Here is a 115343-nt window from a genome sequence, read left to right on the forward strand (position 1 = left end):
GTGAGCCACGCCGCGAGGTTGCGGATCGACGCCGGGTCCTGCGTGCGCAGGCGTAGCCATGCGTCCTGCACGCAGTCCTCGGCGTCCGACCAGGACCCGGTCGTCGCGTAGGCGAGGCGCAGGAGGCGCGGGCGCTCGGCCTCGAAGGCGTGCGCGAGGTCGTCGGTGCTCACCGTGCGGCCGTCTCCGGGGTGCGCTGCGCGGCGAGCCAGTCGGTGAAGGTCGTCGTACCCCGTGCGTCGGGGTGCGGGTCGGTGAGGCCGCCCGCGCGCAGGGCTCGCCCGATCTTCCCGGGCAGCGGGACCCGGACGGGGAGAGCCCGCGAGCCGGTCGCCGCACGCCAGGCGCGCGCCGCGTCCCGCAGGTCGAGCACCTCGGGCCCCGCGACGGTCGTGGTCGAGCGGAGCGGCTCGCGCTCCGCGGCGTCGGCGACGGCCGAGGCCGCGTCCCGCGCCGCGACGGGCTGGACCGGCGCGCGCAGCAGCGGCACGACGCCGCGCCGCGCGGCCCCGGCGAGCGTCCCGGCGACGAACTCGTGGAACTGGGTCACCGCGACGACCGTCCACGGGACGTCGCCGGCGGCGACCGCCCGCTCCTGCTCGACCTTCACCCCGTAGTAGGCCATCGGGACATCGTGGCACCCCACGATCGAGACGAGCACGTGGTGGCGCACCCCGGCGTCGTGCTCGGCAGCGAGCAGCCGCCGCGTCCCGTCGACGAGCGTGGCGCGCGCGTCCTTCGTGGACGACGACGCGTTGCTCGCGTCGACGACGACGTCGACCCCGGCGAGCGCGGCCGGGAGCCCCGCGCCCGTCGTGAGGTCGACGGGGTACCGCTCCGCCCGCCTGCTCAGTGCGCGCACCTCGTGCCCGCGCGCGGCCAGCGCCGCGACGACGTGCCGGCCGATCGTCCCTGTCCCACCTGTCACTGCGATCTTCATACCCGTACGACGCCGCAGCGTCCCGGGATGTGACATGACCACCCGCGGGAGTAGTTGTATACAAGTGCGCAGTGTGTGTGGCACGATGGCCGGGTGACGACGACGCCCGACCTGCGCGCCGCCGTCGGGCAGGCCACGACGGCCCCCGGCGACGCGGGCCTCGCGCGCCGCCAGTCCGGTGCCCGCGCGGTCTACGACCTCCTGCGTGGCCGGATCATCGACGGCTCGCTCGCGCCCGACGCCCGCGTCACCGAGCCCGTGCTGTCCGCCGAGCTCGGCGTCTCCCGGACCCCGGTGCGCGAGGCGCTGCGCCTGCTCCAGGCGGAGGCGCTCGTCGTCGAGCTGCCGACCGGGGGAGTGCGCGTCGCGCCGCTCGACGTCGCGGACGCCCGGCGCGTCTACGACGTCCGCGCTCGGCTCGAAGGCCTGCTCGCCCGGGACGCGTGCGAGCGCGCCACGCCCGACGACGTCGCCCGCATCGTCCGCCTCGTGACCCTCATGGACGCGGTGCGGGACCACGAGGACGAGGTGCTGCGCGTCGGCGCACAGTTCCACGGCGAGATCGAGGCGCTCGCCGACAACCGCTGGGGGTCGGCGCTCCTGCGCCAGATCCGCGGCCACGTCGACCGGTACCGCGCGCTCGCCGCACGCCGCCGCGTCGGCACCACCGACCACGTCGACGAGCACCGCGCGGTCGCCGACGCGATCGCGAGCCGCGACGCCGACGCCGCCGAGGCCGCGATGCGTGCCCACATCGAGCGCAGCGCGGCCCTCGCGGAGCAGTCCCTGCGCGCTCACGACCCCGACGCTCCCTGACCACCGCCCACCGCACGACGGAGACACCGATGCCGTACACCCACCACCTGCGCGTCTACCCCAGCGCGGAGCCGCTCGACCGCACCGACCAGCTCGCGTGGAAGCTCGCCGAGCTCGCGACGGACCCGGTCGAGGTCACGCCCGAGGTCGTCGACATGGTGATCAACCGCGTCATCGACAACGCGGCCGTCGCCGCGGCGAGCCTCGTGCGCGGCCCCGCGGTCGCCGCGCGCGGCCAGGCGCTCGCGCACCCGTACACGCCGGGCGCGACGGTGTTCGGCTGCGGCCTCGACACCCGCACGAGCCCCGAGTGGGCGGCGTGGGCGAACGGCGTCGCGGTGCGCGAGCTCGACTTCCACGACACGTTCCTCGCCGCCGAGTACTCCCACCCGGGGGACAACATCCCGCCGATCCTCGCCGTCGCGCAGCACGTCGGGTCCGACGGCGCCGCGGTCGTGCGGGCGATCGCGACCGGCTACGAGATCCAGGTCGACCTCGTGCGCGCGATCAGCCTGCACCGGCACAAGATCGACCACGTCGCGCACCTCGGGCCGTCGGCCGCCGCGGGCATCGGGACGCTGCTCGGCCTCGGCACCGAGACGGTGTTCCAGGCGATCGGCCAGGCCCTGCACACGACGACGGCCACGCGCCAGTCCCGCAAGGGCCAGATCTCCACGTGGAAGGCGCACGCCCCGGCGTTCGCGGGCAAGGTCGCGGTCGAGGCCGTCGACCGGGCGATGCGCGGCCAGACGTCGCCCGAGCCGATCTACGAGGGCGAGGACGGCGTCGTCGCGTGGCTGCTCGACGGTCCGGACGCGGCGTACGACGTCGTGCTCCCCGCCCCCGGCGAGCCGAAGACCGCGATCCTCGACACGTACACCAAGGAGCACTCGGCGGAGTACCAGTCGCAGGCGCTCATCGACCTCGCCCGGGCGCTGCACGACGAGCACCCCTGGCTCGCCGACCCCGACAACGTGACGAGCGTCGTCATCCACACGAGCCACCACACGCACTACGTGATCGGCTCGGGCGCCAACGACCCGCAGAAGTACGACCCCACCGCGTCGCGCGAGACGCTCGACCACTCGATCCCGTACATCTTCGCGGTCGCGCTCCAGGACGGCGGCTGGCACCACGTCGACTCCTACACGCCCGAGCGCGCGGGTCGACCCGACACGGTCGCGCTGTGGGCCAAGGTCACGACGGCCGAGGACCCGGAGTGGACGCGCCGCTACCACTCGACCGATCCGGCCGAGAAGGCGTTCGGAGGTCGCGTCGAGATCGAGCTGGCCGACGGCGGCCGCCTCGTCCGCGAGATCGCCGTCGCCGACGCGCACCCGCTCGGCGCGCGGCCGTTCGGCCGCGAGCAGTACGTGAAGAAGTTCCGCACGCTCGCGGCGGGGGTCCTCGAGGACGCCGAGATCGAGCGGTTCCTCGACCTCGCGCAGCGGCTCCCGTCGCTCACGCCCGCCGAGGTGCGCGAGCTGACGATCGTCGGCCGCCCGGGGCTGCTCGACTCGGTGCCCACGCCGACCGGGCTCTTCGAGCTCGGGCGACCCGACGCCGCGATGCCCGCCGAGTTCGAGGGCGAGGGCTTCACCATGCACGAGGCGCCCGACGCCGCGGCGCAGCCCGGCGGACCGGGTGGCACGACGTCGTCGGGCGACCCCGCGCCGTCGGGCACCGCGACGACCGGGGGAGAGGTGCGCTGATGCTGTACAGCCAGGTGACGCCGTCGGACAAGCGGCGCGCGTTCCGCGCGGCGCTCGACGCCGCGGCGACCACGGGGGAGCCGCTGCGGCTCCCGGGCGCGTTCAACCCGCTGTCCGCGCGCCTGATCCAGGACAAGGGCTTCGAGGGCGTGTACGTGTCGGGGGCCGTGCTGTCGGCGGACCTCGGGCTGCCCGACATCGGCCTCACGACGCTCACCGAGGTCGCGGGGCGCTCGCAGCAGATCGCACGCGTCACCGACCTGCCCGCGCTCGTCGACGCCGACACCGGGTTCGGCGAGCCGATGAACGTCGCGCGCACCGTCCAGGCGCTCGAGGACGCGGGCGTCGCGGGCGCGCACGTCGAGGACCAGGTCAACCCCAAGCGGTGCGGCCACCTCGACGGCAAGGAGGTCGTCGGGCTCGACGAGGCCGCCAAGCGGGTCCGTGCGGCCGCCGACGCACGGCGCGACCCCGGATTCCTGATCATGGCGCGCACCGACGTCCGGGGCACGATCCCCGGCGACGCCGGGCTGCGCGCCGCGATCGACCGCGCGAAGGCACTGGTGGACGCGGGCGCCGACGCCATCTTCCCCGAGGCCATGAAGGACCTCTCGGAGTTCGAGGCCGTCGCGTCCGCCGTCGACGTGCCCGTGCTCGCCAACATGACCGAGTTCGGCAAGTCCGAGCTCTTCACGCGCCGCCAGCTCGGCGACGCGGGCGTCCGGCTGATCATCTATCCCGTCACGCTTCTGCGGGTCGCGATGGGCGCCGCCGAGCGCGCGCTCGACGAGATCGCCGAGACCGGCACCCAGGCGGGGCAGGTCGAGGGCATGCAGACGCGCGCCCGCCTGTACGAGCTCCTCGACTACGCCGCCTACAACACGTTCGACGAGGGCATCTTCACGTACCGGCCCTGACGACCCGGTGCCGCGCGCCCGTGGGGCCGCGGCACCGGCAATTCCCGCGACCCGTGCAGCACGAAGGAGTGACCGCATGACCACCTCCCCGACCACCACCGAGGGGCCCGAGATCCGCAAGGGGCTCGCGGGCGTCGTCGTCGACGTCACGGCGATCTCCAAGGTCAACCCCGACACGAACTCGCTGCTCTACCGCGGCTACCCGGTCCAGGACCTCGCCGCGCGCCGCAGCTTCGAGGAGGTCGCGTACCTCCTGTGGCACGGCGAGCTCCCCACGCCCGAGCAGCTCGCCGAGCAGATCGCCGTCGAGCGCGCGCACCGGGCCCTGCCAGGCAACGTGCGCAACGCGATCCTCGAGCTCCCGACGACGTGCCACCCCATGGACGTCGTCCGCACCGCGATCTCGCAGCTCGGCGCGCACGACCCGGACGCCGAGGACTCCTCGCCCGAGGCCGAGCAGTCCAAGGCCGTCCGCCTGTGGGCCGTGCTGCCCGCAGCCGTCGCGCTCGACCAGCGTCGTCGTCGGGGCCAGCAGATCGTCGAGCCGCGCGACGACCTCACCTACGCCGAGAACTTCCTGTGGATGACGTTCGGCGAGGAGCCCGAGCCCGCCGTCGTGCGGGCCTTCGAGGTGTCGATGGTGCTCTACGCCGAGCACTCGTTCAACGCCTCGACGTTCACCGCGCGCGTCATCACGTCGACGCTGTCCGACCTGCACTCCGCGGTGACCGGCGCCGTGGGAGCGCTCAAGGGCCCGCTCCACGGCGGCGCGAACGAGGCCGTCATGGCGACGTTCGCCGAGATCGGCACGGCCGACCGCGCCGCGGCGTGGCTCGACGACGCGCTCGCGCACAAGCGCAAGATCATGGGCTTCGGGCACCGCGTCTACAAGCACGGCGACTCGCGCGTCCCCACCATGCGCGCGACGCTCGACGACCTCGTCGCGCACTACGGCCGCCAGGACCTCCTCGACCTCTACGTCGCGCTCGAGGTCGCGATGACCGAGCGCAAGAACATCCTCCCCAACCTCGACTACCCGGCGGGCCCCGCGTACCACCTCATGGGCTTCGACACCCCGATGTTCACCCCGCTGTTCGTCGCGTCGCGCGTGGTGGGCTGGACGGCGCACGTCATGGAGCAGCGCGCCGCCAATGCCCTCATCCGCCCGCTCAGCGAGTACGTCGGCCCGCACCAGCGCGACCTCCCCTGCCCCCCCGCGTCGGCGTGATCGGGCGGTGCGCCGCGGCCAGCGGGTGAAATTCGAGGTCCAGACGCCGTGGGGAGCGCACGCGCCCCTAGGCTTCCCCTGCCGGGGGCAGGCTCACAGGTGCGGATCGCAGATCGCGCACGTCGTCGCCGTGTCCCCGGGGAGGGTCCGTGAAGCAGCGTCCTGGATCAGTGCCGATCGTGGAGGCATCGAGAGCCCGCCCGCGGCGTTCCCCACGACGGGCATGGGCGGCCACGATCGCCGCGGCCCTCTCGTTCTCGCTCCTCGGTGGTGTCCCGGCGCAGGCCGGCACGACCGGGACGGGGAGTCCCTCCACGATCACCGCGGCGGCGTCGGTGCCGGTCGAGGTGCCGTCGCCGAGCGAGGGGGCGGTGCGTCACGAGACGACGGCACGCGCCCGTGCCGTGGCCGAGGTTCCCGCCCCGACCGGTGCCGGGACGAGCGCCGAGGGGTCGAGCAGCCTCGCCGTGACGAGCGTGCTCGTCACGGGGACCGTGCTCGACGGCGCGGCAGGCACGCCCCTGGCGGGGGTGCCGATCCGCGTGAGCGAGGACGGATTCGGTGACGGGGCGGGCACTGGTGCCGCAGACGGGCCGTCGACCACCACGGGTGCCGACGGCCGGTTCTCGCTCAGCGTCACGACGGACCTGTTCTTCGCCGTGGTCGTCGACCCTGTGGCCGACTTCGTCGGGGGCGCGGTGCGCGAGGACGGCACGGTCTCGTGGAACATGTGGGACGCCCTGTGGATCGACCCGGCGAACGGGGGGATCGTCGACCTCGGCTCCGTCGTGCTGACGCGGGGGACCGAGATCGGCGGGGTTTTCAGCACCCCGTCGTTCGACGGCTCGGCCCGCGCGGGCGTCTCCATCGCCTCCCCGGACGGCGAGGCGCGCTGGATCGACGCACCGCTCGTCGACGGGCACGGTTCCTGGACGGCGCGGGTCGTGCCGGGTACCTACACCGTGACGGTGCAGTCGCCCGACCTCGGTGTCGAGACGACGTTCGACGTCGTGGTCGGCGCCGCCGCTCAGACGGCCCTGGACGTCGAGCTCGCCGTGACCGCCCGCACGATCGCCGGGACCGTCCGGGGGACGGGCGGCGTGCCGGCGCCCGGCGTCGACGTGTGGCTCTCACCGGTCGACCCCGGCGGTGGCCCGTACCTCGGGCGAGGCACCCGCACCACGACCGACGGGTCGTACGTCCTCGGGAACGTGGAGCCCGGTGCCTACCGCGTCCAGTTCAGCTCGGTCGGCACGCCGGCGGTCTTCTGGGACGGTCGGTCTTCATGGGAGGACGCGGACATCCTCGTCGTGACGGAGCGGGAGACGACTGTCACCGGTATCGACGCGACGACCGTCGCGGGCGGCACGATCTCCGGTCGGGCGCTGGACAGGACGGGCGCTCCCCTGGTCAACGCTCAGGTGGAGCTCTACCGGGACGGCGCGCTCGCCACGATCACGTCGACGAGGGAAGACGGGACCTACACGGCCGAACCACTGGCCCCGGGGTTCTACACGGTCGCGCTGGTGCAGTGGCGCCCGAACGGCACGAGCCTCACGCAGTACTACGACGGTGTCGCCGACCCTGACGCCGCCACGGTCGTGGAGGTCACGGAGGGCGCCACCGTCGGAGCGATCGACTTCGTGGCCCTCGCTGGCGGGGTCATCGCTGGCACCGTCACGCTCGCGGGTGGCGAGCCGGTCGAGGGGGCGCGGGTCGAGGTCTACGCGGCGAGCGACCAGTACATGGTGCTCGCCAGCACCGAGACCGGGGCCGACGGCAGCTACGAGCTCTCCGGTCTCGCGACGCAGAACTACGCCGTCCGTGTCAGCCAGGGGAGCGCGGGAGTGGTACCGCGGTGGTTCGGCGAGGACGGCACGCGTGAGGGCGCGACAGCGATCGCCCTGGCGGAGGGCGAGACGGTCGAGGTGGACGTCGTCGTCGAGAGGGGAGGGGCGATCCGGGGAACCGTGACCTTCCCCTCGGGCGCGACGGAGCCGGCCTGGGTCAACGCCCTGAGCCTGGACGGGTCGATCATGGACATGGGAGTCTCGGTCGCCGTGTACCCCCCGACGGACGGCAGCATGGCGTCCTGGGAGGCGACCGGGCTGACCGCGGGTCCGTGGCAGGTGTCCGTCCAGTACGACGGCAGGTTCGTCTACTATCCGGACGCGCCGAGCTGGGAGGACGCCGTGCCCGTCGAGGTGACGGTCGGGACGACCGTCGACGGGATCGACTTCGACCTGGTGGGCGACTCCGACATCTCGGGGACGATCCTCGATCACGCCGGAGCACCGGCGGTGGGGGCCGACGTGTACGTCGGGACGATCACCGAATGGGGCTTCTCGGTCGTGGGGTCGACGAGGACGGGGACCGACGGCTCCTTCGCGCTGGGCGACGTGGCGCCGGGGGACTACGTGCTCCGCGTCTACGCGGCGTCCCAGGGCTTGGCGGAGCGCTTGCTCGAGAGGGACGTCACCGTCGGTGAGCAGCCGGTCCACGTCGACCTCCGGACGGAGCCCGGGCTCGAGGTCAGCGGGGTCGTCCGTGACGCGACGACGGGGGCGGCGCTTCCGTACGCCGAGGTCACGCTGAGCGCCGACTATCCGGAGAGCGCCCAGCACGCGATCTCCGACGCGTTCGGGCGGTTCGTCCTGAGGTCCCCGACCTCGGGGGCGCACAGTCTGGTCGCCGTCAGCGAGCACTATGTCCGGTCGGAGACGACGATCGACGTCCTCGAGAGCGGTACGACGAGCGTCGACCTGATCCTCGCCACGGGTACGACGGTGCGCGGGCGGGTCGTCGCCGCGAACAACGGTCTGCCGCTCTCCGGCGTGACGATCGGGCTGCAGCGGCCCGACGGCACGCAGGTCGGGTGGGGCTACACCGCGCCGGACGGGAGGTACACCATCGACGGCGTCGCCGCCGGTGACTACCTCGTGGAGTTCCGGAACGACAACGGTCTGTACGTGTCCCAGTGGTACGACCAGGCGGCCGAGCGGTCGGCGGCGAGCGTCGTGCCGGTCGGCACGACAGCGGTCGCCGGCGTGGACGCGAGGCTGACGCTCGGGGCCGTCGTCTCCGGCGTGGCGCTCGACCAGACCGGTGCCCCGGTCGCGTACGCCCGGGTCGGTCTCGTCCCGTGGCCGGTCGCTGAGGCCACGGCCCGGAGCGCCGCCGGTGCTCTCGCGGACGGTGCCTGGGACTTCTCGGTCCAGACGTGGACGAACGAGCTCGGCCAGTACACCCTCCCGGCGGTCGAGCCGGGGCGGTACGCGCTCTACGTGTACGTCGACGGGGAGGGCACCACCTGGTACGACGGCCAGGCGGAGCTCGTCGCCGCGGACCCGATCCAGCTGTCCGCGGGCAACGCTCCCCGGACGAACCTGACGCTCCGTGCCCGCGGCGAGGGTGAGGAGCCCCGCACGCCCGAGCAGTCCGTCTCGTCCGAGCTCGCCGTGGTCGTGCAGCCGGCCGACGTGAGCGTCGTCGAGGGCGACTTCGCCGAGCTTTCCGCGCACGCCTCCGGACCCCGCCCGCCCGCGGTGCAGTGGCAGGTGCGACGAGGTGCCGACTGGGTCGACGTCGACGGGGCCCAGGCCACGTCGCTCCAGGTGTCCACCTCCGGCTCGGAAGGTGACTACGCCGACGGGGACGAGTTCCGGGCGGTCTTCACCCTGGACGACGCTCGCGTCGTCTCGGAGGTCGCCCGGTTGTCCGTCACCCCGCGACCAGAGGCGCCCGCACGCGTCGAGGGGGTCGCGACCCGCGAGGTCGGCGCCACCCGGGCGACGGTCACCTGGGAAGCTCCCAGCGGGAACGGCGCGGTCACGGGGTACGTCGTCCGGCTGTACGCGGGGGACACGACGACCCCGGTGCGGGTCTCGCACACCCCCGCGGTCACCGAGCTGCTCCTGTCCGGCCTCGCTCCGGAGACGGAGTACCGGGTGAGTGTCGCGGCCTCGAACGCAGCGGGTACGGGAGACGAGTCGGAGGCCGCGTCGTTCGTCACCTCGAAGGCACCGACTCCCGCACCGGCGCCCCCCACCGCGGTGAAGGCGGTTGCCGGGGACGGTCGTGCGACCGTCACCTGGACGGCGCCCGGCGGCGTGCCGGTCGCCTCGTACCGGGTGGTCGCGGCACCGGGCGGGCACTCCGCCACGACGAACGGTGCGACCTCGGCCGAGGTCACCGGGCTCAGCAACGGGACGGCCTACACGTTCACCGTCGTCGCCGTCGGCGCCGACGGCCAGGAGTCCCCGCCGTCGACCAAGAGTGCGGCCGTGACCCCCGGAGCGCCCGCCCCGGATCCCGGCACGGTGTCGCGGTGGCGTGGTGCGGACCGGTATGCGACGTCGGCGGCGATCTCGGCGCAGATGTTCGATCCGGGTGTGGAGACGGTGTTCGTCGCCAGTGGTCTGCAGTTCCCGGATGCGTTGTCGGGTGCTCCGGCTGCGGGGGTTGCTGGTGGGCCGGTGCTGCTGGTCGCTCCGGGGCAGGTTCCGGCGGCGGTGGCGAGCGAGCTGGAGCGTCTGGACCCGAAGGACGTGGTGGTGCTGGGTGGGTCGGGTGCGGTGAGCGATGCCGTGCTGGCGCAGCTGGAGCAGTACGTCGGGTGAACGAGGTCGAGCGTCTGCGCCGGCGGCGCAGACGCTCGACCTCGGCCCCGGCGGCGGATCGTCGCTCCCGGGCACCCTCAGGAGACGAAGGACTCCAGCTCGGCGCGGTCGACGGCGTCGCGGTGGATGAGACCCTGGACGTCGTCCATGCGGTCCCAGACGTTGACGGCCATGCCGGCCTCGACGCGCCCGTCCTTGACCCAGAAGGCGACCAGCTCGCGGTCGGGGACCGAACCGGAGACGACGACCTCGTCGTAGGCGTCGGGGCCCGCGACGAAGCCCAGGTACTCCATGCCGACGTCGTACTGGTCGGAGAAGAAGTACGGTAGCTCCGGGTAGGGGTCCGTCGCGCCGAGCATCGCGCGCGCGGCGTGCGGACCCTGGTTGAGCGCGGTCGCCCAGTGCTCGACGCGCACCGACCGCCCGTAGCGCGCCGACGGCACGCTCGCGACGTCACCCGCGACGAAGACGTCGGGGTCGGTGGTCTGGAGGGTGGCGGAGGCGACGACGCCGCCCGTCGCGGAGTCGAGCGCGAGCCCCGCGTCCCGGGCGAGCACGACGTTCGGGACCGCGCCGACGGCGACGAGTACGAGGTCGGCGTCGACGTGGGTCCCGTCGGCGATGTCGACGCCCGTCGCGCGTCCGCCCGCGCCCGAGATGCCCGTGACCTGGGCTCGCCGGTGGAGGTGGACGCCGTGGTCGGTGTGGACCTGCCCGTACAGCTCGCCCATCTCCGGCCCGAGGACGCGTTCGAGGGGGTGCGTGCCGAGCCCGATCACCGTGACGTCGAGACCCAGCGAGCGGGCGGAGGCCGCGACCTCGAGCCCGATCCAGCCGTCGCCGACGATCGCGAGCCGTCCCGCACCGCCGTCGTGCGCGGTGCGCAGCGCGGCGGCGAGCGCGTCGCTGTCGTCGAGCGTGCGCAGCTCGAGGACGCCGTCCAGGTCGAGGCCGGGCAGCGGGATCCGGCGCGGGGACGAGCCGGGTGCGAGGAGCAGCTTCTCGTACGGCAGCGCCCGGCCGTCGGCGAGGGACACGCTTCGCCCGGCGAGGTCGACGGCGGTCGCCTCGGTCTCGGTGCGGAGCTCGACGTCGTGCTCGGCGTACCAGTCCGCGGAGAGGGGGAACACCGACTCGCGCTCGGCCTCGCCGCGCAGGTAGTCCTTCGACAGCGGCGGGCGCTCGTACGGCCGGTGCGGCTCGCGCGTGACGACCGTCAGCCCGCCGTCGTAGCCCTCGTCCCGCAGCGTCTCGACGGCCTTCGCCGCGGCGAGCCCTCCTCCGACGACGACGTGACGTCCAGCGCTCATGGCGACCTCCGCGGTGTCTCGGGCGCCCGGGGCTCGGGCGGTCGGCCCCAGTCTCGCGCGATCTCGTGCGCGGTGCGAGGTGCGGTGCGAAGCGCGGTGGCGGGGCCGGCACGTCCCCGGCCACGGCGCACGCCTGGTCGCGTCGCTGCGCCTCGGCGGCGTTCATGCGTTTCGCGTGACGACCCTCGTGGCGTCCGCGGGCAGGCTCGTCCACGACAGCACCCGCCGTGCACCGCGCGGCGGCACCCGCGCCGAGGAGGTGCCGTGAGCATCGTCGTCGGCGCGATCGTGACCGTCGCCGTCGTCGCGGTGGCCGTCGCGACGATGCTGCTCGTCCGGCGGCGTGCACCCGCCGGGAGCCGGTTCAGCGACGGCGACCGGGCGTCCGGGGTCTTCGGCGTGGTCGCCACCGGCTTCTCCGTGCTCCTGGGCTTCATCGTCTTCCTCGCGTTCGGGTCGTACGACGAGGCGCGGAGCGGTGCCGAGGCAGAAGCACGGATCGTCGTGCAGCAGCTCGAGACCGCGCAGTTCCTCGCCCCCGACGACGCGGCGCGGCTGTCCGGCGAGCTCGTCTGCTACGCCCGGTACGTCGTCGCGAGCGAGTGGGAGCAGATGGCGGACGGCGACCTCGGGGAGGCGGTGAACCCGTGGGGCGTCGCGCTCTACCAGACGATCCGCGACGTCGTCCCCGCGTCGGACACCGAGCAGTCCGCGTACGACCGCTGGATGGACCAGACCGCGGCCCGTGAGGACGCCCGGCAGTCCCGCGTGCACGGCGCGGAGGGACTGATCCCGCTGCCGCTGTGGCTGGTCCTCTTCGTCGTCTCGGGGACCGTCTTCGTCTTCCTGCTCTTCTTCGCCGACCCGGCGGAGCGGGCCGCGACGCAGGGCCTCCTCATGGGCAGCGTCGCGCTCGTCGTCACGTTGCTGCTGTGCCTGCTCGCGTTCTTCGACCACCCGCACGGGCACCAGGTCGGCAAGCTGCAGCCGACGGCGATGGAGCGCGCTCTCGTGCTCCTGGAGGAGGAGGCGGACGCCGCGGGGCTGGAGATCGACCCGCCGTGCGACGCCTTCGGAGCCACGGCCGACCTCGGCGCCGACCGGTCCTGAGAACGACGCCGGGTTGCGACGACGTTCGACCGGACGCACCTGTCGACAGACATGACGAAGGCCCGGAATCGTTGCGACTCCGGGCCTTCCGCCTGGTCGGGGTGACAGGATTTGAACCTGCGACCTCTTCGTCCCGAACGAAGCGCGCTACCAAGCTGCGCCACACCCCGATTGCCGTTCCTCGCCACGGTCGACGAGGAGACCTCGTCTTCTGCGCGGGAAGCCTGCCCAGAATAGCCGACGAAGTGCCGTGCGACGAAACTCGATTCCCGTGACCCCGGCGACACCGTGTCGCGGGTCTGTCGTCCGCGTGTCGCGAGGCGGTGACGCCGGGTCGACGAGGACGAGGTTCACCGTGCGGTGAGGGTGAGCAGCGTCGCCTCGGGCCGGCACGCGAACCGCACCTGCGCGTACGGCGACGTGCCCGCCCCGGCGGAGACGTGCAGCCACGTCGAGTCCTCGCCACCCGGTGCGTCCGGGCGCGCACCCGGCCAGCCGTGCAGGCCCTTGGCCCGCTTGCGGTCGATGTCGCAGTTCGTCACGAGCGCGCCGAACCCCGGGACGCAGAGCTGCCCGCCGTGGGTGTGGCCGGCGAGGATCAGGTCCGCGGCGTCGTCGTGCATGGAGTCGAGGACGCGCCGGTACGGCGCGTGCGTCACCCCGATGCGGAGCACCGGCTCGTCCGACGGCGCGCGCGGGGCCGACGCGGAGGGCGCGGGGAAGACGTCGCGGTCGAGGTGCGGGTCGTCGACGCCGACGAGGTCGAGACGGATCCCGCCGACCTCCAGGGCGTCGCGACGGTTCGTGAGGTCGGTCCACCCGGCGTCACGCATCGCGGCGGCCAGCTCGCCCGCGGGCAGCAGGCGCGCCTCGCCCGCGAACGGGACGCGCGCGTCCGGGAGGAGGTACCGCGCCGGGTTCTTGGGGACGGGCGCGTAGTAGTCGTTCGACCCCATGACGAAGGCGCCGGGTGTCGCGAGCAGCGGCTCGAGCGCGTGCAGCAACGGGTCGAGGGAGTCGACGTGCGCGAGGTTGTCGCCGGTGTCGACCACGAGGTCCGGCTCCAGCTCGGCGAGCGAGCGCACCCACTCGATCTTGCGGCGCTGGGTGGGAACCAGGTGGAGGTCCGAGACGTGGAGCACCCGCAGGTCGCGCGTGCCGGGCGGCAGCACCGGGACCGTCACGCGCCGGAGCGTGAAGAGCTTGGTCTCGACGTGCGCGTACGCGACGCCCGCCGCCGCGACGGCGGTGAGGACGCCGAGCCCCCGCAGGGCGCGGCGCCCGCCGTCGGCGCTCAGCCGTTCCCCCCGCCGCCGAGGTTGCCGAGCCACTCGCCGAGGTCCGTCTCGCGGCCCGCGCCGTTCCCGCGGTCCCCGCGGTCGCCGCGCCCGCCGTCGGCGTCCGCGTCGGGCTGGTCCCCGCCGTCCTCGCCGCCACCCTGGTCGCCGCCACCCTGGTCGCCACCGCCCTGGTCGCCGCCGCCCTCAGGGGTCGTCGGCGCGGTGGGAGGCGGGGCGGGAGCGTTGATCCGCTGCCAGTCCGGGTCGGCGAAGCCCGGGGCCGGCTGCCCGGCGAGGATCTGGTTCATGTAGTCGCGCCACGTCGGGGCGGCCAGGCTCGAGCCGTACCAGTACGACCGGGTCTTCCCGTTGATCGTGAACCGGCCGTTCATCGGGACGTCGCCCTCGGCGTTGCCGATCCACACCGCGGTCGCGACCTGCGGCGTGTACCCGATGAACCACGTGTGGGTGTTGTTGTTCGCCGTTCCCGTCTTCCCTGCCGAGATCCGTCCGTCGGCGAGCGCGTTGCCCCGGCCGGAGCCCTGGGTGAGCACCTGCTGGAGCGCGTACGTCACGGTGTTGGCGATCTGAGGGTCGATCGCGTTCGGCTGGCAGTTCGCCGACGGGACCGGGAGCTCCTGACCGTCCGAGCCGACGACCTTGGTGATCGCGATCGGCGAGCAGTAGGTGCCGCCGCTGGCGAACGTCGCGTACGCGGCCGCCATCTGCAGCGGGGAGGAGTTCTGGGTGCCGAGGATCATGGACGGTCGGACCTTCACCTCGCCCTCGTCCACGAGCATCGACGGCTGGAACCCGGCCGCCTTCGCGGTGTTGGCCACGCCGCAGAGGTCGAGCTGGCTCGCCATGGTCGTGTACGCGGTGTTCACGGAGTTGTACGTCGCCTTGAGCACCGACATCGACCCGCTGCCCGGGCCGTCCGAGTTCGCGGGCGTCCACTGCTCCGTGCCGAATCGGGCGCAGCTCGCGTGGAAGTCCCGGTTCAGGGTCCACGTCCGCTTGTTCGCGCTGACGGTCTCGTAGAGCGAGTGGCCCTCCTTGAGCCACTCGGCGAGCACGAACGGCTTCCACGTCGAGCCCGGCGAGAAGCCGTTCGACGAGCCGTGCGCCTGGTCGACGTTGTAGTTGACGGCGGTCGTGTTGGGCGCGGGCTGCTCGGTGTTGTCGAACGCGCGGTTCTGGGCCATCGCGAGGATCTTGCCCGTCCCCGGCTCGATCGAGACGATCGCGTCCTCGATCTGGCTGGGGTCGTCCGCCGGGACGGCCGCCGCGGCGTGCTGCTCGGCGGCGACCTGCATGTTGGGGTCGAGCGTCGTGTAGATGTCGAGGCCGCCGCGGTACAGCAGCCCGACACGCTCGTCCTTCGTCTCCCCGAAGACCGGGTCGGACATGATGATCTTCGTGACGTAGTCGCAGAAGAAGGCCGACCCACCGGAAGCCTGGCAACCCGCCTCGAGGGGCTGGATGCTCAAGGTGTCCGCGATGGGCGTCTTCCAGCCGGTGTCGTACTCCTCCTTGGTGATGTACCCCTGCTGGTACATCGTGAGGAGCACGGTGTTGCGGCGCGACTGGGCCAGCTCCGCGTCGGCGCTGGGGTCGTACTTGCCCGGTGCCTTGGTGATGCCCGCGATGGTCGCGGCCTGGAGGTAGTTGAGCTCGGCGGCGGTCGTGTTGAAGTAGTGCCGCGCCGCGGTCTCGACGCCGTAGACGGACCGGCCGAACTGCGCGATGTTGAGGTAGCCCTGGAGGATCTCCTCCTTCGTCATCTGCTTCTCGAGCGAGATGGCGAGCTTCGCCTCGCGGGCCTTGCGGCCGAGCGTGTCGGCCTTCGCCTCGTGCTGCGCCATGACGTCGTCGTCACGCACGGCCTGCTCGATGAGGACGTTCTTCACGTACTGCTGCGTGAGCGTCGACGCGCCCTGCGTGGACCCGCCCGTCAGGTTGTTGACGAACGCGCGCGGGATGCCCTCGACGTCGACCCCGCCGTGCTCCCAGAAGCGCTTGTCCTCGATCGCGATGACGGCGTCCTTCATCGGCTGCGAGACCTGGTCGAGCGGCACCACGATGCGGTTCTCGGTGTAGAACGTCGCGAGCCTCGTCGTGCCGTCGTTCGCGTAGATGCGGGACTGCTCGGACAGCGGACCGGGCTCGAGGTCGGCCGGGAGCTCGTCGAAGACCTCGACCGCGGTGTCGGTCGCGGTGTTCGCTCCCGCGGCGAGCGGGACGAGCAGCCCGGCGGCGAGCACGCCGCCCACGCCGGAGACCAGCACGAACGCCAGGAAGAGGGCGACGAGCTGGTACGCGTTGATCTGCCGGCCGCGAGGACGCACAGGGGAAGCCATGGTGCCAACCCTACGGGAGCGACCCGGGGAGGGCCCCGGGATCCCGGGCCTCGCGGGTGTGCGGGTTGTGTAAGCATCCCGTACCGGCGTCGCCCGGGCCGGGCGACTACGCTCGGCCCCATGGCAACCACGTGGGAGTACGCGACCATCCCCCTCATCATCCACAACACCAAGGCCGTCCTCGACCAGTGGGGCTCCGACGGCTGGGAGCTCGTCCAGGTCGTCACCGGCCCCGACGGCAACGGCCTCGTCGCCTACCTGAAGCGCCCGACGGGGGAGAAGTAGTGGCGGGCTTCCCCGCCGGGACGATCGCCGCGCGCCTGGCGGAGCTCGGCCTCACCCTCCCTCCGGTGGCGGCGCCCGTCGCCGCCTACGTCCCCGCCGTGCGGTCGGGCCGGTACGTCCACACGTCGGGGCAGCTCCCGTTCGTGGACGGCGCGCTGCCCGCGACGGGCAAGGTGGGTGACGGTGAGGGGCTCGTCCCGCCCGCCGACGCCGCGGCGCTGGCCCGGCAGTGCGCGCTCAACGCGCTCGCCGCCGTGCACGACGTCGTCGGGAACCTCGACCAGGTCGCCCGCGTGGTCAAGGTGGTCGGGTTCGTCGCGAGCGACCCGTCGTTCACGGGTCAGCCCGGCGTGGTCAACGGCGCGAGCAACCTCCTCGGGGAGATCTTCGGGGAGGCGGGCGTCCACGCCCGCAGCGCCGTCGGCGTCGCGGTCCTGCCGCTCGACGCCCCGGTCGAGGTCGAGATCGTCGTGGAGCTCGCGGAGTAGCGCTCCGCCCGGACGGGAACGGGGTCGGCGGCCAGGTCCTCACGGACCCGGTCGCCGACCCCGTCCTCGTCGGTGCGGCCGGTCAGCGCGCGCGGCGCTCCAGGCGGTCCAGGTCGAGCAGCACGACGGCGCGGCCCTCGCGGCGGACCCAGCCGCGCGTCGCGAAGTCGGCGAGCGCCTTGTTGACCGTCTCCCGCGACGCGCCGACGAGCTGCGCGAGCTCCTCCTGCGTGAGGTCGTGCGCGACACGGACGCCCTCGTCGGTCTCCTCGCCGAAGCGCGTCGACAGGTCGAGGAGCGCCTTGGCGACGCGGCCGGGCACGTCGGAGAAGACGAGGTCGGCGAGCGTCTCGTTGGTGCGGCGCAGGCGGCGCGCGAGCGCGTTGAGCAGGTGCTTCGCGACGCTCGGGTGCTTCTCGATCCACTCGACGAGCTGGTCGTGCCCGAGCTCGTAGATGACGGAGTCGGCGACGGAGCTCGCGGTGGCGGTGCGGGGGCCCGGGTCGAACAGCGAGAGCTCGCCGAACATCTCGCCGGGGCCGAGGATCGACAGGAGGTTCTCGCGGCCGTCGTTGGAGCGACGCCCCAGCTTGATCTTGCCGCTCGCGATCACGTAGAGCCGGTCGCCCGGCTCGCCCTCGCGGAACAGCACGTCGCCGCGCGAGAGCTCGATCTGCTGCATCGACTCGAAGAGGGTGCGCGTCTCGTCCGCGTCCATGGTCGCGAACAGGGGGGCGGAGAGCACAACGTCGTCGTCCACGCGGGGTGTCCTATCGTCTCGACCTCGAAGATGTTCCAGGACAAGTCTGCCCTACGGCCGCAACTCGGGTGTCGGGGGCGACGGCTACGGTGGTCCCGTGACCACCACCGAGCCGGCCCGCGCGCGGGCGTCGCAACCCGAGTCACGCCTCGCGCTGGTCCGGCGCGCGCGTCGCACGAACCGCGAGCTCGCGGTCACCTACCCGGACGCGCACTGCGAGCTCGACTTCACCTCGCCGCTCGAGCTGCTGGTCGCGACGGTCCTGTCCGCGCAGACGACGGACAAGCGCGTGAACCTCACGACGCCTGCGCTGTTCGCGCGGTACCCGGACGCGGCGGCGTACGCGGGCGCGGACCGCGAGGAGCTCGAGGAGCTGCTGCGGCCCACGGGGTTCTTCCGGGCGAAGGCGCAGTCCGTCATCGGCATCGGCCAGGCGCTCGTGGAACGGTTCGACGGCGAGGTGCCGGGTCGTCTGGAGGACCTCGTGACCCTGCCGGGCGTGGGCCGCAAGACGGCGAACGTCGTGCTCGGCAACGCGTTCGGGGTGCCGGGGCTGACGGTCGACACCCACTTCGGCCGGCTCGTGCGCCGGCTGGGCTGGACCACCGAGGAGGACCCGGTCAAGGTCGAGCAGGTCGTCGGCGGGCTGGTCGAGAGGTCCGAGTGGACGATGCTCTCGCACCGCCTGATCTTCCACGGGCGCCGCGTGTGCTTCGCGCGCAAGCCCGCGTGCGGGGCCTGCACCATCGCGCGCTGGTGCCCGTCGTTCGGGGTGGGCGAGGTCGACCCGGTCAAGGCGGCGAAGCTCGTCAAGACGAGCTGAGGTCAGCGCTCGACGGCGCGAGGGAGCCAGTCCAGCAGCAGGTCCGTCACGGTGTCCGGCGCCTCCTCGGGGAGGAAGTGCCCCGCGTCGTCCACGACCTCGAAGCGGAAGTCGCGGGCGAGGGCCGACCCGTCGGCGTCCGCGAGGTCGCGGCGCAGGAGCCCGTCGCGCCCCGCGTGCACCTGGAGGGCCGGCACGTCGATCGGCCGACGCAGCGCGGCGAGGAACCGGCGGCCGTCGGGGCGGGGGGTCGAGCGGACGGCCCACCGCAGCGACTCCATCGCGGTGTGCGCCGCGAACGGGATCCGCATCACGGTGCGGTACGCGTCGACGACCTCGGGCTCGAACGGCGTCGCAGCGCCGGTGGCGAGCACCTCGGCCACGAGGTCGCCGCGCACGAGGGCGCGCTCGGGCAACGTGGGCACCTGGTAGAACGCGAGCTGCCGCAGCGCGGCGGGCGTGAGCAGACGACGGGCCGAGGTGTGCAGCCGCGCGGGGTGCGGCGCGGAGAAGGCCGCGACGCCGGCCGTGACGGCGGGCTGGAGCGCGGCCATCGCCCACGCGAGGCTGCCGCCGGTCCCGTGGCCCACGACGACGGCGCGCCCGGACCCGAGCGAGCGGACGACCCCCGCGATGTCGCGGGTGCGGGTCGGCGCGTCGTAGCCGATCGGCGGCTTGTCGGAGGCTCCGACGCCCCGGATGTCCATGGCGGCGACCCGGTAGCCGGCCGCGGCCAGCGGCTCGACCTGGTGGCGCCACGCCCACCAGAACTGGGGGAAGGAGTGGAGCAGGACGACGAGCGGCGGACCCGGGTCCCGGACGCCGCGGTCCTCGGGGCCGGCGAGCGCGACGTGGAACCGCGCGCCGTTGGCCGGGACGAACTCGTGTCGCCACGGGCCGTCGGGGAGCGCTGAGGTGAAGTCGGAGGGGTCGGGGGTCACCCGGACGAACTTACCGGGGTCCCGGGTCCGTCGGCGGTCGACGTCCCGGCGGTCTCTGCGGCGGTCTCGCCCGCTCCGTCGGCCGGGCGGCGGTCCTTGGGCGGGTCGAACCGGTACCCGACGTTGCGCACGGTGCCGATGAGCTGCTCGTGCTCGGGGCCGAGCTTGGCGCGCAGCCGCCGGACGTGGACGTCGACCGTGCGCGTGCCGCCGTAGTAGTCGTAGCCCCAGACCTCCTGGAGGAGCTGCGCGCGCGTGAACACGCGGCCCGGGTGCTGCACGAGGTACTTGAGGAGCTCGAACTCCTTGTACGTGAGGTCGATGGGGCGGCCGCGCAGACGGGCCGTGTAGCCGCTCGCGTCGATCGCGAGCTCGCCCGCGGCGATCTCCTGCGGACCGTCCTCGGCCGGGCCGCGCGCGGAGCGCTCGATCACGAGGCGCAGCCGTGCCTCGACCTCGGCGGGGCCGGCGCCCTCGAGCAGGAGGTCGTCGGCACCCCACTCCGCGGTGACGACCGTGAGCCCGCCCTCGGTGAGGACGAGCACGAGCGGGACCGTGAGCCCGGTGGCGTGGAGCAGGCGGCACGTGGTGCGGGCGGCGACGAGGTCGCGCCGCGCGTCGAGCAGCACGACGTCCGAGTCCGGCGCGTCGACGAGCGCCGACGGCTCCATGGGCAGGACCCGGATGCGGTGCGAGAGCAGGCCGAGCGCGGGCAGCACCTCGACGGAACCGCCTGTCGCGGGGGTGAGGATGAGCAGGTCGGCCATCCGGCACCTCCTTCCGGGTCGCGGGGCGCGGGCGGCGCCCCCAGGCGTCGACGCGTGGCGACCGGGCCGGGACACGTACCGCTGCGGGGCGTGCCACGCCGTCGGCCACGTTCTCGGCCCGTGGATGGTTACCGTATCGCGTGCCGGGCGTGGACACGTCGCACGTCTCACGCGCCGGAGCCGCCGAGAGCCGGGGTGGAGGAGCGGCCCGACGCGAGACTCTGCGACACTCTGAGGCGTGCTGCACGACCCGACGCCCTCCCGCGACCCCCGATCGGGGCGCTGACCGCGTGGACCTCTCGACCCGGGCCGTCGTCACGGCGTGCCTCGCCGCGGGCATCGCCGTCGCCGCGTTCTTCGGACCGCTCCCGCTGGCCGCGGCCTCGGGCGCGCTCGCCCTGATCGTCGCGATCGGGTGGCCCCGCCTGCTCGACATCCCCGTCCACGGCGGCACGCGCGTGGTCATCGCGATCGCCGGTCTCGGCGCCGTCGGCGCGACCGCCGCGACCCACGGCGAGCCCGCGCTGCGTCACCTGCCCGTGGTGCTCGCGCTCGCGGTGGTGCTCGCGTTCGTCGCGGAGCTCCTGCGGCGCGACGGACGTCCGCGCCTGGTCGAGTCGCTCATCGGGACCGTCAGCGGCATCGTCGTCGCGACGTCGTGCGCGGGCTGGATCGCCACGGGCCGCACCGACGCAGGAGCGTCGCTGGTGGTGACGTGCGCCGTCGCCCTGGCCGTCGCCTCCGCGATCTCCGCGCTCCCGCTCGGCGGCTGGGCGAACGCCGCGCTCACGCTCGGTCTCGCGGTCGCCGCGGGCGGTGCCGTCGGGTACGTCATGCCGGACCTCGACCTCCTGAGCGGGGTCTGGTCGGGCGTCGTCGCGGGGCTCCTCGTCGCCTCGCTGCACACGCTCTTCGACCAGCTCCCGGAGCTGCGGGGGCGCCTCGGCGCGTTCTCCGCGACGGCGCTGCCGGTCGCGGTCGGCGGGACCCTCATCTTCGTGGTCGGCCGGGTGATCGTGGGATGACGCCGTCCGCGGTCCCCGTCGTCCTCCTCGTGGCCACGCTGCTCACGACGGTGGCGCTCGGCGTGTGGTGGCGGCGCCGCCAGGGCGTGGTGCGGGCGGCGCGCGGGACGCGTCCCGGTGCCGCCCCGGGGGGCCGCGCGGAGACCGCGGGCCCGGCTGTCGACTGGTCGGCGCACGGCGTCGACCTGGGGCCGCACCGGACCTTCGTGCAGTTCTCCGCGGCGCTGTGCGCGCCGTGCCGGTCCACCGCGCGCGTCCTCGGCGAGGTGAGCGCGGCGCACGACGACGTGACGCATCGTGAGATGGACGTCGACGACCACCTCGACCTGGTGCGAGCATTCGGCATACTGCGCACGCCGACCGTCCTCGTGCTCGACGCGGTGGGCCGGGAGGTCGCCCGCGCGAGCGGGGGGATGAACCGGGCCCAGGCGCTCGCGGCACTCGCCGTCGCGTGACCGGGGGCGCCACCCTCGTTCGCACGAAGCCAGACCGTGCCGTCTCCGACGGCCAGACCGGAGGAGACCGCATGAGCGACCAGTCGGGGCGTGGCGACACCGCCACCGAGCCCGGAGCGGCGCCGCTGGGCATCGACCCGCGTGGTCCGCGCGCCGGGGCCGGGATCACCGCACTGCTCCTCGCGGTCGTGATCCTGCTGTGGACCTCGCCCGCCGCGCTCGTGCTGCTCGCGGTCGTCGCGGCGAGCTTCCTGATCGGCACCCTCCGGGGCGCGCAGGGCACGTGGCAGGCGTGGGTCTACAGGGTGGTCGTCCTCCCGCGGATCGGCCCGACGGCGGAGCGCGAGGACCCGAGGCCGCCGCGGTTCGCCCAGGCGGTCGGCCTGCTCGTCACGGGTGCGGGGGTCGTGCTGGGGCTCGTGGGCGTCGAGGCGGCCGTGCCGGCTGCGGCGGCGCTCGCGCTCGTGGCCGCCGTCCTCAACGCGGCGTTCGGCCTGTGCCTCGGCTGCGAGCTGTACCTGCTCCTGCGGCGGGTCGCGCCCGCGCGCTGACCCGGGTGCGGGCCGCTGCGGCCCTGCGGTCCGGTCAGGTGAGCGGTCCGGTCAGTAGACCAGCGCCTGGGCGCCGTCGCGCAGCGCCTCCTCGACGAAGACCGCGGCGCCCGCGATCCGCACCCCGGGCAGCACGTCGTCGGCGGTGATGCCGCGGCGCGCCGCGCACTGCGTGCAGACGGTGAGGGTACCGGCGGCGAGCACCGCGTCGAGCAGGTCGGGCAGCGGGGCCGCGTGCTCGAGCTCGAGCTCGGCCGCCCGCCCCGGGAGACCGAACCACGCCGCCTCGCCCGTGAGCCACACGCTCACCTCGACGCCCGCGGCGACGGCCGCGGCGGCGACGGTGAACGCCTGGTTCGCGGCCTCGGGCCGGTCGAGCCCGGACGTGGCCTTGACGACGAGCGAGCGCTGGCGAGGGGCGGTGTCGGTCACGCGGCCGAGCGTAGCCCTGCCGTGGCGTCCTCCGCCCCGTCCCGGCCGCGGATCGGGGCTCTCGCCCGGCCGGTAGGATCGGGCGCATGAGTCCGCACACTCTCGAGCTGATCTTCCTCGGCCTGCTGATCGCGGCGACGATCACCATCACGTGGTTCGCCGGGTACGTCGTCTACAAGCTCTACAAGGGCCAGCGCTGACACCGCCGCGTGGGGCGCGTCCCCGCGCGAGCGCGTCGTGCTGCCCGACTCCGGGAGGGGGTCGTTGATGCCGTTCGAGTTCCCCGAGGGTCTCGCGCCCGAGGTCTACCCGCTCGCCTGGCTCGTCGGGAGCTGGCGCGGCGAGGGGTTCGTCAAGTACCCGGGCATCGAGGAGACGCCGTTCGTCCACGACGTCGTGTTCGACCACGACGGCGGCCCGTACCTGCGGTACGAGTCGACGCTGCGCGTCCTCGACGCCGAGGTGCCCGAGACGGTCCCCGACGAGGGGGAGTGGCCGGAGCGGGACGCCGCGACGCTGGACGCCGCGGCCGCCGAGGGAACCGTGTGGTCGACCGAGACCGGGTACTGGCGCGTGTCGACCGACCGGCCCGACGGCCTCGAGGACGACCGCCACCCGCTCGAGGTACTGATAGCCGACCCCGCGGGCCGCGTCTCCGTGTACCTCGGCGCTGCCGGCAACGGGCGCGTCGACCTGGCGAGCGACCTCATCGCCCGGACCTCGACCGCCTCGGAGATCACGGCCTCGAAGCGGCTGTACGGGTTCGTCGAGGGCCAGCTCCTGTGGGTGTGGGAATTGGCGGCCTTCGGTGAGCCGTTGCAGTCGTACGCGTCCGCGAAGCTGACCCGGCGCCCGACGGCCTGACCGGCAGGCCGGGCGAGCGCCCCGGCAGGCCCGGACGCGCCGACGAAGGAGGACATCCCGTGACCACCGGCTACACCAGCCCGCTCCTGTCGCGCCACGGCGCGGTGCCCGCGACCGGCCCCGACGAGGGCGTCGCCTGGCACTACGGCGACCCGACGGGTGAGCAGCGCGCCCTGCGCACGGGCGGCGCCGTCGTCGACCAGTCGCACCTGGGCGTCGTCACCGTGACCGGCCCGGACCGGCTGAGCTGGCTGCACTCCATCACGTCGCAGGACCTCACGAGCCTCGCGCCGCGCACGTCGACGGAGCTGCTGGTCCTCTCGCCGCAGGGGCACGTCGAGCACGCCGCGTCCGTCGTCGACGACGGGGAGACGACGTGGCTCCTCACCGAGCGGTCGCACGCGGCCGACCTCGCGGCGTGGCTGGACCGCATGAAGTTCATGCTCCGCGTCGAGATCGCCGACGCGACCGACGACTGGGCGGCGCTCGGCGAGCCGGTCGACGCCGAGGGCGCGGAGGGCGAGCTGGTCACGTGGCGCGACCCGTGGCCGCGGGTCACCGGCGGGGGCACGCGCTACGGGCCCCCCGAGGACGAGCACCCGGGCACGGAGCGGCCGTGGCGGCTCGTGCTCGTGCCGCGGGCCGACCTCGCCGACGCCGTCGCGGCGCGCGAGGCGGCCGGGTGGCGGCTCGTGGGCACGTGGGCGAGCGAGGCCGCGCGCGTCGAGGCGTGGCGGCCGCGGCTCGCGACCGAGGTCGACCACCGGTCCATCCCGCACGAGACCGACTGGCTGCGCACCTCCGTCCACATGCACAAGGGCTGCTACCGCGGCCAGGAGACGATCGCGCGCGTGCACAACCTCGGGCGCCCGCCGCGCCGGGTCGTCATGCTGCACCTCGACGGCTCCGGGCACCTGCTGCCCGTGCCCGGCGCCGAGGTCACGCTCGACGGGCGGGCCGTCGGTGCCGTGACGTCGGTCGCGCGGCACCACGAGCTCGGCCCGATCGCGCTCGCGGTCCTCAAGCGCAGCGTCCCCGAGGACGCCGAGCTCCTCGTCGACTGCGACGGCGGCGCGATCTCCGCGGCGCAGGAGGTCGTCGTCCCCGGCGAGGGGGTCTCGGTCGACCGCCCCGCACCGCGCGGCCCCGTCGGCCGGGGGATCACGCCCCGCGGCGAGGGTGCGCCGACGAGCATGCTGTGACCGCGGAGCCGGGGGCCGGGCTCCCGTCGGGCCCGGCCTCGGGCCCCGGTGCGGTCGACGTCGCCCGCACGGCGTGGCGCCGGCTCCTCCTGCGAGCGCGGGTCCGCCAGGGCGCGTCGCGGGTCCGCGTGGCGCTGTGGCCCATCCTCCAGGCGTCGGCCGCCGCAGGTCTCGCGTTCGGCATCGCGCGGTACGGGCTCGAGCACACGGCGCCGTTCTTCGCGCCGGTCTCCGCGTGGATCTGCCTCGGGTTCAGCCAGGACCGCCAGCTCCGCCGCGTGCTCGAGGTCGCGGTGGGGGTCGCGATCGGCGTCGGCCTCGGGGACCTCGTGGTCCACGCGATCGGCTCGGGCTGGTGGCAGGTCGCCGTCGTCCTCGCCGTCTCCGCGCTCGCCGCGCGTTTCATCGACCGCGGCGCGATGCTCACGACGCAGGCCGGGGTGCAGGCGATCGTCATCGTCGGGCTGCCGGCCGCGCAGGCGGGCGGACCCCTCGGCCGATGGACGGACGCCCTCGTGGGCGGAGGGGTCGCCCTCGCCGTCGCCGCGCTCACGCCGGGCGACCCGCGGCGGCGGCCCCGCCTGCTGGGCGCCGAGGCGGTGACCGAGCTCGCCGCCGTCCTGGACGTCCTCGCGCGCGGGCTCCGGGAGCGCGACCGCGCCGACCTCGAGGCGGCCCTCGTCAAGGGGCGGGCCTCCGAGGGGGCGCTCGAGGAGTGGCAGGCGTCCGCGTCGTCGGCGCGCGAGCTCGCGCGTGTGAGCGCGGCGGGGCTGCGGCACCGGGACGAGCTCGGCGGGCTCGAGCACCAGGCGGTGCTCGTGGACCGCGCGATGCGCAGCGTGCGCGTGCTGGCGCGGCGCGCGGTGCCCGTCGCGAGCGGCCCGGCCGGGCACGCTCTCGACGGCGTCGCCGACCTCGTGGCGCGGTTCGGCGCGGGCGTGCACGTGCTCGCCGAGGCCGTCGGGGCGGGTCGCGACCCGGCCGTGGCGCGCGAGGTCCTCCTCGAGGTCGCGCACGGCGCCGACCCGCACGCGCTCGGTGACGGGGACTGGCAGGTGCAGTCGCTCGTCATGCTCGTGCGGTCACCGATCGTGGACCTCCTCGAGGCGGCCGGGGCGTCGCCGCAGCAGGCGCGGGACGCGCTCCCGGAGCTCTGACCGGTCGCCCCCGGCCGGGCTGGGCGAACCGGACGATCTTCACCCTGCACACGGGCGGCCCGGGCCGGTACGGTCGGGGCATGGAGGTCCCCGTCAGCGCCCTGCGTGCCGAGCTCAAGTCGTGGATCGAGCGGGCCAGGGAGGGCGAGGAGGTCGTCATCACCGAGCGCGGCGTCCCCGTCGCACGGCTGACCGGCGTCGCGACGTCCGACCTCGTCACCGAGCTCGTGCGCGACGGCGTCCTCGTCCCGGCGGCGGGCGAGCGCCCGGTCCACGCGGTACCCGTCGGGGACGACCCGGGCACGCGGGACACCGGGGCCGACGGCCCGCGGTCGCCCGACGGCGGGCGGACCGCTCGCGGCGGCGGCGTCGCCGCGCTCGTCCGCCGGATCCGGCGCTGAGGCCCCGCGATGGCCCTGGTGTACTTCGACGCGAGCGCGCTGGTGAAGCTCTGCGTCCCCGAGGCAGGCTCCGGCCTGGCGAGCCGCCTGTGGAACCGGGCGGACGTCGTCGTGACCAGCCGCCTCGCCGACGTCGAGGTGCGGGCCGCCCTCGCCGCGGGCCTCCGTGCCGGGGTGATCGACGAGCCCGGGCACGGGCGTGCCGTCGGTGTCTGGGAGGTGCTGGCCCCCGCGCTGCACGTGGTCGAGCTCTCCGGTGCCGTCGCCGACCGCGCGTCCCGCCTCGTCGCGAGCGGCTCGATGCGCAGCAACGACGCCGTGCACGTCGCGAGCGCGCTCGCGGTCACGCACGCCGACACGATCGTCGCGGCGTGGGACCCGCACGTCGTGTCCGCGGCCCGCTCGGTCGGGCTGCGCGTGGTGCCGTGGCCGCTGGCCAGACCGTAGGCTCGTGCCCGTGGGAATCATCGGGTCGCTGCAGTGGATCGTCTACCTCGTCCTCACGCTCGTCGTGTTCGGGACGCAGCTCTTCGCGCTCGTCGACGCGATCAGGCGTCCGGCCGGAGCGTTCACGGCCGAGGGCAAGCTCACCAAGCCGATCTGGCTCGGGATCCTCGCCGTCGCGGCGGCGCTCGGCTTCCTCTCGCTCCCGATCGGCGGGCCGAACCTCGGGTTCCTGGGGCTCATCGCCGTCGTCGCGGCGATCGTCTACCTGGTCGACGTGCGCCCGCGCCTCCAGCCCTACGGCAACGGCCGCGGCAACGGGTCGTCCGGCCGCCCGGGCGGCTGGTGAGCGCGCCGGTGGCCGAGCAGGTCGACGGGGGGATCGAGCGAGCCGCGGTCCCGCTCGCGGAGGTCGTGCGCGGTGACCTCGTGGAGTCGGTCCACACCGGGCACCTCGTCGCGCTGGGCGCGGACGGCGCGTCGGTCCTGGAGCGTGGCCACGCCGACGCCGTGATCTGGCCGCGCTCGAGCGTCAAGCCGTTCCAGGCCGTCGCGATGCTGCGGCACGGGCTCGTGCTGCCGCCGCGCCTCCTCGCGCTCGCCGCGGCGAGCCACAACGGGGAGCCGGAGCACCTCGCGGGCGTCCGGGAGATCCTCGCGGGCGCCGGGCTCGACGAGACCGCGCTCCGCAACACCCCGGACATGCCGCTCCACCCGCCGGCCGCGTTCGCGTGGCAGCTCGAGGGCCACGGCCCGTCGGCCCTGACGCAGAACTGCTCCGGCAAGCACGCGGCGATGCTCGCGACGTGCGTCGCCGCCGGCTGGGACACGGCCACCTACCTGGACGTCGACCACCCGCTGCAGGTCGCGGTCCGGGAGACGATCGCGGAGGCGACCGGGGTGCCGGTCGAGCACGTGACGGTCGACGGCTGCGGCGCGCCGCTCTTCTCGACGACCGTGCGCGGTCTCGCCCGGGCCTTCGGCCGGCTCGCCGCCGCCCCGGTGCGGGACCCCGGCTCGCCCGAGGCGGCGGTCGCGCGTGCGATGGCGGCGTTCCCGGAGATGGTCGGCGGCACCGGGCGGGACGCGACGCTCGCGATGCGCGCGGTCCCCGGCCTGGTCGCCAAGGACGGTGCGGACGGCGTCTACGGCGCCGGGCTGCCCGACGGCGGCGGGCTCGCCTTCAAGGTGCTCGACGGCGGCTCCCGGCCGCGGCCGGCGGTGCTCGCCGCCGCGCTCCGGCACCTCGGGGCGCTCGGCGTCGCCGGGGCGGACGACGCGGCCCTGACCGCGCTCGGCGACGTGCCCGTGCTCGGCGCGGGCCGGCCCGTGGGGTCGGTGCGGCCGGTGCTCGACGCGGAGCGGCCCTCGTGAGGGCCGTCGTGCAGCGCGTCGCGCGCGCGAGCGTGAGCGTCGTCGCCGAGGACGGGACGACGGAGGTCGTGGGGGCGATCGACCGCCCGGGGCTGCTCGCGCTCGTCGGCGTGACCCACGACGACGGCGACGCCCAGGTCGAGACGATCGCGCGCAAGATCGCGGAGCTCCGGATCCTCGCGGGGGAGCGGTCCGTCCTGGACGACGGGGCGCCCGTCCTCGTCGTCAGCCAGTTCACGCTCTACGCGGACACGAGGAAGGGCCGCCGCCCGTCGTGGAACGGCGCGGCGCCCGGGCCGGTCGCCGAGCCGCTGGTCGACGCGGTCGTCGAGCGGCTCCGGGCGCGCGGCGTCGAGGTCGCGACCGGCCGGTTCGGTGCGCACATGGCCGTCGACCTGGTCAACGACGGCCCGGTGACGCTCCTCCTCGAGGCGTGACCCCGGCGCCTACCGCAGCCAGCCCCGCCGCTTGATGTACGCGAGCGGGATGACGGCGGCCACGAGCGTCAGGAGCACCGTGAGCGTGAAGCCGTACGGCCGGTCGAGCTCGGGCATGTGCGTGAAGTTCATGCCGTAGAACGACGCGATGAGCGTCGGGGGCAGGAACACGGCCGTGATGATCGTGAACACCTTGACGATCTGCGCCTGCTTCACGTCGAGCGAGGTCATGATGGCCTGCTGGAGGTAGCGCACCTTGTCGTGCTCGAAGCTCGCGTGCTCCTTCACCCCGTCGACGTCCGCGACGAGCGTCTCCACGAGCCCCGCGAGCACGGGGTCGGAGTCCGCGATCTCGCTGCGCAGGTGCCGCGCCGCACGCGCGAGCGACAGCTGGGACTCCTGCGCGCGCGAGACGATCTCCTCGGCGCGGTTCATGCGCGTGATCGTGTCCTGCATGTCGCTCACGCCGATCTCCCGGCCGCGCGCGTCGACGCCGCGCGTCGCCTCGTCGATCTCGTCGCTCATGTCCTCGAGGAGGTCGCTCGCGTGCGCGACGACGCGGTCGGCCGCCTCGTTGAGCGCGTACAGCAGCGCGTAGGCGACGCCGTAGGACGAGCCGATGAGCCACGGGGTGCGGCGCATGCGGGCGATCGCCTTGTCGAAGACCGCGTAGTGGCGCTGCGGCTGGGCCGTCACGACGACGTCGGGGGACAGGGCGAGCACGATGCGCTCGTGCACGACCCGGTCGCCGTCGCGCCGGGTCGCCGTCACGGGGAGGTACACGTGCGCGTCCGTCTCCCAGACGCGGCCGCCGGCGGTCGCGAAGTCGACGCCGTGCCGCACGGCCCGGGCCGCGGCGTCGGGGTCGCCCGCCGCGACCTGGACCCAGCGCGACCGCAGGACCCGCGGGTCGAACCGGGGCGAACCGGTGCTGTGGGCTCGCAGGTCGGTCCCGCCGCGCGCGGGCGCGGGCAGCGGTCGGTCGGCAGTGCCGCTGCCGTACGCGGTGCTGACGCTGCGCGCCGGGGTGAGCCCGGCCGCCTCGGGGAGCGTCGTCGTCATCAGACACCTCCGGCGGTGACGTGCGCGAGCAGCAGCGCGACGCAGATGAACAGGTACAGGCCGACGGTGAAGGAGATGGACTGCCGTTCGAGGTTCGGTCGACGGGCGCGCCGGCGGTCGTCTCGGGGCACGCGCAGGGGTGTGCGCGGCGGGCGGGTCCGGGTCTGGGTGGCAGGCGAGCGCGAGGTCATGGTGGTCGTCCTTTCCGGCGGGCGGACGGCACCGGCTCGGCCACGGGGTGGGTGGGCGGGCGCGGGCGCGTCGGCGGTCCTCGGCGGGTGGTCCAGGGGCGCGCACGTCGGCGCGCGTGGAGCGCACTGGCGACCTCCCCGCGGGGCGGGACGACCGGTCGGGACGGGGCGGACCCGGCTGTGCCGCGGGCCTCGAGGTCAGGCGGCCGGTCGCGTGCCACGGAGGGCGAGCGCGCAGTGCACGGTTCTATGACTGCTGCCGTCCGGCATGGGGCTCACCTCGCTCTCGTGGCGGCGGCGCGCACGGCGCCGCACCCGGGTCGGGGCGCACGGGGACCGGGGCCACGACGGGGATCGGGGTCAGGCTAGCCCGCCGGACGGGGCGGGGCAAGCGTGTGCGCAGGGCGCTCCCGCCTACCAGCCTCGGGTGGCGACCGTGTGACGGCCGGGAAACGATGAAGTGATACTCCGTTTACGGAGGGTTGTTAACATTTCACCCGGTCGACGGGCGACGAAGCCCCCGGACGGAGGGTCCGACAATGTCAGAACAGCACGACTACGTGGTACCCGAGCCCGCCCGCCGGGCGGACGCCCGGTCCGCGCGACGGCTCGAGCGGCTCTCATCCCGCGCGCAGGAGGTCGACCGTGCGCTCGCCGCCGCGGACGAGGGCAAGGGTGCGCTCGTGTGGACGGCCGAGCCGGGGATGGGCGCGAGCGCGACGCTCGAGCTCGTGTGCGAGGCGATCGCCGTGCACGTCCCCGCACGACCGCACGTCACGCTCCGGTGCCGGCCGCCCGCGGGCGTGCCCGCCCCCGGGTCGGCGGTCGTCTCCGTCGTCTCGCAGGTCTCGCAGCTCGCCGGCGGCGTGGTCCCCGAGCGGCTCACCCGGGTGCTCGAGCCCGTCGACCCCGGGATCGGGTACCTCCCCGAGCTCGCGGCGGTCGCGCTCGCGGAGCTCCTCGTCGAGTCGTTCGACGGGGCGACCGTCGTCCTCGTCGCGGACGACCTGCACCTCCAGGACGAGCTCAGCAGGTCCGTCCTGGCCAGCCTCGTCGCGCAGCGGCACGCGCCGGTCGTCCTCCTGGGGACCGCAGCGGCGGGCGCCCTCGACCCGTCCTCCGGCCCGTTCGAGCTGCGTGCCGTCCCGCCGCTGGCTCCTGCCGACGCGCTCCACCTGCTGCTCGTCGAACGGCGGCTCGCCGTCGCCCCGCACGTCGCCGCGCGGCTCGCGCACCTCCTGGGCGGGAACGCCGCGGCGCTGACCCAGACGGCCGCGCTGCTCACGCCCGAGCAGCTCTCCGGAGGGTCGATCCTCCCGGACCCCCTGCCGGCCGTCCCCGCGGTGCGCGCCGTCTTCGCGGAGCGGATCGCCGCGCTGAGCGCCGCGGAGCGGCACGCGCTCCTGGTCGCGGCCGTCGCCGTCGTCGACCGGACCGAGCTGCTGCTGTCCGCGACGGGCCTCGCCATGGAGGAGGTCCTCGACGGGCCCCTGGCGGAGCACCTCGCGCTCGTCGGGGGCCGGTTCGCGTTCGTCGACCCGAGGCTCCGCTCGCTCGTGCACGCGGACGCGCGGCTCGCGGAACGGACCGCGGCGCACGTCGCGCTCGCCGACGCGCACCGGCGCGCCGACGAGGAGGACGTCGCGGTCTGGCACTCCGCGCTCGCGACGCTCGTGGGCGACCCGGAGCTCGTCCCGGGCCTGCTGCGGATCGCGCGTCGTCACCTCGACCGCGGCGACGTCGTCTGGGCTCACGAGGTGGCGCGCGAGGCCGCGAGCCAGGCCGCGGGCGAGCACCGTGCGGAGGCGTTCGCGATCGCGGGCGCGGCCGCCCTGCGCTCGGGGCACGTGCAGGACGCCGCGGACTGGCTGCGCAAGGCGTCGCGCAGCGGCGACGACGCGCTGCGCGCGCGGACGCTCGGTCCGCTCGTCGCCGCGCTCACGCTCGCCGAGGGCCAGGTCCCCGACGACGTCCTCTCGCCCTACCTGCGCGCGGGGCAACCGGGCGACCTCGCGCCGGACGACGTCGCCGGCGTCGTGACGGGCGTCCTCAACGCGGCCCGCCTGCACGCCGAGCGAGGCGACGGCGTGAGCACGTCGCAGCTCCTCGACACCGCGACCTTCCTCGCGTCCTGGTGCGACGACGACGACGCGACCGCGGCCCGGCTCGCGCTCGCCCGGTCGTGGGCGGCCGTCTTCGGCGTGGGTGAGCGGGGCGGCGTCCCCGACGCCGACCTGGGGCCCGACCACGAGGCCGCCGTGCAGGTGAGCCGCGCGCTCGCCCTCGCGGCGGACGACCGGCTGGAGGACGCGTCGCAGACCCTCGCGAGCGCGGTGGCGTCCCTCGCCCCGGTGCGCGACGGCGGTCGGTGGTTCGACGGCCCCGACGCCGCGCTCACCCCGCTCGCCGAGGCGCACGTCCGGCTCGCGCAGACGCTGGTCCACCTCTGGCGCGGCACGCTCACACGTGCCGCCGACGAGCTCGCGGAGGCGGCCTTCCGCCTCCCGGTGGGCCTGCCCTTCGCCGGCCTGGGGGTCGCGGCCGCGCGCCGCCTCGACATGATGACCCGGGGTGTCGTGGGCCCCGTCGCGACGGCGCTCGAGGAGACGTGCGCGAGCCCGACGTCCCGCCCGGTCCGGCTCGGCCTGCTCGTGGACCGGGCGATGGGCGCCGCGTTCGCGCACCACGTGACGCAGGCGGCGACGCTGCTCGAGCTGGCCGCGGAGCGCGAGCGTCCCGACAGCGCGCGCATGCTCCCGCTGCCCGGGCTGGACGACGTCGAGGCGTGGGTCGTCGCCGGGCGGCACGACGCGGCGCAGCGGGCGCTGTCGCGCCGGAAGGTGGACGCGAAGGAGCTGCCGCCGTCGCTGCGGTCGGCGACCCTCGTGCGGGCCGAGGTCTCGCTGGCAGCACCCGAGGACCTGGCGACGCCGCTCGAGCGCGCGACCCGGGTGAACCGCACGACCGCGTCGCCGTACGAGCACGCGCGGACCGACCTGTGCGCTGCCCGGGCCCTCGTGCGGGCCGGGGAGCTCCAGAGGGCGCACGGTCTCTTCCTGTCCGCGATCGAGCTGTTCGACGACGCGGGTGCCGATCCGTGGACGACGATCGCGCGCGAGGAGCACGCGGACGTCGTCCGGCTTCTCGGCGGGCCCGTGCCGGACGAGGCGGGCCCCGACGGGGTCGCGGGATCCTCGAGCGGCCCGGCCGTCCCGTCCGCGGCGTCGTGGGCGACGGCCGTGCGTGCTGCTGGTCTGCACGCGCCGCTGCCGGGAGTCCTCGGTGGTGCCCGGCAGGGGGCCGAGGCCCCGGTCGCGCACCGCCCCGCGCCCCCCGACGCGTGCCGGCTCGCGGTGCGCGAGAGCGACGTCTCGGACGAGGCGCTCGCCGAGCTGCGGGGTCGCTGGTCGGACGAGCTCACGGAGCGCGAGCTCGACGTCGCGCTGCTCGTCGTCCAGGGCGCGTCCAACCGGGAGGCCGCGGACCAGCTGTACCTCTCGGTGCGGACCGTCGAGGTCCATCTCGGCCGCGTCTTCCGCAAGCTCGGGGTGCGCTCGCGGGTCGAGCTGACCGTGCTCGCGCACCGCGTGGGGCGTTGAGCGCTCCCCGGCTGGACGATCGTCCAGCTGGGGCGGATCGGCGACATCCTGCGGCTGAGAGGGCATCAGGGGACCCCGCAGCAACGTTTTCGACGTACGGGTAAACCCTTACGTCGGGAGTAAGTTCGCAACATGAACAATGTGGAAAGCGCGGATCACGAGGCGGGGTCCCTGTCATTACGTTCGGGGTGTCCGAGGGCAACGAAGCCGGTCGACGGCAGCGTGGCCCACAGCACGAGAACGAGGCAGGACCATGAGAGCCCTCTCCAGCAGACGACCCAGCACGGGGCGACGTCTCGGCGCCCGCGCCGCCGCGCTGACGACGGCGGCCGCGCTCGTCGCCGGCCTCCTCGCCGGCGTCGCGCCGGCCCAGGCCGCGATCGCGCCGCCGACCGTGTCCGACCCCGGGGACAGCGACGTCAACGGCTACCGCAACGTCGGCTACTTCACGCAGTGGGGCGTGTACGGCCGTGACTTCAAGCTCAAGAAGCTGCAGGACTCGGGGGCCGCTGCCGACCTGACGCACATCAACTACTCGTTCGGCAACATCCACCACCAGAACCTCACGTGCTTCATCGCGAACAAGGCGCAGGGCACGGGACCCAACGGGTCCGACGGCGCCGGCGACGCGTGGGCCGACTTCGGGATGGGCTACACCGCGGCGACCTCCGTCGCGGGCGTCGCCGACAGCTGGGACCAGCCGCTCGCGGGCTCGTTCAACCAGCTCAAGCAGCTCAAGGCGAAGAACCCGCACCTGCGCCCGATGATCTCGCTCGGCGGGTGGACCTGGTCGAAGAACTTCTCGAAGGCCGCCGCGACCGACGCGTCGCGCAAGAAGCTCGTCTCGTCGTGCATCGACATCTACATCAAGGGCAACCTGCCCGTGATCGACGGACGCGGTGGCACGGGTGCCGCCGCGGGCGTGTTCGACGGCATCGACATCGACTGGGAGTGGCCCGGCTCGAACAACGGTGAGGTCGGCAACCACGTCGACGAGGTGAACGACGCGCGCAACTTCAAGCTCCTGCTCAAGGAGTTCCGCACCCAGCTCGACGCCTACGGCGCCCAGACGGGCAAGACGTACCTGCTCTCGGCGTTCCTGCCGGCGAACCCGGACGACATCGCCGCGGGCGGCTGGAACGACCCCGAGATCTTCCAGTACCTCGACTTCGGCAACGTCCAGGGGTACGACCTGCACGGGGCCTGGAACCCGTCCCTGACCGGCCACCAGGGCAACCTGTGGGACGACCCGAGCGACCCGCGCCCCGCGAACCGCCAGTTCAGCGTCGACAAGGCCGTGAACGAGTACCTGCGCACGGGCATCGACCCGTCGCAGCTCGGCATCGGCCTCGCGATGTACGGCCGCGGCTGGAAGGGTGCCACCTCCGCCGACCCGTGGGGTCCGGCGACGGGTGCCGGTCCCGGCACGTGGGAGGCAGGCAACGAGGACTACGACAAGCTGCGCAACCGCGGTCAGGACTACTACGACCCCACGACGGTCTCCGCCTGGCGGTACGACGGTGACCAGTGGTGGAGCTACGACAACCCCCGGTCCGTGGCGGCGAAGGCCGACTACGTCGTCGCCAAGAAGCTCGGTGGCGGCATGTGGTGGGACCTCTCCGGCAACCACGACGGCACGCTGCTCGGCGGGTTCACCGACAAGCTGCGTGCGGCGGCGCCGGGGCCGGTCGACGGCACCGACGGACCGAGCAACCCGACGGACCCGACCGACCCGACGGACCCGACGGACCCGACCGACCCGACCGACCCGACCGACCCGACGAACCCGGGTGACTGCGTGGCGGCCTGGTCGGCGAGCGCGATCTACACCGGGGGAGCGACGGCGTCGTTCGAGGGCAAGAACTACCGCGCGAAGTGGTGGACCCAGGGCGACCGCCCGAGCGCGGGCGGCCCGTGGGAGGCGACCGGTGCGTGCGGGACGACGAACCCGACCGACCCGACCGACCCGACGGACCCGACGGACCCGACGGACCCGACGGACCCCGGGACCTGCACCGCACCGGCATGGTCGGCGGCCGCGGTCTACAACGGCGGGGCGACGGTCTCGCACCAGGGCCAGACGTACCGCGCGAAGTGGTGGACGCAGAACAACGTCCCGGGCGCGGAGCAGTACGGCCCGTGGCAGTCGCTCGGCGCCTGCTGACACCCCACCCCCCGGGTGCCTCGTCCCTCCGGTCGAGGCACCCGGCGGCGCCGGCCGCCGTGCGCGGTCGGTGCCCGTCGAGCGGAGCCCGCGGGCAGGGCTCGGCAGCACCACGGCGACGCGTCCCGTGCACCCGCCCGTGCACCGCCCCGTCGCGCCGCCGTGGTGCCGTCCGCCGTTCCCCTCCCCGGTGCGCCGGCACGTCCGCAGACCCCGCCGCGGGCCCGCTCGACACCTCTGATGAGCCCTCGCAGTCGTCCTGACGGGCGACCGGCGAACGCGGCGGCGCCGACCGGCGACGTCCCCCAGAAAGAACGAGGTACCCCATGCGGTTGTCCCTGTCCTCCCGGGCGCGCTCCCCGCGCGCGCCCGGCCGTGCGCCCCAGGTCCTCGCGGCCGCCACCACGCTCGCGGTCCTCGTGACCGGCGCGGTCGGCGCCGCGACGGCCCAGGCGGCGTCGCCGGTCCCCGCGGCGGCGACCACGCCCTGCGCCGCACCCTGGTCCGCCACCCCGGCCTACTCGGGCGGTGCCACCGTCTCCTACCAGGGGCAGAACTTCCGGGCGAAGTGGTGGACGCAGAACCAGGCCCCGAGCACGTCCCCGGACGCCCCGTGGCAGTCGCTCGGCGCGTGCGGCGACGGCCCGACGACGGAGCCCACGACGGAGCCCACCACCGAGCCGACCACGGAGCCGACGACGGAGCCGACGACGGAGCCGACGACGAGCCCGTCCACGAACCCGCACGAGAAGTGCCGGCCCGACGGCATGGTCCAGACGCCCGGGGTCGACACGCCCTACTGCGACGTCTACGACGAGGCGGGACGCGAGAAGCTCCCCAACGGCCTCGACCGCCGCGTCATCGGCTACTTCACGTCGTGGCGCACCGGGGCGAACGACCAGCCCCGCTACCTCGCGAGCGACATCCCGTGGACCAAGATCTCGCACATCAACTACGCGTTCGCGCACGTCGACGGGCAGAACAAGGTGTCGGTGAACGCCTCCGCCCCGGGCAACGTCGCGACGGACACGACGTGGCCGGGTGTCGCCGGCGCGGAGATGGACCCGAGCCTGCCGTACGAGGGCCACTTCAACCTGCTCGCCAAGTACAAGAAGGCGAACCCGGGGGTCAAGGTCATCCCCGCCGTGGGTGGCTGGGCCGAGACGGGCGGCTACTTCGACGCTGCCGGCAACCGGGTCGCGTCGGGCGGCTTCTACACGATGACGGAGTCGCAGGCGAAGATCGACACGTTCGCCGACTCGGTCGTCGCGTTCGTCCGTGAGTACGGGTTCGACGGCATCGACATCGACTACGAGTACCCGACGTCGAACAACCAGGCCGGCAACCCCGACGACTTCCACATCTCCGACAAGCGCCGCGGGCAGCTCTTCAAGGGCTACATCGACCTCATGCGGACGCTGCGCGAGAAGCTCGACGTCGCGGGCGCCCAGGACGGCGAGTACTACATGCTCACGACGGCGACGCCGTCGTCCGGGTGGCTGCTGCGCGGCATGGAGGTCTACCAGGTCACGCAGTACACCGACTACGTCAACATGATGACGTACGACCTGCACGGCGCCTGGAACGAGTACGTGGGCGGCAACGGCGCCCTGTTCGACGACGGCAAGGACCCCGAGCTCGCGGCCGGCGGCGTCTACACGGCGTACAAGGGCATCGGCTACCTCAACGGCGACTGGTCGTCGCACTACTTCCGCGGTGCGATGCAGGGCGGTCGTATCAACCTCGGTGTCCCGTTCTACACGCGCGGGTTCCAGAACGTGCAGGGCGGCACCTACGGCATGGGAGGCCGCGCCCCGGCCACGGCCTCGACGAAGTGCCCCGCGGGGACGAACAACAAGTGCGGTGACGGTGCCGACGGTATCGACAACCTCTGGTACGACTCCGACCCCCAGGGCGTCGCGATCCCGGCGGGCGCGAACCCGATCTGGCACGTCCTCAACCTCGAGAAGGGCGTCGTCGGCGACTACGCCGCGGCGTACAAGGTCCCCACGACCATCCAGGGTTCGTACGAGCGCCACTTCGACCCGGTGACGAAGAACGAGTGGTGGTGGAACGCCCAGACGAAGACGTTCCTCTCCGGCGACGCCGACCAGGCGATCACCGCCAAGGCCGACTACGTGAACAGCACCGGTCTCGGCGGCCTCATGATCTGGGAGCTCGCGGGCGACTACGACTACGACCAGGCCAAGGGCCAGTACGAGATGGGCAGCTCGCTCGTCGACATCATGCACACCAAGTTCTCCTCCTCGACGCCGTACGGCGCGTCGAAGGCGAACGCGGACCGCCCGATGCCGACGAAGGCCCTCGACCTCGACATCCGGTACACCGAGTTCGCGCTCGGCGACAACAACTACCCGATCTCGCCGAAGGTGGTCTTCACCAACAACGGGGCGAAGGACATCCCGGCGGGCTCGCTGATCTCGTTCCAGTACGGCACCACGGACACGGGCGAGATGAGCGACTGGAGCGGCCTCAAGACGACCGTGACCGCGAAGGGCCACACCGGCGACAACGTGGGCGGGCTCGACGGCGACTTCCACACCGTGCAGTTCACGGTGCCGACCGGCGGCATCCCCGCCGGGGGCTCGATCACGAACCAGCTCAAGTGGGCGATGCCCGCGGCACAGTTCTCGAACGTGATCGTGACCGTCGACGGCGTCGCCTACTCGACCACGTACGACCACCTGCACGGCGTCACCGTCGTCGACCTGCCGGCCACCGGTGGTGGCACGGGTGGCGGTGACGGGGGCACGGGCGGCACCGGCTCGTGCACGGCCCCGGCGTGGGCCGCGGGGACCGTGTACACGGGCGGGACGGTCGTCAGCCACGGCGGCAAGGTGTGGACCGCGCGGTACTGGAACCAGAACGACACCCCGGGCGCCTCGGCCTGGGGGCCGTGGGCGGACGGCGGCGCGTGCTGACGTCGCACCGACCCCGCTGACCCGGGAGTCCGCACGACCCGGCTCGCGGGTACGGGAAAACCCGTACCCGCGAGCCGTCATCGTGTGGTTCTCCCGCATCTCGACCAGCCCTCGCGCTCTCTAGCGTGAAGGGGGCGACGAGGTCTCCGCAGCCCTCCCCAGTGGGCTGCGGGGCCTCCCACCCGGAAAGGCAACACACCGTGCGCCACCGCATCTCCCGAACCCTGACCGTCCGCCCCGCCGCCGCGCTCGCGGCCGGTGCCCTGAGCCTCCTGCTCCTGAGCGCCTGCACGGGCACATCGGAGGAGGAGGCGGGCGTGGCTCCTGCCGACGAGTCGGCCCCTGCCGACGGCTCGGGCCCGGCCGGGGCCGAGGACCACGACGCCCACGCCGGGCACGCCGACACGGGCAAGGTCCCGGTCGGCCCGCTCCAGCTGCCGGCGGCCGAGTACTGGTCCGTGCTCCAGCCCGCGGACGGCGTCACGCAGGTCCGCGCGGGCGGCTGCCCCGAGGACGCGGTCTGCCCCAGCTTCGAGATCCTCACCGGCGCGGCGCTCGACGGCGTCGACCCCGCGGCGGCGCACGTCCCCGACGGCGCGACGTGCCCCGGCGGCGACGCGCTCGCCGCGCAGGTCGTGGGCGAGGCCGCCGAGTCGGAGGTCGAGGTCGCCGGGTCGCCGGCGACCCTCGCCCGCTGGACGCTCTCGTGCGTCGACCCTTCCGGCACGGAGGTCCGCACCGTCGAACAGCTCCAGTGGTACGTCCCCGACGCCCCCGACGGGCCGGTGCTCGTCGTCGACCGCTGGGCGTTCGAGGGCCTCGAGTCCCGTCTCGCCGCGGGGGGCTGGGTCTCCGCCTGACGGGCCGACCTGCTGACCGACCGTCGCCTCGACGGACGACGAAGGCCTCGCACCCTCCAGGGTGCGAGGCCTTCGGTCTGACGTGCTCCGGTCAGCTCTTGCGCGTCCGGCGGGTCAGCAGGACGATCGCGGCGCCGACGGCGGCGAGGCCGGCGGCGACGGCGGCGTACAGGCCCACCGTGGCCCCGGTCTCGGCGAGGCTCGTGCCCTGCGTCCCCGCGTCGACCGGGTTCGAGACCTGGGTGACCGTCGGCGGGGTGGTGGTCTTCCCGGGCGGGTTCGTCGCGCAGTTCGGCGACGACGGCGGGTAGTCGACCGTCACGACGGTCTCCGGGTTCACCTGGAACAGGACCTGCACGGACGGGCGGACCCAGTCGAACTCGTCGCCCTCGACCCACTCGCCGTCCACGAGGCTCCAGCCCGGCCAGTCGGCACCGCGGCCGTCCGGGCCGACGACCGCGCCGGGCCACAGCACGCGGCCCGAGAGCGGCATGCCCGACTGGACGATGTCGTCGCCGTCCGGGTTGATCCACGTGATCGTCGCCGTGTCGTTGTCCGTGCCGGTGACGTCGACCGCGTACTCCAGGTAGGGGACGTCGCCGTCGCAGACCGGCGTCAGCACGGTCAGGTCGATGGTCGGCTCGGGGACGTACGTGTCGCCGTCGGCCGCGACCGCGGCGGGAGCGGCGAGCAGCGCGGCGGCGGCCGCGGTGGTGGTGACGGCCAGCGCGCGTGCGGCGAGGCGGCGTCCTCCCGACGTGATCATGGTGGTTACCGTCCCGGGTGCTGGAGAGGTGCGTGCGAGAAGAGGGAGCCGCGTCCGCGGCTCGTGATACAGGCGCGAGCGGCGCTGGCCGCGACGTCGAACGATGGCGCCCACACTAGCGAGGTTCGACCCCGAGTTGGACGGTCGTCCGGGTGAAAACCGCCCCGACGCCGGATCGTGACCTGGTCGTGACGAGAGATCACCCGCAGGAGGTGACGTCGACGGTGCGCAGGCCGGGCTGCGTCGTCGTCGGGGTGGTCCACACGTCGATCGTGCCGGGCGTCGTCCCGGCGACCGGCGGGACGTCGGGACCCGCCGGCGCGGACGTGGTGAACGTGAGCGCGGCGGTGGCGCCCGGGCCGAGGTCGACCAGCGCGGACAGGGCCTCGCGTCCCCCGACCGTGCCGGGCTGCGCGGCGAGCGGCGCCCCGTCCAGCCGGACGTCCGTCACCTGCCCGCCGCGCGGCGGGTAGAGCACGACGAACGTGCGCACGACACCGGGCTCGACCCCGGAGACCCCGCCGCCCGTGACGTACCACGGCAGGCTCGTCGCGGCGTCGGCCGGGGCCGACGACGAGAGGTCGACCGCGAACGTGTCGGACCGGCCGCGGTCGGTGCAGACGCTCTCCTGCAGCCGGACGTCGCTGCCGAGGTAGTAGCCCATCTTGCCGCCGGTGCCGTCGTTGAAGAACACGCCCACCGTGCCGGCGGCACGGTCCGCGGTGTCGATGTCGCCCGCCACGACGGTCCCGGCCAGGTCCGCCTGCTCCTCGGCGTGGGCCGACCACAGCAGGACCCGGTGCTCGTCCGCGCCACGGACCAGGGCGTCCCGGGCGACGCCGGGATCCGCCTCGCCGCCGAGGAACGCGCCGAGGACGCGTGCCGCGACGGCGGCGAAGAACGCGTCCGTCTCGGGGCCGGGCTCCAGCGCGGCGTACGCGTCCGCGAGGAGGACCTGGACGACGTTCCCCGCGTCGATCGTCAGGGGCTCCCCGCCGAGGTCGACGTCGAGCGGGCCGGTCGCCTCGAGGAGGTAGGACAGCGCCACCGGGTCGGTGGCCACGACGCCGTCCAGCGTCTCGCCCTGCGCCTGCTCCCACATGGTGGCCGTCAGCTCGGCCGTCGTCGGGTAGTCGGGCGTGAGCGGGGTGTCCTGCACGTACCGGCCCACCCGGTCGGTGAAGAGCTGCTCGACGCCGGGGTCGAGCGGGAGCACGGGCTCCGCGAACGGCGGGACGTCGCTCGTCGAGGCCTGGCGTTCCAGGGTGACCTTGCCGCCGTCGGCGGTGAGCACGGCCAGCGCGCCCGGGATCCCTCCGCCCGCGCGGAGCTCCGCGTTGTTGAGCGCGACGAGGAGGTAGCGGCGCGGTCCGTCCGCGCCGAGCATCGCGGGTCCCAGCGTGGTGAGCCGGTCGGCGGTCCGCACGACGGGGCGCAGCGTGTCGGTGCGTTCGAGGAGCTGACCCCACGGCTCGGCGAGCTCGGCGTGCAGCGCGGTGGGATCCACCGTCGCGAGCCGGGTGTCGATGGCGTCGAACGCGCGTCCCGCGTCCGCCATGGCCGGTGCCGCCTCCTGGAGCGGCGCGAGGTCGACGCCGTCGCCGGTCAGCCGGACGGCGTCGCCCTCGACCGCGGCGAGGGCCTGGGTGAGAGCGGGCAGGACGTCGGTGGCGAGGTCGTCGACGGTCGCCGCCGCCGCGGAGAACGCGCGCACGTCCTGGCCGTAGACCGGCAGGTGCGCGGCGAGCGCCCACAGGGGCCCGTCGGTGCTCTGCCGTGCCGTCGCCGTGAGCGGCTGGACGTCAGCGAGCACGGCGTCCGCCGTCTCGACGTCGCCCGCGCGCAGCGCGTCCTCGGCCGCGGGGACCTCGTCCATGGCCGTCATGAGCGCGTCGCGCGCCGCGAACGCGTCGCGCGCGAGGAGTCCCGCCGCGACGACGAGCAGCGCGACGAGGAGGAGCAGCCCCCAGCCGACCCACCGGAGCCCGCTGCGTCGCCGGGAGCGGGGGTGGCGCGGGGGCCGGGTCGTGGCCGGCTCCGTCGTCGTCATGGGGCTCAGCGTAGGTGCTGGACGATGGCAGGATCGTCGGGGTCGAGGGTGAGGTCCGGGTGAACGTGCCCGGGGCCGCGCCGTCGTCGCCGTCGTCGCCGGGGTGCCGTGCAAGGATGCGCCGCCCCGCGACACAGAGCGGATGACAGCCCTGCCCGCAGCCGAGGAGCCGCCGTGACGACCGACGCGTCGCCCGACGAGAAGTCCGACGAGAGCGCCGACGACGGACCCGTCCGGCCCGCCGCCACCGGGGTGCCGGACGCGCTGACCCCGCGCCCTGCTCCCGGGACGGCCGTGCCCCGGCACGACGAGGAGTGGTTCGCGGGCGTGTTCACCGCCCACGCGTCCGCGCTCTACCGATACTTCCGCCGTCGGCTGCCGGGCGCCGCGGGGGGAGCGGGGCCCGACGCCGACGACCTCGCCGCGGAGGTCCTCGCGACGGCCTGGCGGCGGCGCGACGACGTGCCCGACGGCGCCGAGCTCCCGTGGCTGTACCGCACGGCGGGGTTCGTGCTCGCCAACCACCGGCGCAAGGCTCGCGCGATCCCCGTCGCGGACGTGCCGGAGCGCGGCGACGAGGGCGCCGACGTCGAGCACGTCGTGGTGCAGGACGACGAGGTGCGGCGGGCGCTCGCCGCGCTGTCCGACCGCGACCGCCGCATCCTGCTCCTGCACGCGTGGGAGGGGCTGGGCGGCGAGGACCTGGCCGCCGTCCTCGGGACGTCGCGCGGGGGAGCCGACGCCGCGCTCTCCCGGGCGCGGGCCCGGCTGCGCACCGCGTGGGCGGAGCAGGCCGCGCTCGCGCAAGAGCCGGGCGCCTGAGCACACATCAGGGGTAGACCCGACCGGCCGCGACCCGCGGCCCGGCCCCCGCGCCACCTGGAGGGCGTCATGACCACCCGCACCCCTGACGAGCCGTCCGGCCCCGCCGTCGAGCCGGACGACGCGGCCCTCGACCGCGTGCGCGCCGCCGACCCCGCGGCGGACGCCACCCCGGACGTCGCGGCGCTGGAGGCCGCCGTCCGCGCCCGCGTCCCCGACGCCTTCGCCGGTGCGTCGGCGACGACCGGCCCGCCCGACGGCTCCCCGCTCGCCGAGCAGGACGGCGCCCCGGTCTCGGGGCCGGGCGGCCCGGCGGCGGCCCTCGTCGACGAGCTCGCGGAGCGCCGGGCCCGACGCCTGCGCCGACGTACCCCGCTCCAGGTCGCCGCGGCCGTCGCCGGGGTGCTCGTCGTCGGTGCGGGCGGGTACGCGCTCGGTGCCGGGGCGGTCGGCGCGTCGCCCGCGGGGGACTCGGCCGTGGAGTCGACGGCGCTCGCGCCGATCCAGCTCGGCGGTGCCGGCGAGGCCGGGCAGGAGTCGGGGTTCGCCTCCGACGGCGCCACGACGGGGCAGCCGCTCGAGGCCGGTGCGCGTGCCTCGGCGGACATGGCGTACCCCGGGTTCTGGGGCGGGCGCACGGTGTTCCACCAGGAGGGGCTCTCGACGCAGGGTGCGAGCGCGGACGCGTGGTCGTACGACGCCGCGGGCGTCTTCTCCCCGGAGACCGCGCTGCGCGTCGCGGAGGTCCTCGGCGTCCCGGGCGAGGTCCGCGAGGAGTACGGCTCGCTCGTCGTGGGGTCGACCGACTGGACGGGGCCGACCGTCTCGCTCCAGCCGGACGGCCTCGCGAGCGTGAGCTTCAACGACCCGACGAAGGACCCGTGGGGCTGCGTCGTCGTGACGCCGATGCCCGCGGACGGCGCAGGGTCGGACGGGTCGTCGACCGAGCCTGGCGGGTGCGAGGAGTCCGATCACGGCGCCCCGCCGAGCGGCGCGGACGCGGTGGAGCGCCTGCGCGACCTGCTCGGCTCGCTGGGGCTGGACGCGGCGGGGTACGAGGTCGTCGCGGAGGAGCAGGTCGCGGACCAGGAGGCGCCGCGTGCGACGACGGTCACCGCGTACGAGGTCGTCGACGGGCAGCGCACCGGGACGCAGTGGAGCGCGACGTACTCCGGCGCGGGCCTCGCCTCGCTGTACGGGGGACTCGCGCCGCGCGTCGCGATCGGCGCGTACGACGTCGTGAGCCCGGCCGACGCGGTCGAGCGGCTCGGCGACCCGCGGTTCGGCGGGGGCGGGATGATCGCGTGGGCGCGCGAGGGCGCCGAGGCCGTGCCGGAGATCGCGCCCGTCGAGCCGGAGGAACCGACCGTGCCGCCCACGGTCGGCGAGGGCGCCCGGTTCGCGTGGCCCGTGACGGACGTGACGATCACCGACGCGCGGCTCGGCCTCGCGGTCCAGTACCAGCCCGACGGCGCGGCGGTGCTCCTGCCCGCGTACGAGCTCTCGGACGCCGAGGGCAACGTCTGGTCGGTCGTGGCGGTCGCCGACGCCCAGCTCGACTTCTCCCCAGCAGGCTGACACCCGCCGAGCACGACATGACGGTCGTCATCGTCCGGATGACGACCGTCAGGTCGTGTTCGGCGTGCGCTTTTGCATCGTGCAAGGGTTCTGCCTCGCGAAAGTGGGCACGCTTTTGATTGACCATCGACAAAAGTGTGACTAGGGTCGCAGCAGACCGGGCGCCACCGGGTCCGAGAGCGTTCACACGCCCTCGCCCGTGCGCGCGGTCCGACGGTGGCAGGGAGGCCATCGTCGTCGTGCTCGGCGGCGCTCCGGCGCCCGCCGACGGGAACGGGAGCAACGATGCACCACTTCGCTTCTGACGGCTCGTCAGACCGCCCGGCTCCGGACGCGCGCACGGGGCTCTGGCTCGTCGGCGCCCGCGGATCCGTCGCGACCACCGCGACCCTGGGCCTCGCGGCCATCGCCGACGGGCGTGCCGCGCCGACGGGGTGCGTCACCGTCTCCGAGCCCTTCGCGTCCGCCCCGCTCCCGTCGTTCGGCGACCTCGTCGTCGGCGGCCACGACATCTCCGACGTCTCCATGGTCAAGCGCGCCGAGCTGCTCGTCGAGGCCGGGATGATCGCCCCGCGCCTGCTCACCGCCGCGCACGCCGCGCTCGAGCGGGCCGACGCCGAGGTCCGGCCCGGCTACTCCGCCCACCCTGCCGAGGGGGCGCCCCGCGAGTCGCAGCAGGCCGCGGCGGAGCGGCTCGCCGCGGACATCGTCGACTTCCGCGAGCGGCACGGCCTCGCGCGCGTCGTCGTCGTCGACCTCGTGTCCACGGAGCCCCTGCCCGAGCCGGCCCCCGAGCTCTCCGACCGCGACCTCCTGCGGGCGGCGCTCGCCGACCCGGAGCGCGCCGTCCTGCCGCCGAGCTCCGTGACCGCGTACGCCGCGCTGCTCGCGGGCGCCCCGTTCGCCGAGTTCACGCCGTCGGCGAGCATGCACCTGCCGGTGCTCCTCGAGCTCGCGGCCGAGCTCGGGGTCCCGGTCGCGGGCCAGGACGGCAAGACCGGCCAGACGTGGCTGCGCACGATCCTCGCGCCCGCCTTCGCGGCGCGCGGCCTGCGCGTGCTGTCCTGGGCGGGGGCCAACCTGCTCGGCGGCGGCGACGGCGCGACCCTCGCCGACCCCGAGGCGGTGCAGAGCAAGCTCGCCTCCAAGTCGCGCGGCCTGCAGGACCTCACGGGCAGCGAGGTCACCCCGCTGCACATCGACAACGTGCCGGACCTGGGCGACATCAAGGTCGCGTGGGACCACGTGCACGTCGAGGGCTTCCTCGGCTCGCGCCTCACGCTGCAGACCACGTGGTCCGCCTACGACTCGATGCTCGCGGCCCCGCTCGTGCTCGACCTCGCGCGCCTGCTCGCGCTCGCCGACGCCGCCGGGTACGGGGGTCCGGTCGCCGAGCTCGGGTTCTTCTTCAAGGACCCGTGGGGGAGCGACGTGCACGACTTCGCGGCGCAGACCGTCGCGCTCGCGGACTGGGTCCGCGAGGCGTCCGCCCGCGTCGGCGCCGCACCGGCCGACCGGTCGTGACCGGCTCGCTCCACGACCACCTCGACCTGGTCCGCGCCCCCGCGGTCCTCTCGGTGGTCGGTGACACGCTCGCGGGCGCGGCAGCCGCCGGCCACGCGCTGACGCCGCGCCGCGCGCTGCTCCCCGTGGCCTCCGCGTGCCTCTACGCGGGCGGCATGGCGCTCAACGACTACGCGGACCGGCACCTCGACGCGGTCGAGCGGCCCGAGCGCCCGATCCCGTCCGGCCGGATCTCGGAGCGTCGCGCGCTCCAGGTCGCCGTGGGGCTCACGGCGGCGGGCGTCGGTCTCGCCGCGGCGGGCGGCGGCGCCCGTGCGCTGGCCGTCGCCGTCCCGCTCGCTGCGAGCGTCTGGACGTACGACACGGTCGCCAAGGAGCACGCGGCGGGCCCCGTCGTCATGGCCGCGTGCCGTGGTCTCGACGTCCTCATGGGTGCGGGCGTCGGGCACCTGCGCGCCGCGCTGCCCGCGGCGGCAGGGATGGCGGTGCACACCGCGGGGGTGACGCTCGTGTCGCGCGGCGAGGTGCACGGCACGACGTCGTCGCTCGCCACCGCCGTGGCCGCGGCCACCGCGGTGGGCGGTGCGGTCGTCGGCGTCGGGGCGCTGCGTCGCGGTCGCGGGGACGGCCCGGGCCGCAGGACGCGCGTGGCGACGGCGGTCGCCGGGGCGGTGGCGGCCGGCGCGTACCTCGCGACGGCGCTGCCCCGCCAGGTCGACGCCGCGATCACGCCCTCCGCGGGCAACGCCTTCGCGGCCACCAAGGCGGGGATCCGGGCGATGCTCCCGCTCCAGGCGGCGTGGGCCGCGCGCGGTGGCAGCCTCGCGTCGGTCGCGGTGCTCGCGGGCGTCGAGGTCGCGGGACGGCTCCTGCGCCGCGCCGGGCGCGGGCCCGGCCGTGCCGAGATGAGCGAGACGTGAGCGCGGACGAGGCCCCCGGGCGGAGCATGCCGTTCACCCTCGGGTACGGCACCAACGGCTTCACGGACCACCCGCTCGACGTCGCGCTCGACGTGCTCGACCACGAGGGCTACGGCGCCGTCGCGCTCACGCTCGGGTTCCCGCACCTCGACCCGTTCGCGGACGGGTGGCGCGCGGAGGCCGACGCGCTGCGCGCACGGCTCGACGCGCTGTGCGGCGGGGCGGGGATGCGGGTCGTCGTCGAGACGGGCACGCGGTTCCTCCTCGACCCGTACCGCAAGCACCGGCCCACGCTCGTGGACGCCGAGGCCGACGCCCGGCTGCGGTTCCTGGGCCGTGCGGTCGAGATCGCGGCCGCTCTCGACGCCGAGTGCGTCTCGTTCTTCTCGGGCGTCCTGCCCGACGGCTCGTCCCCGTCCGACGGCTGGGCGCTCCTGCGCGACCGCCTGCCCGTGCTCGTCGAGCACGCGCGCGCCCACGGCGTGCGGCTCTCGCTCGAGCCCGAGCCCGGCATGCTCGTCGAGACCGTCGGTGACGCCCTGCGGCTGCGCGACGAGCTCGGCGGCGACGCCGGTGACCTGGCGGGCCTCGGCATCACGGTCGACGTCGGGCACTGCCTCGTCGTCGAGCCCGGCGGCGTCGTGGGCGCGCTGCGCGCCGCCGCGCCGTACCTCGCCAACGTGCAGCTCGACGACATGCCGCGCACGCACCACGAGCACCGGCCCTTCGGCGAGGGTGAGATCGACCTGCCGCTCGTGCTCGCGACGCTCGCCGACGTCGGGTACACCGGCGTCGCCGCGGTCGAGCTGCCCCGCCACTCGTACGACGCCCCCGGCCTCGCGCACCGCAGCATGACAGCGCTGCAAGCGGCCTGGGCGACCCGGGGCGCGAGCACGCCCGACCAGGACCGATCCCTCTCCGACCACCCCCAGGAGGCGCCATGACCGAGCCAGCCCCCGCCGCCCCCGCGGCCCCGGACGGCGCGACCACCGAGGGCGAGCGCTGGCTCGCCGAGGCGCGCGCCGCCGTCGGGCAGGACCCCGCGGCGGTGTCGCGCGCGTTCGCGCTCGCGGGTCGCAAGGTCGGCCGGTCACCGGTCCGTCCCGAGACGGACCCCGCGGGCACCGTCCACGGCACCGTCGACGACGCCGCGCGCACCGCGCTCGTCGTCGCCCTCGCCGAGGCGGTCGGCCGCCGCGGCACGGACGGCGACGCGGCGCTCGCCGCGCGCCTCGCCGACCTGTACCAGCACGGGGACACCGCCGAGCGGCGCGGGGTGCTGCGTGGTCTCGACGCGCTCACCGAGCGCGGGGCGCTCGCGGGCGAGGCGGCGACGTCGGTCGTCGCGGTCGGCCGCGACCTCGCCGCGGACGCGCTGCGCACCAACGACCAGAGCCTCGTCGCGGCGGCGGTCGGGCCGTTCGCGGCGGCGCACCTCGACCAGCACGTGTGGCGCCACGCCGTCCTCAAGCTCGTGTTCATGGGCGTCAGCCTCGACGCCGTCGCCGGTCTCGACGACCGCGCGGACGACGAGCTCGCCCGCATGGCGCGCGACTTCGCCGCCGAGCGCCGCGCGGCGGGACGCGTCGTGCCCGACGACGTCGCCCGCCTCGCCCCTGACGTCACCACCGGGAGGACCGCCTGATGCGCATCTTCGACCCCCACATCCACATGACGAGCCGCACGACGGACGACTACGAGGCCCTGTACGCCGCGGGCGTGCGCGCGCTCGTCGAGCCGGCGTTCTGGCTCGGCCAGCCGCGCACGAACGTGGGGTCGTTCCTCGACTACTTCGACGCGCTGCTGGGCTGGGAGCGGTTCCGGGCCGCGCAGTTCGGCATCCGTCACCACGCGACGATCGCCCTCAACCCCAAGGAGGCGAACGACGCGCGCTGCCGCGAGGTGCTCGACGAGATCCCGCGCTACCTGCTGAAGGACGGCGTCGTGGCGGTCGGCGAGGTCGGGTACGACTCGATGACGCCCGAGGAGGACGAGGTGTTCTCCCGCCAGCTCCAGATGGCGCGCGACGTCGACCTGCCGGTCCTCGTGCACACGCCGCACCGCGACAAGCTCTCGGGCACGCGCCGCACGCTCGACGTCGTGCGCGAGTCCGGGGTGCCGTCCGAGCACGTGCTCGTCGACCACCTCAACGAGACGAACGTGGCGCTGGTGCTCGACGCCGGGGCGTGGGCCGGGTTCTCGATCTACCCGGACACGAAGATGGACGAGGACCGCATGGTCGCGATCCTCCAGGAGCACGGCACCGACCGGATGATCGTCAACTCCGCAGCCGACTGGGGGCGCTCCGACCCGCTCAAGACGCTCAAGACCGGACGCGCGATGCTCGCCGCCGGGTTCACCGACGACGACGTCGACAAGGTGCTGTGGCGCAACCCCGTCGAGTTCTACGGGCAGTCCGGCAACCTCGTGCTCGACCCGGTGCCGGGCTTCGTCGAGGGCGACCTCCCGTCGCCCGGCGTGGAGTTCGAGGGCTCGTCCGTGCTGCGCGGCGTGCGGGCCTGACGGCACGTCGGAAGGGCACCACCATGCTGTTGTCGTACTGCACCAACGTCCACCCCGCCGAGGACCTCGACGGGGTCGTCGACCAGCTCGTCACCTACGCGGGTCCCGTCCGCGAGGCCGCGGGGCTCGACGTCCTCGGCGTCGGGCTGTGGATGCCCGCGACGCTCGCGCACCGGCTCGCGGCGTCCCCGGCGGACCGCGCGTGGCTCCGCGCCGTCCTCGACGAGCAGGGCCTCCAGGTCCACACGCTCAACGCGTTCCCGTACGGCGGGTTCCACGCGGACGTCGTCAAGCTCGACGTCTACACGCCCACGTGGGCCGACCCTGCGCGGCTGGAGTACACGCTCGCGTGCGCGGAGGTCCTCGCCGACCTCCTGCCCGACGGCGTCCCCGGCTCGATCTCGACGCTCCCTCTCGCGTGGCGTGAGCCGTGGTCGGACGCCGACGACGAGGCCGCGACGCGCGCGTTCGTCGCCCTGGGCGAAGGGCTGCGCGACCTCCGCGAGCGGACGGGGAAGGTCGTCCGGGTCGCGGTCGAGCCGGAGCCGGGCTGCGTGCTGGACACGGTCGACGACGTCGTGAGCTGGCTCGCGGCGCGGACGGGGCCGGTGGGCTCTGCCGGTGCGTCGGACGAGGGGCGGATCGACCCCGAGCACGTCGGGGTGTGCCTCGACACGTGCCACCTTGCGGTGTCGTTCGCGGACCGCCGCGCGGGGACGGCCGAGACGGTGCGTCGCATCACCGATTCGGGGCTGCGGGTCGTCAAGGTGCAGGCGTCCGCCGCGCTGCACGTCGACGACCCGTCCGACCCCGTCGCACGGTCCGCCGTCGGGGCGTTCGCCGAGAAGCGGTACATCCACCAGGTGCGCGAGCTGACCGCCACCGGCGACGTGCTCGCCGCGGACGACCTGCCCGACGCGCTGGGTGGCGCCACCGCACCGGAGCCGGGGGACGCCGTCGGGCACGACGACGCCGGGCAGGACGGCGACGCGCCCACCGCGACGATCGGGCGACCGGGCGCGCTGCCGGGGGAGGGGCCGTGGCGCGTGCACTTCCACGTGCCGCTGCACCACGAGCCCGCCCCGCCGCTCGCGGCGACGACCGACGTCCTGCGGGACGCGGTCGACGCGGTCCGCGCGGCACCGCACGGCGACGAGGCCCACCTCGACGTCGAGACGTACACGTGGTCGGTGCTCCCCGAGGGCGCAACCACGACCTCGCTCGTCGCGGGCATAGCGGCCGAGCTCCGCTGGGCCACCACCCACCTCACCCCCACCCCCGCCGAACACGACACGGAGGACGCGAACGGGCCGTTGACGACCCCCATGTCGGGTTCGACGGCGGGCCATGTCGTGCTCGGCGGGCAGGACACCACCACCAGGAGGACCGCATGAAGCCCGTGCTGCTGCTCGATGTCGTCGGGCTCACCTCGACCGCGCTCGCGCACATGCCGCGCCTGCGCCAGCTCGCCGCGAGCGGGTGGCAGTCCGAGCTCGCGACCGTGCTGCCCGCGGTGACGTGCAGCGTCCAGGCCACGATGACGACCGGGCTCAGCCCGTCGCAGCACGGGATCGTCGGGAACGGCTGGTACTTCCGCGAGCTCGGCGACGTGTACCTGTGGCGGCAGCACGCCCGGCTCGTCGAGGGCGAGAAGCTGTGGGAGGCCGCGCGCCGCGCACGCCGCGAGTACTCGTCGGCGAACGTGTGCTGGTGGAACGCGATGGGCATGACGACCGACGTCACCGTCACGCCGCGACCGATCTACCACGCCGACGGTCGCAAGTCCCCGGACGCGTACGTGCGCCCGCCGGCGCTGCACGACGACCTCGTCGGCCGGTTCGGCGAGTTCCCCCTGTTCACGTACTGGGGTCCGACGGCGGACATCTCCTCGTCGCGGTGGATCGTCGACGCGACCCGGCACGTGCTCCGGACGCACGCCCCGGATCTCACGATGGCGTACGTCCCGCACCTCGACTACGACCTCCAGCGGTTCGGGCCGACGTCCCCGCAGGCCGACGCCGCCGCGGCCGAGCTCGACGCGACGCTCGCCCCCCTGCTCGACGACGCCGCGAACCAGGGCGTCACCGTCCTCGTGGTCTCCGAGTACGGCATCGCGGACGTTGACACCCCCGTGCACCTCAACCGCATCCTGCGCCGCGAGGGCCTGCTCGAGGTCTACGTGCAGGACGGCAAGGAGCAGCTCGACCCGTGGACGTCGCGCGCGTTCGCCGTCGCGGACCACCAGGTCGCGCACGTCTACCTGGGGGACCAGCACGACCCCGCGCTCAAGCGTCGCGTCACCGACCTGCTGCGCGGCGTCCCGGGCGTCGACGAGGTGCTCGACCGCGAGGCGCAGGCCCGGTACGGGCTCGACCACGAGCGCTCGGGAGACCTCGTCGTCGTCGCCGAGCCGGGCGCCTGGTTCACGTACTACTTCTGGCTCGACGACGCGCGCGCGCCGGAGTACGCGCGCGGCGTCGACATCCACCGCAAGCCGGGCTACGACCCCGCCGAGCTGTTCTTCGACCCCGCGGACAAGCTGGCGAAGGCGAAGGCCGGTCTCAACCTCGTGAAGAAGAAGGTCGGCCTGCGGTACGCGATGAGCACGGTCCCGCTCGACGCCTCGTACGTGAAGGGCTCGCACGGCCGGCTCCCGGTCTCGTCGGCCGACACCCCCCTCGTGCTGTGCTCCGACGCCGAGGTGCCGGCGTCGGTCGCGGGGATCGTGGAGAGCGGTTCGGGACAGGTCCCGGCCGCGGCGATCAAGGGCCTCGTGCTGGAGCTGCAAGGGCTCGGCGTCCGGGTCTGACCTGGGAGGACGCCGGGTCCCTACCGGGCGAGACGCTCGTCGAGCCAGTCGAACATGCGCTGCTCGGTGAGGGCGCGGGCGAGAGGCTGGCAGTGCGCGCTCGCGCCCTCGTCGTCGCTGAAGGTGACGAGGGTCGCGCCCGGCACGAGCCCGGCGAGTCGTTCCGACTGCCCGGGCCAGAACTGCTCGTCCTCGGGGCTCGTGACGAGCAGCGGCGTCGTGACCTGTCCGGCGACGTCGGAGGCGTCGTACCGGCGGACCTCGCGCAAGGTCGCGGCGTACCCGTCGACGCCGTACGGCCGCGCGCGGAAGCGCCACGTCCGCGCGGTGCCCTTCGAGAAGCGCATCCCCAGCTCCATGTCACGGTCGAAGGCGCGGTCGTCGCCCTTGTCGAGCAGCTTCAGCAGGCTCTTGGGCACCTCGCGCTCCCACGAGGCCGCGACGGCCAGCACGCCCGGGTCGACGACGGCAGCCGCCGGGCGGTGCTCGAACGCGAGCGCGCGCGTGACCCAGTAGCCGGCCTGGCTGATCCCGTACACCGCGACACGGTCCGCGTCGACGTCGGGCCGGGCGACGACGGCGTCGAGCACCGGCGTGAGGACCGCCTCGAAGTCGGGGCGGAACGGGACGCCGTGCTCGAAGAGCATCGACTGCTGGCCGGGGCCGTCGAACACGAGGGCGTGGTACCCCCGGCGCAGGGCCCCGGACACGCACGCGGACCAGAGCGCCGTCGTCGAGCCGTCCGAGCCGTTGACGGCGACGAGCGTAGGCCGTGGCTCGTCGGACGAGCCCGGCGCCCGGAAGAACCACCCGGGCAGCGTGGCGCCCTCGTAGGGGAGGGCCACGCGCTCGACCTCGAGGTCGACGAGGTCGACCCAACGGTCCCACGCGGCGCGGTGCTTGCGGAACGTCGGCAGGAGCAGCTCGTCGTCGTCGAGCGCCGCGACCGCGTTCACCGCCACGGCGAGGTAGGCCGACGCGCGCAGGAACGCGGAGGCCCCGCTGACGCGGTGCCCGGCCGCGGCCGACGACTCGCCCAGGGCGGCGACCCGGTCGCCGAGCGCGTCCCAGGCGCGGAACCACGCGCGGTGGTCCGTCCCGACGTCGGCGACGGCGGCGAGGACCTCGCCCACGTCCGCGGCGCCCGAGAACGCGGCGCCGAGGACCGTGCGGATCTCGTAGTCGACGTCGGCGTCGTGGGAGAACCGTCCGGAGAGGCTGCTCCGGTGCGTGCCGTGCCCGGGCATGGTGGCCCCCTGCGGTCGTCGGTCTGTACGGGATCCTCTCCAGGCTAGGAGCCTCCCGTCCGCTCCGCGCGGGCTGGCTCCCCGGGGGGGCCGGTCTCGGCCGGGGAGGTTGACACGCGGGACGATTGAGCGAGGATCGTGACGACGACCAGGAGAAGAGGATCACGACGCCCATGACGACCCCGGCCGACCACGACGCCTACATCGCCGCGGCACCCGAGGCCTTCCGGCCCTCGCTGACCCGCCTGCGCACGATCCTGTCCCGCGTCCTCCCGGAGGCGGAGGAGATCGTGGCCTACGACATGCCGGGGTTCAGCATCGGCGGCTCGGTCGTCGCGAGCTACGCGGCGTTCAGCCGGCAGTGCGGCCTGTACCTCCTCCCGGAGGCCGTCGCCGAGCACGCCGAAGAGATCGCGGCCTCCGGTCTCCGGTCGACCAAGACCGGCGTCACCTTCTCGCCGAGCAGGCCGATCCCGGACGACCTCGTCGAGCGGCTGGCGCGGTCGTCGCGAGACGCTGCCGCGGGCTAGACGACATCACACCGAGCCAGCACGAGCCCTGCTCCGTCCGCGGGGCGTGCGCACCCTCCGAGGGGCGCGTCAGTCGTCGTCCTCGTCCGGGAGCGCGACGAGGAGGTCGAGGTGCAGGCCGAGGACGGTGCCGTCCGCCGCGACGGTGCGCACGAGCGGGTAGAAGCCGTCGCCCCACCCCGAGTGGGAGATCACGACGTTCTCGCCGTCCCGCGCGCCCGGGAGCAGGATGTTCGCCGACCCCTCGCGCAGGTGGTCGGGAGAGTCCGTGAGCGCGAACCAGCTCGTGTCCGTGCCGTCGTCGAAGACCTCCTCGTACCAGTCGCCGTCCGGCATGAGGCGCGCGACGGCGTCGGCGTCCGCGAACGCGACGGTCCCGGCGTCGACCGGCACGCCGAACGCCGCGCCGGCCTCGGGCGGCCCGTCGGCACCCTCGGGCACGACCGGCTCGACGGCCGCCACCTCGCCGTCGGCGAGCACGACGCTCAGGTACGCCTCGCGCAGGTGGGAGCCGTCCTGCTCGTCGGAGACGTCGGCGACGGTGACGCGCACGGGGTACCGGCCCGGCTCCACCTGGACGACGAGACCCTCGCCGAGCAGCGTGAACGGGTCCGACGCCTCGAGCCGGCCGCTGGGCAGGACGAGCTCGCCCAGGTCGTGCACGGTGAGGCGCAGGCCGGGGCTCCCGGCGGGCCCCGTCCCCGCGGCGGGGCCGGGGCGCAGGGCGAAGAAGGTGTCAGGGGCGGGGAAGTCGCTCACGCCGCGAGCGTATCCGCCGCCCGCTGCTCAGGCCCCCTCGAGCCCCCTCGGACCCACCCGTGCCCCTCGTAGCCCCCCGACACCCAGGACGCGGCGAGGGCCGCCACCCGGACGGGTGACGGCCCTCGTGGAGCGGCGCAGGACTACGAGCAGCTCAGCGCGTCGAAGTCCGCGTCGTAGGTCGTCGTGATCTCCTCGCCGTCGATCTCGGCGGTGAGCGTCGCGGTCACGGAGCCCGCGTCGAACGACGCGGAGCGCGACGAGAACGACTGGTAGGCGTTCTTGCCGTCCTTGACGTTCGGGAACGTCTTCTCGCCGTACGGCGTGGTGACCACGACGTCGGCCGTCGCGCCCGACTCGTTGAGCACGCGGACCGCGACGTGCGCCTTGCCGCCGAGGCAGCGCGCCTCCGCGGTGACCGTCGCGTCGACGACGGCGGACGTCGTGACGTCCACGGTCTGCCAGCGCTTGGTCGCCGTCGCGTTGTGCAGGTGCAGCAGCAGGAGCTTGCCGCTGCCCGCCTCGGCCGCGGCCTGCGAGCGGTGCACCGGGATCGACGCGTCGTCCGCCCCGATGTACACGAGCTGGTCGCCGCCCTCGAACCAGTAGGCCGGGTCGTACGGGTCACCCGTGAACGTCTCGGTCGCGTCGACGAGCTGGTCGGCGGCCTGCGAGTACGGCGAGTACGTGAGGACCTGGAACGTCGGCACGTCGCCCTCCTCGATGCCGAGCGACCCGATGCCCACGGGGAGGACGACGACGTTGTTGTCGAACACGGAGGTGTCGACGTTCCCCCACAGCGTGTTGATCGGCTGGAGGTCGACGTTGTCGCCGGCCTCGTACGCGGTGCCGTCCGGGGCGGTCCAGTCCTTGAGCGTGAACGTCGCCGCGAGGGTCAGGTCCGTCTCGCTGTTGTACTTGATCGCCGCGACCTCGAAGTCGGCGGAACCGTCGGAGTCGACGTCGACCTCGACCGCGGGGATCGAGACCGAGCCGAGGCTCGCCCACTGCCCGTCGACCGCGACGCCGATGCCGATGACGCCGTCCGCGGGGTCGCCTCCTGCCGCGGCGACCTGCGGCGCCGTCGACGAGAAGCCGACCGCGCGCACGTCCGCCGCCGCGATCGCGGACGCCGAGGCGCCGACCGCCGCGTCCGCCTCGAGGCGCGGGCTCGTCGTCTTGAGCTCGAACGGGGCGACGAGCGAGTACCAGCCGCCCGACGCCACGCCGCGGCCGTCGAGGCCGAGGTCGGCGGTGTCCGCCGAACCCGGGAAGGCGACGTCGTCGCCGGTCAGGTCGCTCACCAGCTTCGGCGACGCCTGGACGGGGACGCGGAGCTCGGAGCCCCCGTCGGTCGGGGTGAGCACCACGCGACCGCTGACCGACGACACGAAGTCGCGCGGCACGCCGAGACCGGAGTCGGCCGACGACGTCGGGTCGAGCTCCTTGGCGAGCGTCGCGGGGTCCGCGGTGAGCGTCACGGTCACGACCGTGCGCTGCCCCGCGGGGACGGTGACCGACGCCGGGGCGACCGACACGGTCGCGCCGCCCGCGGTGCTGGACTGCGCGAAGCTCGTCGCGTACGTCTTCGGGGCGTCGCCCGTGTTCTGCACGGTCACGGTCTTGCGCACCGTCACGGTGTCCGCGCCGACGGGCACGACGCCGAACGCCACGGACACCTGGTCGGAGTCCTGCGACGCGTAGGCGAGGGTCGAGTTCGTCGCGGCGTCGACGGCGTCGACGCGCCCGGAGCCCACGCGCTCGGGGCCGTAGGCGGTCCCGGTGCCCGACGGGCCCGTGAAGACGTCGTGCGTCGCGGTGTTCATGACCGACGCCTTGACCTCGGCCGGCGCCCAGCCCGGGTGGGCCTCCTTGACGAGCGCAGCGATGCCGGCGACGTGCGGCGTCGCCATGGACGTGCCGGACTTGATGCTCGCGCCGTCGAGGCGACCGGACGCGACGGACGCGATCCCCGTGCCGGGGGCCGCGACGTCGGGCTTGGCGATGCCGAGCGAGCCGTGCACGCCGCGCGACGACCCGCTGTTGAGCGTGTCGCCGATCTCCGGGATCGAGACGAACGACGAGAGCGCGAGCGACGGGCCGATCGTCATCGTGACCTCGCCGGCCTCGATCGCCGGGCGCAGGGCGTCGTGGCTCGGCCCGGTGAGCTGTGCGCCGGGGATGCCGGCGTTCCCGGCGATGCCGGCGACGAACGAGTCGAGCTCGGAGGAGAGCAGCACGCCGACCGCGCCCGCGGCCTGCGCGTTGTTGAACCGCGCGCCGCTGCCGCACGCGCGCGTCGCGTCGTCGTCGTCCCAGTACAGGAACGCGATCTTGCCCGCGACCGCCGCGGCCTGCTCCGGCGTGAACGCCTGGCACCCGTCGACGTCGCCCCCGAGGAACGCGACCGGGGCGGTCACGTCCGCACCGCCCGCGTAGTTCACCGAGTTCTGGGCCGGGTAGGTGCCCACGAGCGACTCCGGGGCCTCGACGCGCACCGCGTCGAACGTCTGGGTGTCGCCGACCGAGTTCGCGACCGTGAGGGCGGTCCGCGCGTTGCCGGGCGAGCCGCCGACGTCGGTCACGTCGCCCGCGTTGCCCGACGCGATGACGGACAGCGTGCCGAGGCGCGAGAGCTGGTCGATGAACAGGTTCTCCGGGTCGTCCGCGGGCGAGCCGTCGGAGCCGAGGGAGAGGTTGACGATGTCGAGGCGGTCGGACAGGTCGCCGTCGCCGTTCGGGTCGGCCGCCCACTCGAGCGCGTCGACGACGACGCCCGTCGAGCCGCCGAGGTCGCCGAACACCTTCAGCGCGTAGATGCCCGCCTCGGGCGCCGAGCCCGGGCCGACCTGCCAGTCGGAGATGTCCGTGAGCGTCGAGTAGTCGCCGTCGAACGTCTCGCCGTCCGCGGTGACGCCGTACGCCGCCGTCGTGCCCGCGACGTGCGAGCCGTGGCCCGAGCCGACCGAGTCGAGCGAGTCGATGGGGTTCTCGTCGGGCGTCGGCACGAGCGTCGTGCCGGGGACGGTGCCGCTCGCGTCGTAGTCGTACCCCGCGAAGTCGTGCCCGCCGAGGTACTTCAGCTCGTCGAACGTGCCGTCGGGCACCGGGCCGGTGCCGCGGTCGCCGTACGCCTCGTCGAACGCCTCCTGCGTGCCGGGGCCGCCGAACGCCTTGTGCGTGTAGTCGACGCCCGTGTCGATGATGCCGATCCGCACGCCCTCGCCGGTGAGGCCCGTGCTCTGCCACGTCTCGAGCGCCCGCGTGAACACGTCCGTGCCCTTGTTCGCCGGCTTCTTGGGGATGATCCGGTAGACCGTGACGACCGAGGCGTCGCGCGCGAGGTCGCGCACCCGGGCCGCGTCGCCCGTGACGACGACGCCCGCGACGAGCGTGCTCGTCACCGACACCTGCTGCGGGTCGCGCGCGCCGGCGCTGCGGGCGGTCGCCTGCTGCGGGACGACGTCGTCCGCGAGCTGTGCGACCTCCTGCGCGTTGGCCTCGACCTCGTCCGGGCTCGCGCCCTGCGCCGCGAGGTCGACCGCCGACGGAGCGTCGAGCTCGACGAACGCCGTCACCGTGCCGGTCGCCTTCGCGAGCGACGGGGCGACCTTGTCGGTCGGGGCGAGCGACTCGCCCGACTGCACGCCGAGGTCGGGGGCGGGTGGTGGGTCCGCGGCGGCGGGTGCGGCAGCAGCCGCGACGACCGCGAGGCTCGCGGCGGCGGCAGTCAGTGACACGGGCAGAGAACGGTGCTTCATCGACACTCATCTCCCCGGCAGGGCCGGTTCGGCGAAGGGTTCGTGGATGGGTCCTTCCCAGCGGTCTCGCCCGGGTGGGACGGAGGCCACCCGAGCACGGTAACCAACGACACCCTGACCTGCCCAGCGGCGGGACTTCCGTACCGGAGACAACCGGTCCGCGCCGCCCTAGGATGCGGGCGGGGTCACGGGACGTGGCCGTCCCGTGGGAGTCCCCTTCCCGCGTCAGGTCCACGAGGTGCGAACCCGGGGGCGTGGCCCACGCAGAAGGAGAACCATGACCAGATCCTCGCTCCGCGTCCTGTCCGCCGCGCTCGTCGCCGGGCTCGCCCTCTCGGCCGCGGCAGCGGCCCCCGCTCTCGCCTCGGAGCCGGACCTGCGCGTCGTGACGTGGGACCGGACCACCGACGCCGCCGACCCGGTCTCGACCGGGGAGAGCTGCGCGGTCCAGGCCCTGCCGGTCCTGCCCGGTGAGGACCCCGCCGACGTCCCGACCGCCCCCGAGACCTGCTTCGGGTCGCTCGAGGAGGCGCTCGAGTTCGCGTCGGGCGGCGAGGTCGCGGCGTCGCGGCTCGCCGACGCGACACGGGGCGACGTCGACGGCGTGGTCGCCGAGCTCAACGCGGCGGCGACGGCCGCGCCGCGGCTCGCCGGCACGGAGCGGGCGGTGGCCGCGGCGCCCAGCTCGCTCGTCCTGGGGGTGCTCTGGCGCGACGCCAACTACAAGGGTGCCTCCAAGGTGCTCTACGGGCAGGGCACCAACGGGTGCTACACCGGTTCTACGTACGGGTTCCCCAACCTGGCGAGCTTCCTCATGAACAACGTGGTCACGTCCGCGACGAGCTACGCAGGGTGCTGGGTGACCCTCTACGACGCGTACAGCTACGCGGGGGCGAAGAAGAACTGCACGCCGCACTGCCCCACGCTGGGCACGTTCGACAACAAGGCGTCCTCGGTCGTCTACCGCCCCGTGGGCCAGCTCGGCTGAGGCCTCGTGCCGGGTGCGCCGGGTGCTTCCGGGTCGTCGTGCGGGACTGTGACGTGCGCCGCCATCCGGGGCAGGCGGGCCGTCCGCGCGTTACGGTCGGGGCGAGCCCGGGTCGGTCCGGGCACCCCGACGTCGAAGGAGATCTCGCATGCCCACGCGTATCGCTCGTACCGCCTGGAACGGTGGACTGCAGGACGGCCAGGGCCAGGTCGAGCTCACGAGCTCGAAGGTCGGCACGTACGACGTCTCGTTCCCGCGCCGCGCCGCGGACGACGCGGGCGGCGTCACGAGCCCCGAGGAGCTCATCGCCGCAGCACACTCGTCCTGCTTCGCGATGCAGTTCTCGGCCGTGCTCGCCGAGGCCGGCGCGACGCCCGTCTCGCTCGAGGTGACCGCCGAGGTCACGCTCGCGCCGGACCCCGCGGGCGGCTTCCAGATCCCGACGATCGCGCTCACGGTGCGCGGCGAGGTCGAGGGCATCGACGCGGCCGGGTTCCAGCAGGCGGCCGAGACGGCCAAGGCGACGTGCCCCGTGTCGAAGGCGCTCGCGGGCGTCCCGACGATCACGCTGGACGCCGCGCTCGAGAGCTGACGCGGGCGCCGTCGCGCCGAGCACGAGACGAGGGTCGCTGTCCGACGGGCAGCGACCCTCGTTCGTGCTCGGCGACGCCGGGGCGCGGCCCGGGAACGTTCAGCGGGGCAGGAGCGGCGGCGACGACGTCCCGGCGCCCGCACGGACGCCGTCGACCAGCTCGGCGAGGGTGTCCCTGGCGTCGTGGACGGGCGTCCAGCGCAGCCGCTCGCGCGCGAGCCCGGTGTCGAGGACCGGGACCCGCATGGACATGTCGAGCCAGTCCGCCCCGACGGGGACGAGCCGCGCGGCGCGGGCCAGGCGGACCGCCGTGCGCACCGACCCGTAGGGCACCTGCTCCAAGTGCCCGTCGGCGACGACGTCCGCGACGTCCTGGGGCCCGAGCACGGTCGGGTGGGCGACGTTGAACGGCCCTGGGTGGCGCCCCACGACGATCCGGGCGTAGGCCTCGGCGAGGTCGTCGGCGTGGACCACCTGGAACCGCAGGCCCTCCGGGACGCGGACGGACTCCAGCGGGCTGCGTCGCAGCGCGCGGGTGACGACGGGCCCGAGCAGGTCGCGGGCGATCTGCGACGCGGCGTCGCGCTGGAGGACGAGGGGCGACCGCACGCGCGACACGACGATCCCGTCGGTGCGGTCGACGTCGTCGAGCAGGGCCTCGACCGCCGCCTTGTCCTGCGCGTGGGGCGCCCCGGAGGCACCCCGGACCGGCCAGCCCTCGGAGACGGGGACGTCCCGCGCGTCGCCCGCGTACGGGGCGGGGGAGCAGGCCGCGACCGACGACGCGACCACGAGGTGGGCCACGCCTGCGTGGCGCGCGGCCGCGACGACGGCGCGCGTGCCGTCCACGTTCGCGCGACGCCGCCCCTGCCCGCCTCGGTCCGCCCACGCGAGGTGCACGACGACGTCGGCCCCGTCGAACGCGGTGCCGAGCCGGGTGGCGGCGTCGGCCTGCGTGACGTCGGCGTAGCGCCACGTCGCCGTGTCGTGCGGGAACCGGACGGTGCTCGACCCGTCGGCGCGCGGCACGTGCCGCGCGACCGCCACGACGGACGTCACGACGGGCTCGGTCGCGAGCCGGCGCAGCAGCGCGGTGCCGACGTTCCCGCTCGCCCCGACGACCACCACGCGCATGCGCTGCCTCCCGATCTCGTCCCCGCCGCGTCCCGGCGGGCGCTCTCCCGACGCTAGCCCGCCGCGCCGGAGTTCGCCCGGGCGATGGCGAGGACGGCGCCGCGCGCGGGTTCGGGGAGCTCGGGGACGAGGACGACGGCGCTCGCGAGGACGAGCCGCTCGATCTCGGTGCGAGACAGGTCGCTCCCGCCGAGCCACGCCGCGGTGACGTTCTCGACGAGCGCGACCCAGCCCGCGGCGATCAGCCGGAGGCGCGGCGACGTGAGCGGCGCGCCGGACGTCGCGGAGACCGTGGAGGTGAGCCGGGCGACGAGGCCCTCGCGGACGCGCGCGAGCGCCGTCTGCGTCGCGTCGTCCTCCGCGAGCGCACCGCGCCATAGGTCCTGCCAGACGAGCCGGCGGGCCTCGACCGCGTCGAGGAACGAGGCGACGGCGAGCGCCGGGCGCTCCACGAGGGGACGATCGTCCGGTGCGACGGTCGCCGCCTCGAGCCCCGCCACGGCCTCGAGCGCGACGGCCCGGCGCAGCCCCGCGGTGGACCCGAAGTAGTGGAAGACGAGCGCCTTCGAGGCTCCCGAGCGCGCGGCCACGGCCGCGGGGGTCAGGGAGTCCAGGCCGTGCTCGTCGGCCTGCTGCGCGGCTGCGTCGAGCAGCTCGCGACGTCGGTCGGCGGGCTCGCGACGGCGGCGCGCGCCGTGCGGCAGGTGCGCCGCGTCGGAGGGAGACCGGGGATCGACGGAGGGGGCGGGCGTGCGGGGCATGACATCTGTTGTACGCCGTTGTTGACCGTGAGTCAACAAGAGGCGTAGCGTTGTTGACCGTGAGTCAACGGCGTCCTCGGGGAGGACCGAGGACCCACGAGAGGGAAGAGCCGGGATGCAGATCACGCTGACGGACGTCCGCGTCGACGGGCGGCGCGAGCCCATGCTCGAGCCGATGGACCTCGCCTGGTCCACGGGCGAGTGCGTGCTCGTCGCGGGCGAGCCCGGGCACGGGCACACCGCCCTCGCGCTCGTCGCCACCGGGCGGTTCGACCCGTCGGGGGGCGAGGTCCGGCTCCTGCCGGCGGACGCGCCGTCGCGCCGGGCCGGGCGCACGTCCCGCGGTGCCGCCGCGACGCTGCGCGACGTGACCGCCGTCGTCGACGTCCCCGGCATCAGCGAGCCCGACGACGCGCTCACCGTGTCCGACGTCGTCGCCGAGGGCCTCGCGCTCGCCGGGCGACGGTCCCTGCCCTCCGATGTCACGCGCTGGCTCGCCGACCACTCGCTCACCGCCGACCGCGCGCGGCGCCTCGACCAGGTCCCCGGGGTCGTGCGCACCGCCCTGCTCGCGGCGCTCGCGGCCGAGGACCCCGACGTTCGCTTCCTTGTGCTCACCCTCCCGGACCGCCACGGCGGCGAGCCGTCGGGCTGGTGGGAGGTCGCGCTCTCGCTCGCCGGCGCGGGCTACGGCGTCCTCGTGCAGTGCACGCGCGCGTCGGCCCGCGACCTCGGCGTCGACCTCCCGCCCGCGCGCGGCGCCTCGATCCACGAGCCGCCCGTCGTCGTCCTCCGGACCCGCCCCACCCCGCCGCCCGCCCCGGACCCGGCGCCCGATCCCCACCCGGTCCCGGACGCTGCCGAACCCGGGGTCGTTCCTCAGCCGGACGACGACCTGAGGAACGATCCCGGGCTCGACGAGCGCGCCGACACCCAGGACGACCCCGAGGAGGGCCGATGACCGCGATCCGCCTCGGGCTGTCCGAGCTGCGCCGCCTCGCCGCGGGCACGCTGCCGCGCCTCGCCATCCTGGCGATGGCGCTCATCCCCACCCTCTACGCCGGGCTGTACCTGTTCGCGAACCACGACCCGTACGACAAGCTCGACGAGATCCCCGCCGCGCTCGTCGTCCTGGACGAGGGCACCACGACGACGGACGCCCAGACGGGGGCGACGACGGAGCGCCACTTTGGCCGCGACGTCGCCGACCAGCTCCTCGACGACGGCGGGTTCGGTTGGGTCGAGACGAGCCAGGTCGACGCCGAGTACGGCGTGCGGTCCGGCCGGTACGACGCCGCGCTCGTCATCGGGCCGACGTTCTCCGCCGACCTCGCGTCCGCGGGCGAGTTCGAGCCCCAGCAGGCGAGCCTCACGCTCATCACCAACGACGCGAACAACTACCTCGCGCGCACCATCGCGGACCAGATCGTCGGCAAGGTGCGCGACTCGATCGCCGAGCAGGTCGGGACCGAGGCCGCGGACACGTTCCTGCGCGGCTTCGCGTCCATCCACACCAACCTCGCCGACGCCGTCGACGGCGCGGACCAGCTCCTCGACGGGTCGACGCAGCTCCGTGACGGCCTCGTCACCGCGGACGACGGCGCGCACACGCTCGCCACCGGCGCGGGCCAGGCCGCCGACGGCGCCGAGCGTCTCGACGTGAGCACCGGGACGCTCACGGACGCCGTCGGGCAGCTCGACGACGGCGCCGAGTCCCTGGCCACCGGGCTCGCGACGCTCCGCGGCGCGACGTCGTCGCTGCCCGACCAGACCCAGCAACTCGCCGACGGCGCCGCGCAGGTCGCGGACGGGAACGCGCAGGTCGCGCAGTACGGGCAGCAGGCCGCCGACGCGGCGGGCCAGGTGCTCCCGACGCTCGACACGATCCGCGGCGACGTCGACGCACGGCTCGACCAGCTCGTCGCCGACGGCGTCCTCGACCAGGCGACGGCCGACCAGGTGCGGTCGCAGGTCGCACCCGTGCTCGACCAGCAGCGCGAGCAGGTCCAGGGCGCCGTCGACCAGGTGACCGCGGCCTCCGGGAAGCTCGACCAGCTCGCCGACGGCTCGCGCCAGGTGTCCGACGGCGCGGCCCGCCTCGCGGAGGCGACGCCGCAGCTCACTGCCGGGATCGCCACGGCCGCCGACGGCGCGGACCGCCTCGCCGACGGCACCGGGCAGCTCGCCGCCGCGACCCCGCAGCTCGTGGACGGCGTCTCGCAGCTCGCCGACGGCACGCGCCAGGTGTCCGACGGGGCCACCTCGCTCGCCGACGGCACGTCGCAGCTGCGCGACGGCTCGGGCGAGCTCGTCGACGGCGTCACGCAGCTCCGCGACGGGCTCGCCGACGGCCTCGGCCAGGTGCCCGACCTCGACGAGCAGACGCGCCAGGACACGGCCGAGACCATCGGCAACCCGGTGTCGGTGGAGAACGAGGCGCTGTCCTCCGCGGGGACGTACGGCGGCGGCCTCGCGCCGTTCTTCCTGTCCCTCGCGACGTGGATCGGCGCCTACGTGCTCTTCCTGCTGGTGCGCCCGCTGTCGTCGCGGGCCCTCGCCGCCGGGCGGTCCGGCCTGGCCACCGCCCTGGGCGGGTGGCTCACCCCGGCCACGATCGGCGTCGTGCAGGTCGCCGCGATGTTCACCGTGACCAAGTTCGCGCTCGACATCGACCCCGCCCACGGCGTCGGCACCGCGCTGTTCCTCGTGCTCGTGTCCGCGACGTTCGTCGCGATCCTCCAGGCGCTCAACGTCTGGCTCGGTGCGGCCGGGCAGTTCCTCGGGCTCGTGCTCATGCTCGTCCAGCTCGTCACCGCGGGAGGCACGTTTCCCTGGCAGACGATCCCCGAGCCGCTGCGCTCGATGCACCAGTTCCTGCCCATGACGTACGCCGTCGAGGGACTGCGCCAGCTCCTCTACGGCGGCAACATGGCGACGGTGACGCGCGACGTCACGGTCCTCCTCGTCGTCCTGGCGGGCGCCCTCGCCCTGACCACCGTCGCCGCCCGCAGGCAACGCGTCTGGACCATCAAGAAGCTCCAACCGGAACTCGTCCTCTGACCCCGAGATCGAACCCTGGTCCGCCGAGGTAGAACCGTGGTCCCGCGAGGTAGAACCGTGGTCGCGCGAGGAAGGGCCTGGTTCTTGTGCCGGATGGCGTGTGGCTGGCTTGGGTGGTCGGGGTGGGTGGTGGTGCCGCGTCTACCATCCGCCGCTCGTCCCTCGCGGCTCCCGCCAGGCCCACCACGACGCGGCACCACCACCCACCCCGACCGGCGTCGTCGCACCCTGGTCTGTGCGCGCCTCGGGCGACCGCCCGCGGTGTCGGATCCGCCAGCGTCGCATCGCGCCGAGCAGGTGGTTCTGGCTGGTCCTGGGTGGTGGACGAACCGTGATCACCTGTTCGGCCTGCCGGGACCGCCTGGTCGGCCAGGCGTCGGGGCATGGCGGGGCCGACAGGTGAGCGGTGGGGGTGGGCTCGGATGCGAAGGGGCGTCAAAGCCGCGCTCCGAGAACCCACGGCCGAAAGACCAGGGTGACGGCGCGGCAGCCCCGAGCACCGAGACCACCCCCACCGCGGACCCGACCACGCGGGCCTGAGACCCGACCACGCGGGCCTGAGACCCGACCACGCGGGCCTGAGACCCGACCACGCGGGCCTGAGACCCGACCACGGTTCTATCTCGCGCAACCACGGTTCTACCCCGGCGGATCGGAGAGCCACGGGGCGGACGGTTCCGGGCCCCGGGGCGCGAGGGTGCGAGAATCGCGACGTGTCCGCTGAGATCGACGCCACCACGACCCCCGCCCCGCCGCACGACGGGAACGGTTCGCGGCGGTCCGGCTCCCGCGCGACGACGTCGCCGGAGGCGGAGCGCGCGGCCGCTCTCCGCGAGGCCGAACGCGCGGCCGACGTCGCGCGCACGGCGCTCGCCGAGGCGCTGCGGACGGTCGTGCGCGGCGCGGTCGACTCCTCGACGCGGCGCCGCGCCGAGTACTCGACGGACGCGTCGAACTACCGCGTCGTGCCCGAGGCCGTGGTGTACCCGCAGGACGCGGACGACGTCGTCGCGGCGCTCGACGTGCTGCGCGAGCTCGAGGTCCCGGTCACGGCGCGCGGCGCCGGGACGTCGGTCGCGGGCAACTCGATCGGCCCGGGCGTGGTGCTCGACTTCACGCGGCACGTGAACCGCGTGCTCGACGTGGACCCGGAGGCGCGCACGGCCCGCATCGAGCCGGGCGTCGTCATGTCGGCGCTCCAGCAGGAGGCGGCGCCGCACGGCCTGCGGTTCGGGCCGGACCCGTCCACGCAGAACCGCGCGACGCTCGGCGGCATGATCGGCAACAACGCGTGCGGCCCGCACGCGGTCGCCTACGGCCGTACGGTCGACAACGTCCTCGCGCTCGACGTCGTCGACGGGCACGGCCGCCGCTTCACCGCGGGCAAGGGCGACCCGACGTTCGCCGACGTCCCGGGTCTCGCGGAGCTCGTCCGCGAGAACCTGGCGCTCATCCGGACGGAGTTCGGGCGGTTCGGGCGCCAGGTGTCGGGCTACTCGCTCGAGCACCTGCTCCCGGAGAACGGCTCGGACCTCGCCAAGGCGCTCGTCGGGACCGAGGGCACGCTCGTGACGATCCTCGAGGCCACGGTCCGCCTCGTTCCCGTGCCGTCCAAGCCGACGCTCGTCGTGCTGGGCTACCCGGACATGCCCTCCGCGGCCGACGACGTCCCGACCTTCCTGAACCTCAGCCCCCTCGCGGTCGAGGGCCTCGACGCGCGGCTCGTCGACGTCGTGCGCCGCGCCAAGGGCGACGCGTCCGTGCCGCCGCTGCCGCCGGGCGCGGGCTGGCTCATGGTCGAGGTCGGGGGCGCGACCCCCGAGGAGGCGATGGCGAACGCGGAGGCGATCGTCGCGGCGTCGGGCAGCGAGGCGACGATGATCCTGCCCGCGGGCCCCGACGCGACCAAGATGTGGCAGATCCGGGCCGACGGCGCGGGGCTGGCCGGGCGCACGCCCGCGGGCGAGCAGGCGTGGCCAGGCTGGGAGGACTCCGCCGTCCCGCCGGAGAGGCTGGGCGACTACCTGCGCGACCTCGACGCGCTCATGGCGCGCTACGGCGTCGACGGCCTGCCGTACGGGCACTTCGGCGACGGCTGCGTGCACCTGCGCATCGACATCCCGCTCGAGGCGTCGGGCTCCGTGCTGCGCACGTTCATGCTCGAGGCGGCCGAGCTCGTCGCGAAGTACGGCGGCTCGCTCTCGGGCGAGCACGGCGACGGCCGCGCGCGCTCGGAGCTCCTGCCGGTCATGTACAGCCCCGAGGCGATCGCGCTCATGGAGCGGTTCAAGGCGCTGTTCGACCCGCAGGACGTCATGAACCCGGGCGTCGTCGTGCGCCCGAGCGCGGTCGACGACGACCTGCGCCGCCCGCACGCGCACCCGCTGCTCTCGAAGGTCGGCGCACCGGGGACGCCCGGGACGAGCACTGCCGCACCCGCCAAGGTCACGAAGATCTCGCGCCGCGCCGGCTACCAGGGCTTCTCCTTCGCGCACGACCACGGCGACATGACCCAGGCCGTGCACCGCTGCGTCGGCGTCGGCAAGTGCCGCGCGGACAACAGCGCCGCGGGCGGGTTCATGTGCCCGTCGTACCAGGCGACCAAGGACGAGAAGGACGTCACGCGCGCCCGCGCCCGCGTGCTCCAGGAGGCGGTGAACGGCACGCTCGTCGGCGGGCTCGCGGCACCGGAGGTGCGCGGCTCGCTCGACCTGTGCCTGTCGTGCAAGGCGTGCTCGAGCGACTGCCCCGCGGGCGTCGACATGGCGCAGTACAAGTCCGAGGTGCTGTACCGCACCTACCGCGGCAAGTTGCGTCCGGTCGACCACTACTCGCTCGGCTGGCTCCCGATCTGGGCGCGGCTCGCGACGGGGATGCCGCGCCTGGCTAACAAGCTGCTCGGCATCCGCCCGCTCGCGAAGACGGTCCTCTGGGCGGGCGGCATGGACACGCGCCGCTCGATGACGACGTTCGCCGAGGTGCCCTTCCGCACGTGGTGGAAGCGCGGCGGCGCGACCCAAGGCGTCCCCGGGCTGCGCATCGGTCAGAGACCGGGCCACCCCGTGCGCGACGAGCGGCCCAAGGTCGTGCTGTGGACCGACTCGTTCAGCGACAACATGTCGCCGGGCGTTCCCCAGGCGGCCGTCAAGGTGCTCACCGCGGCCGGGTACGACGTCGTCGTCCCCGACGAGCAGGCGTGCTGCGGCCTCACGTGGATCAGCACGGGCCAGCTCGACGGCGCGCGCAAGCGCCTGGAGAACCTGCTGTCCGTGCTCGGCCCGTACGCCGTGAACGGCATCCCGATCATGGGCCTCGAGCCGTCGTGCACCGCGGTGCTGCGCTCCGACCTCGTCGACCTGTTCCCCGACGACCCGCGCGCCCAGGCCGTCTCCGCCGCGACGCGCACGCTCGCCGAGCTCCTCACGTCCGTGGACACCGCGCCCGGCCGCGAGTCCGGGTGGCGCGTGCCCGACCTGTCGGACGTGACCGCCGTCGTGCAGCCGCACTGCCACCAGCACTCGGTGATGGGCTTCGCCGCCGACGAGCGGCTGCTGCGCGACGCGGGCGCGACGATCAAGGTCCTCGCCGGCTGCTGCGGCCTCGCGGGCAACTTCGGCATGCAGAAGGGCCACTACGAGACGTCGGTCGCCGTCGCGGAGAACGCGCTGCTGCCCGCGCTGCGCGACGCCGCGCCGGGCGACGTGTACCTCGCGGACGGGTTCTCGTGCCGGACGCAGGCCGACGACCTCGCCGGCGTGCAGGGCAAGGCCCTCGTCGAGCTCCTCGCCGAACGGATCTGACCCCTCAGCCTCCTGCCCCAGGACGAGCGGCGGCGCGGACCGCGTCGGACAGGCGGGCCAACGCCTCGTCGACGCGGGCGTCGGCCAGGTTGCCGTACCCGAGCACGAGGGTCGTCGACCGCTCGGCGGGGCGGACCTGGTAGCGGCGCAGGTCGGCGACCGTGACCTCGCGGCGCGCGGCCTCGCGCACGACGTGCGCGGCGTCGGGGGCGGGGCCGTCCGGTGAGCCGGGCAGGGAGAGCAGAGCGTGCATCCCCGCCGCGATGCCGCGCACCGCGGCGCCGGGCAGCTCGCGGGCCAGGGCGTCGAGCACGGCGTCGCGACGACGGCGGTACCGCCCGCGCGCGGCGCGCAGGTGCCGGTCGTACCCGCCCGACGCGACGAACCGCGCGAACGTGAGCTGGTCGACCGTGGACGGTGCCGCCGTCGAGCCGTGCAGGGTGGCCGCCCGCATCACGGACTCCCGCCAGCGCGCGGGCACGACCATCCACCCGACGCCGAACGCCGGGCTCATCGTCTTGCTCACCGACCCCAGCAGCACCACACGCTCGGGGTCGAGCTGCTGGAGCGCGGCGACGGGCCGGCGGTCGTACCGGAACTCGGCGTCGTAGTCGTCCTCGACCAGGAGACCGTCGACGGCACGAGCCCACGCGACGACGGCCTCGCGCCGCTCGGGCGCCAGCGCGGAGCCGGTGGGGAACTGGTGCGCCGGCGTGAGCAGCGCCGCCCGCGCCCCGGTCCGGCGCGACGCCGCGACGAGCGCGTCGACGTCCGCGCCCGCGTCGTCCACGGGGACCGGGACGGGCGTGAGCCCGACGCGCGCCGCGACGTCGCGCAGCACGGACCAGCTCGGGTCCTCGACGAGGAGGTGCGTGTGACCCGCCTCGACGAGCGCCGTCGCGACGCGCGCGATCCCGTCGGTCGCGCCGCGCGTGAGCACGACGGCGTCGTCCGCCGCGGCGGCGACCCGCGCCCGGCGCAGGTGGTCGGCGACGACGGCCCGCGCGTGCGGGTGCCCGGCGGGGGAGGGCTGGCCGAGGTCGTCGTTCGACGCGGTACCGGTCGAGGAACCGAGCGCGTCGCGCGCCGCCCGCAGCCACGCGTCGCGCGGCACGTGCCGGAGGTCGGGCACGCCGGGCGCGAGGTCGAACCGGGCGCGCGCGGTGCGGGTTCTGCCGGTGTCGGTCCGCCCGGCGTCCACGACGGCGCGCGCGGGTCGACCATCCGCCGCTCGTCCCTCGCGGCTCCCGCCAGGCCCGCCACGACCCGCGCGCGCCGTCGTTCCCGCCGGGCTCGTGGGCCACTCGCCGTGCGCACCCGTTCCCCTGGGGCTCGTCGATCGGGCGCCGACGCCGGCGGCGGTGGAGACGCGGGTCGCCGACCCGGTGCGCGCGTCGAGGAAGCCCTCGGCGACGAGCTGGCCGTACGCCTCCGTGACGACCCAGCGCGAGACGCCGAGCGACTCCGCGAGCTGTCGGCTCGGCGGCAGCGCCGCCCCGGCCGGGATGCGGCCGGTGTGCACCGCGTCGCGGACCGCGCGCTCGAGCCGTTCGACGCGCGAGCCCGGCCCCGTCCCCAGGTCGAGCAGCGCCTCCCAGGCGAGCTCCGCCATCGTCCCCGGACGAGCCGCTGGGAGCGAATTGGTCTGGTCGGTGGTCATGGGATCGGACCGTACACCCGTGCCGATCTCTCCGTAGCGTGGAGCACGTCATCAGGACCACGGGTCCACCACGGACCACTGCGGTCCATCACGAACCTCGGGAGACCACCATGCGGTACCGCACCATCGGCGACGGGCGCACCTCCTTCGACGTGTCGACCCTCTGCCTCGGCACGATGAACATGGGCACGCGCGTCGACGAGGACACGTCGTTCGCGATCCTCGACCGCTACCTCGAGGCAGGCGGCACGTTCCTCGACACCGCGAACAACTACAGCTACTGGGCCGGCGGCCACGGTCGCGACAGCGAGGACCTCCTCGGCCGCTGGCTCGCGAGCCGTGGCGTGCGCGACGACGTCCGCATCGCGACCAAGCTCGGCGCGGCGAAGAAGGACCCCGCCCTGCCGCTGCAGAACGTCGAGCCCACGAACTTCCAGGGGCTCGGCGCCGACGTGATCGGGTACGAGGCGCACGAGAGCCTGCGCCACCTCGGCATCGACCACATCGACGTCCTCTACGGGCACGTCGACGACTACGACACGGCCATCGCCGAGACCGTCGGCGCGTTCGGCAAGCTCCAGGCCGAGGGCGTCGTCGGGATCACGGGCATCTCGAACGTCGCGCTGTGGCGCGTCGTGGAGGCGCGCGAGGAGGCGCAGCGTCAGGGCATCGCGCCCTACGGGCTCGTGCAGCAGAACTTCACGTACGCCTACCCGACGCCCGAGCCGGGACGCCACAACTGGGCGTCGTACGAGCTGCTCGACTACGCGGCCTCGACGGGCGTCGACGGGCGCCCGCCGCTCGCCGTCACCGCCTACTCGCCGATCCTCCAGGGCGCGTACGTGCGCCGCGACAAGCCGCTGTGGGACGGGTTCGACCACCCGACCACGCGCGAGCGCATCCGTCTCCTGCACGAGGTCGCGGGTGAGCTCGGCGCGACGCCGAACCAGGTCGCGCTCGCGTGGCTCCTCGGCGGCGAGCACCCAGTGGTCCCGATCATCGGGCCCAGCACGCTCGAGCAGCTCGACGAGCTCCTGGGTGCGGCCGACCTCGAGCTCGACGCGGAGCTGCGCGCGCGCCTCGACGCGGCCTGAGCGTTCGCGTGTCCCGCCCGGTCCGGTGCCTCGGCACCGGGCCGGGCTGCCACGATGGGCCGATGCCCACCACGACCGTCGCGCGCGTCCGACCGGACGACTGGCGCGACCTCCGGGACGTCCGCCTGCGGGCGCTCGCGGACGCGCCGTCCGCGTTCGGCTCGACGCTCGCGCGGGAGGTCGCGTTCCCCGACGACGTGTGGCGCGAGCGTGCGGCGCAGGGCCGCACGCTCCTCGCACGGCAGGTGCCCGACGGCGGTGCCGCGGCCGGGCGCGACCGGTCGCCCGGGGCGGTGGTCGGGATCGCGACGGTCGTCCCCTCGCCCGACGACCCGACCGCGGCCGACCTCGTCTCCGTGTGGGTCGACCCGGCCGCGCGGGGCGGAGGCGTCGCGGCGGCGCTCCTGCGCTCCGCTGACGCGCTCGCGGCCGAGCTCGGGGCGCGGACGCTCGCGCTGTGGGTCACCGCGACCAACACCCCGGCCCGCACGCTGTACGAGCGCGCGGGCTTCGCCGCGACCGGCGAGACGAAGCCGCTCCCGAGCGACCCGCGCCTCGTGGAGGTGCGGATGACCCGTCCGGTCCGCGGATAGGGTGCAGGGGACCTGCTGCCGGACCGTGCCGAGGGGGCCACGTGGAGTTCCAGGACGTCGTCCGACGCCGGCGCATGGTGCGCCGGTTCACCGACGAGCCGGTCGCGGCGGACGCGGTCGACCGCCTCGTGCGCAACGCGGTCCGCGCGCCGAGCGCTGGGTTCGCGCAGGGGTGGTCGTTCCTCGTGCTCACCGAGCCCGACGACGTCGCGCGCTTCTGGGCCGCGACCTCGCCCGAGCAGCCCGAGCGGAGCATGAGCGCGTGGCTCGCGGGGATGCGCACGGCGCCCGTGCTCGTCGTGGTCCTCACGTCGAAGGACGTCTACCTCGACCGGTACGCCGAGGACGACAAGGGCTGGGCCGACCGCGACGAGAACCGCTGGGCCGTGCCGTACTGGCACGTCGACGCGGGGATGGCCGCGCTGCTCATGCTGCAGACCGCGGTCGACGCGGGGCTCGGCGCGTGCTTCTTCGGCGTGGCCCCGGGCGAGGTCGCGCGGCTGCGCGCCGCGTTCGGCATCCCCGACGCGTACGCCCCTACCGGGGTCGTCGCCGTCGGGCACCCCGCCGACCGGGCGACCACGGGCTCGCCGCGCCGTCGCGCGCGCAAGCCGCTCGACGACGTCGTGCACCGCGGCCGGTGGGGAGGACGGTCGTAACCTGGGCGCGCGGGACGCTCCCCGTCAGGCCTCGCGGTCGCGCAGCGCCGGGACGTGCAGCCCCACGGCCGCGCGCGCGTTGGCCGGCAGCTCGTCCCAGTCCTCCACGGTGTCGAGGTCGACCGCGGTCCCCGGCCGGTGCACGACGACGGCCCGTAACCCGAGCCGCTCGGCCTCCGCGACGTGCGCCGCCCGGCTGTCGGCGCCGAACCGGAACCGGAACGCCTCCACGCCCGCGTCGAGAGCGAGCAGGTTGGTGCCGGATCCCGCCCGGTCCGTCGCGACGACGACCGCCGCGTCCTCGGCGAGCAGCGCCGCGACGTCCTCCGGCGTGAGCGCGGGGAGATCGGCGTGCGCCACGAGGAGTCGCACCGGGCCCGCCGCCGGCGCGTCCTGGGTCGCGATCTCCCGGCCGACCTCGACCGCGGCGTTCAGCCCCGGCCGGTCCGCGGGCTGGAGCACGATGCGCAGCCGGTCCGCTTCGTCGGTCAGGAGGGGGAGCGCGTCCGACCCGGCGGACCCCGCGGCGTCGGCGGACTCGTCCACCACGACGTCCCGCAGCGCACGCCACGTGAACCGCGGGTCGGACGTCACGACGACCACGCGCTCCACGCCCTCGCTCGCGAGCAGCGTCCGCACCACGTGCCGCGCGAGCACGGCGATGAGGCGGCTGCGTGCCGCACGGTCCAGGACGTGCGCGAGCCGCGACTTCCCGGACGACCCGTCGCGCAGCGGCACGACGGCGACGACGCGCCCCGGGCGCGCGGGCACGCCCGGGTGGGCTGCGCCGTCGGGCACCACGAGGTCACCCACGGACGACCCCCACCGAGCGGAGGAGCGTGCGTGCGAGGCGCTCGCGGCCCTCCGTGCCACCCATCATCGTGTCCGTGACGACGACGTCCATCCCGAGCGCCCGCACGTCGTCGGCGAGGTGGGCGTCGTGGTCGTCGATCACCATGACGTCGACGAGCCCCACGTACAGCCGCGCGATGCCGAGCGCGGAGACCTCGTGCCCGAGCGTCGTGAGGATCTGCGCCGCCGGGCCCTTGATCGCGCGGCCGCCGACGATCGGGCTCACCGCGACACGGCGTGCGGCGGTCCCGGCGAGCGCGTCCCGCACCCCGGCGACGCCCAGCACCGGTTCCACCGACAGGAACGGGTTCGACGGCGCGACCACGACCACGTCGGCGTCGGCCACCGCGTCGAGCACGCCGGGCGCCGCGCGCGCCTCCTCGATGCCGTCGTACACGAGGCCGAGCACGTCGTCCGTGTGCCGTCGCCCGACGAAGTACTCCTGGAACCCGAGGCGCCCCGCGGGCGTGTCGACGAGCGTCGCGACACGGTCGTCGCTCACGGGCAGCACGCGCGCCTGCACGCCGAGCGCGGACGTGAGCTGCGCGGTCACGTCGGTCAGCGACGCTCCGGCGCGCAGCCGGGCCGTCCGCACGACGTGCGTCGCCAGGTCCTTGTCCCCGAGCGTGAACCACGTGTCCTCGCCGAGCCGGCCCATCGCCCCCAGCGCCGCGTACGTCTCGCCGACCACGCCCCAGCCGCGCTCCTCGTCCGCGAGCCCGGCGAGGGTGTACGTCACGGTGTCGAGGTCGGGCGAGATCCACAGCCCGTGCAGCTCGACGTCGTCCGCGACGTTCACGACGACCGTGAGGTCGGCCCCGGCGAGGTCCAGGCCGTGCGCGAGGCGTGCCCCGCCGACCCCGCCCGCGAGCACGGTCACGCGGTCGGTGCGGTGTTCTGCTGTCACGACGACGAGCCTACGTCGGGGCCGTGCCACGATGGCCCCATGGCCGTCTTCGCCTTCTCCGTCGCCCCGCTCGGTGCCGGCGAGTCCGTCGCGGACTCCGTCGCCGAGGCAGTCCGCATCGTCCGCGAGTCGGGCCTGCCCAACCGCACCACCGCGATGTTCACCGAGATCGAGGGCGACTGGGACGCCGTCATGCCCGTGATCCAGCGCGCCACCGAGGCCGTCGGAGCGGGCGGGCACCGCGTCTCTCTCGTCATCAAGGCCGACATCCGGCCCGGCCGGTCCGGCGAGCTCACGGGCAAGATCGAGCGCGTCGAGGAGCGTCTCGCGGCCGAGTCCGAGGAGACCGGGCACGCCTGACCTGCGGCGCCGCGCGAAACCGCCGCACGTCCCCGGGCGGCCCGCGGGCGTGCCCCCGCGGAGGACGGTTCGACCGGTTCGAGGGACTTGACCGGCGACGTAGGCTATGGCGCAAACGCCCCCGCCCAGGTCGCGTCCCGCTGCAGCAGGAGATCCACCGATGCCCCTCTTCGAGGTGGACGCCGAGCGTCCCGTACTGGTCCAGCCGCCCCAGCCGGCAGGAGCCTTCGGGACGGACGCGCAGCGCGTCGTGGACGGCAACATCGAGGGGCTGCTGGGCGAGCAGATCTTCCCCGTCGCGCAGGGCACGTCCGCCGACGAGCCCCACCTCCTCGCGCTCGACGCGGCCGGTCTCCCCGTCGTCATCGAGGTGACCGCCGAGCTCACCGAGGACGCGCTGACCACGGCGCTCAACCACGCCGGCCGCGCCGGGCGCCTCACGCGCGCCGAGCTCGCGGCCCGGTACACCGGCGGCGCGTCGAGGTTCCAGCAGGACGTCGCCGCGTTCTACGACAACGTCCCCCTCACGCGCTCGCAGGCGACCGCCCGCGCGACCGGCGCACGCCTCATCGTCATCTGCTCCAGCGCGGCCCCCGGCATCCAGGACGCGCTCGACTTCCTCCGCCAGCCCGGCTCCCCGGTCGCCGTCCTGCGCCTCGGCGTCGTGCAGGGCGCCGACGGCCGGCGCTTCGTCGACGTGTCACCTCTCGCGATGACACGCGACAACCCCGCACCACCCGCCGCGCCCGAGCCTCGCCGGGGCCGCGCCGTCGCCCCGGGTTCCGACTTCGCGGACGGCGTCGCCGTGGGCCGAGCCCTGACCGGCAAGTTTCCCGTGGTGACACGGCAGGCCGCGCAGTCCCGGGCCGAGCGCCGTCGCGCCGCCGAGCTCGAGCCGCGCGCCGGCTCCGCGATCGCGCCGACCCCGGCGGACGAGACCGGCCCCCTCGCCGTGCTGGCCCCGATCGCCGCGCCGTCGCCGCGCGCCGAGCCTCCCGTCCTGGACTTCGTGCCCCTCGACGACCCGCTCACCGCCCGGACCGTGCCCGAGCCCGCGTCCGCAGGCTGGGCCGACCGCCGCCCCGTCGAGGCCGGCGACGACGCACCGACGCCCCGCACGTCGATCCTCACGCGCGAGTCGATCCGCACCCGGGAGTCGATCCGGACCCGCGAGTCCTACCTCACCCACGAGTACGGCGAGCAGCGCAACCCGTCCCACGAGCGCGCCTACGACCCGCTGTCGTACCACCCGCCGGTCGACCTCGACCCGGTGCCGGCCTCGACCTCCGTGAGCCGCGACGTCGTCCCCGTGCCACCCCCGCCGCCCGTGGACGTGCCGCTCGGGCCCGAGGACGACCCGGACCTCGTCGCGCTCGCGCGCGCGTTCGGCGCGCCTCGCGAGCTCGTGTGGTCCCGCCCGCGCCGCGGCCAGCGCTTCGAGGCGATCCTTCAGCCCGACGGCTTCATCGAGCTGGCCGACGGCGCCCGGTTCCGCCACCCGGACCTCGCCGCCGTCGCGGTGTCGGGCACGCACACCGCCGACGGCTGGAGCGTCTGGCGCCTCGGCGCCGACGACGGCCCCACCCTCACCGACGCCTTCCGCGAGCACCACGCCTGAGCCGCTTGTGGTCCGGTCCACGGCGCGCGTGGTCGGGTGCGCTCGTCGGTTCTGGTCTGCTGCCCGCGTGGTCGGGCCCGCGGTGAGGTCGGACCGTGCGCTCGGACTGGCGCACCGTCACCCCGGTCTTCCGGGCGGCAGTTCTGGGAGTGCGCCTTGACGTCCTTCGCACACGGTCCGACCCCACCGCTCGTCCTGCCCGTCGCCGCACGACCTGTGTGGCGGGGTTCGGCGTCCGGCCCGCGGGCCCGACCTGACCGCAGTCCCTGAGCAGCTGGAGCACGACGACCGGAGGCGCACGTGATCGGGTTCCTGCACACGGCGGACGTGCACGTCGCGACGTTCGGTGGGCTCGTCGACGTCGTCGCGCCGGGGGAGGGACACGTGCACCGGGCGGATGTGTCCCTGCTCGCCGATGCGCGGGCGGGGGTGCCGGTCGGCGAGCGGGTCCGGGCGCACGTCGACGCGCTCGTCGCGGCGGGGGCGTCGGTGGTGGTGTGCACGTGCTCGACGCTCGGGCCGGTCGCGGAGGAGGTGGTGGCCGGGGTACCCGTGGTGCGGGTGGACCGGCCGCTCGCGCAGGCGGCGGTGCGCGACGGTGGCCGGGTCGCCGTCGTGGTGGCGCTCGCATCGACGCTCGGCCCGACGACGGAGCTCTTGTCGGAGGCCGCTCGGCGCGCGGGGACCGCGGTCGAGCTCGAGCCGGTGGTGTGCACCCATGCGTGGTCGGACTTCGAGGCGGGGGACCTGGGCGCGTACCACCGGGGCGTCGCGGACGCGGTGCGGGACGCCGTCGCGCGCCGGGCGCCGGACGTCGTCGTGCTCGCGCAGGCCAGCATGGCGCCCGCGGCGGCGCTGCTCGCCGACCTCCCGGTCCCGGTGCTGACGAGCCCGGGCAGCGCGGTGGCCCGGGCCGTGGAGCTGGCCCGGGCCAGACGCGAGGTGCTCAGTCGGTGGTGCGCACCATGGTGCGGATCCCGACGGCGAGCCCGACGGCGGCCGTCACGGCGGCGGCGACCCAGCCCCACGCGACGGCCGAGGCCGTGAGATCGCCGGCGAACAGCGCGCGCTCCGCGTCGACGACGTACCGCAACGGGTTGACGTCGGACGCGACCTGCATCCAGCGAGGCCCGGTCTCCAGCGGCAGGAGCATGCCGGACAGGATCATGAGGGGGAAGATCAGCGTCTGCTGCACCACCCAGAACATCCAGTCCTGCTTGCGCACCGCGAGCGCGAGCGCATAGCTGAGCGACCCGATGCCGACGCCGAAGACGGCGAGGAGCGCGAGCCCGACGACGGCGCCGGCGGGGTGGAGCTCGAACCCGAACGGGAGCATGACGAGCACCACCACGACCGACTGCGCGACGATCGGGACCATCTCCTTGAGGGCGCGGCCCACGAGCAGCGAGGCCCGTGAGAGCGGGGCGACGAGCATGCGCTCGTGCGCGCCGGTCTGGAGCTCGACGAGCAGGTTCGCCCCGGTCGTCGTGGTCCCGAAGAGCGTGGTCATCACGAGGATGGACGGGACGAACCACTGCCAGACGTTGCCGCCGAGGACCTCCTGACCGGTCGTCGTGCCACCCAGCGAACCGACGAGCAGGGGGCCGAACAGGGCGAGGAAGACGATCGGCTGGACGAGCCCGAACAGCACGGAGAAGGGGTCGTGCACGACGGGGCGCAGCTCGCGGACGAGCACGATCCCGGTGTCGCGCGTGAAGGCGGCGAGCCCACGACGGGCGCGCGGGCGGGCGGGTGCGGGGTGCGGGGCGACCGTGGGGGCGATGTCGACGGTGCTCATGCTGCGGTCCTCTCGGTGGGTCGGGTGTCCTCGGCGGCGTCGGTCGTGGTCGCGGCGCCGGCCTCGCGCAGGCTGCGTCCGGTGAGCGCGAGGAAGACGTCGTCGAGCGTGGGGCGGTGCACCTGCGCGGTCTCGACGCCGATGCCGTCCGCGTCGGCGGCGCGCAGCAGGCGAGGGAGGTAGGCGTCGCCGCGCTCGGCGCGCACCTCGAGCGTGGGCGCGGCGTCGTGCCCGACGGCGGGGCCGTCGTCGGGCGTGCGGGTCGCCTCGCGGAAGCCCTCGATGCGGCGGGCGAGCTCGGTGAGCCGCGCGGCGCCGTCGTGCCCGCGCGCGGGAGCGAGAGTGACGACGACGCGGTCGCCGGCGAGGTCGGCCTTGAGGTTCTCGGCGGTGTCGTCGGCGATGACCTGGCCGTGGTCGACGACGACGACACGCTCGGCCATCGTGTCCGCCTCGTCGAGGTAGTGCGTCGTGAGGACGATCGTCATGGGCTCGCCGGTGGCGGCCAGCGCGTCGTCGCGCATGCGCAGCACGTGGTCCCACAGGTTCGCGCGGTTGTGGGGGTCGAGGCCGGTCGACGGCTCGTCGAGGAACAGCAGCGACGGCGCGTGCACCAGGCCCATCGCGACGTCGAGCCGTCGCCGCTGCCCGCCGGAGAGGTCGGACACCTTGCGGGTGCGGTACGTGGCGAGCTCGAGCGAGTCGAGGAGCTCGTCGGCGCGGCGTCGCGCGGTGCGCCGGTCGAGGCCGTGGATGCGGCCCTGGCTCGCGAGCTCGTCGACGGCGCGCTGTGCGTGCCCGGCGCCGTTGCCCTGCCCGACGTAGCCGATGCGGTGCCGGACGGCGTCGGGCTCGGCGACGACGTCGTGCCCCGCGACGGTCGCGGTCCCCGACGTGGGCCGGATGAGCGTGGTGAGCATGCGGAGCGTGGTCGTCTTGCCCGCCCCGTTGGGGCCGAGGACGGCGACGAGCTCGCCGGGTGCGACGTCGAGGTCGATGCCGCGGACGGCGTGCACCGTGGCGCTCGCGTCGCGCCCGACGGCGAAGTCCTTGGTCAGTGCTCTGGTGCGGATCACGGTGGCTCCTCCTGGGTGTGCGTCCTGCGTCGAGACCGACGTTGCCAGGGGTAGCGGACAGGTTTCGTCCTCTACCGCGTGCGAACCTGAGGACATGCTCGAGACCTCAGGACGACTGCTGCGACTGCTCTCGCTGCTCCAGGCGCGCCGGGACTGGCCGGGCGCCGCGCTCGCCGAGCGGCTCGACGTGAGCCCGCGCACCGTGCGCCGCGACGTCGACCGGCTGCGCGAGCTGGGCTACCCGGTGCGAGCGACGAAGGGGCCCGACGGCGGCTACCGGTTGGACGCCGGAGCGGACGTCCCACCGCTCCTGTTCGACGACGAGCAGGCGGTCGCGGTCGCGATCGCACTGCGCACGGCGACGCTCCCCGGCGTGGAGGACGCCGCGGCGCGCGCGCTCGCGACGATCCGCCAGGTCATGCCCGCGCGGCTGCGCACGCGCATCGACGCCCTGGAGGTGACGGCGGTACCGGGGCGTCGGGAGCAGTCACTCCCCGTCGTGCGGGCGGACGTGCTCGTCGCCGTCGGGACCGCGACGAGCGACCGTCGCGTGCTGCGGTTCGACTACGACGGCGGGACGGGCGAGGTGCTGCGGGCCGCGGGGAGCGAGGCCGGCGAGGGCTTCCGTGCACCGCGCCGGGTGGAACCGCACCACGTCGTCACCTGGGGCGGCCGCTGGTACCTCGTCGCGTGGGACCTCGACCGGGACGACTGGCGGACGTTCCGGGTCGACCGGATGACGCCGCGAGACGGTGCCGGCGCGCGGTTCGAACGGCGTGCGCTGCCCGTCCGGGACGTCGCGACGTTCGTCGCCGAGCGCTTCGCTCGACCCGAGATGCCCGCGCGCGGGACGGTCGAGCTCGACCTCGACGCCGCCGACGTGGCGGCCTGGGCCGGGTCGGGTGCGCTCGTCGAGGCCGTGGGGGAGGGACGGTGCCGACTGACGGCCGCCTCGTGGTCGTGGGGAGGCTTGGCTGCCTGGTTCGGGATCTTCGACGCGCCGTTCACGGTGGTCGGGCCGGAGGAGCTGCGCACTGCGGTGGCCCGCCTGGCGGTGCGGGCGGCGGCGTCCGCAGCACCGGCAGCGGCCGACGGCGAGGCGCCGAGCGGGCAGCGATAGGTGCCCGGGAGCTGTGCGCCGAGGGGGAGTGGCCCGGGTCACGACGGCGCGAGTTGACCATCCGCGTCCGGACCCCGTAATGTTCTCGAGGTCGCCCGGCAGGGAGGAACAGACACCACGGCACAGCTCCTCGGAGCAGATGCGAAGTGGCTGGTCCCCCGGGTGCAACTCCCACCAGATTCTCGGAGCACAGTGCTGCGCCGTGAGTAAGGTGAGGGTGTCTGGATCAGGTACATTTCTGAACGGAAATCCGGTTTTCACCGGTCCGGGACGAACGGCCGGGTCTGGTAGGATTCAGAACGAAGGAAGCGCCCCGCGCAAGGGCCTCGGGAACGAGGTCGGAGGCGGTGTGTGTCGGTTGTTTGAGAACTCAACAGTGTGCTTGTTAGTCAATGCCAATTTTTGTCCCTGTGGCATGGCTGGTCGTCTTGCCCGTCCGGGTGGGGTGGTTGGTCGTGTCTGGGATTCCTTTGGTTGATTTCGGAAGATGATGTCATCTTTCGTGTTGATGCCAGTTTTTGTGAACCCTGTTGGGGTTCGCTTCGTATGGATTGTTCATCATCGGGTTTGTCCTGGTGGTGGGCGTTGTTCATTTACGGAGAGTTTGATCCTGGCTCAGGACGAACGCTGGCGGCGTGCTTAACACATGCAAGTCGAACGATGATGCCCAGCTTGCTGGGTTGATTAGTGGCGAACGGGTGAGTAACACGTGAGTAACCTGCCCTTGACTTCGGGATAACTCCGGGAAACCGGGGCTAATACCGGATATGAGCTACCCTCGCATGGGGGTGGTTGGAAAGTTTTTCGGTCAGGGATGGGCTCGCGGCCTATCAGCTTGTTGGTGGGGTGATGGCCTACCAAGGCGACGACGGGTAGCCGGCCTGAGAGGGCGACCGGCCACACTGGGACTGAGACACGGCCCAGACTCCTACGGGAGGCAGCAGTGGGGAATATTGCACAATGGGCGCAAGCCTGATGCAGCGACGCCGCGTGAGGGATGAAGGCCTTCGGGTTGTAAACCTCTTTCAGCAGGGAAGAAGCGCAAGTGACGGTACCTGCAGAAGAAGCGCCGGCTAACTACGTGCCAGCAGCCGCGGTAATACGTAGGGCGCAAGCGTTGTCCGGAATTATTGGGCGTAAAGAGCTCGTAGGCGGTTTGTCGCGTCTGGTGTGAAAACCCATGGCTCAACCATGGGCTTGCATCGGGTACGGGCAGACTAGAGTGCGGTAGGGGAGACTGGAATTCCTGGTGTAGCGGTGGAATGCGCAGATATCAGGAGGAACACCGATGGCGAAGGCAGGTCTCTGGGCCGCAACTGACGCTGAGGAGCGAAAGCATGGGGAGCGAACAGGATTAGATACCCTGGTAGTCCATGCCGTAAACGTTGGGCACTAGGTGTGGGGCTCATTCCACGAGTTCCGTGCCGCAGCAAACGCATTAAGTGCCCCGCCTGGGGAGTACGGCCGCAAGGCTAAAACTCAAAGGAATTGACGGGGGCCCGCACAAGCGGCGGAGCATGCGGATTAATTCGATGCAACGCGAAGAACCTTACCAAGGCTTGACATGCACGGGAAGCCACCAGAGATGGTGGTCTCTTTGGACACTCGTGCACAGGTGGTGCATGGTTGTCGTCAGCTCGTGTCGTGAGATGTTGGGTTAAGTCCCGCAACGAGCGCAACCCTCGTCCCATGTTGCCAGCGGGTTATGCCGGGGACTCATGGGAGACTGCCGGGGTCAACTCGGAGGAAGGTGGGGATGACGTCAAATCATCATGCCCCTTATGTCTTGGGCTTCACGCATGCTACAATGGCCGGTACAAAGGGCTGCGATACCGTAAGGTGGAGCGAATCCCAAAAAGCCGGTCTCAGTTCGGATTGGGGTCTGCAACTCGACCCCATGAAGTCGGAGTCGCTAGTAATCGCAGATCAGCAACGCTGCGGTGAATACGTTCCCGGGCCTTGTACACACCGCCCGTCAAGTCACGAAAGTCGGTAACACCCGAAGCCCATGGCCCAACCGTTCGCGGGGGGAGTGGTCGAAGGTGGGACTGGCGATTGGGACTAAGTCGTAACAAGGTAGCCGTACCGGAAGGTGCGGCTGGATCACCTCCTTTCTAAGGAGCTACCAACACTTCCCTGGCCGGCTTTGCTGGTGGGGGGTGTTCAGGTGCCACGCCATCGCCGTACGTGTGGTGGGTGGTTGCTCATGGGTGGAACATTGACGAAAGAGCGTCCTGGTCTTCGCTGGTGTCAGTACCTGCCGGCCTCTCGTCCTTCGGGGTGGGTGGTGGGTGGTGGAACATCGCTGGTGAGGGGTGGGGGGCTTGTCGAGCACACTGTTGGGTCCTCAGGTCACCGGCCACCGGTTGGTGGGGTGCCTGGTACGGGCCGGTCCTCGGATCACGAACCGCTTCGTCTGCTTCCCTTGGGGAGTTGGTGGGGTAGGCGGGTCCTGGTGGGGGTCGGGGTCGTTGGTTGTTTGAGAACTGCACAGTGGACGCGAGCATCTTTGTAAAGATCAAGACACACTCGCTTGCCTTTCGGGGTGCGTGGGTGTGGTTCTTGGTTCTCTGCAGTTTTGTTGTTTTTGTTGAAGTTTTTAAGGGCACAGGGTGGATGCCTTGGCACTAGGAGCCGAAGAAGGACGTTGTAGCCTGCGATAAGCCTCGGGGAGCTGGCAAACGAGCTGTGATCCGAGGGTTTCCGAATGGGGGAACCCCGCACGAGTCATGTCGTGTGACCCGCACCTGAATATATAGGGTGTGTGGAGGGAACGTCGGGAAGTGAAACATCTCAGTACCGACAGGAAGAGATATTCCGTGAGTAGTGGCGAGCGAAAGCGGACGAGGCCAAACCGGGCGCGTGTTAAAGCTGTCAGGCGTTGCGTGTTCGGGGTTGTGGGACCCTTCTGGTGGATCTGACAGTCCGCCGGGGAGTCAGAAAGTCGTGTCATAGTCGAACCGCATTGAAAGGCGGACCACAGACGGTGCGAGTCCGGTAGACGAAATGGTGCGGCCTCCCGAAGGGGATCCCAAGTAGCACGGGGCCCGAGAAATCTCGTGTGAATCTGGCAAGACCACTTGCTAAGCCTAAATACTACCTAGTGACCGATAGCGGACCAGTACCGTGAGGGAAAGGTGAAAAGTACCCCGGGAGGGGAGTGAAATAGTACCTGAAACCGTGTGCCTACAATCCGTTGGAGCCTCCTTGGCTGGGGTGACAGCGTGCCTTTTGAAGAATGAGCCTGCGAGTTAGTGCTCAGTGGCGAGGTTAACCCGTGTGGGGAAGCCGTAGCGAAAGCGAGTCCGAACAGGGCGCCCATAGTCGCTGGGTCTAGACCCGAAGCGAAGTGATCTAGCCATGGGCAGGTTGAAGCGCGGGTAAGACCGCGTGGAGGACCGAACCCACCAGGGTTGAAAACCTGGGGGATGACCTGTGGTTAGGGGTGAAAGGCCAATCAAACTTCGTGATAGCTGGTTCTCCCCGAAATGCATTTAGGTGCAGCGTCACGTGTTTCTTGCCGGAGGTAGAGCTACTGGATGGCCGATGGGCCCTACAAGGTTACTGACGTCAGCCAAACTCCGAATGCCGGTAAGTGGAAGCGTGGCAGTGAGACTGCGGGGGATAAGCTCCGTAGTCGAGAGGGAAACAGCCCAGACCACCGGCTAAGGCCCCTAAGCGTGTGCTAAGTGGGAAAGGATGTGGAGTTGCACAGACAACCAGGAGGTTGGCTTAGAAGCAGCCACCCTTGAAAGAGTGCGTAATAGCTCACTGGTCAAGTGATTCCGCGCCGACAATGTAGCGGGGCTCAAGTACACCGCCGAAGCCGTGGCATCTGCGCTCAACTCAGGCCTTCGTGGTCCAGAGGCGCAGGTGGGTAGGGGAGCGTCGTGTGGGCAGTGAAGCCGCGGGGGAACCCAGTGGTGGAGCCCACACGAGTGAGAATGCAGGCATGAGTAGCGAAAGACGGGTGAGAAACCCGTCCGCCGAATGACCAAGGGTTCCAGGGCCAGGTTAATCCGCCCTGGGTAAGTCGGGACCTAAGGCGAGGCCGACAGGCGTAGTCGATGGACAAGGAGTTGATATTCTCCTACCGGCGAAGAACCGCCCATACCGAGCCCGGTGATGCTAACCGTCCAAACCTGTCCGCCGGCCCTTCGGGGCCATGGGCAGGGGCGCGCGGGACCCGAACCGGTAGTAGGTAAGCGTATTAACAGGGGTGACGCAGGAAGGTAGCCCGGCGTGGCGATGGTAGACCACGTCCAAGGCTGTAGGCCGTCTGGTAGGCAAATCCGCCAGGCATACAGGCTGAGAGCTGACGGTGAGCGCACAAGCGCGAACTGGGTGATCCTATGCTGCCAAGAAAAGCCTCGACGCGAGGTTCTAGCCGCCCGTACCCCAAACCGACTCAGGTGGTCAGGTAGAGAATACTAAGGCGATCGAGAGAATCGTGGTTAAGGAACTCGGCAAAATGCCCCCGTAACTTCGGGAGAAGGGGGGCCCGAAGCGTGAACACCCTCGCGGTGGGAGCGTGGACGGCCGCAGAGACCAGGGAGAAGCGACTGTTTACTAAAAACACAGGTCCGTGCGAAGTCGCAAGACGATGTATACGGACTGACGCCTGCCCGGTGCTGGAAGGTTAAGAGGACGGGTCAACCCCTCGGGGTGAAGCTCAGAATTTAAGCCCCAGTAAACGGCGGTGGTAACTATAACCATCCTAAGGTAGCGAAATTCCTTGTCGGGTAAGTTCCGACCTGCACGAATGGCGTAACGACTTCTCCGCTGTCTCAACCGCGAACTCGGCGAAATTGCACTACGAGTAAAGATGCTCGTTACGCGCAGCAGGACGGAAAGACCCCGGGACCTTTACTATAGCTTGGTATTGGTGTTCGGTGCGGCTTGTGTAGGATAGGTGGGAGACTGTGAAGCCCGTACGCCAGTGCGGGTGGAGTCAACGTTGAAATACCACTCTGGCCGCTTCGGATGTCTAACCTCGGTCCGTGATCCGGACCAGGGACAGTGCCTGGTGGGTAGTTTAACTGGGGCGGTTGCCTCCTAAAATGTAACGGAGGCGCTCAAAGGTTCCCTCAGCCTGGTTGGCAATCAGGTGTCGAGTGCAAGTGCACAAGGGAGCTTGACTGTGAGACTGACAGGTCGAGCAGGGACGAAAGTCGGAACTAGTGATCCGGCGGTGGCTTGTGGAAGCGCCGTCGCTCAACGGATAAAAGGTACCCCGGGGATAACAGGCTGATCTTGCCCAAGAGTCCATATCGACGGCATGGTTTGGCACCTCGATGTCGGCTCGTCGCATCCTGGGGCTGGAGTAGGTCCCAAGGGTTGGGCTGTTCGCCCATTAAAGCGGTACGCGAGCTGGGTTTAGAACGTCGTGAGACAGTTCGGTCCCTATCCGCTGCGCGCGCAGGAAACTTGAGAAGGGCTGTCCCTAGTACGAGAGGACCGGGACGGACGAACCTCTGGTGTGCCAGTTGTTCCGCCAGGAGCACCGCTGGTTGGCTACGTTCGGAAGGGATAACCGCTGAAAGCATCTAAGCGGGAAGCCTGCTTCAAGATGAGGTTTCCATACCCTACGGGGTGAGAGGCACCCAGCAGAACACTGGGTCGATAGGCCGGACGTGGAAGCGGGGACGAAAGACCCGTGCAGCTGACCGGTACTAATCAGCCGACAACTTCAACACCAACACACTCTTGTGCTACGCGTCCACTGTGCGGTTCCCGAACCACCAACACCACACCCCCACGGGGTGCCCGAGTGTTGACAGGTTCACAGAGTTACGGCGGTCACAGCGAAGGGGAAACGCCCGGTCCCATACCGAACCCGGAAGCTAAGCCCTTCAGCGCCGATGGTACTGCCCTGGAGACGGGGTGGGAGAGTAGGACGCCGCCGGACAACCCTTCACCGAAGGCCCACCCCAACACGGGGTGGGCCTTCGGCATATCCGCATACCCGGACCCGCGCGCACCACAACCAGGACCAGCCGAGACACAACCCCGGTCCCGCGCAGCCAAACCCCGGCCCGCGGAGACAGAACCGCGTCCGCCGCAGCAGAACTCTGGTCGGTCGAGATAGAACCCTGGTCGGTCGAGATAGAACCCTGGTCGGTCGAGATAGAACCCTGGTCCGCCGAGGTAGAACCGTGGTCGGTCGAGGTATAACCGTGGTCGGTCGAGATAGAACTGTGGTTGCTTCCTGCCCGACGGCGTGTGGTCGCCCTGGGTGGTCGGGGTGGGTGGCGGTGCCGCGTCTACCATCCGCCGCTCGTTCCTCGCGGCTCCCGCCAGACCCAACCACGACGCGGCACCACCACCCACCCCGACCGGCGTCGTCTCGCCTCGGTCGTCGCTCACCCGGGTTCACTGCCCGCGGCGTCGGCCCCGGGCACCCGCCACCAGCCGCACCCTGCCCACACAAGAGATCGCCTGATCGGCCTACCGGGGCCGCCCCGGTCGGCGGTCCCCCGACCACGGAGACCCGACGGCAGAGCGGTGGGGGTGGGCTCGGATGCGAAGGGGCGTCAAAGCCGCGCTCCAAGAACCCACACCCGAAAGACCACGGCGACGGCGCGGCAGCCCCGAGCAACCGAGACCAGCCCCACCGCGAACCCGACCACGGCACTACCTCGCGCGACCACGGTTCTATTTCGCGTGGCAAGGGTTCTCTCTCGCGCGACCACGGTTCTACTTCGCGCGGCCACGGTTCTCTTTCGCGCGGCCACGGTTCTCTCCCGGCCGGCCCGTGTTCTCATTGCGTGGTCCGCGGTTCTCGCCTTGTGGGGCAGCGGTGTCAGGCCCAGCCGTAGGCCGCGGACCAGCGCACGATCTCCGTGAAGAATCGTGCGCGTGGTTCGGGGGCGGAGAGCGAGAGGTCGTGCATCCCGCCGGGGATCCGTACGAGGGTGACGATCCGCCCGAGGTGCGATGCCCGGCGGGCGAGCGGTTCGACGTCGAGGACGATGTCGGCGGACCGCATCTCCTCGGACCAGCGCGTGCTGAACAGCGACCTCTCGGCGAGGAGCACGAGCACGGGGCAGTCGATGGAGAGGCCGGCTGCGACGCGCGCGTGGCCCGAGATGACGGCGCGCAGCCAGCCGGCACGGACGGGGAACGACGGGACGGGGCGCCAGGCGTCGTCGATCACCCACGCGCCGTCGTCGCGGTCGCGCAAGGTCCGGGCGTAGTAGCCGGGGTCGACGTTCGGCAGCGGTGTGCGGGGCTGGAACCGGGCGAGCTGGCGGATCGCGGGCCCCGAGACGGTCCGGGCGACCGACGACCCCTGGAGCTCGAGCCACGGGCTGTTGAGCACCAACCCGCGCACGACCCCGGGGTGCCGGTGCGCCCAGAGCGCGGCGACGAGCCCGCCGGTGGAGTGACCCATGAGCATGATCGCGACGTGCGCTCCGAGGTCCTGACGCACGACGTCGAGCGCCGCGGCGATGTCGGCGTCGTACTCCGTGAGGTGGTCGGCGTACCCGGGGGTCTGGTGGGGGCGCAGGCTGCGCCCGTACTTGCGGAGGTCCACGGCGTAGAACGCGGCACCGAGGCCGCGCCAGGTCTCGGCGAGCTCGGTCTGGAAGAAGTAGTCGCTCCAGCCGTGCACGTACAGCACCGCGCGTGCGGGGCGGATCGGGTCGTGCGTCGTGGGCGCGTGCCGCACGACGGTGACGACGACCTCGCCCTCGTCGTCGGGCTCCAGCTCGACCGTGCGCTGTTCGTACCCGGCGCCGAGGACGTCCGGGCCCCAGCCCGGGGACGTCACGGCGTGAGCACCACCTTGCCGAAGTGCTCCCCGGCGTGCATGCGTGCGAGGCCGTCGCGTGCCTGCGTCAGGGGCAGCACCTGGTCGACGACGGGGCGGACCTCGCTGCGGGCGAGGAACCGGAGCAGCGCGGCGAGGTCGTCGCGTGACCCCATGGTCACGCCCTGGATGCGGAGCTCGTGGAAGAAGACGCGGGTGAGCTCCGCCGGGGTCGCGTCGCCGCTGGTCGCCCCGGCGACGACGACGGTCCCGCCCGGACGTACGGAGCGCAGCGAGTGCTTCCAGGTCGCCTGGCCGACGGTCTCCACGACGACGTCGACCGGCGCGGGCAGGCGGGCGCCGGGCTCGAAGGTCGCGGCCGCGCCGAGTCGTGCGGCGCCCGCGCGCTTGCCCGCGGAGCGGGACGTCACCCACATCTCGAGCCCGGCGGCTGCCCCCAGGGCGACCGCCGCCGTCGCGACCCCGCCGCCCGCGCCCTGGACGAGGACGCGGTCGCCGGGTGCGGCGCCGCCGGCGGTGAAGAGCATCCGGTACGCGGTGAGCCAGGCGGTCGGGACGCACGCGGCCTCGACGAAGGTGAGCTCGGGGGGCTTGGGGACGAGGTTGTGCGTCGGGACGGCGACGCGCTCGGCGAGGGTGCCGGGGTAGCGCTCGGACAGCAGCGACCGTCGTTCGGTCGGGCCGACGCCGTGCCCGTCAGCCCCGATCACCGCGTGCACGACGACCTCGCTGCCGTCGGGCGCGACGCCGGCCGCGTCGGTCCCGAGGATCATGGGGAGCCGGTCGGCGGGCAGCCCGACGCCGCGCAGGGACCACAGGTCGTGGTGGTTGAGCGAGGCGGCGCGGACGTCGACGGTCGTCCAGTGCTCACGGTTCTCGGGTTCGGGCTGGTCCCCGACGACCAGCCCGGCCAGGGGGTCGTCGGGGTCGGTGTGGTCGGCGTAGGCGGCGAGCATGCCCCCAACCTACGGTCCGGCCTGCGTCGGGACCACGGGGGCCGGCGCGCCCGCTCGCCCGACACCGGAGTCAGAGCAGCGGGAGCATCCGCCCGAGGTCGGGCACGGCGTCGGAGGTGTGCACGGGCTCCAGGGCGCGCGCGAGCTCGTCGACGTCGTACGGGACGCGGCCGCACGCGAGGCGCAGCCACAGGCGTGGCTCGCGCACCTCGAGGGACCAGCCTCCGCGCGTCACGACGACGCGGAGCAGCTCGGCCGCGACGGCGTCGAGCGCCGCACGGTCCACGGGGTCGGAACGCACCCCGGGGAAGCTCCGAGCCAGGTCGTCGGCGTGCACCACGAGCTCGAGGACGCGTGAGCGCACCATGTCCAGGAGCGTGATCGGTCCGCGTCGCGCCTGCACGACGCGCTCGTCGGCGAGCTCGTCGAGCCGGGCGAAGCCGGCAGCCGCGAAGGCCTCGACGTGCCCGAGGCGGTCGGCGGCGATCTGCTCGTCGAGCGCGCGCGTCGCGTGCTCGATCTCGTCGGCGCGCTCCGGGTAGGTGCCGAGGTACTCGGCCAGCGTGAGGGGGACGGTGCCGGCGGGGACGGGGCCGCAGAGGGCGAGGGTCTCCATGACACGACCGAGGTGGGCGACGAGCTCGCCCACCGTCCAGCCGTCGAGCACGCTGGGGCGCGCGGCGTCGCGGTCGAGCTCGCCCCCGAGGTCGCGCAGCCACCGGTCGAGCCGGTCCCATTGGGAGTGCAGGTGCTGGGCGGCCTCGGTCACGTCGCTGTCCATCCGCTCATCGTGCCAGGTGGTGGCGAGACGGTCCGTCACGGTGCCGACCGGTGGACCTCGCTCAGTCGCGGACGCTCGCCCGTTCGCCCAGGAAGTCCGCGACGATCGGGCCGAGCTGGTCGAACTCGATGAGGAACCCGTCGTGACCGAAGTCGCTGACCAGCGTCCGCAGCGGCTCCGCTCCAGGGATGCCGGCCGCGATCCGGGCGCAGTCCGCGGGCAGGAAGAGCCGGTCGGAGTCGACGGCGACGACGAGCGCGTGCGCCGTGACCTGCGCGAGCGCCGCTTCGACGCCGCCGCGGTCGCGGCCCAGGTCGTGCGTGAGCATCGACTCGGTGAGCACGACGTACGAGTTCGCGTCGAAGCGCCGCGCGAGCTTGTCGCCGTGGTGGTCGAGGTACGACTGCACGGCGTAGCGCCCGTCCGTGAACGGGTCCTCTCCGCCCTGCGGGAGGCGGCCGAACCGGTCGTCGAGCTCGCGCGCGGACCGGTACGTCGCGTGCGCGATCTGGCGGGCGATGCCGAGCCCGACGTGCGGGCCGTCGCCGTCCGCGGCGTCGTAGTAGTCCCCGCCCCGGTAGCCGGGGTCGGCGCGCACCGCGCCGAGCTGCGGGTGCGCCCAGGCGATCTGGTCGCCGGTGGTCTGGGCGGTCGTCGCGATGGCGGCGAGCGAGACGACGTCGATCCCCGACTCGGGCCCGAGCAGCGCCCACTCGAGGACGCGGTGCCCGCCCATCGACGCGCCGACGACGAACGCCCACGACGTGACCCCGAGCGACCGCGCGAGCTCGATCTCGACGGCGACCTGGTCGCGCGTCGTGACGCGCGGGAAGCGGCTGCCCCAGGGGCGGCCGTCGGGAGCGGTGGACGCCGGGCCGGTGGTCCCCTGGCACCCACCGAGCACGTTGGGCGCGACGACGAACCAGCGGTCGGTGTCGATCGGCGCGCCGGGCCCGACGAGGGACTGCCACCAGCCTGCGGAGGCGTGACCCTCTCCGGCGGGACCGCTCACGTGGGAGTCGCCCGTGAGGGCGTGCAGGACGAGGACGGCGTTGGAACCGTCCGGCGCGAGCGTGCCCCACGTCTCGTACGCGACGCGCACGTCGGGCAGCCGAGCGCCGGACTCGAGGTCGAACGTGCCGACGTCGGCGAACTGCCGCCCCCCGACGGGGTCACCCTCGCGCCAGGCACCCGTCGCCGGGACCGGCGGCTTCACCCGCGCGCGCGACGGCGAGACGCCGCGCCCCGCCGCGACGCCCGGCCGGGGGCCGCGCCAGGCGTCAGGAGCGGGGGAGGGAAGGTCGTCGTTCACAGGGCTCACCGTCGGCCACTGTACGGCCGGGGCGCGCAGGGCGCCCCGGCTGTCCAGATCCGTCATCGCTGTCCTCGTCGTGGTTCTGCCGCGCGTGCGGGCGCCGTCGCTCAGGCGTCCAGCGACGACTTGGCGGCCGTGAACCCGAGCTCGAGGTCGGCGAGGATGTCGTCGACGTGCTCGATGCCGACCGCGAGCCGGACGAGGCCGGGCGTGACACCGGACTTCGCCTGCTCCTCGGGGCTGAGCTGGGCGTGGGTCGTCGACGCAGGGTGGATGACGAGCGAGCGCACGTCGCCGATGTTCGCGACGTTGGAGTGGAGCTGCAGGGCGGAGACGAAGGCCTGCCCGGCCTCGCTACCGCCGTCGAGCTCGAACGCGAGCACCGCGCCGGCGCCGCGGGGCAGGTACTTCTGTGCGTTGGCGTGCCACGGGCTCGACGCGAGCCCGGCGTAGTGCACGGTGCGGACGTCGTCGCGCGCCTCGAGCCACTCCGCGACCTTCTGCGCGTTGGCGACGTGACGCTCGACGCGCAGCGACAGCGTCTCGATGCCCTGCGCGATGAGGAACGCGTTGAACGGCGAGATCGCGGAGCCCAGGTCGCGCAGGAGCTGCACTCGCGCCTTGAGCACGTAGGCGAGGTTCGCGCCGAGGATGCCGTCCACCCCGAGGTCGCGCGCGTAGACGAGGCCGTTGTACGACGGGTCGGGCGTGTTGTAGTTCGGGAAGCGCTCCGGGTGTGCCGCGTAGTCGAAGGTGCCGCCGTCGACGATCACGCCGCCGATCGCGGAGCCGTGACCGCCCAGGTACTTCGTCGCCGAGTGCACGACGACGTCCGCCCCGTGCTCGAGCGGGCGCAGCAGGTAGGGGGTCGCGACCGTGTTGTCGACGATCAGCGGGACACCCACCTCGTGCGCGACGGCCGCGACGGCCTCGACGTCGAGGACGTCGGCCTGCGGGTTGGGGATCGTCTCGCCGAAGAAGAGCTTGGTGTTCGGGCGCACCGCGTCGCGCCAGGCCTGCGGGTCGTGCGGGTCGGCGACGAACGTCGTCTCGACGCCGAGCTTGGCGAGCGAGTACTGGAGCAGGTTGTAGGTGCCGCCGTACAGGCTCGGGGACGCGACGACGTGGTCGCCCGCCTCCGCGACGTTGAGGATCGCGAACGTCGTCGCGGCCTGCCCGGACGCGAGGAGGAGCGCGCCGACACCGCCCTCGAGCGACGCGATGCGGTTCTCCACGACCTCCTGGGTCGGGTTGCCGATGCGCGTGTAGATGGGGCCGAGGTCCTTGAGCGCGAAGCGGTCGGCGGCCACGGACGCGTCGGGGAAGACGAACGACGTGGTCTGGTAGATCGGCAGCGCGCGGGCGCCGGTCGTGGGGTCGGCGGTCTGGCCGGCGTGGACCTGGCGCGTCTCGAAGGACCAGGCGGGGGCGTTCTCGGTGCTCACGGTGCTCTCCTGCGGGTGGGTGGGGCGGGACGACGGCGCACGGCGCGCCGGGCGGACGGGTGCCGCGGGTGCGAGGGGAGCCGGGGATCCGACCGTCCACCGCGGCGGGTGGCGCACGCGGGACGGGATGCCACGGCGAGGACGTCGTCGACGACGGCTCGCGGGCAGGCGAACGTGCGCTGGGGTCAGCGACACATTCGACGGGACATGCTCGTGAGGCTAGGCGTGTTCCGCGCGCGCCGACAGGGGCGTCTCGCGATGCGAGACCACATCCTGAGAAGGTTCCGGCTCCTCCGATGGCGCATCCGGGGCGAACTGGGCAGACTCGTGCGGGTGCTGTCAACGGGACACGCCGAGCGGACTGCCGAGGAGGTGCGATGAGCGACGAGATCCGGGTGCGGGCGAGCGGTCCCGGCGCTGCGCCACGTCGTCGCCCTGCACGTCGACGCCTCGTCCCCGCGGGGGTCGCGGGAGCCCTCGCGCTGCTGCTCACCGTCGGGCTCGCGCCCTCCGCGTCGTCCGACCAGCCGTCGGACGACGACGTCCGCACGGCGCGCGAGGCCGTGGACGGTGCGGCCCGTGACGTCGCGGCGGTCGAGGGCGAGCTCGCCGGGCTCCGCGACCGCAGGGCCGCCGCGGAGGCGGCCGTCGAGACCGCCGCCGAGGAGTACGCCGCCGCGCAGGACGCGCTCACGACGGCGGACACCGAGGTCCGTGAGGCCCAGGAGGCGCTCACCACCGCGCAGGAGGACGAGTCCGACGCGCGGGCCGCGGTGGCCGCGCTGTTCCGCGCGTCCCGGCAGGGGTCCGCCGACCTCGACGCCCTCCGCGCCGTGCTCGACGCCGACGGCGTGGACCAGGTCGTCGAGCGGGAGAACGCCGAGCGCGTCGCCGGCCGCACCGCAGGACGCGCGGTCGACGCGCACGCGACGGCGCGCGCCGTCGCGGACACCGCACGCGCCCGGGCCGACGCGGCGCTCGCGCACCAGGCCGAGGTCGAGGACCGTGCGCGTGACGCGCTCGCCGCCGCCCAGGTCTCGTCCGACGCGCTCGACGACGCCGTGCAGGAGTCGGCGACCCGCCGGGAGTCGCTCCTCGCCGAGCTCGCCCGGGCGCGGGCCACGAGCGTCGACGTCGAGCGTCAGCGCCAGGACGCCCTCGACGCGCAGGCCGCGAGCGAGCGCGAGGCTGCCGCCCGGGCGCGCGTCGAGGCCCCGGCCTCGGGGACGCCGTCGGGCACGCCCGCGGCGCCGCCGACGAGCAACCCCGCGCCGGAGAACCCCGCGCCTGCGCCCAACCCTGTTCCGAACCCCGCGCCCGACCCTGCACCCGCGCCGAACCCGGCGCCTGCCCCGAACCCGGCTCCCGCACCGACTCCCGACCCGCCGCCGGTCGTCACGCCACCCCCGGGGACGGGGGTCGGCAGCGCCGCGCAGGGCCAGGCCGCGGTCGCGTGGGCGCGCACCAAGGTCGGCGCCCCGTACGTGTTCGGCGGCACGGGACCGGGCTACGACTGCTCGGGTCTCACGTCGCGCGCGTGGGCGGCCGCGGGCGTCGACATCACCCGCACGTCGCGCTCGCAGTACCAGCGCGTGCAGAAGATCCCCTACGACCAGCTCCGGCCGGGCGACCTGATCTTCTACGCGAACGACACCTCGAACCCGTCGACGATCCGGCACGTCGCGATGTACACCGGGAACGGCATGATGATCGAGGCCCGCCAGCCCGGCAGCCCCGTGCACGAGGTCGCGATGCGCTGGGCCGACGCGATGCCCTACGCCGGGCGTCCCTGAGCCATCGACCTTCCTCGGGATCGCACCTTGCTCGTCGCGTGACCGGTGCCCTACGGTTCCGTCATCCTGACCAGGAGGGGGATCCGTGAGCACTGCTGCGCACGAGCACACCGACCGATCGAGCGCACCGGGGTCACGGACCCGCATCCGGCGGCGGGTGCGACTGACGGCCCTCGCGACGGCCGCTCTCGTCGCGGTCGGGATCGTGCCGGGTCCGGCGACAGTGGTCGCCGCGGCCGAGCCCACGGAGGTCGTGGCGGTCCCGACGGTCCCCGGAGGACGCATCCAAGCATGGGGCGACCCGGAGCGACGGACGGCGGGCGAGCTCGACGTCCCGCCGCTCCCCGAGGGGCTGGACTACGTGGACGCGGCCGTCGGGCACGGGTTCGGCCTCGCGCTGCGCAGCGACGGCCAGGCGGTGTCGTTCGGCGCCTACAGAGGTTCGCCCGTCACGGTCCCGGCGCTGCCGGACGGTGTCCGGTACGCGGCGGTGGGAGCGGGGGAGCACGGCATCGCGTACTTCCTGACGACCGCTGGTGAGGTCGTCGTGGTCGGCGCGGGGCCGGACGGGGCAGGAGAGGACGCCGTCCCGCCCCTGCCGAGTGGCGTCTGGTACACGGAGGTCGCCGCCGCCTACAGGAAGTTCGCCGCGCTGCGCAGCGACGGGACGATCGCAGCCTGGGGAGACGGCTCGACGGAGGTCCCGGCGCTGCCGGACGGGCTGCGCTACGTCGACCTCGTGGCGGGTGAGTACCACTTCCTCGCGCTGCGCTCCGACGGGCGCGTCGTCTCCTGGGGGACCCGCTCCTGCGGCGAGGGCGACCTGCCGGTGTCGGCGTCGACCCCGTACGTGGCTCTCTCGGCGGGGATGGACTCGTCCTTCGCGCTCCGCTCCGACGGCTCGCTCGTGCGGCGCGGATGCGGTGCTTCCGTCGTCCAGGACGGCCCCGTGCTCGACCCGGGTGAGCGCTCCGTCGCCGTCACGGCCACGTACCGCCACGGCTTCGTCGTCACGGACCAGGGCAGGCTGCTCTCGTGGGGTACGCCGCTCTACGGGTACTCCGTCCCCGAGCGTCCGGCGGGCGAGTCGCCCGTGGTCGACGTCGCGGCGCAGGCCTGGGGACTGGCGGCTGCCGAGAGCCTCGTCCTGACGCTGACCGCTCCGGAGCCCGCGACCGTGCCGGACGCCCCGGTACCGGACGAGCTTCGCCCCGGTGCTGCGGGCGTCGTCGTGTGGGGAGCGCGGCCCGAGGGGGAGCTCCCGCCGCCGCTGCCGACGGGCGTCCGCTACACCGGCGTGAGCGTCGGACCGGAGCAGGTCGTCCTGGTCCGCTCGGACGGCGGGGCGGAGGGATACGGCGACGACGCGGCAGGCGGGAGCAGCATCAGGGTCCCGACGCGGAGCCGCGTCGTGGACGTCTCCGCCGGAACGACGCACGCCGCGTTCATCACGGTGCGTCCGGGTGGACCCCCGGAGACCTACCTCTCCTTCCGCGGACACGGAAGCGATCAGGTGATGGCCGACGACGTCGCGGTCGAAGCGGGGGACGGCGTCTCGCTGCTGCTGTCGAGCGGGGGGGCGACGGACAAGGGAGCCGTGTTCGTCCACGGCTCGTCCGCGTCCTCCTGGCTCCCGCTCCCGGAGCAGCCGGACCGGGTCCCGACGGTGGACGTGTCGCTCGGCACCCGGCACGCGCTCCTGGCGCGGGCCGACGGGACCGTCGCCGGGTGGGGAGACCCGGTGGACGGCGCCACTGCCGCGCAAGCGCCGCCGACGGACCAGAAGTTCCTCCAGGTCGCCGCGGGCGACGGGTTCTCCCTCGCGCTGCTGTCGGACGGTGCGATCGTGGGCTGGGGCAGGAACACCCACGGGCAGGCCACGCCGCCCATGCCACCGCCGGGGGAGCGGTTCGTCGCCGTGGACGCCGGGCGCGACCACGCCGTCGCTCTCGCCTCCGACGGCTCGGTGGTCGCCTGGGGTCGTGACGACGCGGGTCAGGCATCCGTCGAGGGCGCGCCGGCAGGCACTCGGTTCTCCGCGGTGTCCGCGGGCGGCGACACGACGGCCGCCATCGTCGGTGAGCAGGCAGAGGTGGAGCTGTCGGCACCCTCGCGCTGGCCGGCGGACGACCCGATCCCGCTGGCCGCCGACGTGCGTGCGGGTGGAGCCGCTGCGGAGGGCGAGGTGGCTTTCGTCGTCGACGGCCGGACCGTCGCCGTAGCGCCGCTGCGCGACGGGACCGCCGTCGTGCGGGCCTGGCCGGGGGCGACCGAGGCCCAGGGACGCTCCGTGCAGGCCGTCTATCTCGGGGCACCCGGGGTCGCGCCGCTCTCGGTGACAGCAGGCGTCGCCGTCGGGGCGCGTTCCGCGTCGCCGTCGGGAACGTCGTCGACCTCCTCCGTCGACCGCCTGCAGGGGAAGGATCGCTACGCGACGGCGGTAGCGGCGACGAACGGGCTCGACCCGGACATCCCCGTGCTGTACCTCGCATCGGGGGAGACGTTCGCCGACGCTCTCTCCGCCGCGCCAGCAGCCGCAGCGGGTGGCGGGGCGCTCCTGCTGACGCGTCGCGATGCGATCCCCGCCGAGGTCGAGGCGGAGATCCGGAGACTCGCGCCGCGACGGATCGTCCTCGTCGGCGGGACCGGTGCCGTGTCCGAGGCAGTCGAGACCCGGACGAGGACGCTCGCGCCCGTCGTCTGGCGTGCCTCGGGACGGGATCGGTACAAGACGTCGCTACGGGTCGCCGAGCACGCCTTCGGGACGCAGGTCGGTGGTGCGGTCGTCGCGGACGGAAGGTCGTTCCCCGACGCGTTGGCGGCCGGGGCGGCGGCCGGGGCGGCGGGGGTCCCGGTGATCCTCGTCCCCGGGAACTCGACGACCCTCGACCCCCTCGTCGGGCAGGCGCTCCGGACGCACGGTGTCCGGGGAGTGACCGTCGTCGGCGGCTCGGGCGCCGTGAGCCCGTCGCTGGAGCGAGACCTCCGCCAGGTTCCCGGAGTCGTCGGGACGGAGCGCCTGGGCGGACCGGATCGCTACGCTACGGCGGTGGCGATCAACGACGCGTACTTCGGCAGCTGGCACGACCAGCGTGTCTGGTCGCCCCCGGCCGCCAATCTCGCGACGGGCTCCGACTTCCCCGACGCCCTCGCCGGCGCGGCGGCCGCCGGTCTCCGGCGCGAGCCGCTGTACGTCGTGCCCTCCGCCTGCGTGCCGGGCAGGACGCTGGACGCCCTCCGCGACACCGAGGTGCCGCTCGTGCGCCTGCTCGGGGGGACGGGCGTGCTGTCGCCCGCCGTGGCCGCGCTGGAGCCGTGCGCGTGAGCGGCCGTCGGTCCGGCCCATGGCGGATGGGTGCGGTGCTCACCGTGACGGCGCTTCTCGTGTCTCTGCTCGCTGCGCCGTCGACGGGCACGACGCCGGTCCCCCGGCGGTCGCGGCCCAGCAGCCCGCGACCGTCGCGGTCGACCGGCTGGCAGGTGCTGACCGCTACGAGACGGCTCTGCGCGTCTCGCAGCAGCACGCCCCGGGCGTGCCGGTCGTCTACGTGGCGAGCGGCCTCTCGTATGCCGACGCGCTCAGCGCGGCGCCGGCCGCAGCCTACCGAGGCGGCCCGCTGCTGCTGACACCTCCTGGGCAGGCGCCCGGCAGCGTCGTGGAGGAGGTGCGCCGGCTTCGCCCAGGACGGATCGTCATCGTTGGGGGGTACGGCGCCGTGACGCAGCACGTCCAGCTGCAGCTCGACGGGATCGCGCCGATCGACCGGGTGTCCGGCCGGGATCGCTACGAGACGTCTCGAGCCGTCGTCTTCGACGCCTTCGGGGCGGCGATCTCCGATCCTGGCTACTCCCGCGTCGCGTTCCTCGCGACGGGGCGAGGGTTCGCGGACGCGCTCTCTGCCGCTGCGGTCGCAGGGGCGAACGGCGGGTTCGTGCTCCTCGTGGACGGTGACGCGCCTCTGACCGACGCCGCAGAGGGCGTGCTCGACGGCAACCACGTGACCAGGGTCGTCCTGGTGAGGGGCACCGGGGTGCTGAGCCAGGCGATCGAGGACGAGCTCTTGCTGAAGCGCTACGGGGCCGTCGGTAGGGTCGGGGGCAAGAACCGCTACGAGACCTCAGCCCTGCTCGGCACGTGGGGCTTTGCCGAGGCCCCGCGCGCCTACGTCGCGACCGGCACGGAGTTCGCCGACGCGCTGAGCGGTGCGGTGCACGCCGGGGCCGCCGACGCGCCCCTCCTCGTCACGCCACCCACGTGCCTGAGCGGTCCGGTCGTCGGGTCACTGCGGACGCTCGGCACGTCACGGCTCACACTGCTCGGCGGGAAGGGTGCGCTCGGGCCTCCCGTCGAGCGCCTCGAGCAGTGCGGGAGCGGGCGAGCGGTCCTCGATCCTCGTGCGGGTGCCGTCCCGTCGCCCCGGATCCCCACGATCGTGGAGCGCTACTCCCTCGGTGACCGCTACTCCGACGCCGTCGCGGTCTCCCGTAGGTACTTCCCCCACGGCGCCCGCGTCGTCCACGTGGTCGGAGAGCGACCGACCGCGGCCGCTCTCAGCGCGCCGGCGGCTGCCGCGGCGTACCCGGGCCCGCTCTTCGCCGTCCCGCGCGACTCCCTCCCCGCGGTCGTCCGGGACGAGATCGTGCGGCTCGGCGCGTCGCACGTCGTCGTCGTGGGCGGGACGGACGAGGTCTCCGACGCCGTGCTGAACGAGCTTCGAGCGCTCGTCTGGGGCGCGCGGCGTGTGTCAGGGCCGGACCCGGAGGCTGCGTCCCTCGCGGTGGCCAGCTCGGTGGGGCTCTCCGATCGGGTGGTCCTCGCGTCGGTCGACGCGCCGGGCGACGCTCTGGTGGCCTCTGCCCTCGCCGGGATCGAGGGCCGAGCCCGCTCGTTGTCGGTCCCGGTGATCCTGGTCGACGGGTCCGCACGGACCGCGCGCGGGGAGCTCGTCGATCGTCTGCGCACGGCCACCACGCGCTCGATCGTCGTCGTCGGCGACGAGGAGGCGATCGGGCAGGCCTTCCTCGACGACCTCACGGCGCGCACCAGTGCCACCGTCGAGCGCCGGATCACAGGTCGGGACGTCCACGAGACCTCGTTGACCGCGGTGGAGCCTCACCTGGGAGACATCATCGGGGTGCCGACCGCGTCGGCGGACGCGCTGCCCGCCCTGACCGCGGGCATGCATCTGGGCGCGAGCGTCGTCGTCCTGCCTTCCGACTGCGTCCCTCGTCGTCTGGGCTCCGCCTACGAGACGCTGGGCGACGGGGGCGTGCTCCGGTTGCACGGCGACGCGTCGCTCCTCGGGCCTGGGGTGGCGGCGCTCCTCCCCTGCCCGTGACCGACGACGACGGCCGCCCACCTCGTGCGAGGTGGGCGGCCGTCGTCGTGCTGGGTCCTGCGACCGGGCGTCAGTGGCCCGGCGTGTGGTACCCGGAGTCGATGGCGCGCTGCAGGGAGCGCTCGATCTCGGCCTCGGCGTCCGTGCGGCCGACCCAGTGGGCGCCCTCGACGGACTTGCCGGGCTCGAGGTCCTTGTAGACCTCGAAGAAGTGCTGGATCTCCAGGCGGTGGAAGTCGGAGACGTCGTCGATGTCCTGGCGCCACGCGGCGCGCTGGTCGCCCGTCGGGACGCACAGGACCTTGTCGTCGCCGCCGGCCTCGTCGCGCATGCGGAACATGCCGAGCGCGCGGCAGCGGATCAGGCAGCCGGGGAACGTGGGCTCCTCGAGCAGGACGAGCGCGTCCAGCGGGTCGCCGTCCTCACCGAGCGTCCCCTCGATGAACCCGTAGTCGTCGGGGTACCGCGTCGAGGTGAAGAGCATGCGGTCGAGGCGGATGCGACCGGTCGCGTGGTCCACCTCGTACTTGTTGCGCTGCCCCTTGGGGATCTCGATCGTGACGTCGAACTCCACTGCTTCCTCCAGTCGTACCGGCACCGCGACGCTCGGGCGGTGGCTGGGTCTGTGGACGACGGACCACGCCGTCGTGCGGGAACTAGTGTGACACGAGCCGTCCGCGCGAGAGGGTTCCCACAGGCCCCCCGAGCAGGCGGGCTGAGTGATAATGCGCACGTGCCCGCGCCCGACGTCCCGGTGGAGGCACCGGTACCTGCCGGTGCCGAGCAGGCGCGCGCGGAAGCGCCGGACCGGAGGAGACGCATGGGCTGGGGTGCGCGCGCGGGCGTGGCCGCCGGCGTCGTGCTCGTCCTCGCGGGCGGGTACGTCGTGGCGGACGCGTACGACGTCGTGCCCGGCGTCCTCACGACCGCGGAGCCGTACCCGGAACCGAACCCGTTCCCCGAGGCGCCGGGCGCCGTCGCGGCACCCCCGCTCGAGGTCGGGCTGCCGACCCTCGACGACGCGGCCCCGGTCCCGGCGGCCGGGAGCGTGCAGGCGCTGGCCGACGCGCTCGCGGCCGACACCCGGCTCGGCCCGCGCGTCGGCGTCCTGGTGACCGATGCCGCGACGGGCGACGTGCTGGGGGCGAGCGGCGACACCGTGGGCCACGTCCCGGCGTCGACGCTCAAGACGCTCACCGCGGCGGCGGCGCTCGCGTCGCCGGGCGCGCACGCGACCCTCCCGACGCGCGCGCTCCTGGAAGGGCAGGAGACCGTGTACCTCGTGGGGGGCGGCGACATGATGCTCGCCGCCGGCGCCGGCGACCCGACGGCGGTCAACGGCCGGGCAGGCCTCGGGGACCTCGCGGCGCAGGTCGCGGGGGAGCTGAGGCTCACGGGCCGGACGACGATCTCGCTCCGCCTCGACGACACCCTCTTCACCGGCGCGGCCGTCGCGCCGACGGTGGATCCGGCGAGCGTGCGCAACGGCTACGTCGCGCCCGTCGCCGCGCTCGCCGTCGACATCGCACGGCTCGAGGACGAGGAGTACGCGCCGCGTGCCGAGGACCCGGCGATGGCCGCCGCCGACGCGTTCGTCGCCGCCCTCGCCGAGCAGGGGGTCACGGTGACGGGAGACGTGGTCCGCGCCACGCCGGAGGGCGAGACCCGCACGGTGGGCACGGTGGAGTCCGCACCGTTGAGCGAGGTCGTGGCCTACCTGCTGCAGCACTCCGACAACACCATCACCGAGGTCGTGGGTCGTGTCGTCGCGATCGACGCGGGTCTCCCCGGCTCGGCGGCGGGCGCGGCGCAGGCCGTCCGGTCGGCGGTCGAGGGTCTCGGGGTCGACCTCACGGGCGCGGCGCTCGCGGACCTGTCGGGCCTCGGCGACGGCTCGGTCCTCACGCCCGCGCAGCTCGACGAGGTCGTCGGCCTGCTCGCCGACCCGGCCCACCCGCAGCTGCGACCCGGCGCGATCGGGCTGCCGGTCGCCGGGCTGTCCGGGACGTTGGGCGAGCGCTACCTCGACAACGCGGGCCGCGGCGTCGTACGGGCCAAGACCGGCAGCCTGCCGAACGTCACGTCGCTCGCGGGCACGGTCGTCACGGCCGACGACCGCCTCCTCGTGTTCTCCCTCATGGCCGACGCCGTCCCGGACGGCGGCACGTACGGGGCGCGCCTCATCTTCGACGACTTCGTCGCGTCCCTTGCGGAGTGCGGCTGCACATCCTGACCGCCGTTCGGCTCCGGGGGCTACGACTCAGGGCTCACGCGACGCTCCCGTGAGCCAGTCCTCGACCTCGAGGCCGGGAACGCGAGAGAACTCGCGGAGGTTGTTCGTCACCATGACGAGGCCGAGCGACCGGGCGTGCCCGGCGAGGAGGGCGTCGTAGGGCCCGATGGGCGTGCCGCGGGCGGCGAGGAGAGCGCGGACGCGGCCGGCGTGCATCGCCGCGAGCCCGTCGAAGGGGAGCACGTCCACGAGCGAGAGCAGGTCGTCGACGGCCTGGCGGTTGCGGTGCGGGTCGTCCGATCTCTCGATGCCGTACTCGAGCTCCATCTCGCTCACGGTCGAGACAGCGACTCGCCCCTCCGCTTCCCGAAGCCTCGGTCGCGCCGCCGCGCCGCTCCCGCGCAGCAGCGCGACGAGGACGTTCGTGTCCAGCAGGTAGAGCGTGCTCACAGGGCGCCGCGCTCCTCGGCGGTCCCCTGGTCGCGGTCGGGAAGGAAGTCGGCGGCGACGCGGAGACCGTGGTCGAACCACTCGTCCCACCCGGATCCTGCCGGCGTGATGACCCGGGACCTGCCGACGGCCCGGACGTCGACCTCGCGGACGTCGTCGGGTAGCGCGACCGCCTTGGGCAGGCGGACGGCCTGCGTCCGGTTGCTACGGAACACCGTCGTGCGAACCATCGGCGAGCCTCCTCGGTCGTATATCCCAGAAGTATATACCCACCCCTCACGCGCCCCCTCGGTCCCGGGATACGGTGAGACGGTGACACTCGTCGAGCAGGACGGCCGTTCGGACGGTGACCCGTCGCGCGGTGACGCGATCGTCGACTGGTCCGCCGCCGCGCAGATCGCGGGTCGGCTCGCGCGTCCCGGCCCGCAGGCGTCGCGCGACGAGCTCGCCGACCTGGTCGAAGGGCTGCGCACGGCTGCCGAGGCCGCCGTGCCGCACGTGCTCGACGTGACGCGCATGACCCCCGCGGGCGGGCCGTCGAACGGGCCGACGACCGGGCTCGGCACCGTGTACGTCGTGGACCGCGCGCGCTGGGCGCGTGCCAACACCGAGATCATGGCGTCGCTCACCGACGGCGTGACCGACGCCCTCGTCGGCGAGCAAGGGCGCGTCCCGCAGGCGACGGCGCTCGTCGGGGCCGCCCAGGTCGGGTCGGTCCTCGCGGTCCTGTCCAGCCGCGTCCTCGGGCAGTTCGACCCCTACAGCGGGCTCGGCGCGCCCTCGGGCGGGAGCCCCGGTTCGCCCGGTCGCCTGGTGCTCGTGGCGCCCAACGTCCTGCAGGTCGAGCGCGCGCTCGACCTGCGTCCCGCCGACTTCCGCCTCTGGGTCTGCCTGCACGAGCAGACGCACGCGCTGCAGTTCGCCGCCGCGCCCTGGCTCGCCGACCACCTGCGCGGGCGGGCGAGCGCGCTCCTCACCGAGCTCTCCGCGTCGTCGCGTCGGCTCGCCGAGGCGCGGCTGCGCGAGAAGCTCGCCACCGTGGGCCGCGCCGTCCTGCACGCCGTGCGCGGCGAGGACGGGACCTTCGTCGACGGTCTCCTCACGCCCGAGGAGCAGGACCGTCTCGCCGACGTCACGGCCGTCATGGCGCTGCTGGAGGGTCACGCCGACGTCGCGATGGATGCCGTCGGGCCGCGCACCGTCCGCACGGTGCGCAGCATCCGCCGCAAGTTCGAGGCGCGGCGCGACGGCGAGGGGCGCTCCGGGTTCGACGTCGTGCTCCGACGCGTGCTCGGCATGGACGCCAAGATCGCCCAGTACCGCGACGGCGCGGCCTTCGTCCGCGCGGTCGAGAAGGAGGTCGGGCGCGACGGCTTCAACGCCGTGTGGGCGTCGCCCGAGAACCTGCCGACCGCCCGTGAGATCGCCGACGCGCGCGCCTGGGTGCGCCGCGTCCACGGCTGATCCGGTGGGCGGGCCGGCACCCGTCGTCGCGGCCGCCCGCCGGGCCGTGCGCGGCGCGCTCGGGGACCTGGACCGCGGGGCCCTCGTGCTCGTCGCGTGCTCGGGCGGCGCGGACTCGACGGCGCTCGCGGCCGCCACGGCGTTCGCCGCGCCACGGCTCGGGCTCAGCGCGGGCGCCGTCGTCGTGGACCACGGCCTCCAGGAGGGCAGCGCCGGTGTCGCTGCGGACGCCGCGGAGCGCTGCCGCGGGCTCGGGCTCGACCCGGTGGAGGTGCGCCGCGTCGTCGTGCCGGCGTCCGGCGACGGTCCGGAGGCCGACGCGCGCGCGGCCCGGTACGCCGCGCTGGACGCCGCCGCGGCCGAGCGCGGCGCGGCCGCGGTCCTCCTCGGTCACACGCTCGACGACCAGGCGGAGACGGTGCTGCTCGGGCTCGCCCGCGGGGCGGGCGCACGATCCCTCGCGGGGATGGCGGACCGTCGCGGCGTCTACCGCCGTCCTTTCCTCGGGCTGCGGCGCACGCAGGCCGAGGCCGTCTGCCGGACGCTCGGGCTCGTGTGGTGGGACGACCCCACGAACGTCGTGCCGGCACCCGGCACAGGCCCGGGGGCGTCCCGCGGCGACACGGCACCACCGCTGCGCTCGCAGGTGCGCGGCCGTGTCGTGCCCGCGCTGGTCGACGTGCTCGGGCCGGGAGCGGTGCCGGCGCTCGCGCGCACGGCCGACCTCCTGCGCGACGACGCCGACCTGCTCGACGCGCTCGCTGCGGACCTCCTCGCGACGGCACTCGCGTCGGCACTCGTGGCGTCCCCGGACGACGGCGAGGGCGGCCCGGTCGGCGGGCCCGCGGCGTCGGGCGCCGAGAGCGTGGTGCTCGACACCGGTGTCCTCGCTGCCGCGCACCCGGCCCTGCGCCGTCGGACCCTGCGGTCCGCGGCGCTGCGCGCGGGCTGCCCGGCGAGCGACCTCTTCGCCGTGCACGTCGACGCGCTCGACGCGCTCGTCACCGCCTGGCGCGGGCAGGGACCCGCGCACCTGCCGGGCGACCTGAGGGCGTGGCGCGCGTGTGGCAGGCTTTCCCTGGGCGCGGGGACGACGCCCCCGCGCAGCCTCCCCCCACGAGCCCGCACCACCCCCACCACCCCCACAGCTCAGGAGTGACCCCCGTGGAAGCATCGGACGTCGCAGGCGACCTCGAGAACATCCTGCTCACCGAGGAGCAGCTCGGCGCGCGGCTCGACGAGATCGCGGCGCAGATCGACCGCGACTACGCGGGCAAGGACCTCCTGCTCGTCGGCGTCCTCAAGGGCGCCGTCATGGTCATGGCGGACCTCGCGCGCCGCCTGCACAGCCACGTCGAGATGGACTGGATGGCCGTCTCGTCGTACGGGTCGGGCACCAAGTCCTCGGGCGTCGTGCGGATCCTCAAGGACCTCGACGCCGACCTCACGGGCCGCAACGTGCTCATCGTCGAGGACATCATCGACTCCGGGCTCACGCTCTCGTGGCTCCTGTCGAACCTGCGCTCGCGCGGACCGGCGTCGGTCGAGATCGCGGCGATGCTGCGCAAGCCCGACGCCGCGAAGACCGACGTCGACGTGCGGTACGTCGGGTTCGACATCCCCAACGAGTTCGTCGTGGGCTACGGCCTCGACTACGCGGAGAAGTACCGCAACCTGCCGTTCGTCGGGACGCTCGCGCCGCACGTGTACTCGAGCTGAGCGGGGGAGCGGGGCGCCCCTCGCCGCGGTGGCGCGGCGGCGTCCCGCGTCCGGACGCCGCGGCGTCCGCGCCCAGGGGACGTGGGCCACGCCCTGGGCGAACAGGGGCGTGATCCCCAGCAGGCGTCAAGGTCCAGAGTGTAGTTTCGAGCCCGAACACTTGCGCGAGCGGAGGGATCCGGGGCGCACGCCCCGTCGCCGATGAACATCAAGAAGATTCTCAGTGGGCCGATCGTCTGGATCGTCCTGGGCCTCGTGATCCTCTGGATCGCGTTCGCGACGTTGTCGCGCCCGACCGTCCAGCGCATCGACACGTCCCAGGGCCTCGAGCTGCTCTCGGGCGACACGGTCGAGCAGGCCCTCATCGTGGACGGCGACCAGCGCGTGCGTCTCACGCTGTCCGACGACTACGTCGTCGACGAGGGCACGGACACCGAGGAGAACAAGGGCAAGAACGTCGAGTTCTACTACGTCCAGCCGCAGGGCGAGGCCGTGGTGGACGCAGTCGTCGCTGCGGAGCCCGAGGACGGGTACAACTCCGAGGTCGCGCAGCCGTCGTTCTGGTCCTCGCTGCTCGGCCTGCTCATCCCGTTCCTCATCATCGGCGTGCTGTTCTGGTTCCTGCTGTCGCGCATGCAGGGCGGCGGCTCGCGCGTCATGGGCTTCGGCAAGTCGCGCGCCAAGCTCGTCTCGAAGGACACCCCCCAGGTGACGTTCGCTGACGTCGCCGGTGCGGACGAGGCGGTCGAGGAGCTCCACGAGATCAAGGAGTTCCTCGCGGAGCCGGACAAGTTCCAGGCCGTCGGCGCGAAGATCCCCAAGGGCGTGCTGCTCTACGGCCCGCCCGGGACCGGCAAGACGCTGCTCGCGCGCGCCGTCGCCGGCGAGGCGGGCGTGCCGTTCTACTCGATCTCCGGCTCGGACTTCGTCGAGATGTTCGTGGGTGTCGGCGCGAGCCGCGTCCGCGACCTGTTCACCCAGGCCAAGGAGAACTCGCCCGCGATCATCTTCGTCGACGAGATCGACGCCGTCGGCCGTCACCGCGGCGCGGGCATGGGCGGCGGTCACGACGAGCGCGAGCAGACGCTCAACCAGCTCCTGGTCGAGATGGACGGCTTCGACGTCAAGACGAACGTCATCCTCATCGCGGCGACCAACCGCCCCGACATCCTCGACCCGGCGCTCCTGCGCCCGGGCCGCTTCGACCGTCAGGTCGCCGTCGAGGCGCCCGACCTCAAGGGCCGCGAGGCGATCCTGCGCGTGCACGCGGCGGGCAAGCCGATCGTCCCCGAGATCGACCTCGCCGCGGTCGCGCGCCGCACCCCGGGCTTCACCGGCGCCGACCTCGCGAACGTGCTCAACGAGGCCGCCCTGCTCACCGCGCGCAGCGGTGCGCAGCTCATCGACGACCGCGCGCTCGACGAGGCGATCGACCGCGTCGTGGCAGGCCCGCAGAAGCGCACGCGCGTCATGAACGTCAAGGAGCAGAAGATCACGGCGTACCACGAGGGCGGCCACGCCCTCGTCGCCGCCGCGATGCGCTACACGGACCCCGTCACCAAGGTGACGATCCTGCCGCGCGGCCGCGCCCTCGGGTACACGATGGTCATGCCGACCGAGGACAAGTACTCCACGACGCGCAACGAGCTGCTCGACCAGCTCGCCTACGCCATGGGCGGGCGCGTCGCCGAGGAGCTCGTCTTCCACGACCCGACCACGGGCGCCTCGAACGACATCGAGAAGGCCACGGCGATCGCCAAGAAGATGGTCACCGAGTACGGCATGAGCGAGCGCGTCGGCGCGATCAAGCTCGGCACCGGCTCGGGCGAGCCGTTCATGGGCCGCGACATGGGCCACACGCGCGACTACTCCGAGTCCGTCGCGGGCACCGTGGACCACGAGGTGCGCAAGCTCGTCGAGGCCGCGCACGACGAGGCGTGGCAGGTGCTCACCCAGTACCGCGACGTGCTCGACGCGCTCGTCCTCGAGCTCCTCGAGAAGGAGACGCTCAACCAGGCCGAGCTCGCGCGCGTCTTCGCGCCCGTCGTCAAGCGCGACGCGCGTGACGTGTGGCTCTCGAGCGAGCAGCGCGCCGTCTCGCAGCGCGGGCCCGTCCTCACCGACGCCGAGAAGGCGGCGCAGAACGGCGCCCCGGTGATCCCGCAGGACGAGGCCGCCGCCGCGAACGACGAGCTGCCGCCCGAGCGCATCGGCGAGGTCCCCGCGGAGAGCCCGCTCGACCGCGCGCTGGGCCGCGACGGCACCGCCGACGTGACCGACGTGCGCGAGCCGGGGCAGGACTGATGGACACCTCCACGGGGACGTCGGCGGGTAGCGACGCCGCGGCGGGCGCCATCACGCGGGCCCGCTCGGCCGAGGACCTGCGCGCGCCGGCGGACGTGCCGCCGTACGACCAGGAGCGGGCCGAGGCCGCCGTCCGCGAGCTGCTGCTCGCGGTGGGGGAGGACCCGGACCGCGAGGGCCTGCGGGACACACCGGCCCGCGTGGCGCGCGCGTACCGCGAGATCTTCGCGGGCCTGCGCCAGGAGGCGGCGGACGTCCTCACGACGACCTTCGACCTCGGCCACGAGGAGATGGTGCTCGTCAAGGACATCGAGGTGTACTCGACGTGCGAGCACCACCTCGTGCCGTTCCACGGCGTCGCGCACATCGGCTACATCCCCAACGTCGACGGTCGCATCACCGGCCTGTCGAAGCTCGCGCGCCTCGTCGAGGTCTACGCTCGCCGCCCGCAGGTCCAGGAGCGGCTCACGTCGCAGATCGCGGACGCGCTCGTGGAGCACCTGCAGCCGCGCGGCGCGATCGTCGTCGTCGAGTGCGAGCACCTGTGCATGTCGATGCGCGGCGTGCGCAAGCCCGGCTCGCGCACGGTGACGTCGGCGGTGCGCGGCCAGATGCGCGACGGCGCGACCCGGGCCGAGGCGATGAGCCTCATCCTGGGGCGCTAGCCTCGTGGACCGCTTCGTGGTCGCCGGGCTCGAGGAGCTGGCCGACGTCGGCCGCACGCTCGTCATGGGCGTCGTCAACGTCACGCCCGACTCGTTCTCCGACGGCGGCGAGTGGTTCGAGCCCGACGCCGCCGTCGCGCACGGGCGCGAGCTGCTCGGCGAGGGCGCGGACATCCTCGACGTGGGCGGCGAGTCGACCCGCCCCGGCGCGGGCCGCGTCCCCGTCGAGGCGGAGCTCGCGCGCGTGCTGCCCGTGATCTCCGCGCTCGCGGCCGAGGGGGCGGTGGTCAGCGTCGACACGACGCGCGCCGTCGTCGCCGAGCGCGCGGTCGCGGCGGGCGCGCGGATCGTCAACGACGTCTCCGGCGGGCTCGCGGACCCGGCGATGGCCGACGTCGTGGCGCGCACCGGTGTCGCGTACGTCTGCATGCACTGGCGCGGCCACGCCGACGTCATGGACGACCTCGAGGAGTACGACGACGTCGTCACGGACGTGCGCGACGAGCTCGCCGCGCGCGTCGAGACGCTGTTCGCGGCCGGGGTGCGTCGCGACCAGCTCGTCCTCGACCCGGGCCTCGGGTTCTCCAAGGCAGGGTCGTCCAACTGGCCCCTGCTCGCGCGGCTCGGCGAGCTCGAGGCGCTCGGCCTCCCGGTGCTCGTCGGAGCGTCCCGCAAGCGGTTCCTGGGGCACCTCCTCGCGAGGTCCGACGGGCAGCCCGTGCCGCCCCTGCTGCGCGACGACGCGACCGCGGCGATCACGACGCTCGCCGCCGCCTCCGGCGCGTGGTGCGTCCGGGTCCACGCCGTCCGGGCGTCGGCGGACGCCGTGCGCGTCGCCGCCGCGTGGGAGAGGGGCCGCGACCGCGCCGTCGCCGCCGGGGCCGACGAGGGGGCGCACGACCGACCGGCTGCCGGGAACGACTCGACGGCGCGGCCCACGACCTAGCAGGATGGGCGACGGGCCCCGCGGCGCGGCCGGCCCGGCGCAGCACGACACACGCAACGAGACACGGTGACGAGAGGTCGGCCCGCCCCGCACGGCGGGCGGCCCCCCGGAGCACCGGACGGGAGCACGACGTGACCACAGCGTTCGCAGGAGCGGTCCTCGACGCGGACGGACGGCCGTTCGACCGGATCCGGCTCACGGGCCTGAGCGCCACGGGGCACCACGGGGTCTACGACCACGAGAAGGAGCAGGGCCAGCTCTTCCGCGCCGACGTCGTGCTCCACCTCGACACGCGCGCCGCGGCGAGCGGGGACGACCTCGCCCAGACCGTGAGCTACGCGGGGGTCGCCGAGGACGTGGTCGCGGTGCTCGCGGGCTCGCCCGCCGACCTCGTCGAGACGGTCGCCGAGCGCATCGCCGCGACGATCCTCACGCACGACGAGGTCGTCGCGGTCGACGTGGCGGTGCACAAGCCGCAGGCGCCGATCACGGTCCCGTTCGAGGACGTCGAGGTCGTCATCCGCCGCGACCGCGTCGTCGTGCCGGTCGTCGGACCGCTCGCCCGCCGCTCCGAGCAGCACGGCCTGCGGGACGTGCAGGCTGTGGGACCCATCCCCGTCGGGTCGGTCGCCCCGGCGCTCATCCACGGCGTCGGGGAGACCCCGGTCGCCGAGGACCGGGTGGAGCTGGCCCCGGCGCCCGACGTCATGCCGCCGAGCATCCCCCCGGGCACGACGTCGGTCGGCGCCACCGTCCCGCCGCCCGCGGAGGGGGACTCTCACACGCACGACGTGTCGGGCGGGACGGTCCTCGACGACGCGCTCGACGGGGCCCGCGAGGCGCCCGGTGCGGACGAGCCGACCGCGCCGGTCCGCGACGTGCCGCTCCCCGCGGCCCTCGAGGAGGAACCGACCGGCACCCTCCCGCCCGCCGAGGAGCCGCGCCCGGCGCCGTACGACGCGCTGCTCGAGTCCGCGGCGCCTCCGGCCCCGGGCGCCCCGGCCCCGGAGGCGCTGCCGGGCGCGGCGGGTGCGCAGTTGCCGACACCCGCGCCGGTGCCGACACCCGCCGAGCCGACCGCGCCCGAGCTCCCGGACGCGGGGCGCGCCGTCGAGCCCCCGGCGGAGCAGGGCCCGGAGCCGGTCCTCGAGCCCGCGCCGGTCGACGTGCCCGTGCCGCCGGTCGAGCAGCCGGCCGAGCTGCCGGTCGACGCCCCCGCACCCCTCGCGGCGCCGCCGCAGGACGTCACCGCCCCAGCCGCGACGTCCGAGGGGCCCGACGCGTCGGGCGCCGCCGACGGGTCGACGCCCACGCCGCCCGCCGAGCACGACCGGATGGACGACGTGCCCGCCGGGTTCGTCGAGGTGGTCCTCGCCCTGGGCGCGAACCTCGGCGACGCCCAGCAGACCTTGCGCGACGCGATCACCGACCTCGACCGGATCTCCGGGCTCGAGATCACCGAGGTCTCGCCGCTCGCGCGGACGGAGGCGGTCGGCGGCCCGGACCAGCCCGACTTCCTCAACACCGTCCTGCTCGCGCGCACGCGGCTCTCGGCCCGCGACCTCCTGCACGCGTGCCAGGCCGTCGAGAACGCCCACGGGCGGGTGCGCGACGAGCGCTGGGGCCCCCGGACCCTCGACGTCGACCTCGTCGTGTACGGCACGCTCACGGCCGTCGCCGACGACCTGGAGCTGCCCCACCCCCGTGCGCACGAGCGGGCCTTCGTGCTCGAGCCCTGGTCGCAGATCGACCCGGACGCCGTGCTGCCCGGTCTCGGGGGCGGACCGGTCGCCGCGCTCGCGGCGACCGCACCCGACCGGGGCGGCATCCGCTGGCTCGCCCTCGACTGGCTCACGGACGCCGCTCCGGAGCCTGCCGGCGCAGGACCCGCCGTGACGGACGGCGCCGACCAGGCCCATCCAGCGCCGGTCGCCGTGCCCGTGCCGGATCCGACCCCTGGACCCGCGCCCGCGCCGCCGCCCGCCCCGGCCACGGCACCCGACCCGGAGGGCCTCGACGACCCGTACCGGCAGCGGGGTCCGGAGGCGTTCGTGCCTCAGGCCCCGCCGGTGCCTCCCGAGACGGCGCCCGGCTCTCGGGCCCCGGAGCCCGTCGGCCTGGCGCAGCCCGGCCCGCAGCCTCCCGCGGCGCCCTCGTCGGCACCTCATCGGGCGCTGCCGCAGCCGTTCCCGCAATCGCCCCCGCAGGCGCTCCCGCAGCCGGGTGCCGAGCACGCCGAGCCGGGGTCGCAGGCGCCCGCGCCCGGCACCGCGCTCCCGGTCGCCCCACCGCAGACGACCGTCCTGCCGCAGCAACCCGGCGCGCCCGTCGTGGCCCCCGCGGCGGAGACGTACCCGGCCCGACCGGTCTTCGCACCCGTGTCGCAGGGCCTGGCGCCCGCCGCCGACAGGGCGCCGGCGGCGGCTGAGGGCGCGCCGGGATCCTTCGACGAGCTGGTCGCGCCGGGCTCAGCACCGTTCCCCGGGGCGACGCACCGGCCGACGGTGCAGCCCGCACCCGAGCCCTCGGCCCCGGAGGACGCGCAGACCACCGAGCGTGGTGGCGGGGCGTTCCCGGTGTTCGCCCCGGTCCGCGTCACGGAGCCCGCACCCGTCGCGCCTGCCGCGGCGGCGGACGCCGACGGGATCATCCGGTCGGTGCCGTTCGCCCCGGCCCCGGGCGGCGCCCCCACTGAGGCGTCGGCCCCCGGCCCGCTCGCCGACTCCGCGCTGCACCCGGCCACCGACCCGTGGCCGCCGTTCGGCCCGGTCTCGGGCAGCGGGCAGGACTCCGCGCGCTGATGCGGCGCACGTCGGTCCGCACCCTGGTGCTCGTCGCGGTCGCCACGGCGGTCGTGGGCTGGTTCGTCGTGCGGCTCCTCCAGGGGCGCGGGACGCACCTTCCCCCGGTGCCGTGGGTCGTCGACGTGGCGGTCGTCGCGCTCGCGGCGGGAGTCTTCTGGGCGGGGTGGACCGTGCGCGCCTACCAGCGGGGCAAGCGCCCCTCGCTCGACGCGATCCGGGCAGCACGCACGTTCGTCCTCGCCAAGGCCGCCGCGCTGACGGGTGCGCTCCTCGTCGGGTGGTACGGGGCGCAGGTGCTCGTCGCGCTCCCCGACCTCTCGATCGAGGCGCAGCGCGACCGCGCCGTGGCGGCGGGGATCGCGGTCGCCTGCGCGGTCGTGCTGGCCGTCGTCGGCGTCGTGGCCGAGCGGTTCTGCCAGCTCCCGCCCGACGACCGCGGCGAGGGGCGCGAGGGCGCGACGACGCGCGAGGACCCGGAGACCCCGGGAGCGAGCACGCCCGCCTGAGGCCGCCCCACGGTTCCCCGCCGGGCGCCGTCCCGCGGTGCCCCGCCGGGCGACGGCTCGCGCACGCGGCCGTGACGCACGACACGTGACCCGGGCGCACCGGGACGGGATGGGAGAATCGACGCATGACCGACCCTGCACGGGACGCCGCTCCCCGCGGCACCGGCCCCTTCGACCCGCCCGGCATCGAGTGGACACGCGTGTCGCCCCGGCTGATCACCGCCCGCCTGCTCTCGGTGGGCATCACGCTCGCCGTGCCCGCCGTCGCGGTGATCGTGCTCGCGATCCTCTTCCCGCACTGGTGGCAGGGGCTCGTGCTGGGCGTGCTCGCACTCCTCGGGCTGTGGGCGGTCCTCCTCGTCCCGCGCCAGGTGCGGGCGATCGGGTACGCGGAGCGCGACGACGACCTGCTCATCCGCCAGGGCATCATGTTCCGCCAGCTCGTCGTGGTGCCCTACGGCCGCATGCAGTACGTCGACGTCCAGGCCGGGCCGCTCGCGCGCAAGCTCGGGATCGCGCAGGTCCAGCTCCACACGGCGTCGGCGTCCACCGACGCGACGATCGACGGCCTGGAGCCCGCCGAGGCGGAGCGTCTGCGCGACCGGCTCGCGTCGCGCGGCGAGTCGAGGCTGGCGGGCCTGTGAGCGAGGCTCCGGCCACCGACGACCTCGTGTGGCACCGGGTGCACCCGGTCACCCCGCTCGTGCGCGGCTGGACGGTCATCGCGGTCCTGCTCGTCGTCGTCGGGCAGCAGACGCTCAACGGCCTGCCCGAGGGGGAGAACCTCCTCGAGGGCAACCGCTGGTGGATGATCCTCCTCGGCATCCTCGCGGTCGGGCTCGTGGGGCTCGGGTACTCGGCGCTCGCGTGGCGCATGACGAGCTACGCGGTCGACGACGAGTCCGTCCACCTGCGCACCGGTGTGCTGTTCCGGCAGCAGCGCAAGGCGCGGCTGGACCGGCTCCAGGCGATCGACATCGTGCAGCCCCTCCTGGCGCGGTTCTTCGGCCTCGCGGAGCTCAAGCTCGAGGTTGCCGGGGGCGCGGACTCCGGCGTGAAGCTCGGGTTCCTCAAGGAGGCCGAGGCCAAGCGCCTGCGCAACGACCTCCTCGCGCGCGCCGCGGGGCTGCGGGTCGCTCGGGAGCGCCCGGCCGGCGCCCCGGCGGCGGGTCCGGTCGGGCTCGCGGACGGCTCGACACCGGCCGACGGCGCGGGCGGTGCGGAGCCGGGCGCCACGCCGGCGGGCGAGGACCTGCTCGTCGCGCCCGAGGCGCCCGAGCAGCCCGTCACCGCCGTCGGGCCGGGGCGGCTCGTCGCGTCGCTCGTGCGGTCCGGCGCGACGGTCGGGCTCGTGCTCGGGATCCTGGCGATCGCCGGGGTCGTGATCGGCACGCGGGAGATCAGCGTGCTGTTCAGCGCGCTGCCGGCGGTCCTCGGGTTCGGCGGGTACCTCTTCTCGCGGTTCACGGGCGAGTTCGGCTTCCGCTCGGCGATCTCGCCGGACGGCATCCGGCTGCGGCACGGCCTCCTGGAGACCCGGTCGCAGACCATCCCGCCCGGCCGCGTCCAGGCCGTCCGGCTGCGCCAGGGACCGTTCTGGCGCGGGCCGGACTGGTGGCGCGTGGACGTCAACGTCGCGGGCTACGGCGTGAGCACGGACGGGTCGGAGGCCAAGAGCGTCCTGCTGCCGGTGGGCACGCGCGACGAGGCGCTCGCCGCGCTCTGGCTCGTGCTGCCCGACCTGGGGACCGCGGACCCCCGTGGCCTCCTCGACGAGGGCCTGTCCGGCCTCGACGCCGGGGAGCACTTCACCGTGACCCCTCGCCGCGCGCGCCTGCTCGACCTCGTGTCGTGGCGGCGCAACGGCTTCACGGTCACCGACCGCGCGCTCGTGCTGCGCGGCGGGCGGGTGTTCCGCAGCCTCGTCGTCGTGCCGCACGAGCGCACGCAGTCGCTCGGCCTCGAGCAGGGT

91 protein-coding genes, 1 tRNA gene and 3 rRNA genes (2 of these 95 only partly in view) are annotated in these 115343 nt (G+C 74.0%); 63 read left to right on the forward strand and 32 right to left on the reverse strand.

Translation table 11 applies throughout. From position 1 onward, the window contains the following. Together sigJ and FIC82_RS05445 are read right to left on the reverse strand one after the other, a co-directional pair. A protein-coding gene (gene sigJ / locus FIC82_RS05440; protein ID WP_168731515.1) for an RNA polymerase sigma factor SigJ crosses the window boundary here: on the reverse strand, positions 1–173 show its 5' portion. Its footprint begins 772 nt before the window's first position; 173 of the gene's 945 nt are visible here — the first part of the coding sequence; it begins with the start codon at positions 171–173; its stop codon lies beyond the left edge, outside the window. Continuing rightward, positions 170–928: an SDR family oxidoreductase gene (locus FIC82_RS05445; RefSeq protein ID WP_216609991.1), complete on the reverse strand. Its 759-nt coding sequence runs from the start codon at positions 926–928 to the stop codon at positions 170–172. The genes sigJ and FIC82_RS05445 overlap by 4 nt, the downstream gene beginning before the upstream one ends. A gap of 105 nt (positions 929–1033) precedes the next feature. Here FIC82_RS05445 and FIC82_RS05450 point away from each other — a divergent pair, with 105 nt between their 5' ends. The 5 genes from FIC82_RS05450 (at position 1034) to FIC82_RS05470 (ending at position 10232) form a co-directional block, all read left to right on the forward strand. After that, positions 1034–1756, forward strand: coding sequence for a GntR family transcriptional regulator (locus tag FIC82_RS05450; protein ID WP_168731516.1), 723 nt, complete (start codon positions 1034–1036; stop codon positions 1754–1756). 29 nt (positions 1757–1785) lie between these two features. Further along, positions 1786–3468 (forward strand): MmgE/PrpD family protein, encoded by a 1683-nt coding sequence (locus FIC82_RS05455; RefSeq protein ID WP_154797858.1) that lies wholly within the window; start codon positions 1786–1788, stop codon positions 3466–3468. Continuing rightward, on the forward strand, positions 3468–4385 hold the full coding sequence (prpB, locus tag FIC82_RS05460) for a methylisocitrate lyase (RefSeq protein WP_154797859.1): 918 nt from the start codon (positions 3468–3470) through the stop codon (positions 4383–4385). The genes FIC82_RS05455 and prpB overlap by 1 nt, the downstream gene beginning before the upstream one ends. A 76-nt stretch (positions 4386–4461) precedes the next feature. Next, the gene (locus FIC82_RS05465; protein ID WP_154797860.1) at positions 4462–5613 is read left to right on the forward strand and encodes a bifunctional 2-methylcitrate synthase/citrate synthase; all 1152 of its coding nucleotides are present in this window, start codon (positions 4462–4464) and stop codon (positions 5611–5613) included. 179 nt (positions 5614–5792) lie between these two features. Then, a complete protein-coding gene (locus tag FIC82_RS05470; protein WP_168731517.1) occupies positions 5793–10232 on the forward strand; it encodes a carboxypeptidase regulatory-like domain-containing protein in 4440 nt (1479 codons plus the stop codon). A 77-nt stretch (positions 10233–10309) separates the two neighbouring features. On the opposite strand, the gene FIC82_RS05475 is transcribed toward FIC82_RS05470, so the two are convergent. Continuing rightward, a complete protein-coding gene (locus FIC82_RS05475) occupies positions 10310–11542 on the reverse strand; it encodes an NAD(P)/FAD-dependent oxidoreductase (protein WP_154797862.1) in 1233 nt (410 codons plus the stop codon). Between the two features lie 264 nt (positions 11543–11806). On the opposite strand from FIC82_RS05475, the gene FIC82_RS05480 reads away from it, so the two are divergent. Beyond that, positions 11807–12652, forward strand: coding sequence for a bestrophin-like domain (locus tag FIC82_RS05480; protein ID WP_154797863.1), 846 nt, complete (start codon positions 11807–11809; stop codon positions 12650–12652). A 93-nt stretch (positions 12653–12745) separates the two neighbouring features. Here FIC82_RS05480 and FIC82_RS05485 read toward each other — a convergent pair. From FIC82_RS05485 to FIC82_RS05495, 3 genes are all read right to left on the reverse strand, one after another. Further along, positions 12746–12822 (reverse strand) — tRNA-Pro (locus tag FIC82_RS05485). 180 nt (positions 12823–13002) lie between these two features. Next, positions 13003–13950 carry a metallophosphoesterase gene (locus FIC82_RS05490; protein ID WP_154799867.1) on the reverse strand — a complete coding sequence of 316 codons (948 nt, stop codon included), beginning with the start codon at positions 13948–13950 and terminating at the stop codon, positions 13003–13005. Next, positions 13947–16292 (reverse strand): transglycosylase domain-containing protein, encoded by a 2346-nt coding sequence (locus FIC82_RS05495; RefSeq protein WP_154797864.1) that lies wholly within the window; start codon positions 16290–16292, stop codon positions 13947–13949. The genes FIC82_RS05490 and FIC82_RS05495 overlap by 4 nt, the downstream gene beginning before the upstream one ends. Before the next feature lie 120 nt (positions 16293–16412). Between FIC82_RS05495 and FIC82_RS05500 the strand changes: the two genes are divergently transcribed. Both FIC82_RS05500 and FIC82_RS05505 read left to right on the forward strand, forming a co-directional pair. Further along, on the forward strand, positions 16413–16577 hold the full coding sequence (locus FIC82_RS05500; RefSeq protein ID WP_021481786.1) for a hypothetical protein: 165 nt from the start codon (positions 16413–16415) through the stop codon (positions 16575–16577). Then, a complete protein-coding gene (locus FIC82_RS05505; protein ID WP_216609992.1) occupies positions 16577–17065 on the forward strand; it encodes a RidA family protein in 489 nt (162 codons plus the stop codon). The genes FIC82_RS05500 and FIC82_RS05505 overlap by 1 nt, the downstream gene beginning before the upstream one ends. 82 nt (positions 17066–17147) lie before the next feature. Here FIC82_RS05505 and FIC82_RS05510 read toward each other — a convergent pair whose 3' ends face one another. Continuing rightward, entirely contained in the window at positions 17148–17825 is a 678-nt protein-coding gene (locus FIC82_RS05510; RefSeq protein WP_087469921.1) for a Crp/Fnr family transcriptional regulator, read from the reverse strand. A 97-nt stretch (positions 17826–17922) separates the two neighbouring features. Between FIC82_RS05510 and nth the strand changes: the two genes are divergently transcribed. After that, entirely contained in the window at positions 17923–18648 is a 726-nt protein-coding gene (gene nth, locus FIC82_RS05515) for an endonuclease III (protein WP_253691497.1), read from the forward strand. Positions 18649–18650: 2 nt separating this feature from the next. Here nth and FIC82_RS20815 read toward each other — a convergent pair whose 3' ends face one another. Both FIC82_RS20815 and FIC82_RS20820 read right to left on the reverse strand, forming a co-directional pair. Then, positions 18651–19589, reverse strand: a complete 939-nt coding sequence (locus tag FIC82_RS20815) for an alpha/beta fold hydrolase (protein WP_216609993.1) — start codon at positions 19587–19589, stop codon at positions 18651–18653. After that, positions 19586–20356: a winged helix-turn-helix transcriptional regulator gene (locus FIC82_RS20820; protein ID WP_253691499.1), complete on the reverse strand. Its 771-nt coding sequence runs from the start codon at positions 20354–20356 to the stop codon at positions 19586–19588. Before FIC82_RS20820 ends, FIC82_RS20815 begins: the two co-directional genes overlap by 4 nt. 290 nt (positions 20357–20646) lie before the next feature. Here FIC82_RS20820 and FIC82_RS05525 point away from each other — a divergent pair, with 290 nt between their 5' ends. The 3 genes from FIC82_RS05525 (at position 20647) to FIC82_RS05535 (ending at position 22387) form a co-directional block, all read left to right on the forward strand. Next, positions 20647–21381: a hypothetical protein gene (locus FIC82_RS05525; protein ID WP_168731518.1), complete on the forward strand. Its 735-nt coding sequence runs from the start codon at positions 20647–20649 to the stop codon at positions 21379–21381. Beyond that, positions 21378–21836, forward strand: coding sequence for a thioredoxin family protein (locus tag FIC82_RS05530; protein ID WP_154797866.1), 459 nt, complete (start codon positions 21378–21380; stop codon positions 21834–21836). The genes FIC82_RS05525 and FIC82_RS05530 overlap by 4 nt, the downstream gene beginning before the upstream one ends. A gap of 71 nt (positions 21837–21907) precedes the next feature. Continuing rightward, complete coding sequence (locus FIC82_RS05535; protein ID WP_154797867.1) at positions 21908–22387, forward strand: DUF4395 domain-containing protein; 480 nt, start codon at positions 21908–21910, stop codon at positions 22385–22387. Between the two features lie 51 nt (positions 22388–22438). Here the strand turns inward: FIC82_RS05535 and FIC82_RS05540 are convergent, their stop codons facing one another. Continuing rightward, a complete protein-coding gene (locus FIC82_RS05540; RefSeq protein ID WP_168731519.1) occupies positions 22439–22819 on the reverse strand; it encodes a DsrE family protein in 381 nt (126 codons plus the stop codon). 267 nt (positions 22820–23086) lie between these two features. Between FIC82_RS05540 and FIC82_RS05545 the strand changes: the two genes are divergently transcribed. From FIC82_RS05545 to dtd, 8 genes are all read left to right on the forward strand, one after another. Next, positions 23087–23683, forward strand: coding sequence for a heme-binding beta-barrel domain-containing protein (locus tag FIC82_RS05545; protein WP_154797868.1), 597 nt, complete (start codon positions 23087–23089; stop codon positions 23681–23683). Positions 23684–23742: 59 nt separating this feature from the next. Beyond that, entirely contained in the window at positions 23743–24885 is a 1143-nt protein-coding gene (ygfZ, locus tag FIC82_RS05550; protein WP_253691501.1) for a CAF17-like 4Fe-4S cluster assembly/insertion protein YgfZ, read from the forward strand. Beyond that, positions 24882–26042, forward strand: a complete 1161-nt coding sequence (locus tag FIC82_RS05555) for an FUSC family protein (protein WP_168731520.1) — start codon at positions 24882–24884, stop codon at positions 26040–26042. The genes ygfZ and FIC82_RS05555 overlap by 4 nt, the downstream gene beginning before the upstream one ends. An 80-nt stretch (positions 26043–26122) precedes the next feature. Beyond that, positions 26123–26443, forward strand: a complete 321-nt coding sequence (locus tag FIC82_RS05560) for a type II toxin-antitoxin system prevent-host-death family antitoxin (RefSeq protein ID WP_154797870.1) — start codon at positions 26123–26125, stop codon at positions 26441–26443. A gap of 9 nt (positions 26444–26452) precedes the next feature. Continuing rightward, positions 26453–26890 carry a type II toxin-antitoxin system VapC family toxin gene (locus tag FIC82_RS05565; protein WP_154797871.1) on the forward strand — a complete coding sequence of 146 codons (438 nt, stop codon included), beginning with the start codon at positions 26453–26455 and terminating at the stop codon, positions 26888–26890. Positions 26891–26900: 10 nt separating this feature from the next. Then, complete coding sequence (locus FIC82_RS05570) at positions 26901–27236, forward strand: DUF2516 family protein (RefSeq protein WP_253691503.1); 336 nt, start codon at positions 26901–26903, stop codon at positions 27234–27236. Beyond that, on the forward strand, positions 27230–28261 hold the full coding sequence (locus tag FIC82_RS05575; protein WP_154799872.1) for an asparaginase: 1032 nt from the start codon (positions 27230–27232) through the stop codon (positions 28259–28261). The genes FIC82_RS05570 and FIC82_RS05575 overlap by 7 nt, the downstream gene beginning before the upstream one ends. Continuing rightward, complete coding sequence (dtd, locus tag FIC82_RS05580) at positions 28258–28698, forward strand: D-aminoacyl-tRNA deacylase (protein WP_168731521.1); 441 nt, start codon at positions 28258–28260, stop codon at positions 28696–28698. Before FIC82_RS05575 ends, dtd begins: the two co-directional genes overlap by 4 nt. A 9-nt stretch (positions 28699–28707) precedes the next feature. Here dtd and FIC82_RS05585 read toward each other — a convergent pair whose 3' ends face one another. Beyond that, positions 28708–29760 carry a CorA family divalent cation transporter gene (locus FIC82_RS05585; RefSeq protein WP_154797872.1) on the reverse strand — a complete coding sequence of 351 codons (1053 nt, stop codon included), beginning with the start codon at positions 29758–29760 and terminating at the stop codon, positions 28708–28710. Next, the gene (locus FIC82_RS21170; RefSeq protein ID WP_256390412.1) at positions 29760–29891 is read right to left on the reverse strand and encodes a hypothetical protein; all 132 of its coding nucleotides are present in this window, start codon (positions 29889–29891) and stop codon (positions 29760–29762) included. Before FIC82_RS21170 ends, FIC82_RS05585 begins: the two co-directional genes overlap by 1 nt. Before the next feature lie 599 nt (positions 29892–30490). Here FIC82_RS21170 and FIC82_RS05590 point away from each other — a divergent pair. From FIC82_RS05590 to FIC82_RS05605, 4 genes are all read left to right on the forward strand, one after another. Continuing rightward, complete coding sequence (locus FIC82_RS05590) at positions 30491–33550, forward strand: helix-turn-helix domain-containing protein (protein WP_154797873.1); 3060 nt, start codon at positions 30491–30493, stop codon at positions 33548–33550. A gap of 253 nt (positions 33551–33803) precedes the next feature. Then, positions 33804–35714 carry a glycosyl hydrolase family 18 protein gene (locus FIC82_RS05595; RefSeq protein WP_168731522.1) on the forward strand — a complete coding sequence of 637 codons (1911 nt, stop codon included), beginning with the start codon at positions 33804–33806 and terminating at the stop codon, positions 35712–35714. Between the two features lie 326 nt (positions 35715–36040). Then, positions 36041–38656: a glycosyl hydrolase family 18 protein gene (locus tag FIC82_RS05600; protein ID WP_154797874.1), complete on the forward strand. Its 2616-nt coding sequence runs from the start codon at positions 36041–36043 to the stop codon at positions 38654–38656. Positions 38657–38856: 200 nt separating this feature from the next. Continuing rightward, positions 38857–39516, forward strand: a complete 660-nt coding sequence (locus tag FIC82_RS05605; RefSeq protein ID WP_154797875.1) for a hypothetical protein — start codon at positions 38857–38859, stop codon at positions 39514–39516. A gap of 91 nt (positions 39517–39607) precedes the next feature. Here FIC82_RS05605 and FIC82_RS05610 read toward each other — a convergent pair whose 3' ends face one another. Beyond that, positions 39608–40282: a peptidase gene (locus tag FIC82_RS05610; RefSeq protein WP_154797876.1), complete on the reverse strand. Its 675-nt coding sequence runs from the start codon at positions 40280–40282 to the stop codon at positions 39608–39610. Positions 40283–40481: 199 nt separating this feature from the next. Next, complete coding sequence (locus FIC82_RS05615) at positions 40482–42332, reverse strand: DUF4012 domain-containing protein (protein ID WP_154797877.1); 1851 nt, start codon at positions 42330–42332, stop codon at positions 40482–40484. A 174-nt stretch (positions 42333–42506) separates the two neighbouring features. Between FIC82_RS05615 and FIC82_RS05620 the strand changes: the two genes are divergently transcribed. The 9 genes from FIC82_RS05620 to FIC82_RS05660 all read left to right on the forward strand — a co-directional run bounded on the left by FIC82_RS05620 (position 42507) and on the right by FIC82_RS05660 (position 52508). Further along, positions 42507–43154 carry an RNA polymerase sigma factor gene (locus FIC82_RS05620; protein ID WP_336240343.1) on the forward strand — a complete coding sequence of 216 codons (648 nt, stop codon included), beginning with the start codon at positions 42507–42509 and terminating at the stop codon, positions 43152–43154. A 69-nt stretch (positions 43155–43223) separates the two neighbouring features. Continuing rightward, the gene (locus FIC82_RS05625; protein ID WP_154797878.1) at positions 43224–44732 is read left to right on the forward strand and encodes a hypothetical protein; all 1509 of its coding nucleotides are present in this window, start codon (positions 43224–43226) and stop codon (positions 44730–44732) included. 285 nt (positions 44733–45017) lie between these two features. Beyond that, on the forward strand, positions 45018–46256 hold the full coding sequence (locus tag FIC82_RS05630; protein ID WP_154797879.1) for an inositol-3-phosphate synthase: 1239 nt from the start codon (positions 45018–45020) through the stop codon (positions 46254–46256). Further along, positions 46253–47176 carry an SCO3242 family prenyltransferase gene (locus FIC82_RS05635; RefSeq protein WP_168731523.1) on the forward strand — a complete coding sequence of 308 codons (924 nt, stop codon included), beginning with the start codon at positions 46253–46255 and terminating at the stop codon, positions 47174–47176. Before FIC82_RS05630 ends, FIC82_RS05635 begins: the two co-directional genes overlap by 4 nt. Then, a complete protein-coding gene (locus tag FIC82_RS05640) occupies positions 47173–48120 on the forward strand; it encodes a sugar phosphate isomerase/epimerase family protein (RefSeq protein ID WP_253691505.1) in 948 nt (315 codons plus the stop codon). The genes FIC82_RS05635 and FIC82_RS05640 overlap by 4 nt, the downstream gene beginning before the upstream one ends. Then, positions 48117–48821: an EboA domain-containing protein gene (locus FIC82_RS05645; RefSeq protein ID WP_171445692.1), complete on the forward strand. Its 705-nt coding sequence runs from the start codon at positions 48117–48119 to the stop codon at positions 48819–48821. Before FIC82_RS05640 ends, FIC82_RS05645 begins: the two co-directional genes overlap by 4 nt. Then, positions 48821–49699, forward strand: coding sequence for a TatD family hydrolase (locus tag FIC82_RS05650; protein WP_154797880.1), 879 nt, complete (start codon positions 48821–48823; stop codon positions 49697–49699). The genes FIC82_RS05645 and FIC82_RS05650 overlap by 1 nt, the downstream gene beginning before the upstream one ends. A gap of 23 nt (positions 49700–49722) precedes the next feature. Further along, positions 49723–51093 (forward strand): metabolite traffic protein EboE, encoded by a 1371-nt coding sequence (gene eboE, locus FIC82_RS05655; RefSeq protein WP_171445693.1) that lies wholly within the window; start codon positions 49723–49725, stop codon positions 51091–51093. Then, positions 51090–52508, forward strand: a complete 1419-nt coding sequence (locus FIC82_RS05660) for an alkaline phosphatase family protein (RefSeq protein WP_154797881.1) — start codon at positions 51090–51092, stop codon at positions 52506–52508. Before eboE ends, FIC82_RS05660 begins: the two co-directional genes overlap by 4 nt. A gap of 20 nt (positions 52509–52528) precedes the next feature. Here FIC82_RS05660 and FIC82_RS05665 read toward each other — a convergent pair whose 3' ends face one another. Beyond that, positions 52529–53755, reverse strand: coding sequence for an alpha/beta hydrolase family protein (locus FIC82_RS05665; protein WP_154797882.1), 1227 nt, complete (start codon positions 53753–53755; stop codon positions 52529–52531). 173 nt (positions 53756–53928) lie between these two features. Here FIC82_RS05665 and FIC82_RS05670 point away from each other — a divergent pair, with 173 nt between their 5' ends. After that, entirely contained in the window at positions 53929–54285 is a 357-nt protein-coding gene (locus FIC82_RS05670) for an iron chaperone (protein WP_154797883.1), read from the forward strand. A 69-nt stretch (positions 54286–54354) separates the two neighbouring features. Here FIC82_RS05670 and FIC82_RS05675 read toward each other — a convergent pair whose 3' ends face one another. Next, positions 54355–55044 (reverse strand): DUF4241 domain-containing protein, encoded by a 690-nt coding sequence (locus FIC82_RS05675; protein ID WP_154797884.1) that lies wholly within the window; start codon positions 55042–55044, stop codon positions 54355–54357. Between the two features lie 143 nt (positions 55045–55187). Beyond that, the gene (locus tag FIC82_RS05680) at positions 55188–58805 is read right to left on the reverse strand and encodes a S8 family peptidase (RefSeq protein ID WP_154797885.1); all 3618 of its coding nucleotides are present in this window, start codon (positions 58803–58805) and stop codon (positions 55188–55190) included. A 277-nt stretch (positions 58806–59082) separates the two neighbouring features. On the opposite strand from FIC82_RS05680, the gene FIC82_RS05685 reads away from it, so the two are divergent. Together FIC82_RS05685 and FIC82_RS05690 are read left to right on the forward strand one after the other, a co-directional pair. Continuing rightward, positions 59083–59793, forward strand: a complete 711-nt coding sequence (locus FIC82_RS05685) for a hypothetical protein (RefSeq protein ID WP_154797886.1) — start codon at positions 59083–59085, stop codon at positions 59791–59793. A 148-nt stretch (positions 59794–59941) separates the two neighbouring features. Further along, positions 59942–60385 carry an OsmC family peroxiredoxin gene (locus FIC82_RS05690; RefSeq protein WP_154797887.1) on the forward strand — a complete coding sequence of 148 codons (444 nt, stop codon included), beginning with the start codon at positions 59942–59944 and terminating at the stop codon, positions 60383–60385. A gap of 99 nt (positions 60386–60484) precedes the next feature. Here FIC82_RS05690 and FIC82_RS05695 read toward each other — a convergent pair whose 3' ends face one another. After that, complete coding sequence (locus FIC82_RS05695) at positions 60485–61519, reverse strand: NAD-dependent epimerase/dehydratase family protein (RefSeq protein ID WP_154797888.1); 1035 nt, start codon at positions 61517–61519, stop codon at positions 60485–60487. A 53-nt stretch (positions 61520–61572) separates the two neighbouring features. Next, positions 61573–62280 (reverse strand): TetR/AcrR family transcriptional regulator, encoded by a 708-nt coding sequence (locus FIC82_RS05700; protein ID WP_168731524.1) that lies wholly within the window; start codon positions 62278–62280, stop codon positions 61573–61575. A 115-nt stretch (positions 62281–62395) separates the two neighbouring features. On the opposite strand from FIC82_RS05700, the gene FIC82_RS05705 reads away from it, so the two are divergent. The 3 genes from FIC82_RS05705 (at position 62396) to FIC82_RS05715 (ending at position 69140) form a co-directional block, all read left to right on the forward strand. Continuing rightward, the gene (locus FIC82_RS05705; RefSeq protein ID WP_216609994.1) at positions 62396–63241 is read left to right on the forward strand and encodes a hypothetical protein; all 846 of its coding nucleotides are present in this window, start codon (positions 62396–62398) and stop codon (positions 63239–63241) included. Continuing rightward, complete coding sequence (locus FIC82_RS05710) at positions 63238–65340, forward strand: YhgE/Pip domain-containing protein (RefSeq protein WP_154797890.1); 2103 nt, start codon at positions 63238–63240, stop codon at positions 65338–65340. The genes FIC82_RS05705 and FIC82_RS05710 overlap by 4 nt, the downstream gene beginning before the upstream one ends. A gap of 881 nt (positions 65341–66221) precedes the next feature. Continuing rightward, the gene (locus FIC82_RS05715; RefSeq protein WP_154799879.1) at positions 66222–69140 is read left to right on the forward strand and encodes an FAD-binding and (Fe-S)-binding domain-containing protein; all 2919 of its coding nucleotides are present in this window, start codon (positions 66222–66224) and stop codon (positions 69138–69140) included. 4 nt (positions 69141–69144) lie between these two features. On the opposite strand, the gene pdxR is transcribed toward FIC82_RS05715, so the two are convergent. Beyond that, positions 69145–70800, reverse strand: a complete 1656-nt coding sequence (gene pdxR, locus FIC82_RS05720; RefSeq protein ID WP_253691508.1) for a MocR-like pyridoxine biosynthesis transcription factor PdxR — start codon at positions 70798–70800, stop codon at positions 69145–69147. A 110-nt stretch (positions 70801–70910) separates the two neighbouring features. On the opposite strand from pdxR, the gene FIC82_RS05725 reads away from it, so the two are divergent. The 3 genes from FIC82_RS05725 (at position 70911) to FIC82_RS05735 (ending at position 73146) form a co-directional block, all read left to right on the forward strand. Continuing rightward, the gene (locus FIC82_RS05725; RefSeq protein WP_154797891.1) at positions 70911–71894 is read left to right on the forward strand and encodes an aldo/keto reductase; all 984 of its coding nucleotides are present in this window, start codon (positions 70911–70913) and stop codon (positions 71892–71894) included. Positions 71895–71956: 62 nt separating this feature from the next. After that, positions 71957–72487 carry a GNAT family N-acetyltransferase gene (locus FIC82_RS05730; RefSeq protein WP_154797892.1) on the forward strand — a complete coding sequence of 177 codons (531 nt, stop codon included), beginning with the start codon at positions 71957–71959 and terminating at the stop codon, positions 72485–72487. Between the two features lie 41 nt (positions 72488–72528). Then, a complete protein-coding gene (locus tag FIC82_RS05735) occupies positions 72529–73146 on the forward strand; it encodes a nitroreductase family protein (RefSeq protein ID WP_168731525.1) in 618 nt (205 codons plus the stop codon). Positions 73147–73170: 24 nt separating this feature from the next. On the opposite strand, the gene cofC is transcribed toward FIC82_RS05735, so the two are convergent. Both cofC and cofD read right to left on the reverse strand, forming a co-directional pair. Then, positions 73171–73959, reverse strand: a complete 789-nt coding sequence (gene cofC, locus FIC82_RS05740; protein ID WP_253691510.1) for a 2-phospho-L-lactate guanylyltransferase — start codon at positions 73957–73959, stop codon at positions 73171–73173. Next, on the reverse strand, positions 73952–74905 hold the full coding sequence (gene cofD / locus FIC82_RS05745) for a 2-phospho-L-lactate transferase (protein WP_168731526.1): 954 nt from the start codon (positions 74903–74905) through the stop codon (positions 73952–73954). The genes cofC and cofD overlap by 8 nt, the downstream gene beginning before the upstream one ends. 39 nt (positions 74906–74944) lie before the next feature. On the opposite strand from cofD, the gene FIC82_RS05750 reads away from it, so the two are divergent. From FIC82_RS05750 to FIC82_RS05760, 3 genes are all read left to right on the forward strand, one after another. Further along, on the forward strand, positions 74945–75265 hold the full coding sequence (locus FIC82_RS05750) for an MTH1187 family thiamine-binding protein (RefSeq protein ID WP_154797893.1): 321 nt from the start codon (positions 74945–74947) through the stop codon (positions 75263–75265). A gap of 160 nt (positions 75266–75425) precedes the next feature. Continuing rightward, a complete protein-coding gene (locus FIC82_RS05755) occupies positions 75426–76883 on the forward strand; it encodes a restriction system modified-DNA reader domain-containing protein (RefSeq protein WP_154797894.1) in 1458 nt (485 codons plus the stop codon). Between the two features lie 300 nt (positions 76884–77183). After that, the gene (locus FIC82_RS05760; protein ID WP_216609995.1) at positions 77184–77930 is read left to right on the forward strand and encodes an aspartate/glutamate racemase family protein; all 747 of its coding nucleotides are present in this window, start codon (positions 77184–77186) and stop codon (positions 77928–77930) included. Here the strand turns inward: FIC82_RS05760 and FIC82_RS05765 are convergent. Both FIC82_RS05765 and FIC82_RS05770 read right to left on the reverse strand, forming a co-directional pair. After that, the gene (locus FIC82_RS05765) at positions 77830–78681 is read right to left on the reverse strand and encodes an ABC transporter permease (RefSeq protein ID WP_154797895.1); all 852 of its coding nucleotides are present in this window, start codon (positions 78679–78681) and stop codon (positions 77830–77832) included. The genes FIC82_RS05760 and FIC82_RS05765 overlap by 101 nt on opposite strands. Further along, positions 78678–79757 carry an ATP-binding cassette domain-containing protein gene (locus FIC82_RS05770; protein ID WP_168731527.1) on the reverse strand — a complete coding sequence of 360 codons (1080 nt, stop codon included), beginning with the start codon at positions 79755–79757 and terminating at the stop codon, positions 78678–78680. Before FIC82_RS05770 ends, FIC82_RS05765 begins: the two co-directional genes overlap by 4 nt. Positions 79758–79851: 94 nt before the next feature. Here FIC82_RS05770 and FIC82_RS05775 point away from each other — a divergent pair, with 94 nt between their 5' ends. From FIC82_RS05775 to rrf, 4 genes are all read left to right on the forward strand, one after another. Next, positions 79852–80877 carry a helix-turn-helix transcriptional regulator gene (locus FIC82_RS05775; RefSeq protein ID WP_154797897.1) on the forward strand — a complete coding sequence of 342 codons (1026 nt, stop codon included), beginning with the start codon at positions 79852–79854 and terminating at the stop codon, positions 80875–80877. Positions 80878–81469: 592 nt separating this feature from the next. Beyond that, positions 81470–82991 (forward strand): 16S ribosomal RNA (locus tag FIC82_RS05780). Between the two features lie 475 nt (positions 82992–83466). Continuing rightward, positions 83467–86573: ribosomal RNA gene (locus tag FIC82_RS05785) — 23S ribosomal RNA — on the forward strand. A 95-nt stretch (positions 86574–86668) separates the two neighbouring features. Beyond that, positions 86669–86785, forward strand: a 5S ribosomal RNA gene (rrf, locus tag FIC82_RS05790). Together the 16S, 23S and 5S rRNA genes form the textbook arrangement of a ribosomal RNA operon. Positions 86786–87679: 894 nt before the next feature. On the opposite strand, the gene FIC82_RS05795 is transcribed toward rrf, so the two are convergent. From FIC82_RS05795 to FIC82_RS05815, 5 genes are all read right to left on the reverse strand, one after another. After that, positions 87680–88651: an alpha/beta hydrolase gene (locus FIC82_RS05795; protein ID WP_168731528.1), complete on the reverse strand. Its 972-nt coding sequence runs from the start codon at positions 88649–88651 to the stop codon at positions 87680–87682. Then, positions 88648–89607 (reverse strand): zinc-binding dehydrogenase, encoded by a 960-nt coding sequence (locus FIC82_RS05800; protein ID WP_154797898.1) that lies wholly within the window; start codon positions 89605–89607, stop codon positions 88648–88650. Before FIC82_RS05800 ends, FIC82_RS05795 begins: the two co-directional genes overlap by 4 nt. A 70-nt stretch (positions 89608–89677) precedes the next feature. Next, the gene (locus FIC82_RS05805; RefSeq protein ID WP_154797899.1) at positions 89678–90388 is read right to left on the reverse strand and encodes a maleylpyruvate isomerase N-terminal domain-containing protein; all 711 of its coding nucleotides are present in this window, start codon (positions 90386–90388) and stop codon (positions 89678–89680) included. Between the two features lie 61 nt (positions 90389–90449). Further along, entirely contained in the window at positions 90450–91766 is a 1317-nt protein-coding gene (gene metX, locus FIC82_RS05810; RefSeq protein WP_154797900.1) for a homoserine O-acetyltransferase MetX, read from the reverse strand. Positions 91767–91810: 44 nt separating this feature from the next. Beyond that, the gene (locus FIC82_RS05815; RefSeq protein WP_168731529.1) at positions 91811–93148 is read right to left on the reverse strand and encodes a bifunctional o-acetylhomoserine/o-acetylserine sulfhydrylase; all 1338 of its coding nucleotides are present in this window, start codon (positions 93146–93148) and stop codon (positions 91811–91813) included. 377 nt (positions 93149–93525) lie between these two features. On the opposite strand from FIC82_RS05815, the gene FIC82_RS05820 reads away from it, so the two are divergent. The 3 genes from FIC82_RS05820 to FIC82_RS05830 all read left to right on the forward strand — a co-directional run bounded on the left by FIC82_RS05820 (position 93526) and on the right by FIC82_RS05830 (position 100280). After that, positions 93526–94941 carry a C40 family peptidase gene (locus tag FIC82_RS05820; protein ID WP_154797901.1) on the forward strand — a complete coding sequence of 472 codons (1416 nt, stop codon included), beginning with the start codon at positions 93526–93528 and terminating at the stop codon, positions 94939–94941. Positions 94942–95026: 85 nt separating this feature from the next. Continuing rightward, complete coding sequence (locus tag FIC82_RS05825) at positions 95027–98266, forward strand: cell wall-binding repeat-containing protein (protein ID WP_154797902.1); 3240 nt, start codon at positions 95027–95029, stop codon at positions 98264–98266. A gap of 19 nt (positions 98267–98285) precedes the next feature. Next, positions 98286–100280: a cell wall-binding repeat-containing protein gene (locus tag FIC82_RS05830; protein WP_154797903.1), complete on the forward strand. Its 1995-nt coding sequence runs from the start codon at positions 98286–98288 to the stop codon at positions 100278–100280. A 70-nt stretch (positions 100281–100350) separates the two neighbouring features. Here FIC82_RS05830 and FIC82_RS05835 read toward each other — a convergent pair whose 3' ends face one another. After that, complete coding sequence (locus FIC82_RS05835) at positions 100351–100854, reverse strand: inorganic diphosphatase (RefSeq protein ID WP_087469863.1); 504 nt, start codon at positions 100852–100854, stop codon at positions 100351–100353. A 159-nt stretch (positions 100855–101013) separates the two neighbouring features. On the opposite strand from FIC82_RS05835, the gene dacB reads away from it, so the two are divergent. Continuing rightward, positions 101014–102513: a D-alanyl-D-alanine carboxypeptidase/D-alanyl-D-alanine endopeptidase gene (gene dacB, locus FIC82_RS05840; protein WP_336240348.1), complete on the forward strand. Its 1500-nt coding sequence runs from the start codon at positions 101014–101016 to the stop codon at positions 102511–102513. 27 nt (positions 102514–102540) lie between these two features. Here dacB and FIC82_RS05845 read toward each other — a convergent pair whose 3' ends face one another. Then, complete coding sequence (locus FIC82_RS05845) at positions 102541–102963, reverse strand: type II toxin-antitoxin system VapC family toxin (RefSeq protein WP_168731530.1); 423 nt, start codon at positions 102961–102963, stop codon at positions 102541–102543. Continuing rightward, complete coding sequence (gene vapB, locus FIC82_RS05850) at positions 102960–103193, reverse strand: type II toxin-antitoxin system VapB family antitoxin (protein WP_154797904.1); 234 nt, start codon at positions 103191–103193, stop codon at positions 102960–102962. The genes FIC82_RS05845 and vapB overlap by 4 nt, the downstream gene beginning before the upstream one ends. Positions 103194–103275: 82 nt before the next feature. Here vapB and FIC82_RS05855 point away from each other — a divergent pair, with 82 nt between their 5' ends. The 10 genes from FIC82_RS05855 to FIC82_RS05900 form a co-directional block, all read left to right on the forward strand. Then, positions 103276–104427 (forward strand): zinc-dependent metalloprotease, encoded by a 1152-nt coding sequence (locus FIC82_RS05855; protein WP_168731531.1) that lies wholly within the window; start codon positions 103276–103278, stop codon positions 104425–104427. A 4-nt stretch (positions 104428–104431) separates the two neighbouring features. Beyond that, the gene (gene tilS, locus FIC82_RS05860; protein ID WP_168731532.1) at positions 104432–105586 is read left to right on the forward strand and encodes a tRNA lysidine(34) synthetase TilS; all 1155 of its coding nucleotides are present in this window, start codon (positions 104432–104434) and stop codon (positions 105584–105586) included. A 5-nt stretch (positions 105587–105591) separates the two neighbouring features. Then, entirely contained in the window at positions 105592–106146 is a 555-nt protein-coding gene (hpt, locus tag FIC82_RS05865; RefSeq protein ID WP_047233909.1) for a hypoxanthine phosphoribosyltransferase, read from the forward strand. A gap of 201 nt (positions 106147–106347) precedes the next feature. Continuing rightward, a complete protein-coding gene (gene ftsH / locus FIC82_RS05870) occupies positions 106348–108450 on the forward strand; it encodes an ATP-dependent zinc metalloprotease FtsH (protein ID WP_154797906.1) in 2103 nt (700 codons plus the stop codon). Then, entirely contained in the window at positions 108450–109115 is a 666-nt protein-coding gene (gene folE / locus FIC82_RS05875) for a GTP cyclohydrolase I FolE (protein ID WP_253691514.1), read from the forward strand. Before ftsH ends, folE begins: the two co-directional genes overlap by 1 nt. 64 nt (positions 109116–109179) lie before the next feature. Beyond that, positions 109180–110061, forward strand: a complete 882-nt coding sequence (folP, locus tag FIC82_RS05880) for a dihydropteroate synthase (RefSeq protein WP_154799890.1) — start codon at positions 109180–109182, stop codon at positions 110059–110061. 131 nt (positions 110062–110192) lie between these two features. Continuing rightward, positions 110193–112862 carry a 2-amino-4-hydroxy-6-hydroxymethyldihydropteridine diphosphokinase gene (gene folK / locus FIC82_RS05885; protein ID WP_168731533.1) on the forward strand — a complete coding sequence of 890 codons (2670 nt, stop codon included), beginning with the start codon at positions 110193–110195 and terminating at the stop codon, positions 112860–112862. Further along, complete coding sequence (locus FIC82_RS05890; RefSeq protein ID WP_154797907.1) at positions 112862–113371, forward strand: DUF3180 domain-containing protein; 510 nt, start codon at positions 112862–112864, stop codon at positions 113369–113371. Before folK ends, FIC82_RS05890 begins: the two co-directional genes overlap by 1 nt. 125 nt (positions 113372–113496) lie before the next feature. Further along, positions 113497–114015 (forward strand): PH domain-containing protein, encoded by a 519-nt coding sequence (locus tag FIC82_RS05895; RefSeq protein WP_154797908.1) that lies wholly within the window; start codon positions 113497–113499, stop codon positions 114013–114015. Beyond that, positions 114012–115343, forward strand: partial view of a PH domain-containing protein gene (locus FIC82_RS05900; protein ID WP_168731534.1) — the 5' portion only. The gene runs 390 nt beyond the window's last position; the window shows 1332 of its 1722 coding nt (coding positions 1–1332); the start codon lies at positions 114012–114014; its stop codon lies off the right edge, out of view. Before FIC82_RS05895 ends, FIC82_RS05900 begins: the two co-directional genes overlap by 4 nt.

Source organism: Cellulosimicrobium protaetiae (assembly GCF_009708005.2).
Classification (GTDB): domain Bacteria; phylum Actinomycetota; class Actinomycetes; order Actinomycetales; family Cellulomonadaceae; genus Cellulosimicrobium; species Cellulosimicrobium protaetiae.

Excerpts from the sequence above, each read along its gene's own strand:
- FIC82_RS05455 (WP_154797858.1), top strand. The coding sequence starts at position 1,786 with ATGCCGTACACCCACCACCTGCGCGTCTACCCCAGCGCGGAGCCGCTC.
- prpB (WP_154797859.1), top strand. The coding sequence starts at position 3,468 with ATGCTGTACAGCCAGGTGACGCCGTCGGACAAGCGGCGCGCGTTCCGC.
- FIC82_RS05465 (WP_154797860.1), top strand. The coding sequence starts at position 4,462 with ATGACCACCTCCCCGACCACCACCGAGGGGCCCGAGATCCGCAAGGGG.
- FIC82_RS05475 (WP_154797862.1), bottom strand. The coding sequence starts at position 11,542 with ATGAGCGCTGGACGTCACGTCGTCGTCGGAGGAGGGCTCGCCGCGGCG.
- FIC82_RS05495 (WP_154797864.1), bottom strand. The coding sequence starts at position 16,292 with ATGGCTTCCCCTGTGCGTCCTCGCGGCCGGCAGATCAACGCGTACCAG.
- FIC82_RS05500 (WP_021481786.1), top strand. The coding sequence starts at position 16,413 with ATGGCAACCACGTGGGAGTACGCGACCATCCCCCTCATCATCCACAAC.
- FIC82_RS20820 (WP_253691499.1), bottom strand. The coding sequence starts at position 20,356 with ATGGCCGACCTGCTCATCCTCACCCCCGCGACAGGCGGTTCCGTCGAG.
- FIC82_RS05530 (WP_154797866.1), top strand. The coding sequence starts at position 21,378 with ATGACGCCGTCCGCGGTCCCCGTCGTCCTCCTCGTGGCCACGCTGCTC.
- FIC82_RS05535 (WP_154797867.1), top strand. The coding sequence starts at position 21,908 with ATGAGCGACCAGTCGGGGCGTGGCGACACCGCCACCGAGCCCGGAGCG.
- FIC82_RS05545 (WP_154797868.1), top strand. The coding sequence starts at position 23,087 with ATGCCGTTCGAGTTCCCCGAGGGTCTCGCGCCCGAGGTCTACCCGCTC.
- FIC82_RS05560 (WP_154797870.1), top strand. The coding sequence starts at position 26,123 with ATGGAGGTCCCCGTCAGCGCCCTGCGTGCCGAGCTCAAGTCGTGGATC.
- FIC82_RS05565 (WP_154797871.1), top strand. The coding sequence starts at position 26,453 with ATGGCCCTGGTGTACTTCGACGCGAGCGCGCTGGTGAAGCTCTGCGTC.
- FIC82_RS05585 (WP_154797872.1), bottom strand. The coding sequence starts at position 29,760 with ATGACGACGACGCTCCCCGAGGCGGCCGGGCTCACCCCGGCGCGCAGC.
- FIC82_RS05590 (WP_154797873.1), top strand. The coding sequence starts at position 30,491 with ATGTCAGAACAGCACGACTACGTGGTACCCGAGCCCGCCCGCCGGGCG.
- FIC82_RS05595 (WP_168731522.1), top strand. The coding sequence starts at position 33,804 with ATGAGAGCCCTCTCCAGCAGACGACCCAGCACGGGGCGACGTCTCGGC.
- FIC82_RS05600 (WP_154797874.1), top strand. The coding sequence starts at position 36,041 with ATGCGGTTGTCCCTGTCCTCCCGGGCGCGCTCCCCGCGCGCGCCCGGC.
- FIC82_RS05610 (WP_154797876.1), bottom strand. The coding sequence starts at position 40,282 with ATGATCACGTCGGGAGGACGCCGCCTCGCCGCACGCGCGCTGGCCGTC.
- FIC82_RS05615 (WP_154797877.1), bottom strand. The coding sequence starts at position 42,332 with ATGACGACGACGGAGCCGGCCACGACCCGGCCCCCGCGCCACCCCCGC.
- FIC82_RS05625 (WP_154797878.1), top strand. The coding sequence starts at position 43,224 with ATGACCACCCGCACCCCTGACGAGCCGTCCGGCCCCGCCGTCGAGCCG.
- FIC82_RS05630 (WP_154797879.1), top strand. The coding sequence starts at position 45,018 with ATGCACCACTTCGCTTCTGACGGCTCGTCAGACCGCCCGGCTCCGGAC.
- FIC82_RS05645 (WP_171445692.1), top strand. The coding sequence starts at position 48,117 with ATGACCGAGCCAGCCCCCGCCGCCCCCGCGGCCCCGGACGGCGCGACC.
- FIC82_RS05650 (WP_154797880.1), top strand. The coding sequence starts at position 48,821 with ATGCGCATCTTCGACCCCCACATCCACATGACGAGCCGCACGACGGAC.
- eboE (WP_171445693.1), top strand. The coding sequence starts at position 49,723 with ATGCTGTTGTCGTACTGCACCAACGTCCACCCCGCCGAGGACCTCGAC.
- FIC82_RS05660 (WP_154797881.1), top strand. The coding sequence starts at position 51,090 with ATGAAGCCCGTGCTGCTGCTCGATGTCGTCGGGCTCACCTCGACCGCG.
- FIC82_RS05665 (WP_154797882.1), bottom strand. The coding sequence starts at position 53,755 with ATGCCCGGGCACGGCACGCACCGGAGCAGCCTCTCCGGACGGTTCTCC.
- FIC82_RS05670 (WP_154797883.1), top strand. The coding sequence starts at position 53,929 with ATGACGACCCCGGCCGACCACGACGCCTACATCGCCGCGGCACCCGAG.
- FIC82_RS05680 (WP_154797885.1), bottom strand. The coding sequence starts at position 58,805 with ATGAAGCACCGTTCTCTGCCCGTGTCACTGACTGCCGCCGCCGCGAGC.
- FIC82_RS05685 (WP_154797886.1), top strand. The coding sequence starts at position 59,083 with ATGACCAGATCCTCGCTCCGCGTCCTGTCCGCCGCGCTCGTCGCCGGG.
- FIC82_RS05690 (WP_154797887.1), top strand. The coding sequence starts at position 59,942 with ATGCCCACGCGTATCGCTCGTACCGCCTGGAACGGTGGACTGCAGGAC.
- FIC82_RS05695 (WP_154797888.1), bottom strand. The coding sequence starts at position 61,519 with ATGCGCGTGGTGGTCGTCGGGGCGAGCGGGAACGTCGGCACCGCGCTG.
- FIC82_RS05700 (WP_168731524.1), bottom strand. The coding sequence starts at position 62,280 with ATGCCCCGCACGCCCGCCCCCTCCGTCGATCCCCGGTCTCCCTCCGAC.
- FIC82_RS05705 (WP_216609994.1), top strand. The coding sequence starts at position 62,396 with ATGCAGATCACGCTGACGGACGTCCGCGTCGACGGGCGGCGCGAGCCC.
- FIC82_RS05710 (WP_154797890.1), top strand. The coding sequence starts at position 63,238 with ATGACCGCGATCCGCCTCGGGCTGTCCGAGCTGCGCCGCCTCGCCGCG.
- pdxR (WP_253691508.1), bottom strand. The coding sequence starts at position 70,800 with ATGACCACCGACCAGACCAATTCGCTCCCAGCGGCTCGTCCGGGGACG.
- FIC82_RS05725 (WP_154797891.1), top strand. The coding sequence starts at position 70,911 with ATGCGGTACCGCACCATCGGCGACGGGCGCACCTCCTTCGACGTGTCG.
- FIC82_RS05730 (WP_154797892.1), top strand. The coding sequence starts at position 71,957 with ATGCCCACCACGACCGTCGCGCGCGTCCGACCGGACGACTGGCGCGAC.
- FIC82_RS05750 (WP_154797893.1), top strand. The coding sequence starts at position 74,945 with ATGGCCGTCTTCGCCTTCTCCGTCGCCCCGCTCGGTGCCGGCGAGTCC.
- FIC82_RS05755 (WP_154797894.1), top strand. The coding sequence starts at position 75,426 with ATGCCCCTCTTCGAGGTGGACGCCGAGCGTCCCGTACTGGTCCAGCCG.
- FIC82_RS05765 (WP_154797895.1), bottom strand. The coding sequence starts at position 78,681 with ATGAGCACCGTCGACATCGCCCCCACGGTCGCCCCGCACCCCGCACCC.
- FIC82_RS05775 (WP_154797897.1), top strand. The coding sequence starts at position 79,852 with ATGCTCGAGACCTCAGGACGACTGCTGCGACTGCTCTCGCTGCTCCAG.
- FIC82_RS05800 (WP_154797898.1), bottom strand. The coding sequence starts at position 89,607 with ATGCTCGCCGCCTACGCCGACCACACCGACCCCGACGACCCCCTGGCC.
- FIC82_RS05805 (WP_154797899.1), bottom strand. The coding sequence starts at position 90,388 with ATGGACAGCGACGTGACCGAGGCCGCCCAGCACCTGCACTCCCAATGG.
- metX (WP_154797900.1), bottom strand. The coding sequence starts at position 91,766 with ATGACGGATCTGGACAGCCGGGGCGCCCTGCGCGCCCCGGCCGTACAG.
- FIC82_RS05820 (WP_154797901.1), top strand. The coding sequence starts at position 93,526 with ATGAGCGACGAGATCCGGGTGCGGGCGAGCGGTCCCGGCGCTGCGCCA.
- FIC82_RS05830 (WP_154797903.1), top strand. The coding sequence starts at position 98,286 with ATGGCGGATGGGTGCGGTGCTCACCGTGACGGCGCTTCTCGTGTCTCT.
- vapB (WP_154797904.1), bottom strand. The coding sequence starts at position 103,193 with ATGGTTCGCACGACGGTGTTCCGTAGCAACCGGACGCAGGCCGTCCGC.
- ftsH (WP_154797906.1), top strand. The coding sequence starts at position 106,348 with ATGAACATCAAGAAGATTCTCAGTGGGCCGATCGTCTGGATCGTCCTG.
- folE (WP_253691514.1), top strand. The coding sequence starts at position 108,450 with ATGGACACCTCCACGGGGACGTCGGCGGGTAGCGACGCCGCGGCGGGC.
- folP (WP_154799890.1), top strand. The coding sequence starts at position 109,180 with ATGGGCGTCGTCAACGTCACGCCCGACTCGTTCTCCGACGGCGGCGAG.
- FIC82_RS05890 (WP_154797907.1), top strand. The coding sequence starts at position 112,862 with ATGCGGCGCACGTCGGTCCGCACCCTGGTGCTCGTCGCGGTCGCCACG.
- FIC82_RS05895 (WP_154797908.1), top strand. The coding sequence starts at position 113,497 with ATGACCGACCCTGCACGGGACGCCGCTCCCCGCGGCACCGGCCCCTTC.